General features: G+C 58.8%; 94 protein-coding genes, 4 tRNA genes and 1 riboswitch (2 of these 99 cut by a window edge). Of the genes, 35 read left to right on the forward strand and 63 right to left on the reverse strand.

What is annotated here, in order from left to right; translation table 11 throughout:
- The 3 genes from H586_RS0114025 to H586_RS0114035 form a co-directional block, all read right to left on the reverse strand.
- Positions 1-423, reverse strand: the 5' portion of a protein-coding gene (locus tag H586_RS0114025) for a hypothetical protein (RefSeq protein ID WP_011368875.1). Its footprint begins 153 nt before the window's first position; 423 of the gene's 576 nt are visible here — the first part of the coding sequence; it begins with the start codon at positions 421-423; its stop codon lies beyond the left edge, outside the window.
- The gene (locus H586_RS0114030) at positions 423-2018 is read right to left on the reverse strand and encodes an ArnT family glycosyltransferase (RefSeq protein ID WP_034619316.1); all 1596 of its coding nucleotides are present in this window, start codon (positions 2016-2018) and stop codon (positions 423-425) included. The genes H586_RS0114025 and H586_RS0114030 overlap by 1 nt, the downstream gene beginning before the upstream one ends.
- Positions 2019-2189: 171 nt before the next feature.
- Positions 2190-3572 carry an aldehyde dehydrogenase family protein gene (locus H586_RS0114035; RefSeq protein WP_011368873.1) on the reverse strand — a complete coding sequence of 461 codons (1383 nt, stop codon included), beginning with the start codon at positions 3570-3572 and terminating at the stop codon, positions 2190-2192.
- Between the two features lie 303 nt (positions 3573-3875).
- Here H586_RS0114035 and H586_RS0114045 point away from each other — a divergent pair, with 303 nt between their 5' ends.
- Positions 3876-5267 carry an NAD(P)/FAD-dependent oxidoreductase gene (locus tag H586_RS0114045; RefSeq protein ID WP_011368872.1) on the forward strand — a complete coding sequence of 464 codons (1392 nt, stop codon included), beginning with the start codon at positions 3876-3878 and terminating at the stop codon, positions 5265-5267.
- 174 nt (positions 5268-5441) lie between these two features.
- On the forward strand, positions 5442-5669 hold the full coding sequence (locus H586_RS0114050) for a hypothetical protein (RefSeq protein WP_011368871.1): 228 nt from the start codon (positions 5442-5444) through the stop codon (positions 5667-5669).
- 109 nt (positions 5670-5778) lie between these two features.
- On the opposite strand, the gene H586_RS0114055 is transcribed toward H586_RS0114050, so the two are convergent.
- From H586_RS0114055 to H586_RS0114090, 7 genes are all read right to left on the reverse strand, one after another.
- Complete coding sequence (locus tag H586_RS0114055; protein ID WP_011368870.1) at positions 5779-6693, reverse strand: hypothetical protein; 915 nt, start codon at positions 6691-6693, stop codon at positions 5779-5781.
- A 134-nt stretch (positions 6694-6827) separates the two neighbouring features.
- On the reverse strand, positions 6828-7529 hold the full coding sequence (locus tag H586_RS0114060) for a molybdenum cofactor guanylyltransferase (protein WP_011368869.1): 702 nt from the start codon (positions 7527-7529) through the stop codon (positions 6828-6830).
- A 4-nt stretch (positions 7530-7533) separates the two neighbouring features.
- Entirely contained in the window at positions 7534-7851 is a 318-nt protein-coding gene (locus H586_RS0114065) for a carboxymuconolactone decarboxylase family protein (protein ID WP_027182374.1), read from the reverse strand.
- 11 nt (positions 7852-7862) lie between these two features.
- Entirely contained in the window at positions 7863-9434 is a 1572-nt protein-coding gene (locus H586_RS0114070; RefSeq protein ID WP_027182375.1) for a DUF3369 domain-containing protein, read from the reverse strand.
- Positions 9435-9518: 84 nt separating this feature from the next.
- Complete coding sequence (locus H586_RS20245; protein ID WP_162147978.1) at positions 9519-12407, reverse strand: ABC transporter substrate binding protein; 2889 nt, start codon at positions 12405-12407, stop codon at positions 9519-9521.
- Between the two features lie 95 nt (positions 12408-12502).
- Positions 12503-12943: an RrF2 family transcriptional regulator gene (locus H586_RS0114080; RefSeq protein ID WP_011368865.1), complete on the reverse strand. Its 441-nt coding sequence runs from the start codon at positions 12941-12943 to the stop codon at positions 12503-12505.
- Positions 12944-13126: 183 nt separating this feature from the next.
- On the reverse strand, positions 13127-14341 hold the full coding sequence (locus H586_RS0114090; RefSeq protein WP_011368864.1) for an L-serine ammonia-lyase: 1215 nt from the start codon (positions 14339-14341) through the stop codon (positions 13127-13129).
- A 273-nt stretch (positions 14342-14614) separates the two neighbouring features.
- Between H586_RS0114090 and H586_RS19385 the strand changes: the two genes are divergently transcribed.
- The gene (locus tag H586_RS19385; protein WP_034619318.1) at positions 14615-15343 is read left to right on the forward strand and encodes a TIGR00266 family protein; all 729 of its coding nucleotides are present in this window, start codon (positions 14615-14617) and stop codon (positions 15341-15343) included.
- Positions 15344-15371: 28 nt separating this feature from the next.
- On the forward strand, positions 15372-16334 hold the full coding sequence (locus H586_RS0114100) for a PhzF family isomerase (RefSeq protein WP_234702973.1): 963 nt from the start codon (positions 15372-15374) through the stop codon (positions 16332-16334).
- Between the two features lie 142 nt (positions 16335-16476).
- Here H586_RS0114100 and cobI read toward each other — a convergent pair whose 3' ends face one another.
- From cobI to H586_RS0114130, 6 genes are all read right to left on the reverse strand, one after another.
- Positions 16477-17196 carry a precorrin-2 C(20)-methyltransferase gene (cobI, locus tag H586_RS0114105; protein WP_027182377.1) on the reverse strand — a complete coding sequence of 240 codons (720 nt, stop codon included), beginning with the start codon at positions 17194-17196 and terminating at the stop codon, positions 16477-16479.
- Entirely contained in the window at positions 17196-18134 is a 939-nt protein-coding gene (locus H586_RS0114110; RefSeq protein WP_051364033.1) for an ABC transporter substrate-binding protein, read from the reverse strand. Before H586_RS0114110 ends, cobI begins: the two co-directional genes overlap by 1 nt.
- Entirely contained in the window at positions 18131-18958 is an 828-nt protein-coding gene (locus tag H586_RS0114115; RefSeq protein ID WP_027182379.1) for an ABC transporter ATP-binding protein, read from the reverse strand. The genes H586_RS0114110 and H586_RS0114115 overlap by 4 nt, the downstream gene beginning before the upstream one ends.
- Entirely contained in the window at positions 18955-20034 is a 1080-nt protein-coding gene (locus H586_RS0114120; RefSeq protein WP_081701864.1) for a FecCD family ABC transporter permease, read from the reverse strand. The genes H586_RS0114115 and H586_RS0114120 overlap by 4 nt, the downstream gene beginning before the upstream one ends.
- A complete protein-coding gene (locus H586_RS0114125) occupies positions 20034-20924 on the reverse strand; it encodes a sirohydrochlorin cobaltochelatase (RefSeq protein WP_027182381.1) in 891 nt (296 codons plus the stop codon). The genes H586_RS0114120 and H586_RS0114125 overlap by 1 nt, the downstream gene beginning before the upstream one ends.
- Before the next feature lie 135 nt (positions 20925-21059).
- A riboswitch (cobalamin riboswitch) is annotated at positions 21060-21241 on the reverse strand.
- A 41-nt stretch (positions 21242-21282) separates the two neighbouring features.
- On the reverse strand, positions 21283-22290 hold the full coding sequence (locus H586_RS0114130) for a nucleoside recognition domain-containing protein (protein WP_011368856.1): 1008 nt from the start codon (positions 22288-22290) through the stop codon (positions 21283-21285).
- Between the two features lie 241 nt (positions 22291-22531).
- Between H586_RS0114130 and H586_RS0114140 the strand changes: the two genes are divergently transcribed.
- Both H586_RS0114140 and H586_RS0114145 read left to right on the forward strand, forming a co-directional pair.
- A complete protein-coding gene (locus tag H586_RS0114140) occupies positions 22532-24805 on the forward strand; it encodes a hypothetical protein (RefSeq protein ID WP_027182383.1) in 2274 nt (757 codons plus the stop codon).
- A 42-nt stretch (positions 24806-24847) separates the two neighbouring features.
- Complete coding sequence (locus tag H586_RS0114145; RefSeq protein ID WP_011368854.1) at positions 24848-25786, forward strand: chemotaxis protein; 939 nt, start codon at positions 24848-24850, stop codon at positions 25784-25786.
- A gap of 91 nt (positions 25787-25877) precedes the next feature.
- On the opposite strand, the gene H586_RS0114150 is transcribed toward H586_RS0114145, so the two are convergent.
- From H586_RS0114150 to H586_RS0114170, 5 genes are all read right to left on the reverse strand, one after another.
- Positions 25878-26195, reverse strand: coding sequence for an MGMT family protein (locus tag H586_RS0114150; RefSeq protein WP_027182384.1), 318 nt, complete (start codon positions 26193-26195; stop codon positions 25878-25880).
- A 561-nt stretch (positions 26196-26756) separates the two neighbouring features.
- Entirely contained in the window at positions 26757-28364 is a 1608-nt protein-coding gene (locus H586_RS0114155) for a sigma-54-dependent transcriptional regulator (RefSeq protein WP_027182385.1), read from the reverse strand.
- Entirely contained in the window at positions 28343-30019 is a 1677-nt protein-coding gene (locus H586_RS0114160; RefSeq protein ID WP_027182386.1) for a response regulator, read from the reverse strand. Before H586_RS0114160 ends, H586_RS0114155 begins: the two co-directional genes overlap by 22 nt.
- A 48-nt stretch (positions 30020-30067) precedes the next feature.
- Positions 30068-31417 carry a peptidase U32 family protein gene (locus H586_RS0114165; RefSeq protein WP_011368850.1) on the reverse strand — a complete coding sequence of 450 codons (1350 nt, stop codon included), beginning with the start codon at positions 31415-31417 and terminating at the stop codon, positions 30068-30070.
- 8 nt (positions 31418-31425) lie between these two features.
- On the reverse strand, positions 31426-32295 hold the full coding sequence (locus H586_RS0114170) for a PHP domain-containing protein (protein ID WP_027182387.1): 870 nt from the start codon (positions 32293-32295) through the stop codon (positions 31426-31428).
- A gap of 244 nt (positions 32296-32539) precedes the next feature.
- Here H586_RS0114170 and H586_RS0114175 point away from each other — a divergent pair, with 244 nt between their 5' ends.
- From H586_RS0114175 to H586_RS0114205, 6 genes are all read left to right on the forward strand, one after another.
- Positions 32540-32752, forward strand: a complete 213-nt coding sequence (locus H586_RS0114175) for a Trm112 family protein (RefSeq protein WP_011368848.1) — start codon at positions 32540-32542, stop codon at positions 32750-32752.
- Positions 32753-32803: 51 nt separating this feature from the next.
- On the forward strand, positions 32804-33220 hold the full coding sequence (locus H586_RS0114180; protein WP_011368847.1) for an Hsp20/alpha crystallin family protein: 417 nt from the start codon (positions 32804-32806) through the stop codon (positions 33218-33220).
- A gap of 24 nt (positions 33221-33244) precedes the next feature.
- A complete protein-coding gene (locus tag H586_RS0114185; protein ID WP_011368846.1) occupies positions 33245-33613 on the forward strand; it encodes an Hsp20/alpha crystallin family protein in 369 nt (122 codons plus the stop codon).
- 86 nt (positions 33614-33699) lie between these two features.
- Positions 33700-34260, forward strand: a complete 561-nt coding sequence (gene yfcE, locus H586_RS0114190; protein WP_027182388.1) for a phosphodiesterase — start codon at positions 33700-33702, stop codon at positions 34258-34260.
- 27 nt (positions 34261-34287) lie between these two features.
- Positions 34288-35418, forward strand: a complete 1131-nt coding sequence (locus H586_RS0114195; RefSeq protein ID WP_155891403.1) for a tRNA dihydrouridine synthase — start codon at positions 34288-34290, stop codon at positions 35416-35418.
- A 190-nt stretch (positions 35419-35608) separates the two neighbouring features.
- Complete coding sequence (locus tag H586_RS0114205) at positions 35609-38080, forward strand: glycogen/starch/alpha-glucan phosphorylase (RefSeq protein WP_011368843.1); 2472 nt, start codon at positions 35609-35611, stop codon at positions 38078-38080.
- A 168-nt stretch (positions 38081-38248) separates the two neighbouring features.
- On the opposite strand, the gene H586_RS20250 is transcribed toward H586_RS0114205, so the two are convergent.
- The 11 genes from H586_RS20250 to H586_RS0114260 form a co-directional block, all read right to left on the reverse strand.
- Entirely contained in the window at positions 38249-39334 is a 1086-nt protein-coding gene (locus tag H586_RS20250; protein WP_051364034.1) for a GGDEF domain-containing protein, read from the reverse strand.
- Between the two features lie 4 nt (positions 39335-39338).
- The gene (locus H586_RS19395; protein WP_051364035.1) at positions 39339-40013 is read right to left on the reverse strand and encodes a cobalamin B12-binding domain-containing protein; all 675 of its coding nucleotides are present in this window, start codon (positions 40011-40013) and stop codon (positions 39339-39341) included.
- Complete coding sequence (locus tag H586_RS0114220) at positions 39997-40491, reverse strand: hypothetical protein (RefSeq protein WP_027182392.1); 495 nt, start codon at positions 40489-40491, stop codon at positions 39997-39999. The genes H586_RS19395 and H586_RS0114220 overlap by 17 nt, the downstream gene beginning before the upstream one ends.
- Before the next feature lie 162 nt (positions 40492-40653).
- Complete coding sequence (locus tag H586_RS0114225) at positions 40654-41853, reverse strand: EAL and HDOD domain-containing protein (RefSeq protein WP_158303376.1); 1200 nt, start codon at positions 41851-41853, stop codon at positions 40654-40656.
- A gap of 172 nt (positions 41854-42025) precedes the next feature.
- The gene (locus tag H586_RS0114230; RefSeq protein WP_011368838.1) at positions 42026-42460 is read right to left on the reverse strand and encodes a VOC family protein; all 435 of its coding nucleotides are present in this window, start codon (positions 42458-42460) and stop codon (positions 42026-42028) included.
- 204 nt (positions 42461-42664) lie between these two features.
- A complete protein-coding gene (gene epsC / locus H586_RS0114235; RefSeq protein WP_011368837.1) occupies positions 42665-43630 on the reverse strand; it encodes a serine O-acetyltransferase EpsC in 966 nt (321 codons plus the stop codon).
- Between the two features lie 42 nt (positions 43631-43672).
- Positions 43673-44602 carry a cysteine synthase A gene (gene cysK / locus H586_RS0114240; protein ID WP_011368836.1) on the reverse strand — a complete coding sequence of 310 codons (930 nt, stop codon included), beginning with the start codon at positions 44600-44602 and terminating at the stop codon, positions 43673-43675.
- A 95-nt stretch (positions 44603-44697) separates the two neighbouring features.
- Complete coding sequence (gene nifS / locus H586_RS0114245; RefSeq protein ID WP_011368835.1) at positions 44698-45888, reverse strand: cysteine desulfurase NifS; 1191 nt, start codon at positions 45886-45888, stop codon at positions 44698-44700.
- Positions 45889-46731, reverse strand: coding sequence for a Fe-S cluster assembly protein NifU (gene nifU, locus H586_RS0114250; protein ID WP_011368834.1), 843 nt, complete (start codon positions 46729-46731; stop codon positions 45889-45891).
- Positions 46732-46953: 222 nt separating this feature from the next.
- Positions 46954-47940 carry an HD-GYP domain-containing protein gene (locus H586_RS0114255; RefSeq protein WP_011368833.1) on the reverse strand — a complete coding sequence of 329 codons (987 nt, stop codon included), beginning with the start codon at positions 47938-47940 and terminating at the stop codon, positions 46954-46956.
- 228 nt (positions 47941-48168) lie between these two features.
- Positions 48169-49098 (reverse strand): HD-GYP domain-containing protein, encoded by a 930-nt coding sequence (locus H586_RS0114260; RefSeq protein WP_158303375.1) that lies wholly within the window; start codon positions 49096-49098, stop codon positions 48169-48171.
- A gap of 318 nt (positions 49099-49416) precedes the next feature.
- Between H586_RS0114260 and H586_RS19400 the strand changes: the two genes are divergently transcribed.
- The 5 genes from H586_RS19400 (at position 49417) to H586_RS0114285 (ending at position 54329) form a co-directional block, all read left to right on the forward strand.
- Positions 49417-51006: a methyl-accepting chemotaxis protein gene (locus H586_RS19400; RefSeq protein WP_051364036.1), complete on the forward strand. Its 1590-nt coding sequence runs from the start codon at positions 49417-49419 to the stop codon at positions 51004-51006.
- Between the two features lie 174 nt (positions 51007-51180).
- Positions 51181-51597 (forward strand): secondary thiamine-phosphate synthase enzyme YjbQ, encoded by a 417-nt coding sequence (locus tag H586_RS0114270; RefSeq protein WP_011368830.1) that lies wholly within the window; start codon positions 51181-51183, stop codon positions 51595-51597.
- A 15-nt stretch (positions 51598-51612) separates the two neighbouring features.
- Positions 51613-52542, forward strand: coding sequence for an amino acid ABC transporter permease (locus tag H586_RS0114275; protein ID WP_027182395.1), 930 nt, complete (start codon positions 51613-51615; stop codon positions 52540-52542).
- 11 nt (positions 52543-52553) lie between these two features.
- Positions 52554-53375: a transporter substrate-binding domain-containing protein gene (locus H586_RS0114280; protein ID WP_011368828.1), complete on the forward strand. Its 822-nt coding sequence runs from the start codon at positions 52554-52556 to the stop codon at positions 53373-53375.
- Between the two features lie 75 nt (positions 53376-53450).
- On the forward strand, positions 53451-54329 hold the full coding sequence (locus tag H586_RS0114285) for an amino acid ABC transporter permease (RefSeq protein ID WP_027182396.1): 879 nt from the start codon (positions 53451-53453) through the stop codon (positions 54327-54329).
- A 67-nt stretch (positions 54330-54396) separates the two neighbouring features.
- Here the strand turns inward: H586_RS0114285 and H586_RS0114290 are convergent, their stop codons facing one another.
- Positions 54397-55344 (reverse strand): chemotaxis protein, encoded by a 948-nt coding sequence (locus H586_RS0114290; RefSeq protein WP_011368826.1) that lies wholly within the window; start codon positions 55342-55344, stop codon positions 54397-54399.
- A 303-nt stretch (positions 55345-55647) separates the two neighbouring features.
- Complete coding sequence (locus tag H586_RS19405) at positions 55648-56703, reverse strand: lytic murein transglycosylase (RefSeq protein WP_051364037.1); 1056 nt, start codon at positions 56701-56703, stop codon at positions 55648-55650.
- 109 nt (positions 56704-56812) lie between these two features.
- On the opposite strand from H586_RS19405, the gene H586_RS19410 reads away from it, so the two are divergent.
- Entirely contained in the window at positions 56813-58222 is a 1410-nt protein-coding gene (locus H586_RS19410; RefSeq protein WP_051364038.1) for a YihY/virulence factor BrkB family protein, read from the forward strand.
- 19 nt (positions 58223-58241) lie between these two features.
- Here the strand turns inward: H586_RS19410 and H586_RS19415 are convergent, their stop codons facing one another.
- The 6 genes from H586_RS19415 to H586_RS0114345 all read right to left on the reverse strand — a co-directional run bounded on the left by H586_RS19415 (position 58242) and on the right by H586_RS0114345 (position 66147).
- A complete protein-coding gene (locus tag H586_RS19415; protein ID WP_011368823.1) occupies positions 58242-59036 on the reverse strand; it encodes a substrate-binding periplasmic protein in 795 nt (264 codons plus the stop codon).
- A 157-nt stretch (positions 59037-59193) separates the two neighbouring features.
- Positions 59194-60372 (reverse strand): iron-containing alcohol dehydrogenase, encoded by a 1179-nt coding sequence (locus H586_RS0114315; RefSeq protein WP_027182397.1) that lies wholly within the window; start codon positions 60370-60372, stop codon positions 59194-59196.
- A 346-nt stretch (positions 60373-60718) separates the two neighbouring features.
- Positions 60719-62113 carry an aminopeptidase gene (locus H586_RS0114330; RefSeq protein ID WP_027182398.1) on the reverse strand — a complete coding sequence of 465 codons (1395 nt, stop codon included), beginning with the start codon at positions 62111-62113 and terminating at the stop codon, positions 60719-60721.
- A gap of 87 nt (positions 62114-62200) precedes the next feature.
- The gene (locus tag H586_RS0114335; RefSeq protein ID WP_027182399.1) at positions 62201-63196 is read right to left on the reverse strand and encodes a UDP-glucuronic acid decarboxylase family protein; all 996 of its coding nucleotides are present in this window, start codon (positions 63194-63196) and stop codon (positions 62201-62203) included.
- Between the two features lie 32 nt (positions 63197-63228).
- Complete coding sequence (gene selA / locus H586_RS0114340; protein ID WP_011368819.1) at positions 63229-64680, reverse strand: L-seryl-tRNA(Sec) selenium transferase; 1452 nt, start codon at positions 64678-64680, stop codon at positions 63229-63231.
- 159 nt (positions 64681-64839) lie between these two features.
- Positions 64840-66147 carry a bifunctional folylpolyglutamate synthase/dihydrofolate synthase gene (locus H586_RS0114345; RefSeq protein ID WP_051364039.1) on the reverse strand — a complete coding sequence of 436 codons (1308 nt, stop codon included), beginning with the start codon at positions 66145-66147 and terminating at the stop codon, positions 64840-64842.
- Positions 66148-66296: 149 nt separating this feature from the next.
- On the opposite strand from H586_RS0114345, the gene H586_RS0114350 reads away from it, so the two are divergent.
- Positions 66297-66373: transfer RNA gene (locus H586_RS0114350), tRNA-Arg, on the forward strand.
- A gap of 508 nt (positions 66374-66881) precedes the next feature.
- Here H586_RS0114350 and H586_RS0114355 read toward each other — a convergent pair.
- From H586_RS0114355 to H586_RS0114365, 3 genes are all read right to left on the reverse strand, one after another.
- Positions 66882-69317: a pyruvate formate lyase family protein gene (locus tag H586_RS0114355; protein ID WP_011368817.1), complete on the reverse strand. Its 2436-nt coding sequence runs from the start codon at positions 69315-69317 to the stop codon at positions 66882-66884.
- 185 nt (positions 69318-69502) lie between these two features.
- On the reverse strand, positions 69503-70411 hold the full coding sequence (locus H586_RS0114360) for a glycyl-radical enzyme activating protein (RefSeq protein ID WP_034619324.1): 909 nt from the start codon (positions 70409-70411) through the stop codon (positions 69503-69505).
- Between the two features lie 80 nt (positions 70412-70491).
- The gene (locus tag H586_RS0114365; RefSeq protein WP_027182403.1) at positions 70492-71799 is read right to left on the reverse strand and encodes an MFS transporter; all 1308 of its coding nucleotides are present in this window, start codon (positions 71797-71799) and stop codon (positions 70492-70494) included.
- A gap of 414 nt (positions 71800-72213) precedes the next feature.
- Between H586_RS0114365 and H586_RS0114370 the strand changes: the two genes are divergently transcribed.
- The 5 genes from H586_RS0114370 (at position 72214) to H586_RS0114400 (ending at position 78242) form a co-directional block, all read left to right on the forward strand.
- Positions 72214-73611: a sigma-54 interaction domain-containing protein gene (locus tag H586_RS0114370; protein ID WP_011368814.1), complete on the forward strand. Its 1398-nt coding sequence runs from the start codon at positions 72214-72216 to the stop codon at positions 73609-73611.
- Between the two features lie 1136 nt (positions 73612-74747).
- Entirely contained in the window at positions 74748-75944 is a 1197-nt protein-coding gene (locus tag H586_RS19420) for a sensor domain-containing diguanylate cyclase (RefSeq protein ID WP_051364040.1), read from the forward strand.
- 121 nt (positions 75945-76065) lie between these two features.
- Positions 76066-77259, forward strand: coding sequence for a PP2C family protein-serine/threonine phosphatase (locus H586_RS0114390; protein WP_027182404.1), 1194 nt, complete (start codon positions 76066-76068; stop codon positions 77257-77259).
- A 30-nt stretch (positions 77260-77289) separates the two neighbouring features.
- Positions 77290-77862: a SiaB family protein kinase gene (locus H586_RS0114395; RefSeq protein ID WP_011368811.1), complete on the forward strand. Its 573-nt coding sequence runs from the start codon at positions 77290-77292 to the stop codon at positions 77860-77862.
- Entirely contained in the window at positions 77859-78242 is a 384-nt protein-coding gene (locus H586_RS0114400) for a DUF1987 domain-containing protein (RefSeq protein ID WP_011368810.1), read from the forward strand. The genes H586_RS0114395 and H586_RS0114400 overlap by 4 nt, the downstream gene beginning before the upstream one ends.
- A gap of 152 nt (positions 78243-78394) precedes the next feature.
- Here the strand turns inward: H586_RS0114400 and H586_RS0114405 are convergent, their stop codons facing one another.
- The 5 genes from H586_RS0114405 to H586_RS0114425 form a co-directional block, all read right to left on the reverse strand.
- Positions 78395-78925 (reverse strand): GNAT family N-acetyltransferase, encoded by a 531-nt coding sequence (locus H586_RS0114405; protein ID WP_051364041.1) that lies wholly within the window; start codon positions 78923-78925, stop codon positions 78395-78397.
- Entirely contained in the window at positions 78910-79965 is a 1056-nt protein-coding gene (locus tag H586_RS0114410) for a D-alanine--D-alanine ligase family protein (protein ID WP_027182406.1), read from the reverse strand. Before H586_RS0114410 ends, H586_RS0114405 begins: the two co-directional genes overlap by 16 nt.
- Position 79966: 1 nt before the next feature.
- Positions 79967-81016: a D-alanine--D-alanine ligase family protein gene (locus H586_RS0114415; RefSeq protein ID WP_027182407.1), complete on the reverse strand. Its 1050-nt coding sequence runs from the start codon at positions 81014-81016 to the stop codon at positions 79967-79969.
- On the reverse strand, positions 81007-82347 hold the full coding sequence (locus H586_RS0114420; protein ID WP_027182408.1) for a KamA family radical SAM protein: 1341 nt from the start codon (positions 82345-82347) through the stop codon (positions 81007-81009). Before H586_RS0114420 ends, H586_RS0114415 begins: the two co-directional genes overlap by 10 nt.
- Before the next feature lie 268 nt (positions 82348-82615).
- Positions 82616-84052, reverse strand: a complete 1437-nt coding sequence (locus tag H586_RS0114425; protein ID WP_027182409.1) for a sigma-54 dependent transcriptional regulator — start codon at positions 84050-84052, stop codon at positions 82616-82618.
- Between the two features lie 259 nt (positions 84053-84311).
- On the opposite strand from H586_RS0114425, the gene cutC reads away from it, so the two are divergent.
- The 5 genes from cutC (at position 84312) to H586_RS0114455 (ending at position 91774) form a co-directional block, all read left to right on the forward strand.
- Positions 84312-86738, forward strand: coding sequence for a choline trimethylamine-lyase (gene cutC / locus H586_RS0114435; RefSeq protein ID WP_027182411.1), 2427 nt, complete (start codon positions 84312-84314; stop codon positions 86736-86738).
- Between the two features lie 192 nt (positions 86739-86930).
- Positions 86931-89240, forward strand: coding sequence for a PAS domain-containing sensor histidine kinase (locus H586_RS20255; protein WP_051364043.1), 2310 nt, complete (start codon positions 86931-86933; stop codon positions 89238-89240).
- 165 nt (positions 89241-89405) lie between these two features.
- Positions 89406-89482: transfer RNA gene (locus H586_RS0114445), tRNA-Asp, on the forward strand.
- A 207-nt stretch (positions 89483-89689) separates the two neighbouring features.
- A complete protein-coding gene (locus tag H586_RS0114450) occupies positions 89690-91018 on the forward strand; it encodes a hemolysin family protein (protein WP_011368802.1) in 1329 nt (442 codons plus the stop codon).
- Positions 91019-91066: 48 nt separating this feature from the next.
- Entirely contained in the window at positions 91067-91774 is a 708-nt protein-coding gene (locus H586_RS0114455; protein WP_027182412.1) for an FkbM family methyltransferase, read from the forward strand.
- Positions 91775-91844: 70 nt separating this feature from the next.
- On the opposite strand, the gene H586_RS0114460 is transcribed toward H586_RS0114455, so the two are convergent.
- From H586_RS0114460 to H586_RS0114505, 9 genes are all read right to left on the reverse strand, one after another.
- Complete coding sequence (locus H586_RS0114460; RefSeq protein ID WP_011368800.1) at positions 91845-93077, reverse strand: L-serine ammonia-lyase, iron-sulfur-dependent, subunit alpha; 1233 nt, start codon at positions 93075-93077, stop codon at positions 91845-91847.
- Between the two features lie 142 nt (positions 93078-93219).
- Positions 93220-94377 carry a M20 metallopeptidase family protein gene (locus H586_RS0114465; protein ID WP_011368799.1) on the reverse strand — a complete coding sequence of 386 codons (1158 nt, stop codon included), beginning with the start codon at positions 94375-94377 and terminating at the stop codon, positions 93220-93222.
- The gene (locus tag H586_RS0114470; RefSeq protein WP_011368798.1) at positions 94378-94824 is read right to left on the reverse strand and encodes a hypothetical protein; all 447 of its coding nucleotides are present in this window, start codon (positions 94822-94824) and stop codon (positions 94378-94380) included.
- A gap of 3 nt (positions 94825-94827) precedes the next feature.
- Positions 94828-95625, reverse strand: coding sequence for a DUF3100 domain-containing protein (locus tag H586_RS0114475; protein WP_011368797.1), 798 nt, complete (start codon positions 95623-95625; stop codon positions 94828-94830).
- Positions 95626-95818: 193 nt separating this feature from the next.
- The gene (locus H586_RS0114480) at positions 95819-97108 is read right to left on the reverse strand and encodes an ATP-binding protein (RefSeq protein WP_011368796.1); all 1290 of its coding nucleotides are present in this window, start codon (positions 97106-97108) and stop codon (positions 95819-95821) included.
- Positions 97109-97510: 402 nt separating this feature from the next.
- A complete protein-coding gene (locus H586_RS19430; protein ID WP_051364044.1) occupies positions 97511-98353 on the reverse strand; it encodes an ATP-binding protein in 843 nt (280 codons plus the stop codon).
- Positions 98354-98374: 21 nt separating this feature from the next.
- Positions 98375-100252 (reverse strand): anaerobic carbon-monoxide dehydrogenase catalytic subunit, encoded by a 1878-nt coding sequence (gene cooS / locus H586_RS0114495; protein ID WP_011368794.1) that lies wholly within the window; start codon positions 100250-100252, stop codon positions 98375-98377.
- Between the two features lie 140 nt (positions 100253-100392).
- Positions 100393-101043: a Crp/Fnr family transcriptional regulator gene (locus tag H586_RS0114500; protein ID WP_027182414.1), complete on the reverse strand. Its 651-nt coding sequence runs from the start codon at positions 101041-101043 to the stop codon at positions 100393-100395.
- A gap of 165 nt (positions 101044-101208) precedes the next feature.
- Positions 101209-102051, reverse strand: a complete 843-nt coding sequence (locus H586_RS0114505; RefSeq protein WP_155891404.1) for a hypothetical protein — start codon at positions 102049-102051, stop codon at positions 101209-101211.
- Between the two features lie 457 nt (positions 102052-102508).
- Here H586_RS0114505 and H586_RS0114515 point away from each other — a divergent pair.
- The 4 genes from H586_RS0114515 (at position 102509) to H586_RS0114530 (ending at position 104293) form a co-directional block, all read left to right on the forward strand.
- Positions 102509-102584, forward strand: a tRNA-Val gene (locus H586_RS0114515).
- A gap of 5 nt (positions 102585-102589) precedes the next feature.
- Positions 102590-102666 (forward strand) — tRNA-Asp (locus H586_RS0114520).
- Positions 102667-102766: 100 nt separating this feature from the next.
- A complete protein-coding gene (locus H586_RS19440) occupies positions 102767-103090 on the forward strand; it encodes a GNAT family N-acetyltransferase (RefSeq protein ID WP_338046815.1) in 324 nt (107 codons plus the stop codon).
- A gap of 393 nt (positions 103091-103483) precedes the next feature.
- Entirely contained in the window at positions 103484-104293 is an 810-nt protein-coding gene (locus tag H586_RS0114530) for an EFR1 family ferrodoxin (RefSeq protein ID WP_027182417.1), read from the forward strand.
- A gap of 63 nt (positions 104294-104356) precedes the next feature.
- Here H586_RS0114530 and H586_RS0114535 read toward each other — a convergent pair whose 3' ends face one another.
- From H586_RS0114535 to H586_RS0114555, 5 genes are all read right to left on the reverse strand, one after another.
- Positions 104357-105997, reverse strand: a complete 1641-nt coding sequence (locus H586_RS0114535; RefSeq protein WP_027182418.1) for a putative bifunctional diguanylate cyclase/phosphodiesterase — start codon at positions 105995-105997, stop codon at positions 104357-104359.
- 147 nt (positions 105998-106144) lie between these two features.
- Positions 106145-106933 carry a nitroreductase family protein gene (locus H586_RS0114540; RefSeq protein WP_027182419.1) on the reverse strand — a complete coding sequence of 263 codons (789 nt, stop codon included), beginning with the start codon at positions 106931-106933 and terminating at the stop codon, positions 106145-106147.
- A gap of 290 nt (positions 106934-107223) precedes the next feature.
- Positions 107224-109317, reverse strand: coding sequence for a methyl-accepting chemotaxis protein (locus tag H586_RS0114545; RefSeq protein ID WP_027182420.1), 2094 nt, complete (start codon positions 109315-109317; stop codon positions 107224-107226).
- Between the two features lie 94 nt (positions 109318-109411).
- Entirely contained in the window at positions 109412-110404 is a 993-nt protein-coding gene (locus tag H586_RS19445) for a DMT family transporter (protein WP_051364045.1), read from the reverse strand.
- A gap of 130 nt (positions 110405-110534) precedes the next feature.
- Positions 110535-111383: a flagellin N-terminal helical domain-containing protein gene (locus H586_RS0114555; RefSeq protein ID WP_011368784.1), complete on the reverse strand. Its 849-nt coding sequence runs from the start codon at positions 111381-111383 to the stop codon at positions 110535-110537.
- Between the two features lie 588 nt (positions 111384-111971).
- Here H586_RS0114555 and H586_RS0114560 point away from each other — a divergent pair.
- Both H586_RS0114560 and H586_RS19450 read left to right on the forward strand, forming a co-directional pair.
- On the forward strand, positions 111972-114029 hold the full coding sequence (locus H586_RS0114560; protein ID WP_011368783.1) for a ribonucleoside triphosphate reductase: 2058 nt from the start codon (positions 111972-111974) through the stop codon (positions 114027-114029).
- Between the two features lie 27 nt (positions 114030-114056).
- Positions 114057-114359 (forward strand): hypothetical protein, encoded by a 303-nt coding sequence (locus tag H586_RS19450; protein WP_011368782.1) that lies wholly within the window; start codon positions 114057-114059, stop codon positions 114357-114359.
- Between the two features lie 296 nt (positions 114360-114655).
- Here the strand turns inward: H586_RS19450 and H586_RS0114575 are convergent, their stop codons facing one another.
- Positions 114656-115343, reverse strand: the 3' portion of a protein-coding gene (locus H586_RS0114575) for a hypothetical protein (RefSeq protein WP_011368781.1). The gene runs 8 nt beyond the window's last position; the window shows 688 of its 696 coding nt (coding positions 9-696); the start codon falls outside the window, past its right edge; it ends in the stop codon at positions 114656-114658.

Consider the following 115343-nt stretch of genomic DNA (forward strand, 5'->3'; position numbering starts at 1 on the left):
CAGATAGACGAGACACTCGTCCGGAGTGAACATGGTCAGCATGCCGTTGGGCATAAACCAGAAAGGGAACAGGCGGCAATACCACGGACGTGTCTCGCGGGGAAGAGTGCAGCCTGCAGCGGAAAGGAAAAGGCAGCGGCCTTCATTGTCCGAGGCAAGGCGCAGATGCTCCCCGTGAGGGGGAAAAATGGCCTCCAGCCGTTTTTCATCGGCGGGAAAAAGGCGTTTCATACACTGCAGGAACGGTTTTGTATTGGGCTGGCTGGCAAACCCGCCCTTGTCATTGCAATGCTCCACAATGCGCTGCCATTCGCTGCGCGAAAGCGGAAAGCACAGCTCTTCATTGCCGGGCTGCATCCGGCAGCAGGTGCCGGAATGTGCGGCACAGCGGGCGCATATATGTGCATCACGGCTTCTGGCCATCAGTAACGCTCCTGTTGTTCGCGCGGCCATGTGCCTTTGAAGCCGCGCAGCACCACAATGGTGAATTCGCGCCCGGGGGCGCCTTTGTGCGTGGTGCGGTAGCGCAGCACCCTGTATGACTCAAACATGCTTTTCAGCTGTGGTTTTATGCCGTTGTCTTTCTGCACATAAATGGCGTCCCACCCTTTTTTGTCTTCAGGAGTGGGCCATAGGTCGTACTGACTCATGCGTCTGCCGAAGTCTGCACAATACGTGAACGGCTGTCCGGGTGCGTAAAAGGCAAGGGCCGCCGTGATGTCATATGATTTGGAAAAATAGAACACTTTGTCCGGACGGGGCAGACTGTTCTGCAGTTCCTCCAGTTTGCCGCTCAGGTCGCTCCAGCCTTTCAGCCGTACCGCCGGGTTGTACGCAGGCGGCAGAGGCAGCCAGTTCTGCCCGTACAGCAGCACAAAAACAAGTACACCCATGGCAACCCAGATGCGCCGCATGCGCAGCCGCGAAAGATGCCTGCCTGTTTCGCGCACAGCCTGTCCACTGCGCTCAAGCGCGGAAGCACACAGCATGATGCCGGCCACATAGCTCATGGCCGACCAGTTGGGATAGATGCGGGTGTGAAAGCTCCAGATTATGAAAAAAAGCCACAGCGGCCAGAACGCGGCGGACAGCAGCAGTGACTGACGGACTTCGTTCATGTCATTGCGCAGTCCGCTGTACATGTCGCGTCCGGCGCGCGGCGTACGCCACACACGCAGGGCGCGCCATGCGCCCACCAGCATGAACACAAACCACCACGGACTGATGATGCCGACCTGCGAGGCGATATATTCCGGAAAGCGGTCAAAGCGGATGAGCGGTTCGGGGCTGGCCGAAGCCACACCGGCCAGACCGGCCACATGGCGGAATCCCACAAAGTCGTTCTGGAAATTCCATATGAGGATGGGCAGCAAACCCACGGCCGTACCGGCACAGACGGCAGCCAGCAGCCGCGGCACCATGCCTTCTGGCAGCAGCCGCTGGCGTCTGAGTCCCAGCGCGTACAGCAGGGCCACGGCGGGCATGGCCAGCATCATATATTTGGCCAGCACACCGGCGGCCATGGAAAGGGCCAGCAGCACATAAGGCCATGGCGAGCGTGATGATACGGACATCCAGTACAGGCACATGAGCGCACCCGTCCAGCAGACCAGCAGCGGGCTGTCAGTGGTCATCAGAATGCCGGAGGCGATGAACAGCGGGGTGGTATTGGCCACAACCAGTGTCCACAGACCCAGTGCCGGACGGCGCATGAGCCGTGCGGTTCCGGCGTACAGCAGTATCTGTGCAAGGCACGAATTGAGCACGGCGGCAAAGCGCACGCCCAGTTCCGTATCGCCGAAAACACCGGTCCAGATGCTGATGAGCCACGCGATGAGCGGCCCTTTGGAATAGTAGGAAAGCTGGAGCCTGCGGGTCCAGTCCCAGTACTGGGCCTCGTCCTGCACGAGGTCAAGCTGGCCGGAGGCGATGAACCAGAAGCGTACCAGCGTTGTGAAAGATATGATGGCGGCAGCGCACAGCCACGGGCGGCGCTCCCATACGGGGCTTTTCTGCAAGAGTTTCACCTTTGGGGAGTCGTTTGGCGCGGAGTCTAGCGGCTAGCCCTGCTCCTGTCCAGTAAGCGGGGCAGAGCCTGCCTGTCCGGTACTGCACAGAGACGACGCGGCGGATAAAATCCTTGCGGAACAACGACGCCGCCTGCCGGTCTGCGGCAGGCGGCGCGGCTGTTATCTGATGATGTACCGCAGGATTTTCTGCTTCCAGCCGGCATCGGGGCTGAACCGGAACGGCAGGTCGATGAAGTTTGTGCCGCGTGTGACACTGCGCAGTCTGGAAAAGGCAAAAAATCCCGCCTCGCCGCGGTGGCTGCCCATGCCGCCGCCTGCCGCATCGCCGAAGGGCAGGGCGGGGTACACGGTCTGCACCAGCACGTCGTTGACCGCCGCTGTGCCCGATGTTGTGGCATCCAGCACTTTGCGTGCGGTAAACACATCGGTGCTGAACACATACAGAGCCAGCGGTGCGGGACGGCTGTTCACCAGTTCAACGGCCTGTTCCGCAGACTGCACCTCAAAAAGCGGCAGCACCGGACTGCGGGTGACGGAACGCATGACCGGTGCGTCCGGCTGTACGTTTTCCAGTACGGTAAAGTTGATGAACCTGCCTGCGGGGTCGGTGTCGCCGCCTATGACCGGCGTGCCGTCAGTCAGAAACGCCGCGGCTTCTTCATAGGCGGCGTTGTCTGTCATGCGGCCGAATGCGGAACTTGCGGAGGGTATGGCGCCGTGCTGCGCTTCCAGTTCTTTGCGCAGGGCTGCCAGCAGGCGTTCGCGGACTGCGCCGTGCACCACCAGATAGTCCGGCGCGGCGGCGGTCTGACCGGCGGCAAGAGTTTTGGCCCATACTATGCGCCGCGCTGCCAGCCGGATATCGGCATCTTCAAGCACTATGGCCGGATTGCGGTGTTCGGCTGTTTCAATGACGGCGGGCACAAGGTGTTCCGCAGCGGCGCGGGCAAACCGGACGGCGGTTTCGCGCGGTGCGGAGCACAGGCAGGCATCGAAACGCTGTCCGAGAATGGCCTCTGTGGTTTCATTGTCCGCAGTGGTCACGGTTATCTGTTCCGGCTTGAAAAACTGCTGCACAAGGCGCTCCACAATGCCGTTGACAGCCGGAGTGCGGGGAGAAAGTGCCAGCAGCAGCGGGGTGCCCGCGGCAAGGGCAGATACCACCGGCATAAGGGCGCGCTGTACGGGCATATCCGCGGCGGTTACGGCCACGGCAATGCCTGCGGGGCGGGGCACGCTGCGCGACCAGCCCCACATATGCAGGCGCGAACGACGCACCAGCCGTCCCTTTGCAAGCGCGGGCAGACGTTTGATCATGTGGTCGATGTCGTTGATGACGGGGGCTATTTCAGCCGCAAGCACCATGTGCTCGGAAAGTCCGGCATCCTGTGCCGCAGCTACAATAAAGCGACGGGTGTAATCATGCACGGCGCCGCGCAGGGTGCGCAGCGATGCAATGCGTCCGTCCACGTCAAGGGTGGCTCCGGACTGGAAAAAAGCTCTCTGGGCTTCCGTCACTTCGTATATGCGTTCAGGTGTCATGGTCAGGCTCCTTGGTGTGCGTGTGAAAGTGATACCCGTGCAAGATAACACGCATACTTGGAGCTGGCTAGACCGCACTGCGCTTTTTTTGCACAGGAGCATAATGCAACATGCTGTAACAGAATGAAAAAACATCTGCAGCAAGACGCAGACAGGGGGCTTGCGCCACCGCCGGCAAGGCCCGGCTGCGGCTATTGACAAATCCGCGGACCCGTGTGCAAGGTACACTAAGCCATTGTGCGCGCAGGGCAGAACATACAGGCGTGTGCGATGGTAATATGTCGTATTTACGGGAGATTATGCATGTCCAAGGCTGCAGACAATTTTGACGTGATCATTGTCGGCGGGGGGCCCGCCGGTCTTTTTGCCGCGTATTATCTGGCGGAACATTCCGGTCTGTCCGTGTGTCTTATCGAGCGCGGCAACGCGGCGCGCAAGCGCAACTGTCCCATCAACAAGACGCAGAAGTGCATCAAGTGCAAACCGTGCCACATTCTTTCCGGCATGGGGGGCGGCGGACTTTTTTCCGACGGCAAGCTGAACTTTATCCACAAACTGGGCAAGACCGATCTGACCCAGTTTCTGCCGCGCAGCAAGGCAGAGGAGCTTATTGACGAGACCGAACTGATTTTCAACCGCTTCGGCATGGACGGCCCTGTGTATCCTTCCAATCTGGAAGCTGCGCGTCTGCTGCGCAAGCAGTCGAAAAAACATGGTATCGACCTCTTGCTTATCAAGCAGAAGCACCTTGGCAGCGATTGTCTGCCTGAGCATATCGCCCGTATGTGCGACTATCTGACCGAAAGCGGCGTGACCATACGCACCGGCGAAGAAGTTAAAAACGTGGTGGCCGAAAACGGACAGATACAGGGGCTGGTGACGGATAAAGGGCAGTACACCTGCCGCGCCGTCATTCTGGCACCGGGCCGCGTCGGGGCCGACTGGGTGGGCGAAGTCTGCCGTTCGTTCGGACTGCAGGTAAGCCAGCGCGGCATCGAAGTGGGCGTGCGGGTGGAAGTGCATAATGACATCATGAGCGATACCACCGATATCATTTACGACCCCACGTTCTTTGTGCAGACAAAGACCTACGATGACCAGACGCGCACATTCTGCACCAATCCGGCAGGCTTCATCGCGCTGGAAAACTATCAGGACTTTGTCTGTGTTAACGGACACGCCTACCGCAACAAAAAGTCGGAAAATACCAACTTTGCTTTTCTTTCCAAAGTGGTGCTTACCGATCCTGTTTCCGACAATACCGGTTACGGCACCGCCATTGGCAAGCTGGCCACCATTATCGGCGGCGGCAAGCCCATCCTGCAGCGGTTCGGCGATCTCAAGCGGAGCCGCCGGTCCACATGGAACCGTATCAGCAAGGGCTACATTGAGCCGACGCTGACCAATGTGGTGCCGGGCGATATCGCCATGGCACTGCCCGAGCGCATAGTGACAAACCTTGTGGAAGGTCTGGAGCAGCTCAACCATGTGCTGCCCGGCATATCCAACGAAGAAACACTGCTGTATGCTCCGGAAATCAAGTTTTTCGCCACGCAGGTAGAGACGGACAACTGTCTGGAAACCGGCATCCGCGGTCTTTTTGTGGCCGGCGACGGGCCGGGTGTGGCGGGCAATATCGTATCTGCCGCAGCCACGGGACTTATTCCCGCAAAGGCGCTTATCGACCGTCTGTAACGACCGGCAGAAAACGTGTGCCGCCGGGCGGCGTTTCAAATGTGCGGCGGGGTCTTCCCCGCCGTTTTTTGTTGCGCGGCGTCCGGTCTTGCCTCTGTGTGCGGCCGTCTTATCTGTGTACTGCGGGCACATGTGTGCGCCGCATATTCACAACCGCAACGCGGGAGGTGTGACATGTCCTTCACCGCAGTGGCAAAGGTAGGGCGCAGCCGGTACGATACCGATCCGGCGGTGCAGATGTGGCTGGCAGGGGTGAAACGGCACATGGAGGAGCTGGCTCAGGATGTGGGGCTGGCACCTGAACTCAATGTGCGTCTTTCCGTCGATGACAGAGAAGTGCTGCTGGGTGTCAGCGAGCAGATGGATATGTATCTGCGCGAAGAACCGGGCAGCTGGCGATGAAGCCGCCGCATACGGCACAATGAAAGCCGCGCCGACTGAGGCCGCGGCTTTTTTTGGTGCCGGTGTCGTCAGCCGCGGCTGCCCGTGGCTGACCGTGCAGTGCGGGGTGCTATGGTTCCTGACAGTTTTTGCACGGCGGCTTGTATTCTGCGTCGGCCCCGCGGTTGAAATTGACCGTGGAAAATGTGCCGTGCGAAAATACGCTGGTGGCATAGGCCACCGCAAGGGCAAATAGCGCTGCACCCACGCCTATGCCCGCGGCATAGAACGGCGGTGCTGAAAGAGCCACGCGCATGAACAGCGTGGCAATGACAAAGCCGGAATTACGGAACACCGCGTGAAAGTTGGGCATGAACCGCTGCGTGATAAGCACCAGCAGAATGTCGGCAAATATCAGCACGGTGTAGAAGGTGATGAAAAAATCGTGGTGCGTGCCGTAGATGAGAAAATCCAGCGCGTCATACAGCCCTATGCTTACAAAGGCCACAAACAGCACCAGTGCGAGAATTTTTTTGCTGAGCACATAACGCATACGTTCCGTGGGATCTTTGAGATAGCCCTGAAAACGCTGTACTCTGTAATAAACACCCAGAATAACGAAGATGCTGAGTGCTGCCGTACCCGATGCGGCAACATGCAGCAGTGCCTCGGTGTCCTGCAGGACGGATATGGGTTCGTGCATCTGCGAAAGCGATTTGAAAGCATTGCGCAGCAATATAAGTGTCAGTATTTCAAGCTGCTTGCCAAGGGATTTGGTGACAGAGGTGGACAGGACGAAAATAAGGCTCATGACCTCGAGCACCAGCAGCATGGTGAACGCCAGATTGACCGCATGAAAGTGGTTTGTGGGTGTCAGCGCAGCCATCCGGGGCGGCAGCAGGCCGTGCCTGTTCATTTCTATGGTGGCGATGCTGAGCAGAAAAATAATGATGAGTGTATGCGCCACATACCGTTCCGTACGCGGGTGCTCCCAGAAGTGGTGCAGGATATCAAACAGATTGGCAGCGGGTTCAAGACGACTCATGACGTACTCCGTGGCAATGGAAACATATTATAATAGTACGCGAAAAATCATTCAGGGCAAGGGGAATATGCTGCGGGGCCGGTCTCCGGCGGTTTGCGGGCAGCAAAGCGGCCCGGGCGCGGCGGAAAAAGACTTCAGGAGCGTTGCCAGCGCTGCGGGCGTGCTGCCAGAGAAGGAACGGGGCGGGGGCTGCCGTGCTGCAGGGCTTGCAGATCGTCGGGCGTGTTTATGTTGACGAATGTGTTCAGACCGGCATCGTACCGGCGCAGGCTTTCCATCGGGGGGGCCACGGGTGGGGTGCCGTTTTTTTCCAGCAGTTCGAACAGCCTGAATACATGCGGTATGCCCTGCTGTGCCAGCGTTTCCATAAAAGGCACACAGCTGCGCCGGTAAACGGCCACAAGCGGCATCCAGAATCCGTCGGCCTGTCTGGGCACCACTGCGGGGGCGTCGGGCCATTGCGCCGCAAGGCAAAGCAGATGTCGCAGCAGGGCCTGCACGGGGTGGGGGGCATCGCAGGGCAGCACCAGCACGGTATCGGCCGCGGCATGAAAAAGCGCGCTGTGCAGCCCCGCCAGCGGGCCGCCGACAGGCAGCATGTCGGGTACGCAGCGCACCTGCGGAGGAATGTCGGCCGTGCGGGCGCAGTCGCCACCGGCAAACAGCAGTTCTCCGGTAAGAGAATACAGCAGCTCAAGCTGGCGGTCGCGTATGGTGCGGCCATGCACACGCAGCAGCCACTTGGAGGCACCGCCAAGGTGTGCGGCAAGCCGTGTGCCCTTGCCGCCGCCTATGACGGCGGCGGCAAACGATGAGGGCAGTCTGTCTTTCTGCACGGGGTCATGCCTCGTCGATGATATCAAAAGCCCAGCTGAGCGCTGCCGCCACCGTGGGGTAGCCGATGGTGGGAACAAGCAGAATAAGCGCGTGGCTTATCTGTTCCGGCGTGCAGCCTGCCTTGAGTGCCCGCCGTACATGGCTGTGTACCGCTCCTTCCGAACGTTGGGTCGCGGCCGCTGCCAGCTGCACCAGATGCGCCTGTGCCCCGTCCAGCGGGCCCGCCTGTGCCGTTGCTGCTCCCAGCTGCTGCAGGGCGTCCATGACGTCTGCATACTGCTGCCGCATTCTTTGAAAATGTCGTGGAGTCCGGTCGCTCATGGGGTACCCTCCTAGTGTGCGTCCTGATATTTTTCGCGTATGCGGTCTATTTCTTCCATATTGGCAAACAGCGCATCCACCAGCGCAGGGTCGAATATCCGCCCTTTTTCGGCCTGTATGTAATCAAGCACTTTTTCCTGCGGCCATGCTTCCTTGTATACACGTTTGCTGGACAGCGCGTCAAAGATGTCGGCCAGGCAGGTGATGCGTCCCGCAATGTGTATGCCGTCACCTTTGAGCCCCTGAGGATATCCCGTACCGTCCCAGCGCTCGTGGTGTTCGTGCGCTATGATGGCCGCCGCCTGCATGATGGGGCGTTCCGAAGTATTCAGAATATGGTAGCCGATGGTGGTGTGGGTTTTCATCACCTCGCGTTCCTCATCGGTAAGCCTGCCGGGTTTGAGCAGTATGGCGTCGGGAATGCCTATCTTGCCCACATCATGCATGGGCGAAGCATGCAGATACAGTTCCGCGGTTTCTTCTCCCAGTCCGGCGGCACGGGCCAGCAGTCTGGTGAATTCCGCAACGCGGCGCACATGGTGTGCCGTTTCCTTGGAGCGGCTTTCCACCACATCGCCCAGCCGCAGAATGACTTCCTTCTGCGTGTTGATGATTTCTTTATTCAGATAGACGTTGTCGAATGCCACTGCCACGTTGTTGGTAAACACCTGCAGCAGATTTTCATCCGGCGGGGTGACACCGCTCAGCCCTTCCAGATAGATAAGATGCTCTCTGCCGTTGCGTGCCGGAAAATAGCCCACATAGTCGCGTCCGTTGAATATGCTGCGTTTTTCCTCCACGGCCTGCTGCACTGCGGCACGCACGTCCGATGAAAGCTGCGGGCAGCCCTCGTCCGTCTGCAGGGCGTCGTATTTGCCCGTGGCCGCAATAAACTGCAGCGATTCATGATTTTCGCTTGTGGCGGTGAACCCCGATGTCTGCACATACACTGAGCCGGAGAACAGTCCGTACAATGAAGAAAGCTGGGTGAGCACTCCCTGCGCAAGCTGGCGGATGGAGCGGATGCGGAAAAGATCGGCCGATGCGTCGATGATATGGCGCAGTCCCTGTCTGTTCTGTTCAATGACCCGCAGGTCACGGTACGAACGCAGCGCAGTATATACGGTGGTAAAGAGCCGCTGCGAGGTAAGCTCCGCCTTGTGCTTGTAGTCGTTTATGTCATAGTTGATGATCACCTTGCGTTCCGGCGCCTGTCCGGGCTGTCCCGTGCGCAGGATGATGCGCACCAGTCTGTTGTCCAGTTCTTCGCGTATGGCTCTTGCCACATGCAGACCGGCATGGTTGCTTTCCATCACCACATCCAGCAGCACCACGGCTATGTCTTTTTCCGTGCGCAGAATTTCCATGGCCTGCGCGCCCGTGTAGGCACTGATGCAGCGCAGGGGAATGCCGTCGAATGTGAAATCCTCCAGCACCAGCCGGGTGGTGGTGTGCACGTCCTCCTCATCGTCTACGATAAGCAGGGTCCAGTGTGCGTCCGCCGCCGCGGATTCCTGTACAGGTTCTTCTTCGGCGAATATCAGTTCGTCGTCAGCAGGCGTTGCGATATGGGCTGGTGACATGGGAACTCCTTTGTAGCCGGCCGGTGCCGGAATGTATGGCATCATGCTTTGCCGCCGCGCATCTGTTCCGGTGGTCCGCACGGGTTATGTCTGTACTGCAGAGGGGGAATCCTGCATGGGCACGGTTATGGTGAATGTGGTGCCGTCGCCCGGAGTGCTGCGGCACTGCACGGTACCTTTGAGTCTGCGTGTTACAAGGTTGTATACGATGTGCATGCCCAGTCCGGTGCCGCCGTTGCCTCTGCGTGTGGAAAAAAACGGTTCGAACACGCGTGAAAGAATTTCCGGCGTCATGCCTTTGCCGTTGTCGGCAAGGGTGAGTGTCAGGTCATTTCCCTGACGGACGGCGTGTATGCTCAGCACGCCGTTTTCCATGCCGTCAAAGGCATGCAGCAGGGCGTTTGTCAGAATATTGGTGACTATCTGCATGAACACGCCGGGATAGCTGGTGATAACAAGGTCCTTGTCGCCGGACAGTTCGACGCGGTGCGAAGTGCGTTTGTAGCGCGGACGCAGACTGACAAGCACTTCTTCAAGATAGTCCAGCACGTTGAAGCGGCGGGTATCTTCATCGGACTGATCAACGGCAACCTGCTTGAAGCTGCGTACCAGATCCGCCGCGCGGGAAAGATTCATGCGGGTGGCGGTCAGGGACTCGTTGCCCACGCGCAGAAAGTTTTCAATATCCGAACGTTTCATGCCGCCGGATCTGTACAGCTCTTCAAGCTGCTGCATTTTTTCCTGCAGATAGGATGTGCTGGTCACTCCGATGCCGATGGGAGTGTTGATTTCGTGCGCCACACCGGCCACCAGCCCGCCCAGCGCTGCCATTTTTTCTGTTTCCACAAGCTGGTGCTGAGCCTGACGCAGATGCTCCAGCGATGTCTGCAGTTCGGCGGTGCGTGCAGCAACCCGCTCTTCAAGTTCTTCATTCAGGCGTTCCAGCTCGGTGCGCGCGGTCACCCGTGCCGTGATATCGGTCATGAATCCTTCGATAACGCAGATGCTGTCGCCGGACGACCGGCAGGGTGACGTGCCGCTGCCGGATATCATCATGCCGCCTTCCCATACCCAGCGCGTTTCACCGTCGGAACGGATTATGCGGTATTCGACAGCGTAGCGGTGCGGCGATGCGTCTATGGCGCCGGTAATGCGGGGCAGGTCTTCGGGGTGGGCCAGCCCCCGCAGATTTCTGCCGTGCTGCACAAAATCATCGGGGGCAAACCCTGTCAGCGGCAGACAGCCTTCGCTGGCAAAAAGAAACGTGCCGTCGCCGCCGGTCTGCCTGCGGAAAGCCATGCCCGGCAGGTTTGAAAGCAGTACCGAATAGCTGCGTTCACGTTCTGCCAGAGCGTCCTGTGCTTTTTTGCGTTCGGTGGCATCCTGCCCGGCGGAAAGCAATCCGGTCACGTTGCCGGAAGCATCGCGCAGCGGCCTGTTGAGCCATGAAATCCAGACCCGTTCGCCGTTTTTGCGTATGTTTTCATTTTCATGGCAGGCATAGGTTTCCGGATTTTCCAGAATACGCCGCAGCAGTTCGGAATACGGGGTGCCGTCCGCGTTTTGCGGCAGAATTGTTGCCGCAACGCTTTTTCCTGTCAGCTCATGTTCCTCGTATCCGAAAAAGGACAGTCCGTACTCGTTGATGAATTCTATCTGCCCGTTGCGGTCGATATGCATGATGACCGAACGCGCGTTGTCCACCAGTTCGCGATAGCGGGTTTTGGCTTCGCGCAGGCTCTGCTCCACGGCTCTTTGTCTGACAAGGTGGTGCGATTCAAGAGCCAGTGCCAGCACCAGCAAAGCCACCAGCACACCGGCGGGCAGCAGCACCTGCCGGTACCGTGTGAAAAAAGAGGGAGGCCTGTTCAGCACGGTGCTTTCTGCGGGAATGCTGTCAGAGGAAATACCGTACCGGGCCAGCAGCTCGTGGTTGAATACAAACCGGTTGATATTTTCGGTGATGACGGGGATGCGCGATGGCGGGGTGCCCTGTGCTATGCGCAGCGCCATGCGGGCGGCTTCACGTCCCTGCATGACTCCGTCCGTCAGTTTTCCGCCCACAATGCCTTTGTCGGCATAAAAGCCGAAAACGGCAAAAACCGGCCTGTCTGTCGCCGCAAGGATATGGCGCAGACTCTGCCTGTACGATTGCACATTGCCCGCTGTGTCCTGCAGGGCCGAAAGCAGCACAATGGCTTCGGTACCCTGCAGCGCGGCAAGCTGTCTGCCCAGATCCGCAAAGGTATAGGCGTCCCACAGTTCCATGCGCCCGTGTTCCGGTATACCGGCAGTCTGCAGCGCCAGTTCGTGCGTCATGGCACGGCCGGTTTCCGAACGGTCGCTGATGACAATAAACCGCGATGTCTGCGGCAGCATGGCTGCCGCAGCCTGTATGGTTTCGCGTATGCTGACTTTTTCGGCGATGCCCGTGACGTCGTCATGCCCGCGCAGTGCGTCGGGGGTATAGTTGTTGTACCCGCAGAAGACCACACGGCTGCCGGGGGCGATGGCTTCGTGTTCGTCCAGCAGGGTGTTCAGGGCGATGTTGTCGGCGGTAATGATGACGTCGGGCGGGTCCTGCGCGTATTTGTCGCGCAGCAGGGCCAGTATGTCGGCGCGGTATGCTGCATCGGGATGCCGCTTGGTGTCCATGAATTCGACTGAAAGCCGCATGGTGCCGTTGGAAGCGTCTATGGCCGGCCCCAGAACTTCCTGAACGCCGCTGTTGATATCCTGCACCCACAGCATGTTGGGGTGATAGGAATGTACCAGCAGAAAGTGCGTGCGCCCTGTGCCGGGAGGGGGCTGCGCCGACGCGTTCCGGGGCGGTGCCCAGCACAGGAAGAAAACTGCAGCCGCAAGCAGGAACAGGGTCGGCAGAACCGCGCGCGGGTGCATGGCGTTATCCGGCGCGCAGGGGGGGCACTGTACGGTGCGCGTTGTCTGCGGAGCAGATAACGGTAAAGGCATGACCATATGTCCTGACCTGTTGATTTGAAGTGAACGGCAGGGCCTATGGTAGCATAACGGAATATGCTTACAAGGATATTATAGAAACGGCGATGTCAGCCGCGGCGGTCGGCCGGTGATGATGCGATGATGGAAGCATCCTGCATGAGGTCCGAAAGTGTGATTGCTTCCAGTTCCTGTTCCATGGCTCTGGATATCCTGATCCACACCTGCCGTGTTCTGCACTGGTGCGCGCGTTCACAGGCTGTTTCGTCCCGGCTGCACTCGGTCATGTGGATACCCCCTTCCATCACGCGCACAATGTGCCCCAGTGTCAGTTCCTGAGGGTCTGCGGCCAGCAGGTGTCCGCCGGCGGCACCCCGCACGCTGGTTACCAGCCCTTCTTTTTTCAGGGGTTTCAGTATCTGCTCGATAAACTGGACGGTCACACCGGTGCTTTGCGAAAGCATGGACGCCCTGCGGGGGGTATTGTCGTCGTGCAGGGCAAGGTCAAGCAGCAGGCGTGTGGCGTATCTGGTGCGGGCAGAAAGCTTCATTATGCTTGCAATCCTGTATAATGTTCAGGCGGCAGTGCTGGCGGGGTGTCTGTTTTTCTTTAGTACGCAGCTTTTGCAACGTCAAGAAATCGTTATTTTTTACGGGCTGTTGTCGTTATAATATGCCGATTTTTATCTATTTTTTTAATATCAATGGCATTTTGAATACCCGTGGGGGGCATTTCACTGCTTCTGCGGCCGTGCGGCATAGACTTTTGCCAGCCCGCCGCGGGCTGTTTCGCGATACAGGCTGGGCAGGTCGTGACCTGTCTGGGCCATGACGGCCACCACTTCGTCAAAGGGAATGCGGTGCATGCCGTCGGACAGGATGGCCATCTGCGCACGGGAAAGGGCACGGGTGGCCGCGCAGGCGTTACGTTCTATACAGGGAATCTGCACCAGCCCGTCCACAGGGTCGCATGTCAGCCCCAGATGGTGCTCCAGACCCATTTCGGCAGCGTATTCTATCTGCCGCACCGTACCGCCCATCATCTGGGTGGCGGCGGCCGCCGCCATGGCGCAGGCAGAGCCCACCTCGCCCTGACAGCCAACCTCCGCGCCAGAAATGGACGCATTGTGCTTGATTATGTTGCCGAAAAGTCCTGCCGTGGCCAGAGCCCGCAGAATATCCTGCTCGGTGGCTTTCAGCGTTTCGCGCAGGTAATAGAGCACGGCGGGCACGATGCCGCATGAACCGCATGTGGGGGCTGTGACTATGATGCCGCCTGCCGCGTTTTCTTCAGCCACGGCCAGCGCATAGGCCGTCACCTTGCCGGTCTGGTGCATGCTTTTGTGCGCCAGCTTTGTGCGCGACATATAGTTCCATGCCTGCCTGCGCAGCCCTATGGAACCGGGCAGAACTCCCTGCGCAGTCAGACCGCGTTCCAGCGCCTGCTGCATGGCCTGCCATATGGTTTTCAAAAAGGGCCATACGGTTTCGCCTTCATAACGGGCCACATATTCCCAGTAGGTTATGCCCTTATCTTCGCACAGGGCCATTACCGAAGCCAGATCAGGGTGCGGGTAGACGCCCTGCTGCTGCCTGCGGGGTTCGTCTTCGCCCATGATGGCGCCGCCGCCCACGCTGTACACTTTCCAGCTGCCGGTTACGTTGCCGTTGCTGTCCTGCGCTTCAAACAGCATGCCGTTGGGATGCCGGGGCATGCGTTCTTCCGGTTTCCAGACTATTTCACAGCGCTCTTCACCCAGTGCGGCTGTAACGGCCCGGTCGGTCAGGTGGCCTTTGCCTGTGGATGCCAGACTTTCATACAGGGTCACGCGGAACCGTGCGGCTTCGGGGTGCTGTTCCACAAAAAGACGTGCGGCGTTCTGCGGTCCCATGGTGTGGCTGGAAGAAGGGCCGGAGCCGATGCGGTAAAGCTCTGTTATGCTGTCCATATGCCCTCGCGGCTGTAGGCGGTGCGCAGGCAATGCGGCGGACGTGAAAAGCACAGAAAACAAAGGCGTCACATGCTTGCCTGTCAGTGGTACTGTTCAGGTAGCGTTACTCACGGCAATCGTCAATGGCCTGTCGCCGCGGCGGGGTGGCCGGTGGTATTTGTGCTGGTGCAGACGGCGCCGGCAGGTGTATAGCAGCGGGAGCATGCGCAAATGGGGCGCGGCATCCAGTAAAGGCAGCATACGCCGGAAAACGAGATACGGGAGTGCGTGATGAAAAGCCATGAAGTGGAATACAGGATAACGGGGGGCGACCTGCAGGTGGTGGAAGTGGAACTGGACCCCGGTGAGACAGTCATAGCCGAAGCCGGAGCCATGTGCTGGATGGACGGGGACATTGAGTTTGCCGCCCGCATGGGCGACGGTTCCGCGGCGGACGGCGGTTTTTTCGGCAAGCTGCTGGGAGCGGGCAAGCGGCTGGTCACGGGTGAGTCGCTGTTTATGACGCACTTTACCAATCAGGGGCAGGCAAAGGCCTCCGTGGCTTTTGCCGGTCAGGTGCCGGGGCATGTGGTGCCTGTTGATCTGGCGGAAATCGGCGGCGAGCTTATCTGTCAGCGCGATGCTTTTTTGTGCGCGGCGCGCGGCACCCGCATCGATGTCGCTTTCAGCAAGCGTCTGGGAGCGGGATTTTTCGGTGGTGAAGGATTTGTACTGCAGCGGCTGCGCGGTGACGGTCTGGCCTTTGTGCATGCGGGCGGCGCCGTGGTGCGCAAGGAACTGCAAGGCGGTACGCTGCGGGTGGACACAGGCTGCCTCGTGGCTTTCACACCGGGGGTCAGCTACGATATCGGACTTTCCGGCGGGCTGAAGTCCATGATGTTCGGCGGCGAAGGGGCGTTTCTGGCGGCATTGTCCGGACACGGTACGGTGTTTTTGCAGAGCATGCCCTTCAACCGTCTTGCCGACCGTATCACGGCACTGATTCCTGAAAAGAAATAACGCGGCGCGATATTGCCGCGCATGGTGCATGGGGGATCATGCCATGGAAGAATTCCGGCTGACCGTGCTGCTTGTGGATGCATTCACCCGCACGCCCGGCAGGGGAAACCGCGCGGGTGTGGTGCTGGATGCCGCGGGATTGTCCGCCGCTGCCATGCAGGCAGTGGCAGCGCTGGTCAATGTGTCGGAGACGGCTTTTATTCTGCCGGCACCTGCACAGGCCGGGTATGCCGTGCATGTGCGCTATTTCACCCCGCGGGCCGAGGTTCCGGTGTGCGGGCATGCCACCGTGGGGGCGCATTATGCGCGGGCACGGGCGCTGGGAATTTCGGACACAACGGTGTCCGCCCTGACCGGCGCGGGGGTTCTGCCCGTGGATATCCGCGGATCCGGCAGCGGTATGAAGATTGTCATGACGCAGGGCAGGGTGGTGTTTTCTCCGCCGTGCATACCTGCTGTCAGGCAGGCGGTTCTTAACGCTCTTGGGCTTGATGAAGACGACCTGCTGTCCGGTTTGCCGGTACAGGAGGTTTCCACGGGACATTCCAAAATAATGGTGCCGCTGCGCAGAACGGCATTGCTGGACGCCCTGAAGCCGGACATGACCGCTCTGACGGAATGCAGCCGTGTCACGGGGTGTAACGGCTTTTTTGTTTTCGGGTTCAACGGCGGGGATGACGAAGCGCTTATAAACGGGCGCATGTTCGCTCCTGCCATCGGCATTGACGAGGACCCCGTGACGGGGAATGCCAACGGCCCCTGTGGTGCGTATCTGTCGCATTACGGCAGACTGCCCGCACAGGCGGCGTTTACCTTTTGCGGCAGGCAGGGTGTGGCCATGGGCAAGGAAGGCATGGTGGAGGTGACTGTCCACCGTGATGAAGACGGTCCGTGCCGTGTGCAGGTAGGCGGGCACGCGGCGGAAGCCGGCCGGATGGAGGTTGCGCTGCACGTAGAGGACGACGGCCGCATTACGGCCCGCAGTGTCTGACGGCAGTGCGGCGCAGCCGCGCAGGGCTTTTGCCATGCGGGGCTGAGCCAACTGTACATGTTACCCCCCTGCGCTTTGCTATGCGGCGGCGCAGGGGGGCTTTGCATGTAGTTGTCTGCGCATGGTGCGCGGCAGGCTCCGGTCAGGAGTCCGCGTTTTTTCTCTTTTTATCGCCGGTCACCAGCATCAGCGAAAAGTAATGCGGCTTTTCGGGGGCGTCCTGTAGTGATTCGGCCACAATCTCGCCGTCCATTCCCAGACGAGAGACAAACGTGCTCTGGTTTTCTTTGCCTGCTGCGGTCACAGCCTTTCTGATGGCGGCAAAGTTTTTATACGTTTTCAGAATAACGGCGTTGTCCGCGTAATTCAGGGCTTGTTCCAGCCCGTCACCCACGCCGGAAAGCAGCAGCAGGTTTTCACCTGATTCACACAGGATGGTGGCCGTGCGTGCGGCCGACGCCTGATATGAGGTGATGCCCGGCACGATTTCCACGGGAGCCTGCGGACATACGGTGCGCAGAGTGCGCAGCAGGTAGCCGAAAGTGGAATAGATGAGCGGGTCCCCCAGCGTGAGAAACGCGCACTGCCGTCCGGCAGCCAGATGGCCGGCAACTGTGCGTGCGTTTTCGTCCCACGCAGCACGCAGCACGCTGCCGTCGCGCGACATGGGAAAGCCCAGCCGGATAATCTGCACATCGTCCCGCAGGTGCGGGGCGGCTATGGAAAGCGATACCGAATAATCGTTTTTTGTGGAACTGGCGGCAAAGACCACGTCCGTGCGGGCCAGAGCCTTGACCGCCTTTATGGTAAGCAGGTCGGGGTCGCCGGGGCCGACGCCGATACCGTACAACGTACCGTACACTAGGGTTCTCCTTGACCGGCAGCCGGGGGCTGCAGGGTGAAGCGCGAGGGATGCAGAAAGCGCGCAAGCTCTTCCACCGCATCCACCGCTCTGGGGCCGGGGCGTGAATAACACGCCTCTTCCACAACAAGCCAGCGCGCATGACGCACCGCCCGCAGTGTGCGGAAGTGCGGCCGCGCGTCCGGCGGCACCGGTGTTTTATTCATGGGGCCGTGCTGCACAATGTAGACTTCGGGGTCGAGGCGCAGCAGTTCCTCTTCCGAGGGGCGCTCCAGTTTTTTGTCGGACACGAGGCAGTTTGCACCGCCTGCGCGGCCGATAATGTCATTGACGATGGAACCTGTGCCCGCCCCCAGCAGGTTGGGGTAACGGACTTCAAAAAAGACCGAGGGGCGGTGTTCTCCGGCTACGGCTGCGCGCACCGTTTCCAGACGGTTGCGCAACTGTGCGGTAAGTGCCGCTGCCTTGCCCTGTTCTCCGGTCAGCACTCCCAGACGGGCGATGACGGAAAACAGCTGCTCAAAGTCGGCAACGTGAAATTCCGCCACGGGAATGCCCAGCGCGCGCAGGTCGTCCACGGCCTGCCCGGCTTCTTTGCGTCCGCTCATCTGCAGCACAAGGTCGGGAGCCATGCCGGCCACCAGTTCAAGGTTGGGCCGCATGTGCGTGCCGATGGCGGGCAGACTGCGGATGGATTCCGGCCAGTGGTCGGCATTGGTGCGTGCTATGAGCCTGTCCTGCAGACCCATGGCGGCCAGTGTCTCGTTAAAGGCACCGTACAGGGCGATGATGCGCCGGGCAGGAGCATCCAGCTGCACGGTGCGGCCTGTATCATCGGTTATGCTTACTCCGTGCTGCTGCGCGGCAACGGACAAAGGTGCCAGCAGCAGGATAAAGGCGCACCACAGCGCGGCGCTGAGATGTCGGAAGGTTGTCATGGCGTTTTTCTCTGCGTGTGGGCGGGCATGAAAAGAGCCTGCGGCAGCCCGCAGTCCGGATGCCGGAATACGCGGACAGAGGTTTCATATATCCGGCAGAGGTTGGCTTCTGTAAATACGTCGCGGGTGGGGCCGTCCAGCGCCACGGCTCCGTCTTTCAGAAATATCAGCCGGTCACAGTAGAGTGCCGCCAGATTAAGGTCATGAATGGCGGCGACCACCGTGAGTCCCTGCGCATGTCTGCGGCGCAGCATGTCGTAAATTTCCACTTTGCGGGCTATGTCCAGACCGGATGTGGCCTCGTCCAGCAGCAGGCAGGGGGCCGCCTGTGCCAGCGCCCGTGCTATGAGCACCCGCTGGAATTCTCCGCCGGAAAGCCTGCATGCCGGCCGTGAGGCAAACTGCGATGTGGCTGTCTGGCGCATGGCGTTTTCCGCGGCCTCGTTGTCTGCGGCGCTGTATCCGCCCAGAAAGGATATATAGGGATACCGTCCCATGAGTACCACGGAGCGCACCGGTATGTCAGGGACGATGTCAGGCCGTTGCGGTACCGAAGCCATTTTTTTTGCGCGGGTGCGGGCACAAAGCCCCGCGGCCGGAGTGAACTGCACTGCATCCTTTTCAGATGCAGCGGAGGCGGTGCGCAGCAGCACTTCGCCGCTGACCGGCGGCAGCACTCCGGAAAGGGTGAGCAGCAGGGTTGTTTTGCCGCTGCCGTTGGGGCCGAGCAGACCTGTCATTTCACCCTGTCTGATATGCAGGGAGATGTTGTGCAGTACGGGCGTTGTACCGTGGCCCAATGTGGCATTGCGCAGGCGTATCATAGGGCTGTTCCTGTATTGCGCCGCAGCAGCAGGCAGAAAAAAGGGCCCCCCAGCAGCGCGGTGACCACTCCCACGGGCAGTTCGGCCCCGCCGGAAAGCAGGGTGCGGGCCAGCACGTCGGACCAGAGCAGCAAAAGACCGCCTGTCAGCGCGCTGACCGCCAGCAGCGGCCGGTGCTCGGCGCCTATGACCATACGTACCAGATGCGGCACAACCAGCCCCACAAATCCTATCACCCCGCTGACCGCCACGGAGACGCCCGTAAGCGCTCCTGCTCCCAGCAGCAGCCACAACCGTACGCGTGAAGCATCCATGCCCAGCTGACGGGCCTGCATGTCGCCCAGCGACAGAATATCAAGCTCGCGCGAAAAACGGATGACGGGCAGCATACCCAGCACAAACCACGGCGTGAAAAGCATGACCTCATGCCAGCCGCGGCCCTGCAGACTGCCCATTATCCAGAATACGATGCTTGCCACCGATTCTTCGTCCAGTGATTTGACCAGCGATATGAGAGCGGAAAGGAACGTGGACACCACAATACCCGCAAGTACCAGCGTTTCGCGGCGCATGATGCCGCCCACGCGACCCAGTACAAGCACGGCCGCCAGCGCCGCGGTGGCACCGGTCAGGGCCGCGGCGGGCAGTATTCCTGCAGCGGGAAAAAACGGCAGGGCCATGGTGCCCAGCCCCCAGAAAAGTGCCACGGATGCGCCGAAAGCGGCTCCGGACGAAACGCCCAGCGTGAAAGGATCGGCCAGAGGGTTGCGCAGCAGCCCCTGATACACCGTGCCTGCCACCGCCAGCGAAGCGCCCACCAGCAGCGAGAGCACCACGCGGCCCAGACGCAGCTCAAGCACCACAACGGTCAGTGCGGGATTATCCTGCGCGGCTGCGGGCGGGGGGCCCAGACCGGCGGCATGCAGCAGCACGGCCGTCACGTCGGCAAACTCCACGGGAAACGCCCCCGCGTAACAGGCCAGAAACACCGAAACCGCACAGGCGGCCGACGCGGCGGCACAGCACAGCACCGGGCGGAGCGTGCGGCGTGTTACGGTGTTTCCGGCCCTGTTCATCAGTCATCCAGCCGGTTGTAGGCTTCTTTAAGGTGCTCAACCCATATGGCGCGGATGGCGGGCACAGCTGCCATGCCTTTTACCACGGGTACGGGGGTGATGCCGTGAGCGGCAAAAACACTTTTCCACGAATCGGGCTCGTCGCCTGCCATGTCGTTTACGGTATGGTCACCCGCCACCGACATGAGCGGAAGCAGGTAGGCTTTTTTGATACCTTTCTTTTTCAGCATGGCCAGCACGTCGTCAATTTCGGGGCTGCCTTCAACGGTGCCCACAAAGGCATTGGCATCTTTCTGCCACAGATAATACTGCAGGGCGGGGTAGAATGCATTGGCAGAATGACCGGTACCGTGGCCCATGAACACCACCGCCTCGTCTGCGGTACGTTCTGCGGGTACGGCGGTCATGACTGCATCGGCCACATTTTTCATGTCCTCTGCAGTGTACATGAGCGGCTTGCCGACTTCCACCTGCTTGATATTTTTGGGCATGCCCTCAAAACGTTCTGCGGTGTGCAGCAGGCCGAGGTATTCAAAGCCCGGAATCATGTGCAGCGACTGCACGGCCACGCGGTTGAACCCTGCATCGCCCAGACGGCCCAGTGCCACGGCGGGCGAATCCACCTGCAGGTTCTGCTCACTCGCCACAATGTCGCGCACCATGCGTGCCGTGTAAGCCCAGCGCACTTCAACACCGGGTATGGCGGCACGTACTTCGCGTTCCAGCGCTTCGTAGGGGGCGCGTGCTTCGGGCACGGTGCTGCCGAAGGTGGCAAGCAGAATGGCTTTTTTGTCGGGATGTGCGGCGCCGTGGCCGGCAAAAGCAGGCGCGGCAACGCACAGCAGGCAGCACGCGGTGACGAGCAGTCTGCACCATGAGCGCAGTTTCATGAAGGAAACCTCCAGAGAATCTGGGGCATTGATATAGTCACGGTAAAAATAAAGAGCGCTGCCTCCTGCATGGGCAGGAAGGGGCGCTCCGGTCACCGTGACGGACTTTTTGCGGCAAAGCCCCGTGCCCAAAAAGTCATCCTGTACACTCAGGCAGGTCTTCCGGCTTGTCCCGCGGCATCCGGCCTTCCCGGGAATTTTTCCCAGTGGCACGGTGTGGATGCGGCGTATCGTGGACTTACGGCGGCGGGTCCGCTCCCGACTTTAACGGGATTCCCTATCAAGCCCCGCAGGGCACCTGAATCGATTCGGGTTATATATGGCTGCGGCAGCATGTCAAGGCCGCAGCATGCAGGGGTTATGCCGCGAACAGCAGGTAGCAGCCTGTCACGGCCAGCAGGCTGGTGATGCGCAGAAACTGGCTTTGCAGCAGCAGCACAAGACCCAGACGCGGAGTGAATATGCCCGCGTGCGAAGGCAGCTGGTGCCGCAGGGCGCGGACGGGGGTTGCTGCAATGGTTCCCAGTATCAGCGCGGTGACTGTCTGGGCGGTGGTCAGCGACCCGGCATCCAGCAGGGCGCCCGCGGCCGCAATTCCTGATGTGAATTCCGCGGCCACGGCAAAAATAACCACGCTGGCCGCTTCTACAGGCAGAAAGCTCCATGACAGCCCCTGAGCGGCGGCCTGGCGCATGGCTTCGAATACGCCTGCCTGTGTAAGCGCATAAATGAGAAAATAGACCGGTGCCGTGAACAGGATGATGCGCGAAAAGCGTCTGCGGAACAGGGCTGCCACGCGGTTGAGGTCAAGCCTTCCGCTGTGTTCTGGTGCCGCAGACTGTCCGGACTGCCTGCGGTGCGCCGTTGCGCGGGCCCACGCAAGCAGTCCCAGAGTGCGGCACAGGGCGGCTGTGCCGTTAAGTGCAAGGTATATGGCCCCTGCCGTGCGTGTCATGGGCACCACTATAAAAAAAGTGGTGGGCAGATGCAGCAGAAAAACAGGCAGACCGGTGTTGATGAGATAGGCAATGCGCAGTTCGCGCAGAGAAATGCGCCCGTCACGCATGGCTTCCATAAGCATGGTGTTGGCCGCTGTGCCGGAAACGAACGCAGTGGCGAAAGCCGCGCCCGATGTCTGCCCCAGCCCGCCCCACCGTGTCAGCGGCCGGGCCAGCCGCGCCAGAAAGGGGGCCCAGCCGGCGCCTTCCACCACCAGCCCCACGGCCAGTCCCATGGCCAGATATATGAGCATGCGTATGAGCGGCCTGACAAGTTCGGGCCATGCATACTGCCAGTGCAGCAGCGCAGGGTCGGCGTGCAGAATGATGCCCAGTGCGGAGATTCCGCACAGCAGCGGAACAAACATAAGCGTTTTTCTGCCTCTGCCTGTCCGGCGTGAAGATATTTTTGCGGTAGAGCTTTGCTTTTGCATGGAGTCGGACATAGAGTGAAAGTAAGGATTAAGGGAGCATGGCCGGTTTCTGCCGGTCTGCATGCCTGCCGTCGGCCGTTGCGGGGCTGCCGGATGAAGCCTGTTTGACAGAAAACAGCACCCGTGGTGTAGTTTCAGCTTATTTGCAGGTATTGCAAAAGGATCGTCTGACAGCATGAAGACCAGATTCATACCTTCTGACAGGCCGGCGGGCAACCGGCTTTGCGTCATTTTTGCTCTGGCCGCTCTTTTTCTTGTGCTGCTGCCCGCGGCCGCTGCCGCAGAGAACGGGCGGGTGCTTGTGCTCAATTCCTACCACAGGGGCTTCCAGTGGTCCGATGCTGAAATGTCGGGCATCGAATCATGGTTCGTTGATTCTGACATCAAGCCGCAGCTGCATTTTGAATATATGGATTCCAAACGGATGGCGCCCGATGTGGCCACCCGTCATATGTTTGTCCTGCTGCGCGAAAAATATTCCAGAGACTATTTCGACGTGCTCATGGCGGCCGATGACAACGCCTTTGAATTGCTGCGGGCGCACCGTCAGACGCTTTTTCCGGGGGTGCCGCTTGTTTTTTGCGGGGTAAACCTGCAGCACATGCCGCGCGGCAGCATGCCGGAACGCACCACGGGAGTGCTGGAAAGGGTGGATGTGGAAGGTACGCTTTCGCTGGCGCTTTCCATGCATCCGGCCACCCGCAGCGTGGTGTTTGTGGCCGACGGCACCACGACGGGGCAGCGCATGCTGCATGCCGCACGCGAGGCACGCAGAGGCTTTGCGGGACGGGTGGATTTTACCGAGATGAACAACCTGCCTGCCCCCAAGCTGCAGGAAGCTCTGCGCCTGCTGCCTTCATCGTCTGTCGTGGTGCTGCTCAGTTTTCTGCGCGACCGCAACGGCAGAGTGCTTACGGTGGAAGAATGCGTCCGGCTGCTTACGCAGGCTTCTCCTGTTCCCGTGTACGGAGTGGGAGCGCAGTTCATCGCCGCAGGGCTTGCGGGCGGCACGCAGCTTTCGGGTACCGAGCACGGGAGGCAGGCGGCACGGCTGGCGGAGCAGATTCTGCGCGGGGCCGACCCCTCAGAGTTGTCCATAATTGCGGAAACCCCTGTGACGGCGGTGCTTGACTACCGGCAGCTTTCGCGTTTCGGGGTGTCTCTGCCCGACCTGCCCGATGGTGTGATAGTGCGTAACCTGCCGCAGGGCAGTCCTTCTGTGTGGTGGTACGGCGCGGGGCTGGCAGTTGCTGCCGCCATGGCGCTGTTGTTCAGGCACTGGCGCAACCGGCGGTGCATGCCCGCCTGCGAAGATTCGGCAACGGCCCTTGGCGGGGTGCTGGCAGCCATGCAGCATATGAACGATATCTGTCTGCTGCTTGATACCGCCGGCCGCATAGCGGCCATGAACCGTCCGGCGGAACAGGCATCGGGCATTGATTCGCATGCGGCGGAGGGAATGCTGCCCGAGGCCGTGCTGCCCATGCTTGCCGGTGCGCTTGAAAAGCTCAGGCGCGGGCTGCAGCACAATGACGAATTTTGCCTGCTGCAGGCCGAAGCCCGTATGGATAACGGGCTGCGCCGGTTTGATCTGGAAGCGTCGAGCCTGCTGCCTGTTGCCGCCGGCGCCTTGCTGGTGCTGCGCGATGTGACAGACAGAGCCGTTCTGGAGGCTGCAGCCGTGGGGGTGCACCGTCTTTCGCTGGTTACCAGAATGGTGTCGGGCATGTGTCACGGAGCAAAGGAACCGCTTTCTGCCGTGGTGCAGAATGCCGAAGAGCTGCACGAGGTGCTGTTTGAAGACACCGAGGGTAATGCCAGAGCTGCAGCGCGCTGCGGGTGCAGCCTGAGTGCGCTGCGCGGTTATCTGGGTGAGCGGGATGTGCCCCGGCGTGTCGGTCTGCTGCGGGCCGCCGGTGCGGAGCTTACGGGCATAGTGTCCAGACTGCCCAATGCGGAACGGCGCAGTCCTGAACGGCCCATACCGCTTAAGGATGTGGTGGACAACGCCCTGCGTCTGGGCAGGGACGACCCGCGCCTGCGTGAGTACGGTATGGGGCGCGTGGGCTGGCGCATCGAGGCGGACGGCGCGGACTCTGTGCAGATAATCAGGGCGGCGGATGCGGAACTTGTGGTATATGAGATGATAACCCTCGGGCTGTATGCCCTGATGTCGGGAGAGGCTTCTCCCGGGGGGGTGCTGGTGCAGTACGGGGCAACCCCCCGCGGAGGGCGGGTGGTGCTGACCGCTTCGGGCTGCAGCCGCCCCGTGGATATCGCCAAACTGCTGCGCAGCGAGCGTATGTTCGGCGGCAGCGGTGGTGAGATGAGCGGATACGAGGGGTTTGCTCTTGCCACGCGCATTGCGGAGCACAGATTTGGCGCCCCGCTGAAAGTTGAATCGCCGGAAAACGATGTGCGCATCGAATTCATGCTGAATCAGGAGTAGCGCACACGCGCCGCGTCAATGTCCGGCCGGGCCGGGGGAGCTATGGCACAGACCAAAATACTGCTGGAGTCGGGAACAAACGAGCTGGAGGTCATCGAGTTTTATCTTGATGAACCGGAATATCGCGGGTCCTACGGCGTCAATGTGGCCAAGGTGCTTGAGATACTGCGCCAGCAACCGGTGACGTCCATGCCGGGGCAGCGTCATGCTTCGGTTATGGGGGCTTTTCGTCACCGGGACGGCAAAGTTGTGCCGCTGGTCAATCTGGGGCGCTATCTTGATAAGGATCTGGTAGAAAACGAACCGCCGAAAGTCATTGTGACCGAATTCAACGGTGTCATCACTGCTTTTCAGGTGTCGGCGGTCAACCGCATTCACCGCATCAGCTGGGAAGATGTGGAGCCGCCTTCCGACATGCTGCAGAATTTTTCGCAGAATGCCTTTACCGGTGTGGTCCGGCTGGAAGGCCGTGTGGTTTTTCTGCTGGATCTTGAAAGCATAGTGGCCGACCTGAATCCCGACCTTGCCGTGCGCCAGAGCGCGCGGGTGGATGTGCGGCAGGGTGACCGGACCTATGAGCTGCTGCACGCCGATGATTCGGGCAGCATCCGCAAGATGGTGAAAAAACTGCTGGAAGAAGGCGGCCGTTTTGTGCTGCGGCAGGCTTCCAACGGGGAAGAGGCGTGGGAGATGCTGCTGGCGTTGAAAGAAGAGGCGCAGAACAGCGGGGTGCCGGTTTCTTCACTGGTGCAGGCGGTGATCACCGATGTGGAGATGCCGCGCATGGACGGCCTGAACCTGTGCAAACGTATCAAGGACGACCCGGTGCTGCGCGCCCTGCCGGTGGCGTTGTTTTCTTCTCTTATCACCGAACAGCTGAAGCACCGCGGCGATGCCGTGGGGGCGGATGCGCAGTTTGCCAAGCCGGAACTTTCGGAACTGGGGCGCAAACTGCTTGAACTGCTGGAAGGCGACAGCTGAGCTGTTCCGTGTATGTCTGTCGCGGCCCGTACCGTTCCGGTGCGGGTTTTTTTGTGCCTGCATGCTGCCGCGCGCAAAGGGCCGGTCCGTGTCATGCCGGCATTGTCCACATAAAACGCTGCAGGTCCACGCGGTCTGTTTCGTCAAAGACAATGCCCTCCCGCTGCAGCAGGGCTTTCTGACGTTCGTACCCGCCGCCGCGGGGCAGCGATATGTTCCCGCCGGCGTTGATGACGCGGTACCACGGCAGAGCGTCACGGGCGGAACAGCTATGCAGCACTCTGGCCACCTGCCGTGCGGCCCGCGGGTTTCCCGCCATGGCGGCAATCATTCCGTACGTGCTCACGTATCCTGCCGGAATGCTTTTTATCTGGCGTATTACCTCAGCGGTGAACTGTGTTCTTTCCAACGGTGCAATCCTGTATGCTGTGCAGAGTGCGTCGGGCCGCCTCTGTCTGCGTGTGTACTGTAGCAGGGCAAAAGAAAACGCGCCACACTGCCTGCGTGACGCGGTTTCTCTCGTGTCCGCACTGGGCGGACTGCTCGGGCGCAACCCGAATGCTGCCCTCTGCCGGCGACTTTGTCCGGTACAACGCAGGCAAGGAGCAGTGAGTGTGGACCAGACACCCGCCCTTCTACTACCAAGTATCGTGCCAACGGAATCTGTTTTGTGCTGATTTGTATTTTTATTATGTAATATCGGTATATTATTATGATTTTGACGTTGTCTTGCGCGGGGCGCTGCATGGCATGGAGGCAGAGAAGATACTTTTTTGTCCGCGATCGCGGACGCAGTGCGGAATCTTTAGTCCGTGATTGCGGATAACAGGCAGTCCGTTGTGTCCGAGATAGCGGACATCGTGCGCAGGCACCGGCATATGGTGGCGCTATGCGGCGATTCCATTTGTGAAGCACGCAGATACATGCCTCTACCGTGGGCGCCTGGGGCGGTGTTGCACGGTATGCTTCGCTAGCTGCCGGATGTTGTCCCGCCGTTGCGCAGGCCGTGGCGGCGCAGCAGGTCATACAGGTAAGAACGGGAAAGTCCCGACATGGCGCATGCCGCGGCGATGTCGTTGTCTGTACGGCGCAGCAGTTCGCGCAGGTAGTCGCGGAACATGTTGTCGCGGAAGGTGAAAAACGGCGGCAGGGGGCTGTGGTCCGGAGAAAGAGGGTGTTTTTCCTGTGGGACGGCGGCATTGTGTCCGGCAGTGTCGTGCAGGTGCGGCAGGTCTTGGTCTGTGGACTCAGGTTGTACGGCGGGCGTGCCGTAAGATTCCGGCAGGGTGCCGCAGGTATGACACGGCCGCGGTGCCTGCGGGCGGCTTTCGGGTGCACCGGATGCGGTGTCTTCGTCACGGGACGGCTGCGCAACGGCGGTGCTGTCTGTTCTGCGTTGCTGCAACGCCGCCCGCGCGGTGCTTATGCGCACATGGTCAGGCAGATGGCGGGCAAAGAGCCGTGGTTCATCCTGTGCGGCAAGCACGGCACGTTCCAGCGTGTGGATAAGCTCCCGGACGTTGCCCGGCCAGGCATAGGCGCGCAGCGTTTCCTGCAGGTCGGGGGCCATGCTTTTGTGCGGAACGCCATATTTGCCGCACATGCGTTGCAGGTAGTGGTCGGCAAGTTCGGTAATGTCTTCGGTGCGGCTGCGCAGAGGCGGCAGATGCATGACAATGGTGCGCATGCGGTACAAAAGGTCGGAACGGAATGTGCCCTGCGACACCATTTTTTCAAGGTCCCGGTTGGTTGCGGCGATAAGACGGAAATCGCTGGTCACCTCGTTTCTGCCGCCTACCGGCCGGAAGCGGTGTTCCTGAAGCACCCGCAGAAAGAGCTTCTGCATGGAAAGAGGCAGTTCGCCCACCTCATCCAGAAAGAGTGTGCCCCGGTGCGCCTGCAGTACCAGACCGTCCTTGTTTTGTTCCGCACCGGTAAAGGCGCCTTTGCGGTGGCCGAAGAGTATGCTGCCCGCCAGCGTACGGGTGAGTGATGCGCAGTCCACGGCCACAAAGGGACCGCCGGCACGGTGGCTGTTGTCGTGAATGGCGCGTGCAAATACTTCCTTGCCTGCGCCCGTTTCGCCGAAAAGCAACACTGATGCATCGCTGAAGGCAGCTTCCGAGACGGTATCAAGGCATTTTTGCAGGGCACGGCTGCTGCCGATGATGTCATCGCGCTTGAGGCTGGCCGTACTGCGTCGCGAAGGCCGTCTGCCCCTGTAGTCAAGCGCACGCAGCAGAGGCAGAATTATCCTGTCAGCCGGACTGCTTTTTTCCACATATTCCCAGACTCCCATGCGGATTGCTTCTTCCGCGGTGTCGGGGTCGCCGCGGTCTGTCAGCAGCACCACCTCTGGACGGCCGGGGGCCGACCGGAACGATTCCACCGCGGTTGTACCGCTGCCGTCGGGCAGTTGAACATGCAGATACACCACATCGGTTTCGGCCGCAGCGGCAAGGGCGCGTCCCTCCCTGAGCGATGCGGCGTGGTGTACCCTGTGCCCCAGTCCCTCTATGATGGCACCCAGCATGTGGGCAAAACATGAGTCTGCGTCTACGAGGAGAATCTGGGCCATGAGCGTTGTCCTGCCGTCTTGTCGGTGTTGCGGGAGAGCATGAGCTCGACGAGGCGTGTGCGGGCGGCTCCGTCCAGCGGTTTGCGCGCCAGTCTGCACGCTCCGGCCGCGCAGGCCGAATCGGGTGTTACCGTATCGTGCGCTGACAGGCACAGCGCCACGGGAATATCCGGCCGTATGCCGGTCAGCGTGCGGGCAAATTCCAGTCCGTTCAGCTGGGGCATGGCATATGCCGTGATTACAAGATCAAAAGATTCGGGCGATTCCATGAAAAGGCGCAGCCCCTCAACCGGACCGGGGCGGGTTTCCATGCGGTATCCCAGCGGGCCGAGCAGTGCACGCCACTGATTGCGTTCCGAATGGTCTGTGTCCACCACCAGAATCCGTTCGCTGCCCAGCCGCGGAGCCGGTCCGGCAGCTGTGCGCGCCGAGTCCGCCACGCCCAGTGCAGGCAGATACAGACATAACGTGGCCACGCCGCCTTCATCCGGTCCCTGGCACAGAATGCCGTTATGCAGCTTTACTATGCCCTGCACCATGGCCAGCGAGGGCTTGCCGTGCGTGCTCCACGGGGGGCAGGCGGTGCAGCCCTGCGGCAAAGCGTGGGCTCCGCTGCCGCTGAATGTCAGGCAGATATGCCGGCCGGCAGGCAGTGTGCACGTGTGCGGCGGGTGAGAAGCTGCCGCGGCTGTTTCCATGTCGATGGTGCGCAGCCGCAGCGTCATGGCCGGTCCGGTCCGGCCGGAGCAGCTGTCCGCCGCATATTTCACCAGAGCGCACACGGCACGGCGCAGCAGGCGTGCATTGCCTTTCACCACATCTTCCCGGGCATCCAGATCGGCGGTTATTTTTACGGGTACGGCTTCGCCGTCTTTTTCATCCTGATTTTTTCCACGCAGTGTGCGCAGGCATTCTTTGACCACTGCGGTAAAGGATACCGGCACCTGAGGCGGCTCCAGTTCGCGGCAGAATTCAAGCATGCGGTACAGCTGCCCGCGCGCTTCGGTGGAAGCCGTGAGCGCCTGATCCAGTGCGGTGTGTGCGGGGCTGTGGGCGGGCAGGGTATTCAGTGCGGACTGGGTCTGCTGTACGATGGGTTCAAGCAGACCTCCTATGTCTTCGGCCAGTGCGCGGGCCAGAACACCGGCGCACTCGAGAGAACGTGCCTGCTCCAGCTGTTCCTGCAGCTGCGCGGCGCGCATGCGGGCGGTCTTGCATCGGGTGATGTCGGTAACAGTACCTTCAAAGTGTCTGATGCTGCCTTTTGATGTGTATACGGCACGCGCGGTGACGGCTATCCATTCTGCGGCGGCGGCAGGGCGGGCGCCTTCGGGCGCGCGCGGAATGATACGCAGTTCCGCGTTGTTGACCACACCGTGGGTCAGCAGCTTGTGCACCATTGCGGCAAAGGCCTGAGGGTCGGCAAACAGGCTGTGTCCCGCTTCTTTGCTTTCGGCCAGAAAAGCATCGGGCGTGGGATAGCCGAACATGCGGGCCAGTGCCGTGTTGACCAGCAGAAAGCCGCCGGAGCGGGATTTGCGGAAGAGACCGGCGGCGGCGTTTTCAAACAGGCTGCGGAATTCGGCTTCTTCCCGCTGGGCGAGCGGCTGTTCGCGGAATGTGCCGCGTTTCAGGCGGCGCTGCTGTGTATTCATGCCGTTATGAACCCTGTGTGCTTGTCCGCGCGCAGGCGGTGCTGCGTGCTATGTGCAGGCCCGCAGAAACAGCCCCGGAGCAAGGTCGGGGTGGTCGCAGTGCAGTATCGCGGAAGTGCCGGGGTGCACCTGCCGCGCGGTTTCGCCTCTGTGGTTTTCCACGCGGCAGTGCTGCGGTTGCAGCAGGGGCCTTTTCAGTCCCGGAACGAGAATCTCGACCGGTCTGTCGCACTGCCACGGTGCCAGTACAGCCATTTCCCAGCTGCCTGCGGAAAGACGGCGGCCTGTTCTGGCCACCAGCGGCAGACGATGGCCGGAAGAGGCCGCCTGCCAGGTGCGCCTGCGTCCGCGGGGCAGGAAAAAACCTGACGAAAGCGGACGGGTGGCCGTGTTGCACAGCTCACGCATGTACAGCGCAGGGCGAAAACGCCCGGCGGCGAGGTCATCTACGGCAGTACGGTAAACATCAACAACCTGCGCGGCATAGCCTGCGGTTTTCATGCGGCCTTCAATTTTCAGTGCAGCCACGCCCTGCACGGCAAACCAGCGCAGATACCGCACCAGACACAGGTCATGCGGACTCCAGATGTGTGACCAGCCACTGTCCTGCGTCACCGTCCATGCCGGTGCGCCGGCGCGGGTGCGTTCTTCGACGTCCAGTTCGATGCCTGCATGGTCCGGTTCCGCATCACTGGCGGCAAGCCCCGCCGTGCGGTAGTCGAACCGGCACGGGTGGGTGCACTGCCCCAGATTGGCGGGGCGGTCGTTCATCCATGCGCTCAGCAGGCAGCGGCCGGAAACGGCAAGACACATGGCCCCGTGGACAAATGTTTCATATTCCACGTCGGGTACGGCCCGCATGATGGCACGTATGTCCGCCGCGCCCAGCTCGCGTGCCAGATTTAGCCTGCTTGCCCCCATATCGCGCCAGAATGCTGCGGATTCGCTGTTGGCCGTATTGGCCTGTGTGCTCATGTGCACGGGGATGTGCGGCGCTATGCGGCGCGCCATGCGCAGCACGCCGGGGTCGGCTATGATCAGCCCGTCAATGCTGTTTTCCGTGGTGTCGGGCAGCGTGTCGTCGCGCCAGTGCGGTTCCAGAGTCTGCTGGTTGCAGCTGAAAGGCTGCGCCAGTCTTTCCAGTGTGGCGCGCACCGTTTCCAGCTGATGCTCGTAGGGCAGGGCGTTGACACAGCAGTATACTCTGGCGCCGCAGCGGCGGGCTTTGGCCAGTGCAGTGCCCAGAGCTTCGGGGGTGAACCCTGCCGCACCGGCGCGCAGATTCATTTCCGTGCCGCCCAGATAGACGGCGTCGGCACCGTAGCGCAGTACGGCGTCCAGTCTGGACATGTCACCGGCAGGGGCCAGCAGTTCCGGAGAAAATGTTGTCAGGGGCATGGTATCCGTCAGACAGGCAGCCCGTTTGCTGTGCGGGCCGCCTTCAGTTTTTCGAGTATAAGATACGGCACGCGCAAGCCACCCTTGCCCGTGCCCAGCGATATGTCGGGCTTGACGCTGCCGTGGTAGTCCGAACCGCCCGTAAGCGCAAGCCCGTAACGGTCCGCCAGTTCCACGCAGCGGCGGATGTCTTTCTGGGAATGTTCGCTGTGATAGGCTTCTATGGCGTCCAGCCCTGCCGCTGTCAGTGATGCCACTGTTTCTTCCAGCCAGCCATCAGGGGCGTTTATGAGCATGGGATGGGCAAAGGATACGGTGGCGCCTTCGGCCTTCAGCGCCTTGACGGCACCTTCGGGCGAAAGCGATTTGCGTGGCACATAGGCCGCTCCCCTGTCGCCCAGATACATGTCAAAGGCCTGCCGGGTGGAACCGGCAACCTGCTTCTGCACCAGCACCTGCGCTATGTGCGGTCTGCCCACGGAACCTTCTCCCGCCACATCGCGCACCTCGTCATAGGTGATGTCCATGCCCAGAGCACGCAGCTTATCAACAATTTTCACATTGCGGTCATGACGTCCCTGACGCAGTTCCGCCAGCGTGCGCAGCAGCGCCTTCGGGGTTTCGGGCAGCCACAGCCCGAGAATATGGACTTCTCCGTAGGGGCACATGGCTCCCAGTTCGCAGCCGCGGACAAGCTCCACACCCAGCCGGCCGGCGGTTTCTGCCGCTTCATCCAGACCGTCCAGCGTGTCGTGGTCTGTCAATGCCACGGCGGCAAGTCCCGCGGCGTGTGCCTTTGTTATTACTGCGGCCGGGGTGTCGCTGCCGTCGGATGCGGTGGAATGGGTGTGCAGGTCTATATAGCGGCAAGCGGTCATGGCAGGCTCCGGTGGATGGCGTGGATGTAAGTATGACGGGGGTTCTGTACGTGTCATGGATGCTACGGCCCGTCGGGTGCGGTGTCAACTGCGCCTGCCGCAGCCGGTGAGCGGAAAAATACTGTCTGACACCCGGCGGCGGGTGCATACTGTGTCCGGCTGTGTGGCGGGCCGTATGCGGCGGCGCTTGCTCCTGCGTGCGCTTCGCTGTATGGTGCGGTAAAATATATCAGGAGTCCTGTCCGTGAACGTGAGTAAAGAACTGCTTGAAATTCTGGCCTGCCCCAAGTGCAAGTCGTCTGTGGAACCCACTTCCGACGGCGAAGGGCTGGCGTGTGCACAGTGCGCGGTGGTTTACCCCGTGCGCGAAGATATTCCCGTGATGCTGGTGGAAGAGGCCATACCCGCAGCCCGCTGGCAGCAGGGCGACCGCGGTGCCGCCGGGAATGAAGCATAAGACCGGTGCGTGCGGTGCCGTTGTGTGGCGCCGTGTGCCGCGGAGTTTTTCATGGCCATAGATTTCAGTTCGTTTTATGAGTTTCCGCATCTGCTCGACCGCATGACCGGAGAGATGGATCACGCCTTTGCCGGTGGTGCGCCGCGGCAGGCTGCTTTTCCGCCGTTGAACATAGGCGAGGATGACAGCGCCGTGTATGTGCGCGCGCTGGTGCCCGGTGCCGGTATGGACGACCTTGAGCTGATAATTACCGACAAGACATTGTCGCTCAAAGGCGAACTGAAACCCGTGCAGGGACGCTATTACCGGCAGGAACGGCCCACGGGACCGTTTCAGCGGGTAATCACCGTGGGGGTGCCCATCGACAGAGACGCCGTGCGTGCCACGCTGCGCAACGGTGTGCTGGAAGTGGTGCTGCCCAAACATACCGGTCAGCGTCCCCAGACCATCAGAATAGATATACGTTAACCGCGTGCAGCATCCGGACAGTCCATGACAACATGCCAGCAGAAAGTCCAGAATCCCAGACGTCCCCGTGTGCGTCCCGCAGCTGATCTTGTGGAGCGTGAAGACGGCTTTTACCTGTATCTTGACATGCCCGGCGTGGAAAGACAGGAACTGATCGTGGATATTGACGGCAGCGAGCTGACGGTGCATGCCCTCAGCCGGTTCGGCTGTGCAGCAGGCGAGCGCATCCATGCGTTCGAGTTCGGTGATGTGGAATATTACGCCCAGTTCACTCTTTCGGACATGGTGGACAGGGCGGCCACGGCAGCGCGTCTTGCCGACGGTGTTCTGACGATTTATATGCCCAAACAGCAGAAGGTCACCCCCAGACGCATTCGTATCGAAGTGCTGTAGGCCGGTGACCGGCAGGCTTTTTGCCCCTGCGTGCTGCGGGGGCTTTTTTATTTTTTACGCAATGCTTGGATTATGGTGCTGATACTATGAAAATACTATTTGTTTCCGACATACACGGCAGTGCAGGCGCCGCCCGCACCGTGCTGGAAAAAGCGGAGGCCATGCAGCCCGATGCCGTGGCCCTGCTGGGGGATGCGCTTTACCACGGCCCGCGCAACCCGCTGCCCGCGGATTATGATCCCAAAGGCGTGGCGGCACTGCTTAACGGCTGGAAAAACCGGATAGTGGCAGTGCGCGGCAACTGCGACAGCGAAGTGGATCAGATGCTTATCGAGTACCCCATGATGAGCGACTTCGCGTGGGTGCTGGCGGGCGGCCGCAGGCTGTTTCTGACCCACGGCCACAGGTATTCGCCCGATAACCTGCCGCCGCTGGCAGACGGTGACGTATTTGTCTACGGGCATACGCATGTGCCGCAGGCCGGGACAGCCGCACTTGCCGGCGGGGGCGTGGTGCACCTGTGGAATCCCGGCTCGTGCTCGCTGCCCAAAAGCGGGTACGTGGCTTCATACGCGGTGCTGGAAGACGGAGTGTTCCGCGTATGCGGTCTGGACGGTTCCGTACTGCTTACCGATACGCTTGGCTAGCGGCGCCGCGGGCGCAGAGGAAATCTTATGATGCAGCCGGAAGAATATACAGCAGCCGATGCCGTTGAATCCTGTCCGCAGCAGAGTCTTTCCGGTGACGGGCCGGATCTGGCCGTGGCCGCTGACGGGGTTTTTGACGCCGCCCTTGCCGCCCGTCTGACTGAACCGCTGCAGATAGGCGGCAGAACGGTGAACGGCCGTCTGTTTCTGGCTCCCATGGCCGGTCTCGGGCATATTGCCTACCGGCAGGTGCTCGAAAGCTTCGGGGGATGCGGGCTGGTGTTTACGGGCATGTGCAGCGCACGCGCGGTGCCTACGGAAAATCCGGCGCGGTCTCCGGTGTTCAGTTGGCGTCCGGAAGAACTGCCCGCGCTGGTCTGCCAGCTTTTCGGTGCCGATCCGCAGGATATGGCTGCGGCTGCCCGCAGGGTTGAGTCCGAAGGCTTTTTCGGGGTGGACATCAACATGGGCTGTTCTGTGGCGCCTATTGTGAAAAAAGGCTGCGGAGCGGATCTGCTGCGTGATCCGGAGCGCGCTGTGCGCATGGTGGATGCCGTGCGCCGCGCTGTGTCTGTGCCTGTCTTTGTCAAAATGCGCACAGGGTGGAGCCCTGATCCGGAACCGGCGGTGAATCTGGCCCGCAGGCTTCAGGACGCCGGTGCCGATGCGCTGGTCTTTCACCCCCGTGTGGCGCCCGACAGGCGCACCCATCGCCCCAGAACGGCGCATATCGGTCTGGTGAAAGACGCGCTGGATATTCCTGTTATCGGCAACGGTGATGTTTTTGATGCAGCGGATTGCGCCGCCATGCTGGAACGCACAGGCTGCGACGGTGTTTCGCTGGGCAGACTGGCCATAGCCCGCCCGTGGATTTTTGCACAGTGGACGCGCGGTTTTGTTCCGGAAAAGCAGACATACCGCGACACGCTTTTTGCGCTGATGGATGCGCTGGAAGCGCATTATGATCCTGCCCGCGCCATCAAACTGTATAAAAAGCTCATCATGTACTACGCGGCTAATTTCACGTTCGGAAACAGGCTGTTCGGCAGGCTTATCCGCGGTGACGACATGCAGGCCATGCGGCGCAATGCACAGGCGGAGTTCTGCCGGGTGCCGCAGGTCGGTGCACGTCCCAACCTGCTGATGTTCTGCATGTGACGCTGCGCACGGCACCGGAGTGCCGTCTGATGTTCTGTTTTGCAAAAGACCCGCCCGCGGCGGGTCTTTTCTGTTTGCGCGCAGTCTGTACTTATAACGTTTCGCGGCTGTACACCGCCGCCCGGGGCAGCTACTATGAAGGTATTACCCGCCGGCAGACCGCTGTGTCGCCGTGCAACAAGGAGGCCTCATGTCCCGAGTCTGCAAGATGAGCAAGAACGTCAGGGAAGTCTTCAGGCTTGATGAACTGAAAGACGATATCAGGCGCAACATGGTGGCGCTGCTGGGCAACGATCCGCGCAGCAAGCGCAAGTTTTCGTATTACAACGCGCTGGCGTACAGCGTGCGCGAGCGTCTGGTCGACCTGTGGATGCGGACCCAGAGCGATTATTACGATTCCATGGCCAAGCGGGTGTATTATCTTTCCATGGAATTTCTGCCCGGCCGCTTTCTGATGAACTACCTTACCAACATGGGCATAGTGGATGAGTGCCGCGAGATTGTGGCCGAGCTGGGTTTTTCGCTGGAAGAGCTGGAAGAGGAGGAATGGGATGCCGGTCTGGGCAACGGCGGGCTGGGGCGTCTTGCCTCGTGTTATCTCGATTCCATGGTCAGCCAGAATATTCCGGGATACGGGTACGGTATTTTGTATGACTACGGCATATTCTATCAGTCCATCGTGAACGGCAATCAGGAAGAGCGCTGCGACAACTGGCGCAGACACGGATGCCCGTGGGAGATAACCCGCCTTGACACACTGTACGAGGTGAAGTTCTACGGCCGGTCCGAAACTTACTACGACTCTGACGGCAATGTGCGTTTCCGCTGGGTGGATACGGAAAATGTCATGGCCATGCCGTGCGACATTCTCATTCCCGGATACGGTTGCTCGCATGTTTCCAACATGCGGCTGTGGACTGCGCAGTCCAGCCGCGAATTCAACCTGTCTGATTTTAACCGCGGCGATTATATAGGGGCCATGCACGGCAAGGTGATGAGCGAAAACATCACCAAGGTGCTGTATCCCAACGATCAGTTTCTGCAGGGAATGGAACTGCGGCTCAAACAGCAGTATTTTCTGGTTTCCGCCACGTTTCAGGATATCCTGCGCCGTTATCTGAAGCAGCATACATCGCTTGCCGCACTGCCGGAGGCGGTTGCGGTGCAGCTTAACGACACACACCCCGCCATAGCCATACCCGAACTTATGCGTCTGCTTATGGACGTGTACGGCATGGGCTGGGATGTGGCGTGGGATATCTGCACCCGCACCTTTGCTTATACCAACCACACCGTGCTGCCCGAAGCGCTGGAAACATGGCCTGTGGACCTGCTGGGCAGGCTGCTGCCGAGGCATATGCAGATAATATATGAAATAAACAGACGTTTTCTGGAAGGTGTGGCCGCAACATTTCCCGGTGATACCGAGCGCCTTTCACGCATGTCTGTCATTCAGGAAGAAGGAGGCCAGCGGGTGCGCATGGCCAACCTTGCCATTGTGGGCAGCCATACGGTGAACGGCGTGGCGGCGCTGCACAGCAATATACTGCAGACCGGTCTGTTCCGTGATTTTCATGAATATTATCCGCGCAAGATACGCAACGTGACCAACGGCGTCACGCCGCGGCGGTGGCTTATGCAGTGCAATCCTGCTCTTTCGCGGCTGATAACCCAGAGCATAGGGCCGGAATGGTGCTGCAATCTTGAAAAACTGCGCGAGCTTGTACCTCTGGCGGAAGACAGTGCATTCCGCGATGCATGGGCAAGAGCCAAGCTGGAAAACAAAAGACTGCTGTCGCGTTATGTGCTGCGCAAAGTGCAGATGGGCATCAATCCCAACACGTTGTTTGATATGCAGTTTAAACGCATGCACGAATACAAGCGGCAGCTGCTCAACGTGATGCACGTCATCTCGCTGTTCAACCGCATCAAGGATAACCCTTCGGCGGACATCACACCGCGCACGGTGCTTTTCGGCGGCAAGGCAGCCCCCGGATATTATCAGGCCAAGCTTATCATCAGGCTGATCAACGAAGTTGCCCGCGTGGTCAACGCCGATGCGGATGTCGCCGGCAGGCTGCGCGTGGCTTTTCTGCCTAATTACTGCATATCGCAGGCGGAAAAGGTGGTGCCTGCCGCTGACCTGTCCGAACAGATATCCACCGCCGGCATGGAGGCTTCCGGCACGGGCAATATGAAGTTTGCGCTTAACGGAGCGTTGACCATAGGCACGCTGGACGGTGCCAATGTGGAAATAATGGAGGAAGTGGGAGCCGAAAATATTTTTATATTCGGCCTCAAGGCGCATGAAGTGGCGGAAAAAAGGCGTTCCGGATACAACCCCCGGGAATTTTATGAAAACGATGCAGAGCTGCGCCGGGTGATGGATATGATCGGTTCGGGCTTTTTTTCTCCCGACGAACGCGGGTTGTTCAGCCCTGTGTATGACAGCCTGATGCACCACGGCGACTATTACATGCTTATGGCCGATTACCGTCCCTACATGGAGGCGCAGGCCGCTGTGGACGCGCTGTACCTTGATCAGGACCAGTGGGTACGCAAGTCCATTCTCAATGCCGCCAACATGGGTAAATTTTCCAGCGACCGTTCGGTCATGGAGTATGCCCGCGGCATCTGGCATGTGGAGCCTCTCGGCAAATAGCCTGCCGCCTTGTACGCTGAACCCGCACGGGATGCATGTTCCGTGCGGGTTTTCTGTGGCGGATGTCTGCGGCAGCAGTTCATGTTTTTTCAGGCGTGCTGCGGCGGAAACGGTCCCTGCGCACGGCGTGCGGTTAAGGAAAGAGCGTCCTGCAGGGCCGGGAATGATTTATTTATGTCCGGCAGCGGGCTGTTCCGGGCTGTGCCCGTGCGGAGTTTCTGCGGGCATTACCGGAGATTTTTCTGCCACGCTGACTGTGTTGCGGCCTGCTGTTTTAGCCCTGTAAAGCGCGGCATCGGCCCTGCGCAGCAGCGTATCGGTATTTTCCCCTGCCTCGTGAACGGCTATGCCGATGCTGACTGTAAAACGCACGCATGCGTTGTTATACGTAATGTGTATCTGTTCAACATGGCGGCGGATGCGCTCTGCCGAGATTTGTGCGTCGCGACAGGCGGCATGGGGAAGAACGGCAACAAACTCTTCGCCGCCGGTTCTGCCGAAAAGGTCTGTTTTTCTGAGCTGCTGCCTGCATACTCTGCAGAATGCAATAAGCGCGTCGTCTCCGGCAGCGTGCCCGTAAGTGTCATTGATGGCCTTGAATCGGTCTATATCAAGGCTCAGTATGGACAGCGGTGTGCCGTAACGTTTGCTGCGGTCGATTTCCGCTGACAGAAATTCAATGACCTTGCGGCGGTTGCAGGCTCCGGTCAGCGGGTCGGTGCGGCTTAGTTCCTCAATGTCGCTGAAGGCTTTTTTCAGCTGTTCGTGTCTGATTGCCAGCTCGCGTTTGTTCCGCGAAAGCTCGTTGTTTATTATCATGTAGTCTTCAAGCAGCTGCACGTTGTCGCTGCCCGTACTGCGGGCTTCCGCAGCCTTTTTCTGCGTTGCCCGCAGCAGCACCCCCTGTTCATTCAGCATCTGTATGAACTCGCTGAAAATGTTTGTAATATGCGGGGACGATTGCAGCGCGATCATATGAAAGCAGTCGCCTTTGCAGACACCAAAGACGGCAAACTGCCGAACACCTGTTCTGCCGCGCAGAACAAGAGAATCGCACAGGCCGAATCCATCTGCGGACAGCGTGTCCAGAAAGGCGTGGTAGCGTTTTTGTGCTGATGCCGTGGTCAGGTCGTTGATATGCAATGGCAGGTCTATGCCGGCAAACAGGCCTGCATTGTCCGAGACAACGTGCCTGATAACGCCGTTGCGGTCGCAGGTGAAGCGTACCGTATTGGTTTCTGAATGCTGCTTCATATGGTTATGATGTCAGTTGCGTTGCCAGTGCGACAGCCTGCGCGCCGTCGGTTCCCGTGCCGTCGGCCCCTACTGCTGCGGCAAGTCCCGGACTGAGTATGAAGGGCAGTCCCCCCACCAGTATTTTGGGACAGTCTGCGCCCAGCTTTGCGCGGAGAAGTTCTATGGTTTCGCTGGCCTCGGGCACGCCGCGCTGCATGGTTACCGATATGCAGAGCAGGTCGGGATGCTGATCAGACACAACAGTCAAAAAGCTTTTGCCGGGAGTTGCCGCACCCATGAAATAGGTGTCCCAGCCTTCACTTTCAAACAGGTCACAGAGCATATGCAGCCCCAGTTGGTGCAGTTCGCTTCCCAGACATCCCCCCACCATTTTTTTGCCGGTACGTTTTTTGGAAAGAGCATGGGGAAAGATATGGGCCATGGTCAGTTGCGTGGCCGCGGTAATGTAATGTTCCACAGCAATGTCAATGGCGTTGATCTGCCACAGACGGCCTGTTTCATACATCACGGGTTGCAGTACCTTCAGGTAAATGTCGGATAGTGACGCCCCGCGTGCGATGGCCTCCTGAATGCAGCGCAGCGCATCGTTTCTGCGCGCCTGCAGCATAAGCTCCAGATACGTTCCGGCCAGTTTTTCCGCTTCGCAAGGAAGAAATCTGTCAGTTGGCGCCGCCATGCTTTTCTCGCTGTATAGAAGACAAGCTTTCATAAAACGATGCTGTGCTGCCGCTTATGACCACAAAGTCGGCAATATGGCTGCAAAGCCATGTATAAAGAGGAGATATCCTGCTGTATTCGTCTTGCTGCAGGTGTTCTTTTGCGGTGTTCTGCGCTTCGGGCAGCATGGCGTGCCAGTAGCCCGCTGTGAACCCGCGGCTCATGTAGGTCCGCAGCGCCCACAGCACTGTTTCCACAAAGGATGCCGGATCGTACAGCGATACCAGTGTACTGATATATTCAAAGTGGTTTATATGATTAGTTGCCATAAGGCCGCGATTGCCCGGCCCGATGAGGGTTTCCAGATCAGGGCGCATTTCCATGCGCCTTGTCAGCGCTTCAGCCATGACTGCGCTTTTCTGTGCCAGCAGACTGCTGAGGGCCGGATCCGGCAGCGGAAGCTGTGCCGCTGATTCCAGAAGCATTGTCTTCATCATCCGCTCATCTCCTGAGGGTATGATACGCCGTGCGGGCGCGGCCGCATGAACGGGGTATCGCGGCTCGCGGTATGACAGAATGCGCTGCACGCGGCACTGCGGCAACGCGGCGGCACCACGGGTGCCGCCGCGGGCCGGTCCGGTATATGCAGCAAGGATTGCTTACGCGGTGGGGCCGCTTTGCACGGCAAAAAACGAGGCAGCCCAGTCCATGGCTTCGGAGTACAGGCTTCTGACCACATCAGGCTCAAACCCGAGTCTGGGCACCATTTCGTGCAGCGTGTTCCAGTCTGCGTCTTCCAGCGCCTCCATAAGGTCAAAAAGCGGGCGGTGCTCATTGTTGGGGTCGCCTGTCAGGCTTTCCTTCAGGCTGGAGGTCAGCGGCAGCATGTCTGTCACTTCCTGCATGGGAATACCCAGAATGGCATCCAGCAGCGAGAACATGCCCAGCAGAAAAAGTGTTTCGGGGTTGAAGCCCCAGTAGTCGTAGTGGGCGGTAAGCTGCTGCAGAAAGCGCGCCCGCTGCATGGAGATGAGCGCAAGTTCCTGTGAACCTTCGGATTGACCTGCCATATCGGCCACCAGAACGGCCCGCAGCCACGAGCGGGTCTGATTCCAGCCCAGCAGATTTACGGCATGGTCCACAGATTCGATTTTTTGCCGGAATCCGAATGCGGAGCTGTTGAGCAGCGAAATAAGGCGGAATGTGAGCGACACATCGGCCTTTACAGCCTCTGCGACGCCTTTCAGGTCGGGGTCCGGCGATTCAAGAATGGCCATCAGCTCTATCCGGGCCACTTTATGCGAAGACAGTCCCTGTCCTTCCGTTATTTCCGGTTCCTTGAAAAAAGGTCCCTGATACAGCCCCACGCCCATTCTGCGCGCGGCTTCGAACATGTCGTTGTCGCGGATGCCGCGGGCAAGCATGGTGCTGGAAGCATCGCCGCGGCTGCATGCGATGACGGCCGCCTTGACGGAAAAATCAACGCAGACCACATCGGCAAGCAGCATGCATTCCTTGTCGGGTCTGTTGGCGTGCGAGCAGTCTATGGCAATGGTGTATCCGTCTTTTTTAAGCGCACGCAGTTCTTCGGGCACGCCCTCTGTCTTGGTCGCTTCCTGCGAGACCCGCACAACACCCGCCTTGGCCGGCAGTGCGCGCGGTATGCCCAGAATGATGCTTTCGGCATCAAATGCGACCATGACGCGTTTGCCGCGGTCCATGTCTTCCTGCAGACGGAAGTAGGCGCTGGAACCAAGACTGGTTGCGGCTGCCTCGTGCTCCGGGAATACGGTGAAAATTCCCTGCTGGATTTCTCCGCCCAGCAGTTCGTATCCCCATATGCGGCGGTCCGAGTCCATTATCGGCTGCTTTGAAAAAAAAACAGGACGGTGTGATGCAGTTCGGCTGTTTTCGGACATGCGGGTATCTCCGTTGCTTCAGCAGTTGCAGAAGGCGGCAGGACAGTACATGGCATCCTGCCGCCGTATGCCCGGAACATACCACTTCCGCATGGCGGCGGTAATTATAACACTACCAGCGGATCATGCCTTTTTCATCCAGCGGCAGCGCAGGTACATAGGCAACTTCCCACGGGGTGCCGTCGGGGTCGGCGAAATAGCCGGAATAACCCCATGGTTTGTGCACCGCGGGCGAAAGAATGCGGGCACCTGCATGCTCCGCAGTGGACAGCAGGGCTTCCACCTCTGCCTCGCTGCGCACGTTCTGTGCCAGAGTCATGCCGCCGGGGGCAGGCGACGCGCCTTTCATGCCTATGTCTTCAAGCAGGTTGCCGGCAGGAAAAAGCGCCAGCCATGTTCCGCCCATATCGAAGAAAGCGATGTGCTCGGCGTCCGGTGATTCCACTTCTGTCCAGCCCAGTGCACGGTAAAACTGCCTGCTGCGGTCAAGGTCGGCCACGCCTATGGTGACCAGATTGAGTCGCTGTTCAAATTTGCGATGGGTCATGGGTACCCCGTAACGTTACGGACGCAGAAACGCCCGGTTGAGTGAAAGTTGCCGCACTATGACACACAACCGGAGAAAAAGTCTTGCGGCAATGCGGTGTCACTGCGCGGGCAATGCCCGGCACATGGTATGGTCAGGCAGGGGCGGGCATGAAAAAAAGCGGGATGCCCATGGACATCCCGCCGGAATCAGCTTGTGACGCAATCAGCGTCCGTTTTTGGTACCCAGCATTTTTTCGTCCGCCTGTGGGCGCGTGCTGCGCTGCTGGACGATTTTTGATCCTTCGGGCACATCGTGTGTCAGCCACACGTTACCGCCGATGATGGACCCTTTGCCGATGGTCACGCGCCCGAGAATGGTGGCACCGGCATACACGGTGACATTGTCTTCCAGAATGGGATGGCGCGGATTACCTTTGATGAGTGTCCCGCTGGCGTCTTTGGGGAAAGAAAGCGCCCCCAGCGTGACCCCCTGATACAGGCGGCAGCCTTTGCCGATGATGCATGTTTCCCCTATGACAACGCCCGTGCCGTGGTCGATGAAGAAGTCTTCGCCGATGCGGGCGCCGGGGTGAATGTCTATGCCCGTTCTGGAGTGTGACATTTCGCTTATGATGCGCGGAATGAGCGGCACATCAAGGTCATACAGGGCATGGGCGATGCGGTGATGCAGCATGGCGGTTATGGACGGATAGCAGAAAACGGTCTCGCCGGGGGTTTTTGCGGCGGGGTCGCCCTCGAATGCTGCGGTGACATCACCCAGCAGCAGCCCGCGTATCTGAGGCAACTGTTCGATGAACCGTTTTGCAAGGTCGTGGGAATAGACATCGCAGCTGTGGCAGTCGTTGGCGAATTCGGCGCAGGTGAAGCAGCCGCCCCGTCGTATCTGGTCTGCCAGTTTGCGGTAGATGGAATCAAGATTGGCCGCCAGATGGTAGCGCATGGACTCCATCTCGATGGATGATTTGCCGAAATATCCCGGAAACAGGGCTGCCTTCAGCCTGTCCACTATTTCCGTCAGCTCTTCCAGCGAGGGCATGGGCGCGTTGTTCAGCGGTTTGCTGAACACTTTGCTGCACGATTCCGGGCTGCACATGGTCTCCACCACATCGTCAAGCCAGTCCATGCCGTCTGCGCATATGTTGTCCGGTTCTTTACTGCAGTTCCTCATATGTGTTCCGTTGCTCTGCTGGAGGGTTGGCAAAAAAGCGTGCTAGCTCTGGCCGGAAAAAAGCGGTGTGCTCAGGTAGCGTTCGCCGGTGTCGCAGACAATGAATACGATGCGCTTGCCTTTCATTTCGGGCCGTCTGGCCGCTTCCAGTGCGGCAAATGCATTTGCCCCCGAGGAAATGCCGCACAGAATACCTTCCTGACGCAGCAGGTCGCGTGCGGTGTTCATGGCGTCGTCACCGGAAACCTTGAATACTTCGTCATAGATTCCGGTATCCAGCACTTCAGGGACAAAGCCTGCGCCTATGCCCTGAATGGGGTGGGGTGCGGGAGCACCGCCCGAAAGAACGGGGGATGCTTCAGGTTCCACGGCGATGATGCGCACCCCCGCATTAAGCTCGCGCAGGCGTCTGCCGGTACCGGTGATGGTGCCGCCGGTGCCTACACCGGCCACAAACGCATCCACCCTGCCGTCTGTGTCGCGCCATATTTCTTCAGCCGTTGTGGCGTAATGTGCCGCGGGGTTGGCGGGATTGGCAAATTGCTGCAGCATGACGGCTCCCGGGGTTTCACGCACGATGCGCTCGGCTTCTGCAATGGCGCCGCGCATACCCTGTGCCGCGGGGGTGAGCACCAGCGTGGTGCCGAAACTGCGCAGCAGTTTTTTACGTTCGTCGCTCATGGATTCCGGCATGGTCAGGGTCAGCCGCAGCCCGTGAACCGCGCAGATGAACGCCAGCCCCACACCGGTATTGCCGCTGGTGGGTTCCACCAGCAGTGAATCGGCGTTGATTTCTCCCGACTCCAGTGCCGATTCGATCATGCTGCGGGCGATTCTGTCTTTTACCGAGGCGCAGGGGTTGTAAAATTCCAGTTTGGCGACAACTTCGGCGTGACAACCCCGTGCCAGCCTGTTCAGGCGTACCAGCGGGGTGTTTCCGACCAGAGCGGCCATGTTTTCTGCGATGTTCACGGTGTTTCCTCCATTTGCTGTAAAAAAAAAGGCCGGAACCGGACGCGCAGTGCGTCCGTTTCCGGCCCCTCGGATGCATGTATGCCCGGGCCGTTTCAGCAGGTACACGCAGGCTTTGCCTGCGCGTCTTCACCGCTGCGGTAGGGCGATATTTCACGCAGACGGGCGATGATGCGCGGCAGTTCGTCCACCACGTAGTCCACATCCGCCTGTGTGTTGAACCGGCTCAGGCTGAACCGGATGGAGCCGTGGGCATAGGTGAACGGCACTCCCATGGCACGCAGTACGTGCGAAGGCTCAAGGCTGCCTGAAGTGCATGCCGAACCGGAGCTGGCACATATGCCGTGTCCGTCCATCAGCAGCAGAATGGCTTCGCCTTCGACATATTTGAAGGCGATATTGGTTGTATTGGGCAGTCTGTTGTCCGTATCACCGTTGATGATGGCTTCGGGTATGGCATTGAGCAGGCCGTTCTCCAGCCTGTCGCGCAGCGCCTTGACGGTGGTGCGTTCGGTTTCCATATTCAGGGAAGCCAGCTCGCAGGCTTTGCCCAGCGCAATGATGCCGGCCACATTCTCCGTGCCGGCACGGCGGCCGCGTTCCTGATGTCCGCCCCGCAGAAAAGGCCGGTACGGAGTGCCGCGGCGCACGTACAGCGCTCCCACACCTTTGGGGGCGTGCAGCTTGTGGCCGGAAAGCGCAAGGAAATCCACAGGCACTTCCTGCACGTTTATATGCAGTTTGCCGACGGCCTGCACTGCGTCTGTGTGAAAAAGCGCGCCCTTTTCCTTGACGATGGCTGCAATTTCCTTGATGGGAAAAATGGTGCCGGTCTCATTGTTTGCGTACATCACGGAAACGATGGCCGTGTCTTTGCGCAGGGCACCGCGCAGCTCATCCAGATCAAGACGTCCTTTTTCATCCACACTCAGATACGTGGCTTCATACCCCTTTTTTTCCAGATGCTGTACCAGATTAAGCACAGCGGGGTGTTCCACGCGGGTGGTGATGATATGTTTTTTTTCAGGCTGGGCCTGCAGGGCGGACATGATGGCAGTGTTGTCGCTTTCGGTGCCGCACGAGGTGAAGAGAATTTCTTCGGGCTGGGCGCCCAGCGCACGCGCCACGCGTTCGCGGGCCTCGGCCACCTGACGGCCTACCTGCCCGCCGAAGGTGTGCATGCTGGAAGGGTTGCCGTACAGGTCTTTCAGGTACGGCAGCATTTCGTCCAGCACGGCGGGGTCAACGGCGGTGGTGGCGTTGTTGTCCATATATATGGTGCGCATTTATGAAACCTCCTTCACCGTGATGTCCGGTTCCACGTGCTCGCGCAGCGTACGTTGCACAAAATTGGTCAGCGTGAGCTGGCTGGAAGGGCAGTGGGTACACATGCCGCGCAGCGCGACTTTGACTTCCTTGCCGTCAATGTCCACAAGCTCTATGTCGCCGCCGTCCTTCTGCAGGCTGGGGCGTATATCTTCTTCCAGCGTTTTTACCACCAGCTGCATGCGCTGGACATTGCTGAGGGTACGCGGCTGCGGTTCGGGAACTTCGCAGGCGGCTGTTTTGCCCAGCTCTTCATCCAGCAGCTTCTGTATGTCGTTCAGGCAGTCGCCGCAGCCGCCGCCGGCCTTGGTGAAGTGGGTCACCTCTTCCACCGAGGTCAGTTTGTTTTCGCGTATGCTGCGGATAATCTGCTCGTCGGTCACGCCGAAGCACTTACAGACCAGCTGCCCTTCGTGGTGGTGCTGTTCCACTTCTTCGCCGCGGTAATTTTTAATGGCGGCTTCCAGCGCCTCCTGCCCCATGACGGAGCAGTGCATTTTCTGCTGGGGAAGCCCGCCCAGATAAGCGGTGATGTCCTTGTTGGTCACCTTCATGGCTTCATCCACCGTCATACCTTTGATCATCTCCGTCAGGGCGGAGGAAGAGGCAATGGCGCTGGCGCAGCCGAACGTCTGGAATTTCGCATCTACAATGCGTTCCTGATCGTCAATTTTAAGGTATAGTTTCAAAGCATCGCCGCAGGCAAGGCTTCCTACCTCTCCCACGGCGTTGGCGTCTTCTATGGCACCCGCGTTACGCGGGTTGAGAAAGTGGTCTCGAACCTTGTCGGTGTAATCCCACATGATGATCCTCCGGTCACTGCTGATGGGTGCGCAGAACAGTTGCGCCCTTCACATATAATAATAAACGGGCGCGGGGGAAGTGCACGGAGCGTTTTTTTTTGGACCGTTTCAGTCCGGATAACGCCTTACGGCTGATGTGGCGCGCTTTTCCGGTGTCGATAAAAAAAAGCCTGCTGCACAGGCCGCGGGCGCAATAATCCGGTTGTGCGGGGTGTGCACGCGTCAGATGACACTGGCTCCGCTGAGAATGACCACAAACCGTTTGAACACGTCCATATCTATCTGACTGTGCATTTCTTCGCGCATCAGGCGCAGAACGGCAAAAGGGTTGCGGGCTTCCGCATAGGGCCGGTGCGAAGTGAGAGCGTCGTAGATATCTGCTATGGTGATGGCCCGTACGGGCAGGGGAATCTGCGGGTCAGTCAGCCCGCAGGGATATCCCGAACCGTCCAGTTTTTCATGATGAAACAGGATGCAGTGCAGGGCGTCCTGCGAAAGCGGCATGCGGGTGCACAGTCCTACGCCGGTCAGCGGGTGCAGGTTCACGCTGCGCCGCTCAGCTTCGGTAAGGGGGCCCGGCTTGGTCAGTATGCAGTCCTGCACAGCGGTTTTGCCGATATCATGCAGCATGGCGCCCAGCCCGAACTGTATCAGACTTTCTTCATCAAATCCGTATGTCTGCAGAATGGCCTGCGAATACACAAAAACATGAATGGAGTGCGTGTAGGTGGAGTAGTCGTGCGCAATGAGCGAGGCAATGGTGCCCATGGAATTTTCAAGGGTCAGAAAGCCGATGCCCTCTGTGACAAACTGCAGAATGCGGTCAAAACTGTCGCGCGCCAGCGTGGGCGGAAGTCTGGTGGCAAAGACTTCCTGCACTATTTCGGTGGATGTTTCGTAAAATATGCGGGCCCGCGCGGGCAGGGGTATGCTTTCGTCTGCCAGCACGTCGCCCAGATAACGGGCCACATGCTCTTTATATTCCGGTTTGCGCCGGGTGCGTATGTAGACCTGCTCCACACCGTTGGCGCTCAGTATGCGCCTGTGTCGTTCGGTAAAGCGTTCGCCGGCCTTTGTGTACAGAACGTGGTTTCCGCCCTGCCGGATGTAGAGGCCGAACTGACCCAGCATGTCCGTGCGCAGCATGGCGCAGGGAACAGGCATGAATTCTTCGGCAGAGTGCAATGAGGCCGTCTGTGCCTGGGTCATATTTGTTTCATAGGCCTTTAGCTACAGCAAAAGATGCCGATACTGAGTAAAAACACAATTATGACGGTCTTGTAGGGCTCAGGAAACCGATTCGCTCGGTGCTGGCCGTCCGGCAAGGGACGGGGCGGACGGTCCGCAAAAATGTTACTAGAAGAACTCTAGAAATTATAGTGGTGTTATGTCAATAGCATCAGCTGCAAAAAGACAGACAACATATTGCAGCGGCTCTTATGTTTTAGTCAGACCGGCATTGCTCAGCATGAGAACAAAGTTTTTGAAAACATCCATGTCCAGTTCATCAGCCATTTCTCCGCGCATCAGCTGCAGCACCGCAAAGGGCGGACGGGCCGCGGCATAGGGTCTTTCAGATGCGAGCGCGTCGTATATGTCTGCAACGGTCACTGCGCGGACTGCAAGCGGAATGGCCGTACCGCCGATTCCTGAAGGATACCCCGAGCCGTCCAGTTTTTCATGATGAAAGAGGATGCAGTTGAGTGTTGTCTGCGGCAGTTCGGTCTGTGCCAGCCGCGCAACTCCCATAAGCGGATGCGTGTTGATGCATTGTCGTTCGGAAGCGGTGAGAGGGCCGGGCTTCAGCAGTATAGAAGAAGGTATCTCGGCTTTGCCGATGTCGTGCAGCATGGCGCCAAGACCTATATGTGCCATGCTTTCATCGGGCAGCCCGTAAGACTGCAGAATGCCCAGCGTGTAGAACGTGGTGTTCAGGCTGTGTGTCCACGAGTGATAATCATGGGCGATGAATCTGCCCAGCGCCGTTATACCGTTGGGCACTTTGAGAAAGGAGATGATATGCTCCACAAGTTGCCGGGCCCGCCGGGCGGTGTCCGCCGGCAATGCTCCGGCGCCGTGCTGTGCAAACACATCCTGCAGTGCGTCGGAGGCTATGCCGTACAGGGCACCGGCCCGTGCTTCTGCGGGCAGTGAATCGTCTGCAAGCACATTGCCGAGATGCTGTTCCACATGTGCCGTGTATGCATGGCGCTGGCTTTCTTTCAGCCATACTTCCGTAACACCGTTTTCGGCCAGCCGTTGTTTGTGCCGGTGTGTGAACATTTCACCGGCGTGTGTGTACAATACAAAGTTGTTGCCCTGTCGCAGATAAACACTGAACAGTGCGGCGTTGTCTGCAAGAAGCATAAGAGGAGAGACACTGAAGTATTGATCTTCGGTGACAACCGGGTGTGATTTTCCGGGCGCTTTTGTGTGGCTGGCTGTGGATTGCATGACGCAGTGTTTATACAGTAACCGGATTATGAAGAAAAGTTAAAATTGTGAGATGGCCGTATGTTGCAGTCGGCTATACAGACTGTGCGGATACAGGTTTCCGGAAAACCGGAAAACTGGCGTTGTGCGGGGTAACGCGTTACAGATATCTGACGATATGGTTACAAAAGCGGGTGCACCTCTCATTTCGGGAAAAATCAGCGGCGTGCACCGGTGAAGGGAGGCCTGGTAATGTTTTCTAAGATTTCGGTTAAGGCGCTGGCTCTGCTGACCGCAGCTGCCGGACTGGCTGTGCCGCTGTGTGTTGCGGGGTGGCAGTATGCCTCTGCCCCGTCCGGCGATGTGCGCGGCCTGCTGCTGTGGGGGGCGGTGAGCACTGTTGCGGCGTACTGTCTTGTCGTGGTGCCGCTGGCTGTGGTGCTGGTGCGCAAGGTTACGCGTCCCGTGGCGGAAATACAGCAGCGTGTGGAAAAAATTCTGGACGGCGATTACAGCGTCTGCTTTGCCTGTGACGGAGGCGACGAGCTGGCTGAAATGCGTCTTGCACTTGATTCGCTGCTTTCACGGCTCAAGTACAATCTGGGATTTGCACAGGGCGTTCTCAAAGGTATCGATACTCCCTTTGTGGTGGTGGATAACGATGAGGTGCTGACCTACACAAACCCGTCGCTCATCAGTCTGCTGGAGCAGACCGGAAAGCCGGAAGACCACTACGGGCAGAACGTGGCGTTGTTTTTTTACGGCGATGCATCGCGCAGAACAGTGCTCCGCGACAGTCTGGAGCATCATACCGTGACCAGCCGCGAGGTGGATCTGACCACGCGTAAGGGCAACACGCGGCGCATTCAGATTCATGCCTCGCCGCTGTTTGACCTGTCGGGCGGGCTTATGGGCGCATTGTGCATCTATCAGGATCTGACAGACCTGCGTGCGCGCGAGGCGGAGATAGTCTCCAAGAATGAGAGTATCGCCGCCGCAGTGAAATCGTCTGAAACGGTTTCGCTTACCGTGAGTGAAATTGCCGGAAGCGTGGACCAGCTGATAATGCAGTCTGCCAGAGATGCAGAGACACAGACGGAACGGACGGTGGAAAGCGCGTCTGCCATGGAGCAGATGAACGTCGCGGTGCTGGATGTGGCGCGCAGTGCCTCAGCGGCTGCGGAACAGGCGGGCATAGCCTGCGACAAGGCCCGTCAGGGGGCCGGGGTGGTGGAAGAAGCCATGAACGCCATTGACGAGGTGGCGCGGCTGGCGGAAGGCCTGAAGATGAGCATGGGCGATCTGGGGCGTCAGGCCGAAGGCATAGGACAGGTGATGACGGTCATCAGCGACATTGCCGACCAGACCAACCTGCTGGCGCTTAACGCAGCCATCGAGGCCGCCCGTGCCGGTGACGCCGGACGGGGCTTTGCCGTGGTGGCCGATGAAGTGCGCAAGCTGGCGGAAAAAACCATGCAGGCAACTTCAGAGGTGGGCGCGGCCATTACCTCGATACAGGCGGGCACCCGCAATAATGTGCAGAACGTTGAAGCATCGGTGCTGGCGGTGCAGCGTTCCCGCGAGCTTTCATCGGCTTCCGGTGATTCGCTGCGCGAAATTGTGGATCTGGTCATCCGCACCACCGATCAGGTGCAGGCCATCGCCACGGCAAGCGAAGAACAGTCTTCCACCAGCGAACATATAAGTCAGGCGGTGGACGAGGTGCGCATCATTTCTGAAAATTCGGCGCGTTCGCTGGCTGAAGCCGCGGGCATGGTGCACAAGCTTTCCGCAAAGGCCGGTGAACTGCAGCGCATCATTTCCACGGTGGCGTCTTCGTAACCTGCTGTGCGTTACTCCACGGCTTTTTCTGAACAGCCGGTATGCAAAGCCGTTCCGCATGCGGGGCGGCTTTTTGCATGACCGGAGCACAAACATGCCGCCGCGCTTGCCGTGAGCGGCTGTGTAGGCTACGGTCCGATGATACACTGGGAATGATAACCGCACGGAGGCGGGATGAAGTCGTACAGAAAGGAACTGTGGTTTGAAGTACCTGCGCGCAGAGCCTTTGTGAATATAACGGAAGAGGTGGAAGCCTGCCTGCATGAAAGCGGCATCCGTGAAGGTCTGTGCCTTGTCAACGCCATGCATATTACGGCCAGCGTGTTCATAAATGATGACGAAGCCGGGCTGCATAGCGATTATGACGAATGGCTGGAGCGTCTGGCACCCCATGCGCCTGTGTCGCAGTACAGACACAACGTGGGCGAAGACAACGCCGATGCACACATGAAACGGCAGATAATGGGACGCGAAGTAGTGGTGGCAGTGACACAGGGCAGACTCGACTTCGGCACGTGGGAGCGCATCTTTTACGGTGAGTTCGACGGCCGCCGTAAAAAACGCGCACTGGTTAAAATTATCGGGGAGTGATGCCGGTGCCGCAGTATGAATCCGATGCCGGCCGCCGTGCCGGAGGAGCGCGCCGTGGAATGTGACGGCAGCATGCCGCGCGATGCCGCTGCGACGGGCAGATGCAGGGTGCGGCTGCCGGTACGCATCTGGCGCGCGGTGACGGATGCACGGCGTCCGTGGGCGGTGGATATGATGCTGTATCTTGCCGTCATGACCGGGGTGGTGTGGTTTACGCTGCGCGGTACGGAACAGCTGGGCTACCACTGGCAGTGGCACCGTGCCCTGCGCTATCTTGCGGACACGCGCGGCGGATGGCATGCCGGTCCGTTGCTGCAGGGGCTGCTGGTCACCTTCAAGGTATCGGCCGTCAGCCTGGTTCTGGCAGCCGTCATAGGGCTTGCCGCGGTGCTGCTGCGGCTTTCGCGTTCTGTGGTGGGGCGGGCTCTTGCTGTCTGTTATCTTGAGACTGTCCGCAATACGCCGCTGCTCATTCAGCTTTTTGTCATGTACTTTGTGGTGGCCCCGCTGACGGGCATGGACAGGTTTTTTTCCGCCGTGCTCGCGCTCAGCCTGTTTGAAGGCGCCTATATATCGGAAATAATCCGTGCGGGCATACAGGCTGTACCTGCCGGTCAGTGGGAGGCTGCACGCAGTCTGGGGCTGACCCGCGCGGCCACTTACCGCAAGGTTGTGCTGCCGCAGGCGCTGGGACATGTGCTGCCGCCGCTTACCGGGCAGATGGTCACACTGGTTAAAGATTCGGCGCTGGTAAGCACCATTGCCATTTACGACCTGACCATGCAGGCGCAGGCCATTATTGCAGAAACATTTCTGGTTTTTGAAATCTGGTTTATGGTGGCTGCCATGTATCTTGTCGTTACGCTCAGTCTTTCACTGCTGGCACAGCGCCTTGAGTGCCGGCTGAGAACCGGATCAAAGGCATGTCGCAAGGCTGCCGCATAAGGAGGATTTGTATGAAACGGATGCTGACTGCGGCGGTTGCCGCCGTGCTGCTGCTTGGTCTGGCCGCCGGAGCCTGGGCCGATGTGCGGCAGGAACTTACCCGGCAGAGCACCATCGCCCGTGCGGTGGACAGAGGCGTGCTGAAGGTGGGTTTTTCCACGTTTGTTCCGTGGGCCATGAAAGACAAGCAGGGTGAGTTCATCGGGTTCGAGGTGGATGTGGCCAGACGTCTGGCAGCTGATCTCGGGCTGGAAGTGCAGTTTGTGCCCACCAAATGGTCGGGCATCATACCCGCGCTGCTTACGGGCAAATTTGATGTGATTATCGGCGGCATGAGTGTGAAGCCGGACAGAAATATTTCCGTCAACTTCACTATTCCCTATGATTATGCCGGTATGGCCGTCATGGCGCACAAAGGGAAAGCCGCGGGCTTTTCGCGGCTGGAAGATTTTGACCGGGAGGACGTGGTTGTGGTGGCCCGCATAGGCACTACGGCAGCTTCCGTGGCCAAAAAATATTTTCCTGCAGCGCAGGTGCGTCTGTTTGATGACGAAGCGCAGGCGGTACAGGAACTGCTTAACGGACGTGCCCACGCCATGGTTTCCAGCGCCCCGCTGCCTGCCTTTACCGTGCTGGAACATCCCGACACGCTTTTTATGCCGGTGGAAGGAACCTTTACCCGTGAGCCTGTGGGATTTGCCGTGCGTAAAGGCGACATAGACACGCTGAATGTGTTCAACAACTGGATACGCATGGTCGAATCAGAAGGCTGGCTGAAAGAGCGCAAGCATTACTGGTTTGAAACAAAAGACTGGGAAAGCAGGATCAAATAACTCCGGAGCGCCGCGGCGGAAACTGTGCGGCTTCCGCCGCGGCAGCCGGTATTGTGCCGCGTTGCCGACCTTTTCATGAAAAAAAACACACACCGGTTCTGTCTGCTTGACTATCTGCTGCTGGCTGCCTGCTGCGTGCTGCCTGCTTTTTTTGCATGGCGCATCTGGACAGGGGCAGGATACGACTGGCAGTGGCATGTGATATGGCAGTATTTTTTCCGGCACGACGCGCAGGCGGGCTGGGTGCCTAACCTGCTTGTGCAGGGACTGCTGACCACCATACGGCTGAGCATCTGGGCCACTCTGCTGGCCGTGGTCTTCGGCACGCTGGCCGGTCTGGCCCGTGTGAGCCGCAGCCGCCTGCGGCGTATGCTGGCCCGCACCTATGTAGAGAGCGTGCGCAATCTGCCGCCGCTGGTGCTGGTATTCATTTTTTATTTTTTTGTCAGTTCGCAGGTGATGCCTGCCACCGGTCTGGAGGATGCTCTGTACCGCCTTTCGCCTTTGCAGCAGCGCATTGTGGAGTTTCTGCTGGGGCCGTTGCCCGCTGTGTCTGCATTTACGGCCGGCGTGCTTACTCTTGCCATTTACGAAGGCGCCTATATAGCTGAAATCGTGCGGGCCGGTGTGGAATCTGTTCCGCGCGGGCAGTGGGAGGCTTCCGCCTCGCTGGGGTTCGGGCGTTTTGACATGCTGCGGCTGGTTGTTTTTCCTCAGGCGCTCAAGGTCATCATTCCCCCGCTGGCAGGACAGTTCATCTCCACGATCAAAGATTCGGCCATAGTATCCGTCATTTCTGTTCAGGAACTGACCTTTCAGGGGCTGGAGCTCATGGCGTCCACATTCAGAACGTTCGAGGTGTGGACAACCATTGCCCTGCTGTATCTGATGCTCACGCTGTTTTGCTCTCTGCTTGCGCGCAAGGTGGAAGCGCGGCTGCGCTGGCGGGCCTGATACGGCGCGGTGCGTTTTTCCGCGGGACTGCTGCGGCCGGCTGCCGGACAAAGCCCGCCCTGCGGGGTCAGGCCGGTCTTTCTTTTTCCTGCAGCAGCGAGATGATGCGCTGGGCCATGCTGGCAAGGTCGGGTTTGGAAATCTGATCGTCAGCGCCCACAGATTCGCCTTTATGCCGCAGTTCCGGTGTGATGAGCGACGAGTACAGGATGACGGGCACGTTTCTGGTCAGCGGGTCCTGCTTGATGGTCTTGGTCAGCGACAGGCCGTCCATCAGCGGCATTTCAATGTCGGATATGAGAATATCGACAAAGTCGGACAGCGGGCGGTTTTCCTCTTCGGCTCTTGCCGCTTCGGCGCGCAGCATGGTCAGGGCTTCCTGCCCGTTGGTGGCTATCATGGGTTCTATGTTGGCGGCCTTCAGGTTGGCCACAAGCATGTTGCGGATGGAGGGGGAATCATCGCTGACTATGGCTTTGTAGCGTCTGGGGGCCGTCACCCCCGTGCCTACCTGCCCGCGGGTGGAGGCGTCCAGATCGGCGATGATGTGTTCAAGATCCACCAGCTGGATGAATTTATCATCCATTTTGACTATGCCCACCACAGAATCGGCCCCGATACCCGCGAGAAAACGTCCCGGAGGCTGCACCGACTGCCAGCCCACTCTGTGGATATCCGTCACGCCGGAAACCAGAAATCCGGTGGTGGTTCCGCTGAACTGGGTGACCATGATCACATCGTGTTTGTGCCGCACCACATCAAGCCCCAGCCATTTGCCCAGATCAAGAACCGGCACTGTAAGGCCGCGCAGGGGAATAATGCCCATGAAACACGGGTTGGTGGCTGATTCCGGCGAATCCAGAGCCGGAGCCTCGATAACCTGCATCACTTTGGCCACATTGACTCCCAGATAGCAGGCCTGCTGGCCGGTGTCTGTACGATGGTTCAGAAACAGCTCCAGCACTTCCAGCTCGTTTGTGCCTGCTTCCAGCAGAATATTGTGTTCGGAACTCATGCTACCCCCTGTTGCGGAGAGGTGACGTAACGGCGCCGGAAGATCCGTGCCGGTGTTATTCCGCTATCTGGCAGATGTGCTGCCGCCAGCGGTCTATCTGGTCTTCGTACAGTGCTGCTCCGGCTTCAAACCCGCACTCCGTGCAGGTCACCCGCAGGTTTGTTCAGCGTCCGTGCAGCAGGGCCGGTGCGCCGCATGCAATACAGATTAGCGCTATGTCTTCGCCATTGTCAGTTATACACTGTACTGTCTCATGCCCGCTTGTATTATTTTTCATGCCGCCGTCCTGCGCCCGCCGCAGACCTACCGGTCCTGCGCATGTTTGCGCAGCTCATCGGCCAAGGCCAGTATGGTGTTGGCATAGCGGGTGCTTTTATTATAATGCATGAGCACTTTCTGTTGTTTTTTCCGGCTGATGCCTTCTTTCCAGCCATGTTCGCTAAGATACCGCGACAGGCTGAATACCGCATCGGGCACGCTGAACAGGTTCACTTTGCCGTTGCCGTCGCCGTCCGCCCCGAAACGGGGAATGTTGGAGGGCATGAACTGACACAGACCCACGGCACCGTATACCGAACCGGGCATGGCAACGGGGTCCAGATTGTGCTGCTGCGACCAGCTGAGCAGCGCTTTAAGCTCTTCATAGGCCCAGTCGGATTTTTCGCGGGTGCGCTTGTCCGCCCAGGTTCTGCGGTCGGCTTTGCTCAGGTCTATACTGCCCAGACTGCCGGCCATTATGGCGGTGCTGTTGGTGGCCGCCAGCGAAGAAAGATTGTGCAGAGCCGCGGCGCTGCCCAGATACGCGCCCAGCCGTGTTTCCACAAAAAGCAGCCCCGTGGCCACCTCGGGCGGAATGCCGAACCGCTGCCGGGCCGCCTGCAGCGGCGCACTGTGTTGCCGCATGAAAGCGGCCGCTTTTTCTACATTGGCGCTGGTGACCACACCGGGGTATACGGGTGGCGGGGCGGGCGCTTTTTTTCCGGTGTCTTTGGATTTTGCGGGTGCAGGCGGCGGAAATTTGATGCGGTAGAGGGCCGAAATTTTGCGTGCCATGGGGGCGGGTGAATAGGATTCGCCCATGCGCGCGTACAGCATGATTATGTGCTCTGCGTCGAACCCGTCGCGTATCAGGCGGGTGGCCAGCGGCAGCCAGCCTGCCTGTTCCACTATGCTGTGCGGGTCGCACTGGGCGCGCAGGGTTTCCGCCGTGCGCATGTGTTCCTGCCGGGGTGAAAGCTGTGCGCTGGCAAGCAGTGTTGCGTCATTTGTCTGCTGTTGCGCAGCTGTGCCTGCCCGTGCCTGCGGTGCGGCGCACAGCAGCAGCAAACATAAGCAGATTGCCCGGAGCATTGAAGTCATTGTATGATTCCTGTAAATTCTGATTTATAGAGTCGTGTACTGTCTATACTACGCCGCCCGCGCTTTTATCGCAACGGGTACCGCAAAGGGAAATACGGTGTGCAGCGTCATGAAACGTGATATGGGAACCGAACAGTTGCAGGAGCGTGCCGGAAGGCTGGTGCGTTTTGTCACGCGGGATATCTGGTTGCAGGATATGGAAAAAGCCCGGGGCAGGCGCAGGGGGATTCTGGGTGTGCTGCGCTGGCTGTATCTGGTGGTGCACGGATTTGTGGCCGACCAGTGCCTGCTGCGCGCTTCTGCGCTTACCTACACCACGGTGCTTTCCATCGTGCCCACGCTGGCGGTGGCGTTTTCCATTTCCAAGGGGCTGGGCATCCAGAATACCGAGTTCATCAGGGTGCTGCTGATGCGCATAGCCGCAGGCAGAGAAGATACCGTGACCCAGATTCTGGCCTATGTGGACAATACCAATGTGAAAACGCTGGGGGCCGTGGGGCTGCTTGCGCTGTTCGTCACGGTGGGGTCGCTCATGGGCACCATTGAAAAGGCGTTCAACTCCATCTGGGGTGTGGCCAGAGGCCGTACTCTGTGGCGCAAGTTCACGGACTTTTTTTCTGTGACTCTGGTCTGTCCCATTGTCATGGCGGCGGCTTTTTCGTTTTCTGTTTCGTTGCGGCACGAAACGCTGGTGCAGAAGCTGCTCAATGTAGGCATTGTCAGCTACGCTTATGTGGCGTTTCTCAAGATGGTGCCGTTTCTGATGATCGCTCTGATGCTGTTTTTTATCTATGTGTTCATTCCCAACACGCGGGTGCGTTTCGGCAGTGCGCTGCTGGGCGGGCTGGTGGCGGGGCTGCTGTGGACTCTGGCAGAAGGAGCCTATGTGGGCTACCAGATAGGCGCGGCCAGATACAATGCCATCTACGGCGGTTTTGCGCAGCTGCCGCTTTTTCTCATCTGGGTGTACGTGACATGGGTGATTGTGCTGCTGGGGGCGGAGGTCAGCTTTGCCGTGCAGAATGTCCGTACCTTTGAAAGTGAAATACGGGCCGATACGGCCAGCCGTGAAGAACGGGATAAACTTGCGGTGCTGGTCATGCTGGCGCTGACAAGGGCTTTTTACGCCACGGCCGGTCCTGTGCCGCTGGACAGGCTGTGCATGGTCGCGCGTGCTCCTGTGCGTCTGGTGCAGGATACGCTGGCCGCCATGGAGCGCGTTTCTCTGGTGGTGGGAACCGAAGGCGACGACCCGCGTTATGCGCTGACAGCCCCGCCCGAATCAATCCGTGTCATGGACATACTGCTGGCGCTGGCCAGTCACAAAGTTGCGGGCGACAGGCCGCCGGTGACAGAAGATTTTCCATTTGTGGATGCCGTGTTCCGCAGGTTTTACGAGGCTTCGGCAGCCAGCACGGGTAATCTTTCACTGAAAGAGTTTCACGACGGGCATCTGCCGGAGAGCTTTGCCGCGGAACTTGTGCCTCCTGAACGCGGTTCTGTTGTGCAGGGGGGCTGACGGGGCCGGAAACGGCAGATCAGTGCGGTGTCTCTGGCTGCGGAGCAAACGGCGAACAGGGATCGGTGAAGCAGTCAAATGCGGTCCGGGCTTCGGGCGTTTTCCGGTATTCCAGCACATGCCGGTTGAAGGTTTCCAGAAATCCGGGGTGGGCCGCCAGAAATGTGTTTGAAAAATAGACCCCCAGCGGTTTGTTTTTGAGGGGGTACACCCGCAGCCTGTCAGACAGATTTTCCGCGGTGATTATTTTTTCAAGCACAAGATCATTGGCCACAATGGCGTCTATGCGCCGGGCCAGCAGCATTTCCACCAGCAGACGGGTATTCGGCGGCGTACCCAGCACTTTGTATTCGTTGCATTCCAGCCAGTACAGCATGTTGGAACCGTTGAAGGCACCCACGCAGGCCGTATCTTTAAATTCTTTCATATCCGGCGTCATGGTGCTTTCGCTCAGTATGCACCAGTCCCACTGTTGTTCCGCAATGGTGACAGAATGCGTGGCGTACACGTCGCGTGCCTCGTTCTGGGATGCGGCAAAAAAACCGTCGGAATAGCCGTTCCTGACCATCATCTGTGCACGTCCCCACGGTACGACCACAAGATCGAGTGCCACATTCATACGCGCAAGTGCATATCGGACAGCCCGTACAGCCATTCCGTCAAATGTGCCTTCTGCAGTATAAAAACTGTACGGGCACATGATATGTGTGGCCAGCGAGATGCTTTCCGGAGGTGCGCTGCGGGCCGCTGTCGCATGAATGCAGACAACCAGCGTGATCATAAGCGCAATATATACGCGGCGTATTGCTGTCATGGCAAAGAAGTACCATGAGCAGACCGGCTATGCAGTGACGTTATTTTTTTGTGCAGTTAAAAAACAGGTGCGGTCCGGTACTCCGTGAACCGTGCGGGACAGGATACGGCCGCACCGCGGGAGCGCATAGGGCGTTCCCGCGGTGCGGTGACGGAGATTATCTGTAGGCTTTTTCGAAAATATCAAGGACAGCGGCTTCGTCCAGTTCCACCGGCGTCACATGAAAAAGTCCGCCCATGCTTTCGCGTGCATTACGGGCAAGCGCGGGCAGGTCGGAGCGCTTCACACCGAAATCAGACATTTTCAGTTCTGCCAGCCCGCAGTCGGCTTTCAGCTTTGCCAGCGCGTGAACAAATGCCTCAGGCTGACGTTCTTCGGGCAGGCTGTCCACATCTACACCCATGAAATAGCCCAGATGCGTCATTCTTTCGGGAACAAATCTGGCCAGATGGCTGAAGTACGCTTCGGACAGCATGACCAGTCCGGCACCATGCGGAATGTCGGGATAAAATGCCGAAAGCGCATGCTCAAGCGAATGGTGCGATATGCACGACGACAGTGATTCGCAGATGCCGGCGGCTGTGGATGCCCACGCAAGCATGGTGCGTGTTTCGGGGTTGCTTCCGTCGTGCACGCACTGCGGCAGAAATGTCGAGATAAGATGGATGGCCTGCTGGGCCAGCAGGTCGCTGGAGGGCTGGTTGCAGGTGGCCAGATATGCTTCTGTGGCGTGGAAAAAGGCGTCCATGCCGGTGCAGGCGGTGACGCTGGGCGGTACGCTGAGCATCAGCATGGGGTCGATGATGGAAAAACGGGGAAACGTGGAGTCGTTGCCCCAGCCTATTTTTTCACGCGTGGCGGTGTTGGTGATGACTGTCCACGGGTCGGCCTCTGTGCCGGTACCCGCGGTGGTGGGAATGGCAATGACAGGCAGCGCCGGTTCCGGCGGTGTTTTGCCGCCGCCGGTGCCGCCCATGTAGTCCCAGTAGTCTCCGGGGTTTGCGGCCATGAGGGCGATGGATTTTGCGGAATCGATGCTGCTGCCGCCTCCCAGCCCGACGATGAAATCACAGCGGGCCGAGCGTGCCAGCGCGGCTCCTTCCATCACATGCTCTTTGACAGGGTTTGGCTGTATGCGATCATACACTTCGCTTTCGCAGCCGTTTTGCGCCAGCAGCGAGCGTACCTGTTCCAGATACCCGAGCTTTTTCATGGAACCACCGGCGCTGACCACAACCAGTGCTCTGGTGCCCGGCAGGGGTTCTCCGGCCAGCCGGCGCAGGGTGCCTTGTCCGAAAATAAGCCGTGTGGGCATGTGAAAATTAAAATGCATCATGATAACACTCCTTCCGGCGGATTTACTGTGCGGCGGCAGACCGCGCGACGTGCGGCTGCCCTGTCATGTGTGGCAAGTTTACAGCAGGCTAGCAGGTATGGTTGTCCGGTGCCATGATAGCGGCATGGCCCTGCTGTCCGTATGCCTGACAGTTTTTGGTGTACCCCCTGACAGGGCAGGGACACAAGGAAAAGGCTGTTTTATACTGTACCGGCCGCATGATACGGCGGTCCGGGGGCGGGCAAAGCACCGTGCAGCTGTCCGGTGACGGGCACAGGGACGGGAACGGGCCTGCGGAGATGAAAAAAAAGCGGCAGCGGAAGATGCTCCGCTGCCGCCCTTGGTGTCAGCGCATCAGAAAAGCGCCGTAGGCTTTGACCGTGGCGTACAGGTCGGCCTTGCTTGCCAGCTCGAACGGGCTGTGCATGCCCAGAATGGCCGGACCGAAGTCTATGATGTCCATGCCGTAGGCCGCAAGATACATGGCCACGGTGCCGCCGCCGCCCAGATCAACGCGGCCCAGTTCCGCCATCTGCCATGGTATGCCCTGTTCATTCAGCACCCCGCGCAGCCAGCCCACATATTCCGGATGGGCGTCGTTGGCCTCGTACTTGCCGCGGTGTCCGGTGAATTTGCAGAAGCAGGGACCGTATCCGATGATGGCCGCATTGAGTTTTTCATGCAGGTCCTGCCAGTCGGGGTCCATGGCGCCGTGCACATCGGCGGAAATGGCACGGGTGTTCAGCATTACATCGGAAAAACGCGCCGCGGGCTGCCATGCCGCAATGAGGTCGGCTATGCAGTATTCAAAAAATCGCGACTTGGCGCCGGTGGAGCCTTCGGAACCGATCTCCTCTTTGTCCCAGAACAGCACACAGCGGGTGTATTCCGGCGTGCCGTCCTGCAGCAGGGCTTCCAGAGCGGCAAACACGCATATGCGGTCGTCCTGCCCGTAGCCGCCGATAAGCGCGCTGTCCAGCCCCACATACCGTGCGGGACCGGCCGGTACGGCCTGCAGTTCGGCAGAATACAGGTCTTCCTCCACTATGCCGTATTTGGCGTGCAGTATTTCAAGAATACGTGCTTTAATTTTTTCCTTGGGGGGCTGCTGTGTGTCTGCGTCTTTGCTGTCTGCGGCATTTTCCACAGGGCGGTGGGCAAGGATGATATTCATTTTTTCCGCTTCAAACGCTTCGGAGAGCGTCTGGCCCGACTGTTTCTGCGCCAGATGGGGCAGCAGGTCGGATATGGCGAATACCGGGTCACCGGCGTCATCGCCCACGTTGACCCGCACGACGGTACCGTCTTCCTTTACCACCACGCCGTGCAGGGCCAGCGGGCGCGACAGCCACTGGTATTTGCGGATGCCGCCGTAGTAGTGGGTTTTTGCCTGACCGACGCCGCAGGCTTCGTACAGCGGGTGCTGTTTCAGGTCGATGCGCGGCGTGTCGGCGTGCGCCCCGATGAGCCGCAGCCCCTGCGAAATCGAGTTGCGGCCTTTGGCAGCGATGAAAATGGTTTTGTCTTTGAACACGCGGTAGACGCGGTCATGTGCGAAGTTCTGCGTGTATCCTGCGCTGCGCAGCCGTTCCACAACATATTCCATGGTTTCCCGCTCTGTTTTGCAGCGCGATATAAAGTCGATGTATCGTTCTGCCAGCTCGTCCATGGGCTGTGCGTGTTCTTCAGTACCGTATATTTCCCAGCAGCTTTTGGGGGTATGTTCCAGCTTTGCGTTCATGCGAATGTTTCTCCGGTGATTCAGTGGGTGCACAAAAAAGTCCGGTTTTGTGCTGTGATGCGGCTGCGGCATCGCGCAGCCGTCTGGTCAGCGTATATCTGCTCCCTCGGCTTTGCGCGCCGTGAGCAGGGCGTCAAAATAGCGGATGGTTTCTGCCAGTCCTTCATCTATATCCACGGCGGGTTCCCATTCCAGATGACGGCGGGCCATGCTTATGTCCGGTCTGCGGCGCTGCGGGTCGTCTGCGGGCAGCGGTTTGAATACAAGTTCGGAACGCGAGCCGGTGAGGGTGATGATTTTGTCGGCAAGTTCAAGCACCGTACGTTCGGAGGGATTGCCCAGATTGACCGGCCCGCAGAAATCGGCCGGGCTGTGCATCAGCCGCAGCAGGCCCGACACCAGATCGTCCACATAGCAGAATGACCGCGTCTGCGAGCCGTCGCCGTAAATGGTAATGGGTTTGTGCTGCAGTGCCTGCAGGATGAAATTTGATACAACCCTGCCGTCATTCGGGTGCATGTTGGGGCCGTAGGTGTTGAAAATACGGGCTATTTTGATTTCCACACCGTGTTGCCGCCGGTAGTCCATAAAAAGCGTTTCTGCGCAGCGCTTGCCTTCGTCGTAGCACGACCGCGGCCCGATGGGGTTCACGCGCCCCCAGTAGTCTTCCTGCTGGGGGTGTATTTCCGGGTCGCCGTACACTTCGCTGGTGGATGCCTGCAGAATGCGTGCTTTGACCCGTTTGGCAAGACCCAGCATATTGATGCTGCCGTGTACGCATGTCTTTGTGGTCTGCACGGGGTCAAACTGGTAATGCACCGGTGATGCCGGACAGGCCAGATTGTATATTTCGTCCACCTCTATGTAGAGCGGAAAGGTGATGTCGTGACGCAGCAGCTCAAAGCGCGGGTTATCCAGCAGGTCGCGCACATGGTCGCGGCTGCCGGTGAAATAGTTGTCCACACACAGCACCTCTGCACCTCTGTCGAGCAGCACCCGGCACAGGTGCGAACCGATGAAGCCCGCCCCGCCGGTTACCAGAATGCGCTTGCGGGCAAGATTTTTGAATTCTCCCTGTTGCATGCAGTTCTCCGTTTGATGGCTGTCGGGGATATTCAGACGTTCAGGGCCTGTGCCAGCGCGCCCGCTGCCAGTTTGAATTCTTCGTCGGTCAGGGTTCTGGGGTCAAGGCAGAAAGCGTCTTCCAGCAGCATGCCGGCCAGCGGCGGGTCGGTGTCCAGCAGGCGGTTTTTCAGCTCGGTGGCGGAAACGGATGCCGGATGCACGCAGGCCAGTGTGGTGGGCAGGTCGCGTTCGGGAAAAGAGCCCCCGCCCACGCGTGAAGCGCCCTTGCGCAGGGTTACCGTGGCGCGGTCTTCCAGTGTTCTGCGCAGGCGGGCGGCAAGCCGTCGTGCGCGGCGGGCCAGTTCGTCCGGGGTGGCCAGAATCATGGCAAGCGTGGGAATTTCGCGTCTGGCGCGGTCCATGTCTGTATACAGCCGCAAAGTGGCTTCCAGCGCGGCGAGTGTCATTTTATCAATGCGCAGGGCGCGGTTCATGGGGTTTTTCTTGATGCGTTCTATTATTTCACGCCGCCCCACTATAATGCCTGCCTGCGGGCCGCCCAGCACTTTGTCTCCCGAAAAAGTGACCACGTCGGCACCGTCAGCCACCACCTGTTGCACTGTGGGTTCGTGCCCCATGCCCAGGCCGGAAAAATCATAAAACACACCGCTGCCCAGATCTTCAATGACCGGAAGCCGGTGCTGTCTGCCCAGACTGCACAGTTCTTCCAGCGGCACCTCTTTGTGGAATCCCGTGATGCGGTAATTGGAGGTATGCACCTTGAGCAGCGCCGCCGTGTTTTCGTTGATGGCCCCGGCATAGTCTTTGAGATGCGTGCGGTTGGTGGCGCCCACCTCGCGCAGTATGGCGCCGCTGCGGGTCATCACATCGGGAATGCGGAAACTGCCGCCTATTTCCACCAGCTGCCCGCGTGAGACGATGACCTCTCTGCCTTTGCACAGAGTGTCCAGCACCAGCAGTACGGCGGCGGCATTGTTGTTGACCACCAGACCGGCTTCTGCGCCTGTCACGCTTTTCAGTATTTCTTCCACATGGCTGTAGCGGCTGCCGCGTTCACCGGTGGCAAGGTCGAACTCAAGGTTGGAGTAGTGGGCGCATGCCTGACTGACGGCGCGTGTGGCTTCTGCCGCCAGCAGCGAACGGCCCAGATTGGTGTGCACCACCACGCCCGTGCCGTTGAGAACCCGCCGGAAACGCGGCCTGCTTTTGGCTGCGACATATGCGGTCAGGCGCGGCAGCAGCGCATCCAGCGAAAGCGCTTCGGGACTGGAGTGCACTCCGGCGCGGATTTCTTCGCGGCAGATATCCAGAAATGCGTTGATATGCTCGCGCAGCATGGCGCGCGGCATGCTGGCTGCGTCATTGCCGGTGGGTGGGGTATCTTTCCGGCTGCGGGAACCGGAAGCGGCTTCCTGCGGCCGGGCCGCCAGCGCGTGCAGCACGGCATCAACAGAGGGCAGAGAGCGGAAAAGCTGGTTCACAGGCGCTTCCTTGGCTGATTGGTGGCATGACGACGGTGGGCGATGCCTTGTGCTGCCGGAGTACGGCGCAGCATGGTCCGGGTTCAGCCGGTCGCCGCGTATGCACAGCAAGGGGCTTGCCGGCCGCAGACCGGCTAACCCGCCGGAACCTCATCCGTCTTACGGTCTCAGATATTCCGGATGGAGTGTAAAGAAGTCGGCCAGCAAATACAAGGAGCCGCAGATAAGCACAGGATTTTCCGCAGCGTATGCGGCGGCCTTGTCCAGCGCTTCACGCACGGATGCGCAGGGTATTGTTTCTGTCGGCCCGTCCGGGGCGCCGCCCAGCCGCACGGCCAGCTCCTGCGGGGTTGCGGCGCGTGAGTTCTGCGTCAGGGCGGGCAGCAGCACCGGCCCGTCGGTCAGGGCCGACAGCAGGTCCGGTATTCCTTCAAGGTTTTTATCTTTCATGGCGCCGAAAATGATTGCAGCAGGGCGGATATTTTCCGCCGCGAGGGCTGCCTGCAGCGCACGGAGCCCGTGCAGATTGTGGCCGCCGTCCAGAATGAGCGCCGGGTGGTCCGGGGCAGGTGCGATGTGCTGCATGCGGCCCGCTATCCACGCATCGGCTATGCCCAGCGTTACCACATCGGACCAGGGGATGAGAGTGGGACGCGGAAGGGCTTTTTCATCCATGACGGTCTGCAGGGCCGCCACGGCCAGCGCCGCGTTGTGCAGCTGGTGGACACCGTTCAGCACCGGGCGGGCCTCTTCCGGCAGTGAATCGGGGCCGGCAGCCACTGTAAATGGGGATCCGGCGGTATTGCTGGCATTTTTCAGTATTTCAAGCACGGCATCAGTCTGGCGGGCCGACACGACAGGCACATTGCTGCGGATGGCACCGGCTTTGTCCGCGGCTATTTTTTCAACGGTGTCGCCGAGAATCTGCTGATGATCCAGCGCCACGGGGGTGAATACCACGGTATCGGCCGCTATGGCTGTGGTGGCATCGTACGTGCCCCCCAGACCGGCTTCAAAAACAGCCAGATCAACTTCGTAGTCTGCAAAGGCCAGTGCAGCCAGCACGGTCAGAAATTCAAAATACGTCAGCACTTCACCGCCGGCGGCCATAATATCGTTGGCCAGTACCAGCCAGTCTTCTTCGGGCAGCATCTCGCCGTCCACCAGCACGCGTTCGCGCGGGGTGATAAAATGAGGAGAGATGAACAGGCCCGTGCTGAATCCGGCTCCGGTGGCAATGGAAGCCATGAAGGTGGCTGTGGAACCTTTACCGTTGGTGCCCACAACCTGCACCACAGGGTATTCCGGACGGGTAAGCTCCAGCTCTTCCAGCACGCGTTTGATGCGCGCCAGATCAAGCTCCATGTGAAACAGCCCCAGATTGTCCAGATGCGCCAGCACGTCGGCGTAGCTGGTAAAAGGCCCCTGAGGCATGGTGGTATCAAAATCCGCAGCGTTGTCGTTCATGTCTTGTCACTCCGTGGCGTGATGCGGGCGCATGCCCTGTGCAAAGCACCCGTATGGGATGCGGCCGCGTCCGTCAATATAAATACGTCATAAACACGCTGCGGACTCTTGACCGGCGGCCCTGCTTCGGATAAGAACATCATCCTCGCGCGCCTGTAGCTCAGTCGGATAGAGCAACTGCCTTCTAAGCAGTCGGCCAGGGGTTCGAATCCTCTCAGGCGCGCCAGTTATGAAAGTAAGGGCTTATCATGGAAACATGGTAAGCCCTTTTTTCGTCGGAAAAATGGGTGCTTGGTGCAACTCTCACCAAGAGACCGCCATCATGACGGCCTGTGGGGCAACGTTCGGCAGAACATGGCACCAGCCTTGGCAGACAAAACTTCCGGCATCAACGCCATCGTCTATCAGATATACGGAACCGCCGGCTAACTCCGGCGGCGCAGGTACGAGTATGTACAGGCGCGCTGTTCAACACTGACGAAATGGACGTAAGCCACGGCTCGCAGTTTCTGCAGGATTTGGAAAACAATATTGTGGCGCAGTTCACAGGTGCCGAGACGTCTGTATCTCCAGCATCCTCAGGTAGTTAAGGCATGAAAAAAAGCCCCCGCATTGCAAGAATGGGGGGCATGGACCGGAGGCGTTGCAGACTGCAAGCCTCCAGTCCTTAGTCCAAGGCTGCCACTATGAAGACACGTAAGTGTGTGCCGCCCGATGAGCCTTTAGCCTAGCTATTACAGTTCATGCTCAGTACGAGCGATCAGCTCATCCTGAATGTTTGCGGGCAGGTCAGTCCAGTAGGCGCTGTAGCCGGCAACACGAACCATGAGGTCTTTGTACTTTTCAGGCTCTTTCTTTGCTGCAATCAGATCGTCGCGGTTAAGCACGTTGAACTGAATGTGCTTGCCTTTGTAGTCGCTGAAGTAGGTCTTGATAAGGGAGGCCAGGTTTGCAGTCCCTTTCTCGCCCCTGATGTTGCTGGGAGAGAAGCGCATGTTGAAGAGCACGCCGTACAGGTCATGCTGGTCAATGCTGCCTGCGGACTTGATAACCGCAGAGGGACCGTTCACGTCGGTACCCTGTACAGGGGAAACAGCGCCGTCGGAGAAGGAAGTTCCGGCTTTACGGCCGCAGGGCAGCGCGCCGGTCTTGGCGCCCGTTCCACCGTGGAAACCGATGGAGTGCGGGGAAACCTCATACCTGCCGCCGTCCGTTGCAGGCTGTGCGTGCCAGATTTCCTTGATCCAGTTGTACACGTCGGTCAGCAGCTGATCCACTTCGGGGATGTCGTTACCGAACTTGGGCATAGCCATGCACTTGGCACGCAGTTCTTCGTGGCCTTCCCAGTTGGCGCGCATTGCATCCAGCATTTCCTGCGGGGTGCAGATCGGGTTTTCGCCAAACACGCCGTGCTTAAGCACGTACAGTTCGTTGGCTACGTCCTGCACGGCTACGGGCACTATGTACATGCAGCTGTCAGCATGTTCTGCACCGCCGAGGCTGCAGACCTTGCCACGGCCGATGCAGTCATCGGTGAAGGCAGACATCATGATATCGGGGAAGGTGTCGCCGTGCTGGAGCTTTGCTGCACGTCCGCTCTTGGTGCTGACATTTGCCCAGTATTCAATCATGGCCTTGTAAGCTGCAACAAACTCTTCATAGGAGGTCATCTGGGTAAAGTCGCCGGTTTTCGGCCCCAGCTGCGAGTTGGAGATGAAATCCCAACCGTTGTACATGGTAAGCTCAAGGATTCGGCCATAGCTGGTAACCAGAGGCCAGATGGAGCTGGTTTTGCCGGGAACCGTGTGCAGGGTACAACCGCCCAGAGCGTAGTTGCGTGCTTCCTCCATCGTGTAACCACGGGCAAGCAGGTACTGGATGCTGGGTTCGTCGTTGAAGAAGGCAGGGAAGCCCATGCCCAGCTTAACGGTTTCCAGTGCACGCTTCATGAACTTGGGATCGATCTGGGTGTGCCAACGCACGGATATCGTCGGGTGAGTCGTTCTTACACGCTCTGCGGCTTCCAGGAATGCGAAGGACAGTTCGTTGGTGGCGTCTCTGCCGGTCTTGGGGTCTACGCCGCAGATAACGCAGTTATGGAAGTGGGATTCGCTGCTCAGGTTCGGAGTCATAACGTCGGGCCAGAACTGGCGCTTACCCATAATCTTGACTCGGAAGCATTCGAACAGCTGGACAACATATTCGTCGTCGATTTTGCCGCTGGCAATGTCAGACTTGTACTGGGGGTACATGATCTGATCGATACGGCCATAGCCCATGCCGAAGGTACGGGTATCGTAAAAGACCATGAGCAGACCGAATACGAGAGACTGGAGGGCTTCCTGGAAGGTTTCTGCCGGATGTTCCGGAACGCGGTTGCATACGCGGGCCATCTCTTCCAGTTCTGCCTTGCGAACCGGATCGGTTTCCTTGGCTGCCAGTTCGGTGGCAAGGTCACGATATCTGTGAGCGTAATCGATACCACCCAGCAGCATTTCCTTGAGTCCAAGCCAGAACTCATGGCGACGATAGTCTTCGTAGGTAATCATTACGAACTTTTCGAGCTGCTCGTCGATATCTGCGATCAAGCCGCGGACGCCTCTTTTCACCAGACGGTCAAGGTCGGGGCAGTTCCATGCTTTTTCAGCAAACATTTCAGAAACAGTGTTCACGATCCAGGAACCGGCTTCACCGATCTTGTGTTCCAAAGCGGCTTCTTCGTCACCGAGGAAGGCAATCCACTTTTCCTTTCCGCCTGTTTCTCTGAAATATTCACCGATGGATCTGCCGATTTCCATCTGCTCTTCATCTTCCCACCTGAAGAAGCCCTTTCTGCCTTCCACACCATAGTTGTCGATGTAGTCTACAATCCAGGTTGCAGCCAGATCGGGGAAGAATTCGGGGCCCATCGGCTTGGCGCTGAAGTCACCGCAAAGCAGCTGATGGTCATCAATACGGATGGGCATTTCCTGAAGGATTTTGCGAATGGCCTTGCCGCGTCTGCGGAAGAAATGCAAGCTTTCCGTTTCCTTGTAGCTTTCCATAAGAAGCTGCGCGCGCGACATAGACATAGACTGGGAGTAACGCAGAGGGTTCAAAACATCCCACATCACGTTACCACGAGAGCGATCCTCATACTTGTTGTATTGGACTTTTTCAACGTTCTTCATGTCTTTAACTCCTTCTACCTTTGTTGTTACAGCTGGCTGCAAACATGCATGTTTCCATTATAAAAAGGCTACTGTACTGCACTGGATATACAGAACCGCAAAACCAACTTTCATTTCACAACACCACCGGCGGTTCCTTTCTGCCGATCAGGCGGCGTTGGCAGGAACCAATTCAGGCTGTCGGCCTAGAACGACATGACAAGCTCTTCCAGTTCATCAAGATACTTGTCTGACTGCCGCGCATGCCTTTGCGGCTCACTGAACCCCAGGCGCAAATACTTGTCTTCTCCAAGATTATTGTATGCAAGAAGCTCAAGGTGCTCAGATGGAGACAATCCAAGTTCGTTTTTAATAAAACTTGCAGTTGCCTCTATGTTCTCTTTGTCGTCGTTAAAACCGGGAATAAGAGGAGTTCTGAAGAGCATCTGCTTTTTAGCTTCAACAAGCTTTCTGGCATTCTCGAGAATGAGCCTGTTGGATACTCCGGTTCCCTCTTTATGCTTTTCGTCATCCATGCACTTGAGGTCGTAGTAGACGTAGTCTGCGTCCTCGGTAATTTGCTGCACCCGCTCCCAGGGGTAGGCACCGGTTATCTCTACGCAGGTATTGATCCCTTCTTCCTGGGCTTTCTTCAAAAGAGCTGCGGTAAATTCCGGCTGAACCGCACAGTCTCCGCCAGAGATTGTCAGACCACCACCAGAGTTCAGATACAGATTGTAGTCGCTGGAAACCTGCTTCATAACCTCTTCAACGGTCATGGGTTTGCCTTCAACTTTACGCGTCATGGACAGACAGACAGCCGGTGAAGTGCATGCGCCGCAAGCGGTACAACGTTCCCAGTCAATCACTAATTTGCCGTCAACGATGCTGTTGGCTTTGTTAGGACATGCATCGATGCATCTGCCGCACGAAGTGCACTCATCTGCCCGAAACATAAGAACAGGGTGCAGGCTCTGGGACTCCGGGTTCTGACACCACTTACAACGTAGCGGACATCCTTTCAGGAACACCGTCGTCCGTATTCCGGGGCCGTCATGAGTAGAATAGCGTTGGATGTTGAATACTTGTCCAATCAGATTGTTTTCTTGAGCCACTTGTAACCACCTTGTAGCTTTGTACCGCCGACCGGCTGCGCAGTATTTACCGAAGCCGGACGTACAGATACGGAAGTTCTCTAATTGGCTGCGGCTTCAGCCTCGGGCGTATCATCCATAGAGGAAACCTTGCCCTCTGCTGTCATGGGCAGGCTGGCTGCAAGCAAAGCTGACACTACGAAGGACGCAAGGGCGAACATAATCGAATATGTGTAGCTTCCGGTGCTGTCCTTGAGGTAGCCGCCGATCAGCGGGCCGATGAAGGGGCCTACGCCCATAACGATCAGCGTTGCCAGACCCCATATCTTGCCGAGGGTGGCCCGACCGTAAATGGCGCCTGCGTAGCCAACAACGCCACCGGGAACAACAGCCCAGTAGATTGCGAAGATGACGCACGAGATAGCACCGAGGAAGAACGTTGTTTGCGTTTGCAGCAGAAGCATGGCGCAGGCGACAATGCCGGTGATAGGGCCAAAAATGAGCATTTTCTTACGGCCCTGCGCCTCACAGGAAGACCTGGCTACCGCCTTGTCTGCAACGATACCCATGAGAGGCATGGAGAAGATGCCTACGATGCCGATGATAATGTAAAGGTTGGTGGCTTCGCCCAGCTGCAGGCCAAGATCAGCTGTCCAGTAGCTGATAACCTGAGTCCATACGAGGAACTCTGCCAGCATACTGGTCAGGAACATGAAGATCGCACCCCAGATGGGATAGGTGGAGAAAGCTTCCCTGATAGCCCAGACCTTTTCAGGCTTACCGCTTTTCTGCGGCATTTCGCCAAAGGCCTGCATGTTGTAATCTTCGGGATTTCCCTTTGCCAGCAAACCTGCGACCACCAGGCAGGCCAGAGTCAGAACACCCAGCACCTGCATTGCGGCACGCCAGGCGTCACCTTCAGCTCCGGCAAGAGCCTGCTTTACAAAAAGACTCATAATAACCTGAGACATGGGCGCACCCATAAAGGCTATGCCGAACATTTTTGCGTAGTTTTTGCCCACATACCACTTGCGGATAGAGATGGTAGATGAAACCCACAGCATGCCTGTGGCGACCCCGGCAAGGATGCCGTAGGAGGCGTAGTAGGCATAAAGGCTCTGGGTCAGGCTGGTAACATAGAAGCCGGAAGCGCCGAGGATGGCTCCGATAAAGTAGACAGGCTTGGTTCCCCACTTATCGAGGATCATGCCACAGAAGAAGGCGGCAATGGCATAAAACATCATCATGAAGGAATAGCCCAGAGTAACCTCGGCCTGAGACCATCCCATATCAGCGCTCATAGGAACTTTGAGAATTGAGAAGGTAGCCCGATAGCCAAACAGACAGAACATGGCCAGCCAAGAGGCTGCAACCACTGACCAACCATAACAATTTTTGCTTTTGCCCACGTCTTTCTCCTTGTAAATGCATGGCACGACGCCATTCCGCGTTTGTGTGATTCTTGCATTTACATATTGTATGCCAATCACATGAAATCTTATAAAAAGAGGAGTAAAAACGGATTGTTACGCTAATTAACTTTCAAAAGACACTTTGTGTGCTGTAAGATAAAGTGTAACAACGCGTGACAGGTAGACGAAGAAAAGAGCTGCCAAAGCAAGTGTGCAGAATGGTTTGAGGAGCGATTCAAAAAGGCTGTTTGCTGCTTGAATCAACGGTTTCTATCAATTGGCAGGGTGGTCCAAGCCTGGCGGGCGTAAGGCTCTGAAGCACCCTGTCACGCTTGTGACAGCTGTCACAAAAGGGAGCAGTTTTTAAACTCAGCTGGCGAGTCACACCTTTCAGACAGGAGGAATACCGCGATGCTTGAAGATATTTATGGTCACGATCTCAAGCAACTAGTGAATTTTCAGCGCAAAATTATAGACCTATGCGCGGACGCTCTGATGGTAGTCAACAAGGAGGGGCGGCTTATTTACATTAATGAAAGCTTTAAAGAGCTTCATGGCTTAGGCGAAGAAGTGCTGGGAGAGCCGGTAAGCAACATAATTGATAATACCCGGTTAAATATCGTCGCCCAGACAGGTATCGCAGAGCATGATTGTCTTCAGGAAATTGAGAACCACTCGTTTATAGTCTCGCGCATACCGTTTTACGAGGATGGAAACTGCATCGGTGCAGTCGGGATGATCCGTTTCCGGCATGTGGATGAAATTCAAAAGCTCACAGAGAATATTAAAGAGCTTAAAAACGAAATTGAAAGGTTACGCAAAAGCAAAAAAGCAAGCGATGAAGCCGAATACACTTTCAGCCACATTCCGGGAATCGCCCCCGCAGCCAGAGAGGCAAAAAACAAAGCCATGCTGGCCGCCCCGCGGAACGTGACGGTTTTGTTACGCGGAGAATCCGGTGTGGGTAAGGAAGTATATTCCCAGAGCATTCACAATTTCAGCCAACGTTGTGATGGTCCGTTTATACATCTCAACTGCAGCGCCATTGCCGAGCACCTGATCGAATCTGAACTGTTCGGCTACGAAGAAGGCGCCTTTACCGGAGCCCGCAAGGGCGGACGCAGAGGCATGTTTGAACAGGCCGACAAAGGCACAATTTTTCTGGATGAAATTGGTGATATGCCGCTTGCAGCGCAGGTTAAGCTGCTGCGTGTAATTCAAGAGGGCAAAGTCAGCCGCATAGGAAGTGAAAAGATCACAAAGGTTGATGTCCGGATTATTGCTGCAACAAACCGGAATCTTGAAGAAATGGTGAAAGAAAAGACCTTCAGGGAAGACCTGTTCTATCGCCTGAACGTTATCCCCATTAAACTGCCTGCCCTGCGCCACGCGGTTGAGGAAATTCCGATATTAGCCAAGCGCATCTGGAAGCGGATGTCCCGGAAAAACGGCATGTTCCATAAGTACCTTAACAGCAGCGCCCTGATCGCCCTGCAAGAATACCCGTGGCCGGGGAATGTCCGGGAATTACAGAACTTTTTGGAACGCTGTATGATAATGTCGCGCGAAAACGATATCACTGCTGAAATCGTTAACACTGTTCTTCAAAACGGTGTGGCATGTGATTTGATGCAACCGGAAGATGCTCTTGAACTGTTACCTCTTGCAGAACTGGTTGAGAAGACCGAGCTTCAGGCCATATCCCGTGCTTTGAGCGCCGCCAACGGTAATCGTTCCGCCGCAGCGCGCAGACTCGGGATAACCCGCCCTCTGCTCTATAAAAAGATGATTAAATACGGGCTTAAATAACCCCTTGAAATAGGGATAGCCGGTTTGCCAGTCTGACAGGCATACCGGCGCGGGCGTTTCGCCCGCCTGCTGTCACAGAATGCGAACTGCGGCCTCTGTTTTACCGCGACCTGCGGGTTTACAAGACCGGGCTGCGTTTGACCGGGCGCGTTTGACCGGGCGCGTTTGGGCTCAGGAGCCGGCTGTACGGACCATATGGCAGCTTGAGGGATCATATCAAAAAGCTCCCCGCGATACGGGCGGGCTTCGGTTGGCAAGATGTCTCGGTGTGTCGTGGTATCCTGATCCAGCTTGGTAAAAAATTCTTTTTTGAAATCCGCACGGGGCGCCGGACATTTTCGGAATGATGCTTTTGAGCAGGTCGTCGGGTTGTTGCAGGTGGTGGCTGCGCCGGGTGATCAGACCTTCCGGAGCAGCCCTCAATGAGACCGGTTTGATCCTGCTGCAGCGTTGCGGACACAGAGTTAAGCCACCGGCGTGACGAGCAGACAGGAGAAGCGGAGGAGCGGGGGGCGCAGGATATACGATGCGGAGTTCAAACGGAATGTCGTCCGGACGGTCGGGGAATCGGGACAGGCGGCGGACGGGGGTGTACCGCGCTTCGGATCGGGGGGATATCATCAATTGCAGGCGGCGTGAGATACGCGGCACTCCACCAACCTTGAGGTGGAAAATCCGGGCGGCTTGGTGCAACACAGGCTACACACCGGAGAAAGGGCAGGTGTGCGCGGGGCCGTCCGGTGCAGCCATGGCGCCCTGATGGCGGGGCAGGCCGTTGGTGATGCCTGCCGCAACACGGGCAGGAGCGCGGCCGTGCGCAGATACAGGGCGCGAGATTGCAGCAGCAGGCACGCAGGATGCTTTCCGGCAGCAGCAAGTTGACATGATGCAACAGCGATTTGTTGGTCATACGATATGGGTCTTTACAGCCGGACACGCTCTGTCGGACCTTTCCCGTTTTCAGACTCCCGGCATCCTTCCCCCTCTCTAAGCCGGAAGTTTTTTTGTTCTTCTGTTGATTTTGAGTTTCATATTCATTATTGATACCCTCAAATACGCGTGTAAGCGGTCATGGTGCCTTGCGGCAGCCGTGGCGGTGCTTCTTTGCACGGCAACACTCAGGGGGGAATCGAGTTTTGTCCGTCACCGGAAATTCAGTACTTTTTGCCAGAGAATATGAGCTGATAGCCGAAGCGGAAGCTGTATTGGCCCGTACGGCACCGGAGGCTCCGGCGCATGATGCGCTGGCAGGTCTGCTTGCGGGGTTCTGCAAAACGCTGCGGCAATGCGGCCGGCTTATGTCCATGGGGGACAGAATGCAGGCGCAGCTGAGTGAACTGAACCGCGATATCGCGGCCAAAGAAGCGCGCTACCGCTCCATTTTTCAGTGCGCGGCCGAAGGGGTTTTCCGTACCGGTGCAGACGGCAGCTTTGCGGAAGTCAATCCTGCCATGGCAAACATTTTCGGCTGGTCTTCGGTGGATGCGTTCATGCAGCACAACACCAGCCTTGCTTCTTTGTTTTCATCGCCGCAGGCGCACTGCGAATATCTGGACAGGCTGTGCAGCGCCGGAGCTGTTTCACGTTACGAAGCTGTTCTGCGACGCAGAGACGGCACGCCCGTATGGGTCGAGATCAGCACGCAGGCGCTGGAAACAGGTCCGGAGACGGCCTGCGGCGCCACGCATGTGGGCGTGGTGCTTGATGTGACCGCCCACAGGCGCATGCTTGAAGAGCTGTCACACATGGCCCGTACCGATCCGCTGACCGGTCTTAACAACCGCCGTTTTTTTATGGAGGCAGCCCGTGCCGAAGTGGAGCGCATGCAAAGCAGCGGCAGGCCGCTCTCTTTGCTGATGCTCGACATAGACCACTTTAAACGGGTCAACGACACGTGGGGGCACGATGCCGGTGACATGGTGCTCAAACAGCTTTCCTGCTGCCTTGCAGAGACCATGCGCGGACAGGATGTCTGCGCGCGGCTGGGCGGAGAAGAGTTTGCCGTGCTGCTGCCTGAAACAGGCCACGCCGAGGCCTGCCGTGCCGCGGAAACACTGCGTCAGGCTGTGGCCGGCATGGCGTTTGCCGGGCATGGTTTTTCCGTCACGTCGTCGCTGGGCCTTACCACACTGGATTCCGCGGGGCATGCCGTTTCGGGGCAGCGTCCTGTGCCGGGGGGCGGTGCGGCCTCTGCCTGCTGCGGGCAGGTGGTGGAAATCCTGCTGAAGCGGGCCGACATTGCCCTGTATGCGGCAAAAAAGAACGGCCGCAACCGTACGGAAGTATATCCTGCCCGTTGCACTGCCATATGCGCCGGGGCGTTATGCATCTGAAGACAGTATCTGGACAGATATGCTGACCGTCATGCTGGCCGGCATGCTTACCGGCACGCCTGCAGGCGCGGCACCAAAGCCGCAAGGCTTGCGGCATGGCCGCAACATACAGTGAAATATAATGAGCAAGACAACACGTTTTCTTGATGCGCTGGCAGAGGTGAGTGTCCAGACCAAGATGAAGATAATTCTGTTTCTGGGGCTGGTCATGTTTCCGCTGGTGGTGCTTGTTCTCAATGACAGTCTGGAGCGTCGCGGCCTGAATAACTTCATCGCGGTGTGGACGGCCGGCAGCCTGCTGCTGTTTCTGCCTCTGACAAGGGGGGCTCTGCATCTTCTTGTGCTGCGCAGCGTGCACTACCTGAACGGGCTGTGCGAACAGATGAAGGCGGGTAACCTGCGGCCTTTTGCCACGCTTCCGCCGGAACCCAAGGAAGGGGATGAGCTGCAGCGGCTGCGGCATAACATGTTCTGGATGGGGCATGTCATCCACAGCAGGCAGCATGAGCTGGCGGTAACCATGGAGCATCTTAAGGAGACACAGAACCAGCTGGTCAGCTCCATCGAATATGCAAGCCTTATCCAGCGTTCGTTTCTGCCCGCACGGTCCGAGCTTGCGCATCTGTTCGGCGACCATTTTCTGCTCTGGAGTCAGCGCGACACCGTGGGTGGTGATTCCTACTGGTACAAGCAGACTCCGCAGGGTTTTTTTGCCGCGGTTATAGACTGCACAGGGCACGGTGTTCCCGGCGCCTTCATGACGCTTATCGTGCATTCGCTTTTTGAGCGCCTTGATATAAGCGCCGTGGACGGAAATCCTGCCGCACTTGTAGGTGCCATGAACAACTCCATTAAGAACGCGCTGGAGCAGCATGACCGCAAGGCTGCGTCTGATGAAGGCATGGACTGCAGTGTCTGCTTTGTGCCCGCAAAAAGGGGTGTGGTGCGTTTTGCCGGTGCCGGCAGTTCGCTGTTTGTCACCCGTGCGGACGGTACAGTGCAGGAGGTGAGGGGAGACCGCTGCGGTGCCGGATATGTGCGCACGGCAAGAGACGCCGTGTTTACCAACCATGACATCCCGCTGGAGACCGGTATGCGCTGGTATATGGCCAGCGACGGATTTGCCGACCAGATAGGCGGTGAAAAGAATCTGCCTTTCGGCAAAAAGCGGTTCATGGCTCTGTTGTCGCGCACGGCGGTGCTGGACTGCGCCGCCCAGCAGCGGGCGCTGGAAGAGGCTTTTGCCGGATACAGGGGGCATCAGCCCCGGCGTGATGACGTGACTGTGCTGGGCTTTACCGTGCAGTCTGCGTAACTCCGTAACAATCAGGAGGCACAGCAAACCATGGAAACAAGAATGTTCCGGTGTCACAGTGAAATGAGAGAGAAGGGCATCATGTTGTACTTCAGCGGTCCGGTATGCCAGAGCGTGGTCGAAGGGCTGGGTGAGATGATGCGCCGTAAAATGGCCTGCGAGGAGCGTGGCCTGGCACTGGCGCAGCGGGTGTTTGCCGTGCTGGTGGAACAGATGCAGAACATTATCAATTATTCGGATACGGTGCCGCCGGAAGTCCGTTGCCGCTCAGCAGAAGGCATGATGGGCGAGGGGCAGGTGGTGGTGGGACGCAACGAAAGCGGTTTTTTCATCACCTGCGGCAATCCCGTGCTGAAAGACAGCGAAGAGCGCATCCGGCAGAAAATCGATACCATCAACCGCATGAATAAAGATGAACTGAAACGCTATTACAAGGAGCAGCGGCGCAGAGAGCCGGACGACCTGTCACGCGGGGCGGGACTCGGTTTCATCGAAATGGCCCGGAAATCCGGCCACCCGCTGGCATACAGTTTTGAGCCCATCAGCGACACCATGTCGTATTTTGCTGTCAATGTCCGCATTGCCGGAGAAGCGAATCAATGAACATTCTGACCATAGCACCCACAAAATCGTCACCGGGTATTCTTTTCGACCCGCACGGCGCCGTCCTGCGGATTTCCGGCGAATCTTATCCGGAAAACTGCGGGCTTTTTTATCAGCCTGTATTCGCCTGGCTGCACAATTTTCTGCAGGCGCCGGCTACGCGGCAGGTCACGCTTGATATGGAGCTGGTCTATTTCAACAGTTCCAGTTCCAAGACGTTCATGGACCTGTTTGATCTGCTGGACGAGGCGGCCGGAGCAGGAAAGCAGATTACCGTCAACTGGCGCTATCATAAAGAAAATGAAACAGCGCTGGAATGCGGTGAAGAATTTCGGGAAGATGTGCGGCACATGCGCTTTAATCTGGTGGAACTGGACTGATGCATTGCCCCTGCACACAGCGTGCGGACTGCATACTGTGATACGGGCGGGGAGCAATATGATCCGGCGCATGCTGACGCCTGCCATGCCCGCATGGCAGGCGTCAGCGCGAGTTTTTTGTCCCGGCGGGCAGGATCACTGATTGCCGTGCGTCAGGCCACTTCCAGCCGGTAGATGATTTTGTCATCACCGGCGCGGTAAAAAGCCTTGAGCACGGCTTCGGCCGAAAAGCCCGCGCGTTCGTAAAAACGGCGGGTGGGAGCGTACTTCCGTATGCCCGAGGTTTCGGCAAACAGCAGTCTTCCGCCGGTCAGGCGGACATCATGCACTACTTCGGCCAGCAGGGCTCTGCCCAGCCCGCTGTGCTGCCGGTGCGGGGCCACGGCAATCCAGTAGAGATCGTAAGTTCCTTCTGTGGCCGGTGTGGGACCGTAGCAGGCGTAGCCCGCCATATCGTCGTCTTCCGTCGCAAAAACAAAATGATAGCCGCATGCCGCGCCGTGCATCAGGTGTTCATCCACCAGTTCCTGCGCCACGTCGGCTTCCTCCGGCGTAAAAAATCCTGTGGATTCCACAACCCGCCGTACAAGCAGGGCATCCTGCGGCAGCACCTGCCGTCGGAAGGCGACAGCCCCTGCCGCGGGTGTTCCGGCGGGGGGGTCCGGCTTTATGGTCTGCGGCATGGGGGGCGGTCCTCATTCACGGCTGCCTGTACAATGCCTTCCACCAGTCCGGCATAGTCCATGCCGTCTTTTTCTGCGGCGGCAGCCAGACCGGCATCGGGGGCAATGCAGGGGTTGGAGTTCACATCAATGACACAGGGAATGTAGGGCATCTGTGGGGAACCGTCTCCTTTGACGCGGAAGTCGATGCGCGCGTATCCGGCAAGGCCGAATGCACGCCAGCACCGGACCGTGACTGTGCGCAGCAGCTCAAGCAGGGCCGAGTCTTCCGCGCAGAAGTCAAACCGCCTGACCGTGTTGCTGCATTCAAACGAATCCTGATGCCATTTGGCGGCGTACCCCACTATGCGGGGACGTTCCGGCGCGTAGCCGCGGAATTCGATTTCCGCGCAGGGCAGCACATGCACCCCGCCGTTGCCGTCGGCAATGGCGGCGATGTTGAATTCTCTGCCCTCCACGTATTGTTCGGCAAACCATGTCCCGCCGTGCCGTGTCCGGCAGCGCATAAGCGCCGCCATGACATCGCCGGTCTGCACCGCGTCCACGATGCAGCTGTCGTCCAGCCCCAGCGAAGCATGTTCATGCACCGACTTGCACAGGTACCTGCCGGGTATGAACGCGTCCGCAGTGCGGGGCAGGTCACCCATGCCTCCGCAGACGCCGTCGGCCGTCACCCATGCCGGTGTGCATATGTCCGCACCGGTCAGTATCTGTTTGCACAGCAGCTTACTGCCCGAAAGCGTCATGGAGGCAGCGTCCGCGCCGGTGAAAGGTATGCCCGCATGGGCGAAAAGCGCCGGAGCAAGCGGCGCCATGGCGATATCGCCGTCAAGTTCTTCCACCAGATTGAACACCACGTCCGGATTCAGCGCCGCGATGCGCAGCGAGGCGGCATGCAGGTCCAGTGTCATGCTGAGCAGTTCCGCCGCGTGTCCGCGGCGTATCAGGGCGTCGTGCACCGCACGCGCCTGAAGCAGGGTGTCTTCCTGATCGGGTCTGCCGTCGGGCTGCACAGCGTTGTATACAACGGCTACACGCATATTATTCCGCCACCGTCCCCGTATGTCCGGTGTATGCCGCCGCCGTTACGGCAGGCACAAAACGCTGGCCTGTGTCCGTTTTCAGACGTTCCACCGCCGACTCCATTATCTGTCCGATAAGCTGCTCGTAGCGCAGTCCGGCCTTGTAGCACATGATGGGCAGGTCAGAATTCACAGGATTCAGGCCCGCCAGAGGATTCACTTCAATGAAATTGGGCACGCCGCGGGCGTCAAAGCGCAGGTCAACGCGTCCGCCGTCGCGGCAGCCCAGCGCACGCCACGCTGCCAGTGCCACATGGCGGGCCTTCTGCGCATCGGCATCATCGGCCAGATGATACTGTACGCGCTCCAGATACTCGGCTTTGTTCACATATCCGTACACATCCGATTCGGCTGCCGGAGCAAATACCACCTCCAGAGCGCCCAGTGTTCTGGCTCCTGCTCCGGTACCGGTGATACCCACGGTCAGTTCACGGCCGCACAGAAACGTTTCCACCAGCACGGGCTGTCTGTGGCGGTCGATGAGCCGGGCGCAGGCGGCGGCCAGTTCCTGCGGGTTCTGCACCTTTGATGCGGCCCCAACCCCTATGCCGGTGCCTTCGGCCACGGGCTTGACAAACAGCGGATAGGGCAGACTCACTGCCGCGGCTTCGGCGGGATCGCGGATCACCACAAAATCTGCGGTGGGAATGCCGTTGTCGCGCACGATATGCTTGGTCATGCCTTTATGCAGGCAGATACCCAGCGTCATGGGGTCGGAAAACACATAGGGCACGCTGTAGTAGTCAAGCAGGGCAGGCACCTGACTTTCGCGCCCGAACCCGTGACAACCTTCGGCAATGTTGAAGACGATATCCCAGCGGCGTCCCTGCAGCAGGGCAGCGGCCAGCGCGGGAAGCGCCCCGATGCGCTGCGTCTCGTATCCCAGAGCCTGCAGTGCGGTTTCTATGCCCTCAATGGTGGCGGGGCTGTCGAACTCAGCTGCTTCTTCTTCCGAATAGCCCCGTGCGAGGTACTCTTCTTTCAGGTCGTATGTAATGCCTACAAGCACGGCATGTCTCCGTCTGCGCGGCCTGCGGGGCCGGCGTTGTGCACGTTGTGTGCGGCAAGGGGCACCGCGGGGTCATACGAGCGGTACAGGCCGCCTTCATAGTTGCGCATGACAAGCTCTTCGCCGTCGTATCCCTGAACATAATCGGGCATCAGCGGAATTTTGCCGCCCCCGCCGGGAGCGTCCACCACATAGGTGGGCACGGCATAGCCGGTGGTAAAGCCGCGCATGCCGCGGATTATCTCCACGCCTTTGTATATGGGCGTGCGGAAATGCGCCGAACCCTGTACCGGATCGCAATGATACAGGTAGTACGGGCGCACGCGGTTTTTGAGCAGACCCTGCATAAGAGCTGTCATGGTGGGCACGTTATCGTTTATGCCCTTGAGCAGCACTGTCTGGCTGCCCAGCGGAATACCGCCATCGGCCAGCCGGTTGAGCGCCTGAGACGCTTCCGGCGTCAGTTCGTCGGGGTGCGTGCAGTGGATGCTCATGAACAGCGGGTGATACCGGCGCAGCATGCGGACAAGCGCAGGCGTGATGCGCTGCGGCATGACGATGGGCGCCTTGGTTCCTATGCGGATGAATTCCACATGCGGAATACGGCGCAACTGTGACAGCAGGTGGTTGAGTGCACTGTCCGTCATGGTCAGCGGGTCGCCGCCGGAGATGAGCACATCGCGCACTTCGGGGTGATTTTCTATGTATTCGATGGCTGCGGGCCAGCGTCTGCGCGAGGCACTGCCGGCGCAGGGCTTGCCCACGCGGCGCGAGCGGGTGCAGTAACGGCAGTAGGCCGAGCAGGAATCCGTGGCAAGAAAGAGCACACGGTCAGGATATCTGTGCACAAGACCGGGCACCGGGCTGTGGCTGTCTTCACCCAGCGGGTCTGCGGACTCGCCGGGGTTCAGCGACCATTCCTCTACTGTGGGCACCATGGTGCGCCGCAGGGGATGTGCGGGATTGTGCGGGTCAAACTGGGCCGCATAATAAGGGGTGACTGCCAGCGGCAGCGCGGCAAGCCCCGTGCCGGCACCGGCTTCTTCTTCGGAAAGCCCAAGCATGGTGCCCAGCACGCCGAGCGAGGTGATGCGGTTGGCGTACTGCCAGTGCCAGTCAGACCATGTCTTCTGGCTGACTTCGGGGTAAAAACGCCTGCGGAAGGCATCGGAACGGGCGCTCAGCACAAAGCCGGACGCGGTGTTCTGGGTACGGGAAAAAGACGCGGCATCATGGGCCGAGGGAGCCTGTGCCGTGCCGCGGGAAAGTGCCGTCGTTAGAGAAGGAGGCTCTGCGGGTGCCTGTTCAAGTTCTGCAGTGCTGAGTGTCACCGTTTTCTCCATGATTCTGCTTGTAGTGGTTACCGCGCGCTGCCGTGTGCACAGCGTGCGCAATGAGCCGCGGATAGCAACTGCCATGCCATTATGGCATGTATTGCTTATCATGCTGATATCATAGAGTAAGGTTGCCTGTGGCTGTAGCAGGGGCGGAACATGATGTTCCGGTTGCGCAGGCGCGCAATGCGAAAAACAGGCGGGCAGTTGCGTTCCGGCCTTGTGACAGGCCGGAATCACAGAACGGAACGTCCGGTTCCGTTTTTTATTTTTGGGTACCTGAAGTTCCGCTTTTGGACTGCTTGTACACGGATTTGTCGATGCCGTAGCGGGTGAGCAGTTTTCTCAGCTGGCGGGTGGTTATGCCCGCGCGTTCCGCTGTCAGGTTTATTCTGCCCCTGCATTCGGCTATCAGCTCTTCAATGTAGCGGCGCTGGGCCTGTTCTTTGGCCTGGTTGCGCACAGCGGCAAGGGGCAGTGAAAGGTCCAGCGAGACGTTGGCCAGCGGGGCGCCGCCTGCAAACAGGTCCTGCGGAAAGTTATCGGGCGAGAGCATGTGGGAGGTTTCCAGAATATAGGCCCGTTCCATCAGGTTTTCCAGTTCGCGTATGTTACCGGGCCATGCGTAGTTCTGAAAAGCTGCCAGCACTTCGGGGTGGATGCCCTGAATTTTTTTCATCTGCCGCTGCCGCAGCCGTTGCAGAAAAGTCTCGGCCAGCAGGGGGATATCTTCGCGCCGCTCGCGCAGGGCGGGCACTCTGATGGGAAAAACGTTGAGCCGGAACAGCAGGTCGGCACGGAAATGTCCTTTTTTTACCAGTTCTTCCAGATCAACGTTGCTGGCGGCCACAATGCGGGCTTCCATAGGAATGTCGTTCACGCCGCCCACCCGCTGGAACACTTTGTCCTGCAGCACCTGCAGCAGCCGCACCTGTGTCGGCAGTGATATGGTGCCTATTTCGTCCAGAAATATGGTCCCCTTGGCGGCCACTTCAAAGCGTCCGGGCTTGCGCTTGCTGGCTCCGGTAAAGGCGCCTTTTTCATGGCCGAACAGTTCGCTTTCCACCAGCGTTTCGGGAATGGCACCGCAGTGCACGCCCATGAAGGGACCTTTGGACCGGTTGCTGCGGGCGTGGATGAGCTTTGCCAGCACCCCCTTGCCCGTGCCGGTTTCGCCCTGCAGCAGTATGGTTGTGTCTGTGGCGGCCACCCGCCGCACTTTGTCGAACACAGTCTGCATGACCGTACTGTGCACCTGTTCCAGCGGGATACGCGTTTTGCCGTCGGCCGACGAGCGCAGATACTCAAGCTCTGTCTGCATCATGCGGGATTCGCGCAGGCTCTCAAGCACATAGGCGGCTTCTTCTGCCGAAACGGGGTACGTCAGATAGTTGTCCGCACCGGCCCGGACCGATTTGACGGCCTCGCGTATGTTTTCCTGTCCGGCCAGCACGATGACTTCCAGATTGGGCGCTATGGCCCACAGTGCGCGCAGCGCGGTGCGTATGGTGTCCAGAGTGCGCTCCGGCGAACGGTCCAGCCATGAAACATCGGCGAAAAGAACATCGGGAATGCGTCTGCCCAGTGCGGCATGAAGTTCCTGAGGACTGTGCACCACAGTCAGTTCCGCCTGAGAGGAAAAACTGCGTGTGATGGCCTTGGCTGCAGGCTGATTGTCTGTGGCCACAAGATAGTGCTGCATAAAAAGCGGCGCCGGGGGCGGGGGTTGCAGGTGAAGCGGGCATGCCCGGAAAATTTTTCAACCAATGCGCTTTTTACAGGTGTTTTGCAAGGGGGGTGCCGCTGCGGCCGCAGTAAAAAAAAGCAACCCTCCCGTAAGGGGAAGGGGTTCAGTATTACGGCCTGTCCGGTTTATGTCAGGGGTGTTTGCGTGACGGTGCAGGCGGCATGCCGGCCGCTGTTTTTTCTGCCTTGAACACACCAGCAAAAGGAAGACAGGAATGAATGCAGTGACACACTCGTATCATGACGACACCGGACGGCGGCAGGCTGCCGGGCTGCCTCTTTCAGCACGGCTGCGACGGTTGAAAGCCGCTTATCTTGAAGCGAAGCCGAGCATCACCATAGGCCGCGCCATGGCCTACACCGAAATTGAAAAGGCGTATCCCGACCTGCCGCCGGTGCTGCGCCGCGCCATGGGATTCCGGCGTGCCTGCGAAACCGCCCCCGTGCTTATTCAGGACGACGAACTGATTGTGGGGCACCCCTGCGGAGCGCCGCGCGCGGGTGCTTTTTCACCGGATACGGCGTGGAAGTGGCTGCGGGACGAACTGGATACCATAGGCACACGCCCGCAGGACCCGTACATGATAAGCGAAGCCGACAAGAAAATCATGCGTGAGGAGCTGTTTCCTTTCTGGGAGGGGCGCTCGCTTGATGAAGTCTGCGAGGACGCCTTCCGCCGGGAAGGTCTGTGGGAGTTTTGCGCCGAGGCCGGAATCAGCGACCTCAGCTACCATCATACCAGCGGCGGCGGTGATACCAGCCCCGGATACGATATTATCCTTTTTACCAAAGGTATCAACGGACTGAAGGCCGAGGCCGAGGCGCATCTTGAAAGACTGGATGCGGAAAATGCCGGAGACAGCAGCGGGGCTGATTTCTACCGGGCGGCGGTTATCATCTGTGAAGGCGTTTTGCTGTATGCGGGCCGGGTGGCGGCGCATGCGCGTCAGCTGGCCGCTGCGGAACAAAATCCCGCCCGCAGGGAGGAACTGCTTGCCATTGCCGAGGTTAACACCAGGGTGCCGGCCAACCCGCCCGCAACCTTTCATGAAGCCCTGCAGGCAGTCTGGACAATCCAGTCGCTGTTTCTGCTGGAAGAAAACCAGTGCAGCACTTCACTGGGACGGTTCGACCAGTATGTATACCCCTGCTACGAGGCCGGCATCCGTAACGGGACACTGACCAGAGAGCAGGCTTTTGAACTGACAGGGTGCTTCATCATAAAATGCTCTGAGATGATCTGGTATACTCCCGGAGCCACCGCCAGATATTTTGCAGGATACATGCCTTTTATCAACATGTGTGTGGGCGGGCAGAAGCGTGAAGGCGGTGATGCCACCAACGATCTGACACTGCTGCTCATGGATGCGGTGCGCAGCGTCGGGGTGTACCAGCCCTCGCTTGCCTGCCGCATTCACAACCAGTCACCGCAGGAATACCTTGAAAAAATAGCGGATGTCGTGCGGGCGGGTACGGGTATGCCCGCATGCCATTTTGACGATGCCCATATCAGGATGATGCTCCGCAAGGGGTTCGACTTTGACGATGCGCGCGATTATTGCCTGATGGGCTGTGTGGAACCCCAGAAGTCGGGGCGCATACATCAGTGGACAGCGGGCGGTTTTACCCAGTGGCCGGTGGCAGTCGAACTGGTGTTCAACAGAGGCGTGCTGCGTTCGTACGGCAGACGCGTTGCGCCGGATACCGGCGACCCTGCAGGGTTTACCAGCTATGCCCAGTTTGAGGCTGCCGTGAAAACACAGCTTGACTACATAATGGAAATGACGGCGCGCGGAACGGTTATCAACCAGAAACTGGTGCGTGACCTGATGCCCACGCCGTACATGTCGCTGTTTGTGGACGGATGCATGCAGACGGGCAAAGATGTCACCGCCGGCGGCGCGGTGCTGTATGAAGGACCGGGAACCATATTTGCCGGTCTGGGAACCTACGCGGACAGCATGGCCGCAGTGCGCAGGCTTGTCTTTGACGAGGCCAGATACACCATGGCTGAAATGAAGCAGGCTCTGGATGCCGACTGGGCCGGCTTTGAACAGATGCGCCGCGACTGCCGTAACGCGCCCAAATACGGCAACGATGATGAGTACGCCGACGGCATAGCCCGCGACATCATTGATTACACGGAAAAGACGATCAACGGGTTCAAGACACTGTACGCCCGTCTGATTCACGGCACCTTGTCGCAGTCGTTCAATACGCCGCTGGGCGAAATGGTGGGAGCAACCCCTGACGGACGCGCAGCCGGTGCACCGCTTTCCGACGGCATGAGTCCTTCGCAGGGGGCGGACCGCAAGGGGCCCACGGCCATCATAAAGTCCGTGGGCAGGCTGAATGTGGAGTCCATGAGTCTGGGCATGGCACATAATTTTAAACTGGTGCACGGATGTCTGGAAACACAGGAAGGACGCGCGGGACTTGTTTCTCTGCTGAAAACGGCCTCAGTGCTGGGCAACGGACAGATGCAGTTCAACTATGTTGATGACAATATGCTGCGCGATGCTCAGCGTCATCCGGAACAATACCGCGATCTTATGGTGCGTGTTGCCGGCTACAGCGCTTTTTTTGTGGAGCTGTGCAAAGAGGTGCAGGACGAGATAATCAGCCGGACGGCGCTTCACTGACGTGGCAGGCCGCATTGACCGGAAATCATTGATTTGTATGTATGTGAGGGCCGCCGCGCGACGGGCGGCCCTTTCCTTGTTTTTGTGCAGGCGCAAAGTATACCTTGTATACAGGTAGGGTATCGCGCCGCGGCATGCTATGGTGGCTCAGTATGTTTGCCCCGCTTTGTGTGACGGGGGTGCGGAGTCTGCATGATGAACAGTGTTTCGGAAGGGATGAAAGAGTATACAGGCTGCCCTGTGGCTGATGAACTGCTGCTGGCAGGTCTGGATGACCCGCTGCTGATAGTTGCCGCGGACAGCGGGCATATGCTGTGGACAAATCAGCAGGGGGCCGTGTGGTGCGGGCTTTATGCGGCAGAGACTGCTGCGGTGCAGGGAATACCGCCTGCGCTGGCGGCCGGATGGCAGCATCTTACGGGGCTTACGGTGTGCGGCAGGCTTTGTTGTGCCGACGCGCTGGCAGTACAGTGGCGCGGACGGCGGGCAGTGCTGCTGCGGGGCCGCACGGACACCGGAAAAAAGGAGCCGCCTGCGGAAAATGCGCAGGCCGGTGTGGGGGCACCCTGTGCGCCGCGGCGTGAAGACGAACGGTACCGCATTGTGTACGACACCATGGCGCAGGGAGTTGTCTTTCAGGACAGAACGGGAAGCATTGTATGCGCCAACGCTGCTGCCGAACGTCTGCTGGGGCTCGGAAGCGATGCCATGCGCGGCATGGACAGCCATTCCGGAAGCTGGCAGGCGGTGGATGTTGACGGAAGTCCGTTGCCGGGCAGCGCTCATCCTTCCATGGTTGCGCTGCGTACGGGACGTCCGGTGTCCGGCCGGGTAATGGGCATCCGCCACCAGACAACCGGAGCCCAGCGGTGGCTGGTGGTCAGTGCCACACCGCTTTTCACCGGCGGCGGCAGCGTTCCGGCGGAAGTCTTTTCCACGTTTGAGGATATTACCGAACTGGCAGCGGCCCGCCGGGAGCTTGCCCTGTACAGTGAACGCCTTCAGCAGGTAATCGACAGGTCGCCTCTGGGGGTGTTCCTGTGGCAGTATCAGGACGGCCGTTTTACTTTTCTGCATGGTAATCCCGCATCGGAAGCCATGCTGGGCATAACGGTGGCGGAGTATGCCGGGCAGGAACTGCTGGAAATGCTGCCTGAACTCGACCCCGCCGTGGTGCCTGCGGAATACGCGAATGTCATGCGTACCGGTATTCCGTGGCATTCCGAACAGCTGGATTACGCCGACGATGTCATTTCCGGAGCTTTTGAGGTGCATGCTTTCCGTGCCGGAAGCGAAGTGCTGTGCGTGATGTTTCAGGATATTACGCAGCGCAAGCGCACAGAGGCGGAACTGGCCACGGTGACGTCTCTGCTGCAGGAACTCATTGATGTTATGCCGTCGGTGCTTGTGGCTGTGGACACCGCAGGCAGGGTGACCCGATGGAATCATGCCGCGGAATCGCTGACGGGCATCAGCGCTGCGCAGGCGGCGGGCAGGGAACTGGACGGGTTGTTTGCCTGGCCTGCCTTTGTGCGCAATCTGCTGGGCAGCGTGCAGGACGGGCCGGAGTGTGCGCATCTGGAAGATGCAGCCTGGGAGCATGACGGCGTTGTCCGCCACTGGGACGTGACCATGTATCCGTTGAAGGAAGGCGGAGGCGGCGGATATGCGCTGCGTCTGGACGATGTGACATCGCGGGTACGGCTGCGGGAAATGATGATCCAGTCTGAAAAGATGCTGTCCGTTGCCGGTCTGGCGGCGGGTATGGCGCATGAAATCAACAATCCGCTGGGAGCCATTGCGCAGGCGGCACAGAACTGCCTGCGGCGTATGGGTACCGGTCTGCCGGCCAATCTGCATACCGCCGGTGAACTGGGGCTGGATTTGTACGCCATGCAGACATATCTGGACCGGCGGGGCATATACGCCTTTATGGAAGATATCCGGCACAGTTGTTCGCGGGCGGCGCGGATAGTCAGCAATATGCTGGCTTTTTCCCGCACGGAAAAATCTCCGCGCAGCTGCGCCGATATCCACGATGTAATCCGGCAGGCCGTGGTGCTGGCAGAAACGGATTACGACATGAAGCGTAAATATGACATAAAACGGGTGCGCGTGCGGTATGATTTTGCGGAGAATGTGCCGCAGGTGTGGTGCAGCGTGCAGGACCTGCAGCAGGTTTTTCTGAACCTTGTGCGCAACAGCAGTCAGGCCCTGAGTGAACAGGCCGGACATGCGGCACCCGAACTGCTGCTGCGTACCAGCCTGCAGCCTGAAGGGCGGGTGGAGATACGCGTGTGCGATAACGGTCCGGGAATGAGCGAAGAGGCGGCGCGGCGTTGCTTTGAGCCTTTTTACACCACAAAACCGGTGGGCGAAGGCACGGGGCTGGGGCTGTATGTAAGCTATCTCATCATCAAACAGCATCAGGGCACGATACATCTGAACAGCGGCCCGCAGCGCGGCGCGGAATTCGTCATCAGTCTGCCCGCATTGTGCTGAACGGCGCATCGGCTCTTGCCTGTGCGGCAGGGGCAGTGTCGTAGCTGCCCTGCGGCCGGTTGCAAAATTATGCGAAAGTTTGCCGGAGGGCAAAAAACAGCTTGACGGGGAACGCCCTGTCCGCTAAATGTCCTTTCCCACGCGGGAGAAAACTCCCGACAATGCGGAGCGGTAGTTAAGTCGGTTATAACGCCGGCCTGTCACGCCGGAGGCCGCGGGTTCGAGTCCCGTCCGCTCCGCCACTGCAAGTAAAGCCCTGATGTAATCACATCAGGGCTTTTTTTTGTTGCGCGGACTTCTCTTTCCCCGTGCGGGACTTGTTTTTCTTATGCAGGGCATTATGTTGCGGGCACGGTCGTGTGTCGTCACGTGCAGTCCCTGCGGCCGCATGATATCCGTCTGCCTTGCCGGGCACGCTGTCTGGGCAGGCGGCACAAAGGAGAACACGCGTGGATATTGCCATTCTTGTTGCCCTGATACTTCTTAACGGCGTTTTTGCCATGTCCGAGATAGCCCTTGTCACCGCCCGCAGAAGCCGTCTGCAAAAAATGGCGGAAGAAGGTGACCGTTCCGCAGCCGTGGCCATCCGGCTGGGTGAAGAGCCTACCCAGTTTCTTTCCACTGTGCAGATAGGCATAACGGCCATAGGCATACTGAACGGCATAGTGGGAGAAGCCGCACTGGCCGGGCCTCTTGCCCTGATGCTGCAGAATGCCGGTCTGGAAAGCGGGACAAGCTCGGCCGTGGCAACCACAGTTGTGGTGGCGGGCATCACCTATTTTTCCATTGTGGCGGGCGAACTGGTGCCCAAACGCATAGCGCAGTTCAATGCCGAAGGCATAGCGCGCAGCATGGCCAGACCCATAGCCCTGCTGGCCTGTCTGTCGCGTCCGTTTGTGTATCTGCTTTCTGTTTCCACGGATGCCCTGCTGCGGCTGGTGGGCAAAACTGAACTGAGCAGCGCCAACCTGACCGAGGAGGACATCCACGCCATACTGACGGAAGGTTCACAGGCGGGTGTCATCGAAAAACACGAGCATGATATGGTGCGTAATGTCTTTCGTCTTGACGACAGGCAGATTCCTTCGCTGATGACTCCGCGCAGCGATATTGTGTTTCTGGATATCACGCAGCCGCTTGACGGATTTCTGGACACAGTGGTGGCCTCTGATCATTCCCGCTTTCCGGTATGCCGCGGCGGTCTGCACGAGGTGCTGGGCGTCATCAGTGCCAAGCGTCTGCTCAAGCAGCGGCTGAAAAACGAACCGGCAGAAAAACTGACCGGATATCTGCTGCCGGCTGTGTATGTGCCGGAGTCGCTGACGGGCATGAAGCTGCTTGAACAGTTCCGGGAATCCGGTGTGCAGATGGTTTTTGTGGTTGATGAATACGGTGATATTTCCGGTCTGATCACGTTGCAGGACCTGCTGGAAGCGCTCACAGGGAAGTTCCGCCCGCGCGATCCGGACGAAATGTGGGCTGTGCAGCGTGACGACGGTTCGTGGCTGCTGGACGGGCTTATCCCTGTGCCGGAACTGAAGGACAGGCTTGACCTCAAAACCGTGCCCGACGAGGCAAAAGTCCGCTATCATACCTTGAGCGGTATGATGATGTGGCTTTTCGGCCGGTTGCCGCGTACAGGTGATGTGGCGGAGTGGCAGGGCTGGCAGCTGGAAGTTGTGGATCTTGACGGCAAGCGCATCGACAAGGTGCTGGCCAGCAGGATTTCCGGTTACGAGGCTTCGCAGCCGTCTGCGGCTGGTCCGGACGGGCGCTGATGCGCCGCACTGCGGTTTACGGCTTCAACTGTTGATCACGGAGGTGCAATGCAGCAACCGGACATGCTGCCGCAGTTCACACAGGTGACCTGCAGGTACAGGGAACACGTTCTGCGGCTTACGGTTCCCGCCGGAGAATCCTTTCTGGCGGGCGATATCTTTCTGCGCAACGAATATCCGCTGACAGGTCTCAAAGGCGTTTTCCGAAAGCCGGTCATTGTGGATGTGGGGGCCAATGTCGGGCTTTTTGCCCTGTACATGCACCTGAATATCAAGGGCGCTGTGATTCATTGCTTTGAACCTTCTGCCGCGTTGTGCGGCGCCCTGCGGCGCAATCTGGCCGGATGCCCGGAAGTGCGGCTGCATGCTGTGGCCCTGTCTGACCACGACGGCAGGGAATTGTTCAATCTTAATACCCGCAAAGCAGGACAGAGCTCGCTGCACAGCGTCACCGGACCTCAGGGTGAAGGCTGGGTGCGCGAACATGTGGATGTGCGTCATGCCGGACGCGCCTTTGATGAACTGGGCATAGATCATGCCGATATTCTGAAAATAGATACCGAGGGGAGCGAGCCTGAAATTCTGGAAAGTCTGGGGCCGAGGCTTGATGGCGTGAAGCATCTGTATATCGAGTATCACAGCCTGCGTGACCTGGCCCGCATACGGGCGCTTTTGTCCGGATTTGAAGAAACGTCCTGTGTCGCGCGGGGTGACGCAGTGGGTGTGCTGCGGTTTATGCACCGCTCATTACGTTAGCAGACGGCGCACGCAGAACGGCCCGCGCACAAGGCACGGGCCGTTTGTCATATATCTGCTGCGGGCAGTTTCAGCACCCGCTGCCGCAGTTGGTCAGGCAGGCGTGTTTGGCCAGCCCTGCCAGTGAAGTTTCTCTGTAACCGCACTTCAGGTCTCTGCCGGTTTCGCCCATGGTCTGCACCACCTGATCAAAACTGATACGGTGGTTTCCGTCGGTGAACAGCGTGTATTCCGCTGCGTTGATGGCTCTGATGGCCGAAACCGCGTTGCGTTCTATACAGGGCACCTGCACATACCCGCCCACGGGGTCACAGGTCATGCCCAGATGGTGTTCCAGCGCCATTTCCGCGGCGTAGTCTATCTGCATATGGGTACCGCCGAACAGATAGGCGGTCATGGCCGCGGCCATGGCGCACGCTGTACCCACTTCGCCCTGACAGCCCACTTCGGCACCCGATATGGAGGCGTTTTCCTTTACAAGGTTGCCGACCAGTCCGCCCACGGCAAGAGCTTTCAGTATTTCTGTGTCGGCAAGGCTGTAATCTTCTTTAAGCGAACGCAGCACGGCGGGCACCAGACCTGCCGAGCCGCAGGTGGGCGCGGTAACCACCAGCCCGCCGGAGGCGTTTTCTTCCGACACTGCCAGTGCATAGGCGAATGTCATACCGGTGGAACGCAGCCTGCCGGACTGGATGCGGGCTTTTTTGTAAAACGCGTTGGCTTTGCGCGGGTAGCGCAGGTCGCCCGGCAGCAGGCCGGTTTTGCCCAGTCCGCGTTCTATGGAGTCCTGCATGGCCTGCCAGATGTCCTGCAGAAAAGGCCACAGGCCCGGACCTTCCTGAGATTCGACATACTCCCACAGCTCTATGTTGTCCGCACGGCAGTGACCCATGATGGCCGTGAGAGTGGTCAGCGAGTAAAAATTGCCGGCACCGCGTGTCAGCGAATCCGGTTCGGCTATGGTGCCGCCGCCCACGCTGTACACTTCCCAGGTGGAGGCGGGGTCTTCCGGCACGTTCCCCTGTGCGTCCAGCGCTTCGAAAACCATGCCGTTGGTGTGGAAGGGACGTACCTCTTCTGGTTTCCAGACAATGGTCGTGCGTTCTTCACCCAGTGTTTTTTTGATGATCCAGTCTGTCAGGTGGCCTTTGCCCGTGGCGGCAAGGCTGCCGAGCAGCGTGACACGGTAATGCGCAGCCTGCGGGGTGCGCCGCAGAAACTCTGTGGCTGCCTTTTGCGGGCCCATGGTGTGGCTGCTGGAAGGGCCGTTGCCCACCTTGTAGAGTTCCTTGAGAGAGTCCATATGTACTCCGTTGTGTGCAGTATATAAAAAAGGCTGTCCGGCGGCGCCGTGCCGCGCGGGCCGCGGCGGCGTGCACTGTCTGCGGCGCTCAGCGCCGCGGGGCGTCGTGCAGCCGGACAGCCCCTGAGTGTGACTGTGCAGGTTACGGCTGTGCCGACAGCACCTCGTCCAGCAACTCCGCAAACAGCGAAGCTCCCAGAAGAATGATCTTGTCGTTGAAGTCGTACTTGCTGTTATGTATCAGCGCGGAATCCGTGCCGTTGCCTATCCATACAAAACACCCTTTGGTTTTCTGCATGTAAAAGGCGTAGTCTTCGCTGCCCATGGCGGGCAGTTCTTCAGTGAGCACGTTTTCCTGTCCCACCACACGCGCCGCGGCGGCTATGGCCATATCCGGCGTGGAGTTGATGACCGGCGGGTGCTTGCGGTGGTAGGTGAAGGCGGCTTTTACGCCGTAGGTCACCTCGAGTCCCTGCGCCAGCTGTGCCAGCGATTCCTCGATGAGGTCCTGCACGCGCGGGTCGGTGGTACGCACGTTGCCGCGTATGGTCACTTCGTCGGGAATGATGTTGTAGGCGCTGCCGCCGTGTACCTGTGTGATGCTTATGACGCCTTTGTCATGTGCCGAAATGCGCCGGGCAACAATGCTCTGCGCGTTTTTTATGAAGTCGGCCACTGCGGCGAAAGGTTCGTTGCAGGCGTGCGGAACGGAGGCGTGTCCGCTTTTGCCGCGTATGACCAGATCGAAGCGGTCTTCGGAGGCCATGGCGGTGCCTTTGTGCACGATCATCTGGTTTTCGCCGTAAGGCGGCCAGTTGTGCATGCCGAACATGTAGTCGATGCTGTATTTTTCAAACAGACCGTCTTTGATGACTTCCAGCGCTCCGCCGTAGCCTTCTTCTCCGGACTGGAACAACAGCAGCACGGTTCCTTTGAAATCGCGGTGCTGCGCCAGATACCCGGCAAAAGCCAGCAGCGTGGCGGTGTGGCCGTCGTGGCCGCACGCATGCATGCGGCCACAGGTCTGCGAAGCATACGGCAGGCCGGTTTCTTCGCAGGTTTCCAGTCCGTCCATATCGGCCCGGAAGGCCACTGTCACGCCGGGAGCAGTGCCTTCCACTTTGGCCAGCAGCGAGTTGACGCCGATGTCTTCATATCCGATGCCCAGTCCGTCCAGCTGTTTTTTTACAAACGCTGCGGTATTCACTGTTTCCAGACCCACTTCGGGACAGGAGTGCAGGTACTGGCGTATGCTTTTCAGCTCTTCGAAACGGGCCTCGATTTCCGGCTTCACAGGCATTTATATCTCTCCAAGATATTTCAGCACAACGTGGGCGATGGCTGCGGAACCCACATAGGTTCCTGCCATTACAAACAGGCTGACCACAACGATACGCCATCCTGTTTCTTTCAGGGCGGGCAGGTCTTTGCCTATGCCTACGCCTGCGTACGCAAGGATGGGGGTGGTAAGCGCAAGGAAGTTGACCTTGGACACCCACGCGGCCACAGTTGCACTGCCGGGAAATCCGGGCAGTGTTACAATCATGCCGATGGTGATGACGTACAGTACGGTGGGCAGCTTGTAGATGAACCGGTTGGCCAGAATACCCAGTACACAGATGACGAACAGGGTGGCCATGCCGGGCAGCGCCTCTGCCAGACCGAATCCGTAGCCTATCCAGTTGCCCACAAGGGTTATAACGCCGACGAGCGCAAGCACGATGGCAGCTTCTGTAATCTTGCTCATTGGTTACGCCTCCTCGGGTTTACCGTATTTAATGCGGTAGAGTACTTTGTAGAGCTTGTTGGACATGGGCAGGGCTATCAGCATGGACATGTATACGCCGTCCAGACCGGAGAGCGTGTTACTGGCCACGCCAAAGGCCTGAATCTGTTCGGCCATGTCGGGGTAGATGGCTGAAAGACTGCCCACGGTGGCGGTCATCATGCTGGCGGAACCCACACCCGAAGCCATGGCGAGGGCATAGGGGTGGAATACGTTGAAAATGCTGAGGAACGATGCGGTAAGCCCGAAGAATATTGTGCCGAACACGGTACCGCAGATATATACGCCCATAACGCCGCGGCCTTCGGGCGAGTTCAGTCCGTAAATGTCGCCTATGAGCGCCACGTTGGGTTCGCGGGCGATGGAGTGCGCGGCGCCGATGGATTCCCTTTTAAGTCCGAGGAACATGGCAATGGGAATACCGATGAGCAGCGTGCCGATGTTGCCGAACTCCTGCAGTATGAGCGCGGGGCCGGCTTTGAGTATTTCAAAGAATTTGGGGCCCACAAGCGTGCCGTAGCGTGCCATCAGCAGCATCAGCGTAAGGCTGACGAGCGAGCTGGCATGGTCCATGTCCTTGTCGTTGACAACTTTGAGGAATTTAGGACCGAGAAATGTGCCGATAAACACGGCATACAGCATGGGTATGAGCACCAGCATACCCGGGCCGACTTCGAACTTGAGAATGCCGATCAGCTCGGAAACGGCAACCAGCGCCAGAACGAGCAGATGGATCTTTACGTTCTTGATAGCATCTAACATGTTGGTAATCCTGCGTTTGCGAAATGTTGTAGCCTTGCGGCACCGGCTGCTGGTCATGTGGCGCGGCCGGTGCTCCTCCTCCGTCGATACTGCGTTTTTCCCCTCGGGTGTGTACTCCCTTTTGCTGTTACTGGTTCGGGACATTATGGCCATGTCATAAACGTGTCCGAAATTGTCCGCGAAAAGCCATTACTCAGATGGCTATTTTCACGAGATTTTTCGGGCGGCCGACCTGATGTGCGTTCTCCTTGCCCACCAGTGTGGCGTAGCCGCTGTCCACAAATTTTTTCAGCACCCTGCGCGCACTGCGTTCGCCTATGCCCAGACAGGCAGCCAGATCGCCGGAATCGAACGTGCTTTTGCCTGTTTTGTCTATGACGGCCCGTATGCGGTCCACATAGCTGGGGCTGATGCCGATTTTTTCAGCCATGCGCAGCAGGGTGGTGTCTTCGATGCGGGTGCGGTAGCGCAGCTCGCCCTGTTGCCCCAGCGGACCGCGGATGTGGTTGCCGTGCACCAGAAAAACGCCTCCGCGGGGTTGCTTGCGGCCGTGCGCCAGCGCCAGACGGGCTGTTTTTTCGGCTTCGAACGCGGTGGAGCCTATGCCTATGCCGGAAGATATGAGCATGTTGTTGCCCCGTGCCCAGTCCATGAGCCGGGTGAACATATCCAGATGCACATGGCTTTCAATGACGCCCCGCGTGGCAAAAATCACATATTCGCGCTTGCCGAAGTTGAACAGACTGCCCTGAATGGCACGGACATATTCAAGCAGTTCCAGAAAAAAACGGCCTTCATCTTTCATATGTTCGTATTCGTTGACGGACTGTTCGTCGTTGCGGTGCAGGCGTACTATCTGTATGGCGATGCCCGCCGAGCGCAGGTCGCGTGTGGCAATGTCGGAAAGCAGGCGCTCGGTGGTTTCGCGTATCTGCAGCGAACTGGGCAGCATGCGGAAAACGGGATACCCCTCTTCCTTGAGTCGGCGGTACACAGAGCCGAAGCCGGACATGGCTGCCTGCGCCTTGCCGGAATCGAGCAGCTGTCTGTGGCGTTCGTAGTATTCTTCTTCGCGGAATCTGACCGCAAAGGGCATTGAGTATACTTTGCTGAAGGGCAGGGAATATTCGCGGATGACTTCGTTGAGCACGGTATCGGTAATGACATCGACACTGACGCGCGCATGGGGAATACCGCTGCTGCGGATGCCGGAGTAGGCGCGCAGCAGGCTGTAGGCACCGCGCTCGATATGGGCGTGGGGTTTGGTTACTACACCGCGCGCCTTGGCGGCTTCCTGCACGCCGATACCGGCAAACAGCAGCCCGTCGCATTCGCTCTGGCTTTGTTCGAGCACCTGATGCGACTCTTCCGTAAGTTCCCGAACATATGTTTTGAAGGTCAGGTCGGGAAAAAACCGCGTCACGGAATCGTACATGACGGTTACAGAGTCGGACGGACCGATAAGGGCTATGGTTTCACTCATTGATGCGGCGCCTTATATGCGGTGCAGCGGCGTCTGAGCGGTGTGCGTCGTTGTGCGCAGGGGCCGCGGACGGACTGCGGTGTATTTCGGTCATGACCAAAATATGACCGTAAGCAAGGCAACTCTGCACGGGAAGCACAAGGGTGTCAACCCCGCGCAGCGGGAAAAAATGCTCATGCTCCTGTGCGGTGCAGCGCGCGAACCTTGTAACGCCGCGGGGCGCTCTGTGCAACTGCCGTAAGGCATTGTTGCGCGATGCCGGAGCATGACGGGCGCGGGAGATGGGGCACACAGGAGCCGGACACAAGACAGGCAGGTTGCTGGCGGATGAAGTAGCGCCGCGGCAGGGGGCGCAGGCAAAGAGCGCCTCCGGCGGGTTGCCGGAGGCGCTGTGTTTGTGTGTCAGGGACAGACATTGGGGCAGCCATTGGGGCAGACCTTGAGGCAGACGTCCAGCCCCAGATGCTCCATGAGCCGCTGCAGGGTGGTGTCCACAAGCTGCTGTTCCGGCAGGCCGAGCACGTCTGCGGTGTGCAGCTGCCGCTCGATGAGTCCGGCGAGCGGCGGCAGTGCGGCACGCAGGGGGGGCAGACCCGGCAGGTCGGGCAGTCCGGACACGTCGTGCAGGTCTGCCCCGCTGTATCTGTTAAGCAGCAGCGCCTGTCTGCGCAGACCCAGCTGGTCCGCCATGCGGCCCACCTGCGCCGCCGTGTGCAGGCTGCGCAGACTCGGTTCGCTGACCACCACAAGAGCGTCCACATGTGCCACCGTGCCTCTGCCCAGATGTTCCACTCCGGCTTCCAGGTCCACCAGTACACAGGTGTTTTCTTTCATCACAAGGTGCGCCAGCATGGCCTTCAGCAGAGCGTTGGCGTCGCAGGCACACCCCCCGCCCGCATTGGTCACCGCTCCCATGACCAGCAGCCGCTTTCTGCCGGCAGCCGGTGCATACAGCGGTCCGCCGGAAACAGGCACGTCCACTGCCAGCTGGTGCGGCAGGTCGCTTACGTCGGGGTTGAGGTCAAGAAAGCCCCCCGCGTGGATGAGCCGGTTTATCAGGTCTTTTCTGGCTGTCAGCGGTTCGGGCAGACTGTCTGCGGCCACACCGCAGGCCTGTCCCAGCGAAAGCGCGGTGTCCGCGTCAACCATCCAGACATCGCGGCCGTTGCGGGCCAGCCAGTCGGCTGTCCACGCGGTGACCGATGTTTTGCCCACGCCGCCTTTTCCGGCAAATGCCAGTTTCATATGCCGTCTCCTGCGTGCCGGTTATTCGCCAAGGCCCAGCGCTTTGCGTTTTGCGCGTATGCGCAGGTCAAATGCCAGTGCAGCCTTTACGGGGTCCGGCTCGATGAAGAACGAAGCCCCCACAAGGTCTTCAAGACCGGAGACCGCAAGGTCGGTGACTGTCTGCGAACCGAGAATATGCGGCGGGTGGCCCAGATGCGTGTAGATGCCGCTGGCCACGGCGTACAGGCCGATGGCGGCGGCTTTTTCCGAATACCATTCCGGAGACGAAGCCCCGACGGGCAGGTCGCTTATGTCTACGCCAAGTGCATTTGCCAGTGCCGCGCACAGCTGCAGAATGCGGGAATTGTCAACGCATGAGCCGTAATGCAGCACAGGGGGTATGCCCAGTGCGCCGCAGATTTTGCGCAGTCCCGGTCCGGCCTGTTCCGCGGCCTCAGGCAGCAGCAGCCCGGCTTTGCCCGCCGCGGTGGTCACGCAGCCGGTAACCAGCACCAGAATGTCTTTTTTGATAAGCTCTTTTGCAAGCCCCACGTTCATGGAGTCCTGCTGGAACTTCGGGTTGTTGCAGCCTACAATACCCACGGCGCCGCGTATGTCGCCCGCGGCTATGGCCTGCACCAGCGGGTCCAGTGACCCGCCCAGCGCCGCTATGACGGCCTCGTTGGAAAAGCCTGTCATGATGTTTACAGGCTCGCCGGGGATCTGCACGCGCGATGCATCACGGCGGGCATATGCCTGCACCGCCATGCGCACTATTTCGCGGGCCTGCTCCAAAGCGTTGTGGGGGTGGATGTCAAAATGAACCGCTCCGGTAAAGCGCGCTTTCTGCGCGGTGTCGATGAACAGCGTGTGATAACACCCTGCAATCTGCACAAGGCTGGGCATTATGCACTGGTAATCAACCACCACCGCTTCCACCGCTCCGGTGACGATGGCCAGTTCCGTCATCAGGTGGTTGCCCGCCATGGGAATGCCCTGCCGCATGAGCAGTTCGTTGCCGGTGCAGCACAGACCGGCCACATTGATGCCCTGCGCCCCCATAGCTTCCGCTTCGGCTATCAGTGCGGGTTCGCGGGCTGCGGCCAGAATCATTTCCGAAACCACGGGATTGTGGCCGTGGACCAGTATGTTCACTTTATCTTTTTTTATGGCGGCCAGATTGGCATGCGACATGGACGGCTGCGGTGTGCCGAAGATGACGTCGGAAAGCTCGGTGCCGATCATGGAACCGGCCCAGCCGTCGGCCAGAGCGGTGCGGGCCGCATGGATAAGCGTGTTGGGTGCGTCGTTGTCGCAGCCCATGTGGGTGCGGTGCATCATTTCCGCTATTTCGCGGTCCACGCCCCGGGGGGTCATGCCCAGTCTGTCCCACAGCTCCCTGCGTTTGGCGGGCACCCTGCACAAAAAGGCCACTTCCTTTTTCCGGCTTCCGAAATCGGCGTAGAAAATATCGATAAGCTCCGCAGCGATGTCCATGGTGCTGCGGTCTTCCACGGTCACTCCCAGTTCGGCGGCTATGCGCCGCAGTTTTGCTTCGTCGGTGATGCGGTAGTCGGATGTACTGCCTTCGACAATGGATTCAAGCACCTCAACCAGATCGCGCCCGTGGTCGGAATGACCGGCAGAGCCGCCGGCCACAAAGCGGCCGAAGTTGCGGGCCACAATGACGTCGGCATCGGCTCCGCAGACGCCGCGCGGCGCTTTGGGGGTAATCTTGCACGGCCCCATGGTACAGTTGCGGCAGCTTACTCCCAGTTCGCAGAATTTACAGTGGGGTGTCTGCTGCTGCAGGCGCTCATGTGCCGTTTCAATGCCTTCGGCCCGTGCTTTGGTCAGCATGGCTCTGGCATCTTCCCAGATGGAGAGTGCTTCTACGGGACGCGGTTCTTTTGCCATACCTGTATCCTCCGGAAATAGCAGACGGCATGCGGCTGTCTGCGTTGTGTGTGTCTGAGGCCGGTGCTTATGATGGCATACGGGCGGAAAAAAGTTTGTCGGCTGGCTGACACCCCGTGCAGAAAAGAAACAAAGAACTGTTACTGCTGTGTCTGCCGGTGCAGGGCTTCCATATCGGGAATAACCCAGATGGAACGCCCTTTTTTGACCATGATGCCTTCGCGCACCAGATTGTTGAGCAGGGTGGATACTGTCTGGCGGGTGGCCCCCATATGCAGAGAAAGTTGTTCCGTGGTCAGGGCAAGGCGCAGTTCTGTGCCTCCGGAACACGGGGTGCCGGTGCGCAGGGCTTCTTTGTGCAGAAACGACGTGAGGCGGGTATAGATGTCCTTGAAGGCAAGGCTGCCGATGATTGAAAATGAATTGTTCAGTATCTGGCCGAGCACGCGCACCATGGTGCGTGTGAACAGAGGGATTTCGCTCATGCAGCGTTTGACGGACTGCACATCGGTCACCATCAGGGTCGAATCTTCCAGCGCCTGCGCGTAACATCCGGCGTGCGTTGAATACAGGTCGCCCGGTTCGAGCACCCCCAGTGTGAATTCTTTTTCTTCGTACCCCAGATAAATGCGCACTCTGCCGCTGGCGATAACGAAAACAAGATTTTCATCTGTTTCGGGGTGGAAGGCCACCGCACCTTTGGTGACGCTCCGCCGGGTGAATATTCCGCGCAGCTCAGTCAGTTCCGGCCGCTGCAGTTCATCAAGCAGATTGATTTCTGAAAATTTCATGGTTCCCCCCGCAGTTTCGTTATAACAATATAACGGGGTAGCATGCGTTGCGAACCGCGCGCAAGCGTGGCTGCTGTGCGTCCGACACCGTCCTTTGTCCTTGATGGGCAAAAAAAAGCCCCGGCATGAGCCGGGGCGTGTGCGCTTTGCGGGCGGCGCCGCAGTTTACTTGCGGGCCGCGGTGGTACAGTCTTTCAGCGCCAGCATGAGGCCGGAAAGAAAACAGGTCTCTGCCGTAAGTTTAAGAATCTCTTCAGCCATGTCTATGCCGTGCGCAATCTGTGTGGCGTTTTCGGTGATGTGCAGCACATTGATGACAAAGTCCGGTCTGCCGGCCATGTCCAGCCCGCTGTGAATGACCATGACCACAAAGCCTGCTGCCAGCACCGTTATGGTTTTTTTGAAGCGCAGAATTTCGCGGCGGTACCAGTACAGTGAAAACATGCCGATAAAGGCATAGCCCAGTACAATGAAGTCATCTATCCGCTCGGTGAACGCTGAATGCTGCATGCCGGAGCCGCGGTAGATCATTCTGTCCACGCCCTCATGGATGAGCGTTTTTTCGTCCACGGTCAGAAAGGCAAACCCCACGGCCATAAGCAGCCAGATAAGCTTGTCCGACGTAATGCTGAACCGTTCTTTCGCCATGCGCCGTCTGTAGATTTTTGCTGCGGTTATGCCGCATGCCGCCAGCAGCATGATGGAAGTGGCTGTCAGCGGGCCTCGTTCATCAAAGGGAACACGCTTGTAGAGATTGAATGTCACTTCCAGCGCCGCCACCGCAAGCATGGAGCCGATGACCACGGCAAACAGCCGGGCAACGCTTGTGGCGGGACGCCGCCACGCATACCCTATGGTCAGGGCAATAAGGGCCTGCGGCAGCAGGTGCAGCATGTAGCCGGAAAGGTACATGCTGAAATGTTCGGCTGTCAGAACCGCCATGATGGCCGGAAGCACAAGAAAATCGACTGCGGAGCGCTTGTTTGTATCTGATTGGGTATGTTGCATAGCTTTTTTGATGCCACATGTATTGGCTGGCGCACTTGTGTGTCAATGGGGTTACAAAAATAAAAAAAGATATACCGCTGACTGACCGCCCGCGGGGCAATTGCGGTGTCCTAGTTGCCTGTACGCTCAGCCTTGCGTATGCTTGCCGCATGCTGACTGTGAAATGTGCGGCCTGCCGCCGTAAATTGTGGAAGTATCTGAAACTCGGCCCTGGTGAAGTGTTGCGGTGTCACAAGGACAGGATCACCAGAGAATTTGATTTTGAAGTACGCGACGGTAAAATCCGGTGCCTGTGCGGAAAGCCTGTCGGCATTGATAAAGGCAGTTATTATAGCATGGTAAAGGGTAGCTTTACCTATGCCGGCACCAAGGATCCCAAGCGCTGACGGCTTTTGAAGAAAAAAATGAAAAAGTTGATTGACAGCGGGGTGGGGTCCGTGTAGAAGCTCTTTCTCGCGGACGGTTAGCTCAGCTGGTAGAGCACTGCCTTCACACGGCAGGGGCCACAGGTTCAAGTCCTGTACCGTCCACCACATGCGGAGCGGTAGTTAAGTCGGTTATAACGCCGGCCTGTCACGCCGGAGGCCGCGGGTTCGAGTCCCGTCCGCTCCGCCACTGCAAGCAAAGCCCTGATACATATGTGTCAGGGCTTTTTTGTTTTCCGGTTGTCTGCTACGCGTTACAGGGACCGGCCACCAATCACGCTGGAGTTGTAATGAACATAGTTGCCGCCGCACAGGAAGATTATCCGGAAATACTCGCGGTCTGGGAGGCCTCGGTACGGGCTACCCATGACTTTTTGACCGAAGACAATATTCAGTTTTTCAAACCGCTGATTTTGAAGGAGTATCTGCCTGCTGTGGATTTATACTGCGCAAAGGATGAGACCGGCAGGATTCATGGCTTTCTGGGCGTGGCGGAACAGAATATCGAGATGCTTTTTCTTGCTCCTGAAAGCCGCGGCAGGGGGCTGGGAAAGCTGCTGGTGAATTTTGCCGTTGCAGAGCTCGGTTCCGTCAGGGTCGATGTCAACGAATAAAATCCTTCAGCTGCGGGGTTTTACGAACATATGGGCTTTACGGTTGTGCGGCGTTCTTCTGTGGACGGGCAGGGGCAGCCTTTTCCCCTTCTGCATATGGAGCTGCGGAAATGACCTGCCCGCACCGCTAGTGTTTGCCGCCGCATATGGTTTTTTGCGCGCAATACAGCCGCCCCTGCTTTTTGCGACAGCAGGGGCGGCTGTATTGCTTTTTTGTTTTCAGCCGGGCGCATGGCCTTCCTGCACGCTCCGGCGGCCATGCGGCCGCGGGCCGTGCCGTCGGGACCGGCAGTGCTGCGGCAGGCGGATATCTGTTCCGTGTGTTGCCTCGGGTGTCCGGGGTGGCTGTTCCGGTGTGATGGGTGTACACAGAGCACAAAGGAGATAACACCGATGAAGATTAGAAGTGTTAAGGCTGTCTTTTTTTCTCCCACCGGAACCACGCGGCGCATTGCCGAATGCATCGGCAGGGCGGCGGCTGCCGGCGAGCCGCAACTGACTGATCTGACCTTGCCGCAGACCCGCGGGCAAAAAGTGCTCTGTGCCGGTGACGAGTTGCTGATACTGGCAGTGCCGGTATATCGCGGCAGAGTGCCCGGCCTGCTGCGTGACTGGCTGGATACAATGCTGCTGGACGGGACACCTGCGGTCTGTGTGGCGGTATACGGCAACAGAGCCTATGACGATGCCCTGCTGGAACTGAAAGATCTGGTCAGCGCACGGGGCGGTGTGGTTGTGGCTTGTGCGGCGTTCGTAGGTGAGCATTCGTATTCCGCGGCGGATACCCCTGTGGCGGCGGGACGTCCGGATGCAGAGGACTGCAGGCGCGCGGAAGAATTCGGAGAACAGGTGGGCCGGTTGCTTTCGGACTGCGGTTCTGCAGCGGGAGCCGGCGGGGTGGCGGTGCCGGGTAACCGTCCCTACATTGAAATGCCGGGGCGCAGTGTGCCGGAGTTTATAGGTGTGGATGAAACCTGCACGGAATGCGGTGTATGTGCTGCCGCCTGTCCTGTGGAGGCCATTGAGATGGCCGGTGGCCCCGTGATGGATATGAACCTGTGTATTTTCTGCTGTGCCTGCATCAGGTGCTGCCCTGAGCAGGCCAGGTATATGAAGGAGGGGGTTATGAAGGATCTGGCCCGTCGCCTTGCAGACACATGCAGTGCGCGCAAGGAGCCGGAGTTCTTTTTTGCCCGCGGATGAGCGGGGCCGTAAGCCGCAGGCGCCCGTCGCGGGCTCTGCCGGCAGCTTGCTGCCGCGCGCAGGTCAGCAGTTGCGGGCTATGATATCCCGCAGGGCCGCCTGCGGCATAGGCTTGCCCAGCAGATAGCCCTGAACCTGATCACAGCCCATATCCTGCAGTTGCGCCAGCTGTTCAGGTGTTTCCACGCCTTCGGCCAGAGCCACCATACCCAGACCGTGTGCCAGATGGATGATGGCCCGCACCACACGCACGGAGTTTTCATCGGTGGTTATGTTGTCCACAAAACTTTTATCAATTTTCAGGCAGTAGCAGGGAAAACGTGTCAGATAAGCCAGCGAAGAATATCCTGTGCCGAAATCGTCCAGCGCCACATGCAGGCCGATGCTGCGCAGATATTGCATTTTGCGGGCGGCGGTTTCCGGATTGCTCATCAGGGCGGATTCAGTCAGTTCCAGAATGATGGATTCGTGCGGCATCTCAAAGGCCGCCAGTGTTTTTTCCAGCTTGCGGATAAAGGTCGGGCGGTCCATGTGCGAGGCGCTCAGGTTGACGGAAAAATGCAGCGCGCGGCACGCGGGAAGACTGGCGCGCATTTCTCCCCATATGCGGCAGGCTTCGCGCAGCACATAGCGGTCAAGGTGCAGAATAAGCCCGGTGGTTTCCGCCATGGGCACAAATTCGGCAGGACTCACTATTCCCCTTTCGGGGTGGTTCCAGCGGACAAGCGTTTCAAAGCCTATCAGTTCCGGCTGAGGGGTAAGGGCGTACTGCGGCTGAAAGACAAGAAAGAAGTCTCCGTTGCGCAGACTGCGGCGGAACTGGTTTTCAAAATGGATGGTGAGCTGGGCTTTGTCCTGCATGGAGCGGCTGAATACGGCAATGCGGTTTCTGCCGCGTTGCTTGGCACGCATCATGGCCGTGTTGGCTTTGGCAATCACATGCTCGGGTCTGGTATCCTGCGCGGTTCCCATATACAGGCCGAAACCGCAATCCAGCGAAAACTGGATATCGCCGGAAAAATACGGTTGTTTCAGCGCCGCCTTGACCGCCTGTGTGCGCTGAACAGCTTCGCGCGGGCTGCCTGTGCGCAGCAGGATGGCAAAGTCGTCACCGCCGAGACGGGCTGCCACATCGCCGGGTTTCATGGACGCCTGAAGTCGCTGCCCGACCTGCTCCAGAATCTGATCGCCCACATAATGAGCAAAGCTGATGTTAACCCGTTTAAAGTTCATGATATCCACAAACACCAGTGCATATCCGGCAGGAGCGGTCTGCATGGCTTCGCCGAGCAGTTCCATGATGAGCCGGCGGTTGGGCAGCCCCGTCAGGTAGTCGTGCACGGCCTGATGCTGCAGCGAGGCATTGGCGGAAAGGGCGGTATGCAGCCCTGTGGAAGTCACCTGTGCCGTAATGAATACAAAGACGGCTCCGAGAAAAAGTATGGTTCCGGATATGGCGGAGATGTCCTGCGGAATATGCGGGCCGCTGTTTGTAAGCATCAGCAGATACAGCACCATGAACATGGCGATGAAGCCCACCAGCGTGATAAACTGTGTGGTTCCGCAGCGGTGCAGTGACACCGGATGCCGCCGGACTTCCCTGAGCAGTTTGAGGTACCGCAGTGCGCTGAATGTGAGCAGCAGCAGGCCGCAGCCTACAGATGCCGAGAACGGGGTAAGAAGAAAGTGTTGTAATGAGTTCATGAGCGGGGTGGCAGCTATCCTGTTTTGCCGCACTATACAGAGTTCACCGGCTGTTGTCACATGGATGTCACGGGCTCCGGAACAGTGGCGCAGACATAAAAAAAGGAGAGGCAGTCCTCTCCCTGTTGTATGCGTGGATGATACAATTCAGCGCCACGTGACGGAAGCCGCGGCTCTGGGCGGAATACGCCGCAGCCTGTGAGCGGGCGTGCCCAGCATAAGGGCGCCGTATACATGGTGGCCTTCCGGCAGCTTCAGGTATTCATTAATGGGCTGATAGAATTTTGCCGCGCGCATGAAAAACCCTGCCCAGCATGCGCCAAGTCCCATGGGCTGGCAGGCAACTTCCACCGATGCCAGAGCAATGGCGCAGTCGACCTGCGGAGAAAGCGACGCTTCATGCGCATGAGCAATGAGCAGACACGGGGCGTTGCGGTGTATCATGTCGCGGCCGTTTTCAAATGCTTCCACAATTTCGGGCAGTGTACCGTTGCGGCGCATCCACTCAATGACCAGTTCCGCCAGCCGGTTTACATGCGGCTGTTCCGCCACCATCCAGTGCACAGGCTGCAGATTGCGCGCAGTGGGTGCCCAGCGGGTCATGTCGATAAGCGTTTCTATGTCCGCGCGCGGAACAGGATCTTTTCTGAAGACCCGTACAGATCTGCGTCCGCGGAAAAGCTGCATGGCCTGCGGGATGGTCACGGCCAGTCCGGCATCCGTACGGGGAAAGTCAGCACTGTCGGCACCGCCTACGCTTATGGCGCCGGCCGGACAGACAGCCATGCAGTGCCCGCAGTTCACACACATGTTTTCCGCGCCTTTTACCAGCTGGGGCACGCCGTCTTCACGCGGGGTAAGCAGCAGAAAGGGACATTCGGCCATACACAGGCCGTCCGCGCTGCATTTTTCCTGATCAATCGTTATTGTCGGCATTGTTCCTCCGCCGCCGGTGACAGGGGGTTAAAAAAGAAAGTGACCGGTCGGTTACGATCCGGATATGGGCCTGAATGGAACCGGAACGGAGTTTTCCGCTTTCATCCGGTGCCGTGGCCGGCGGCAACGGCACTGTAGCACTACAGTGTATCCGGGCAAGGCAGGCACCTGCAGGTGTCTATCTTTATTTCATTAAAGCAGTATGTTGCGTTGCTGTGGCAACTGTAGAAAAAAAGACGGACCGGCATGCCGGTCCGTCCGTTTTTTTGCGTGCAGAGTCTGTACGGCGGTTATGCGGATTTCAGCTTTTCGATCAGGCCCTGCAGTTCGTCTGCCAGCCGGGCCAGGTCATTCACTGCCGTGTTGGAATCGTTCATTATTTCGGCAACATCACCGGCAATGCGGTTAACCTCTTCAGTGCTGCGCGTGATTTCTTCCGAAGCCGCGGACTGTTCTTCGCTGGCAGTGGCGATATTACGCACCTGATCCGCCGTGTGGTCCACTATATCCACAATGCTGGCCAGCGACTTGCCGGCTTCGGACGCCTGATCGGTACACCTGCCCACCAGCTGGGTCACATTGCCCATGCCCTCGATGTTGACTTTGGTGGCCTGCTGGATGGCAGTGACGGCGCTGCCCACTTCTTTGGTGGCATGCATGGTTTTTTCTGCCAGTTTACGCACTTCGTCGGCCACAACGGCAAAGCCGCGTCCGGCGTCACCGGCCCGCGCCGCTTCAATGGCAGCGTTCAGTGCCAGCAGGTTGGTCTGGTCGGCAATATCGGTGATTACGTTCATTATCTGTCCGATGTCCTGTGCCTGTTTGCCCAGACTGTCCAGCGTTGTCTGCAGGTCGCGGGTGACGCCGTCCACCTGATTGATGCTGGAAACAACGTCGTGCACTATGCGTCCGCCGTTGTCGGCCTGCTGTTTGGCTGTTTCGGCGCTTTCGGCAGCGCGCGATGCGTTGCTGGCCACTTCAAGCACCGTGGCGTTGATCTGTTCCATGGCTGTGGCTGCCTCTGCCGTGCGTTCGCGCTGCAGCCCCGCGTTGTCGCTGGCCTGCGCTATCTGGCCCGAAAGCTCCTGAGAGGCATTGTTAATCTGCAGCACGATGGATTCCAGCTGTCCGGCCGCTGCAAGCATACCCTGACGCGTGGCCTGATCGGCCTGTTCGCGGGCATGTCTTGCCTCTCCAAGGGCTTTTTCCGCTTTCAGAGTCTGCTCTTCAGCTTCCACGGTTTTGCTGCGGGCTTCCTTGATGGTTTTTGCCAGTTCTGTGACCATGGTGGTCATGCTCTGGTGCAGTGTTGCCAGTTCGCCGCTGAAGTGACGGGCATCCGGCATTTTATCGTATTCGCCGCGGGCCACAACCTGCGCGGAATCGGCCAGCAGACCTATGGGACGCGCGATGGAACGTCCCAGCAGCCATGCCACCGCCAGCAGCAGGACGGCCAGCCCCAGACTGAGCAGTATCACGTTGGTCAGCGTGTCCCGCGTGGCCTGAAACACTTCCGCTTCATCCTGAATAAGTACCAGCTTCCAGCCCAGACTGTCGGCGCGGTGCACCGTTGCCAGTTTGCGCACTCCGTCCAGCATTATGTCCACTGTGCCGTTTTCCAGTTTGACCAGTGTGTCCAGCGCGGCATTGTCCAGTTCCGAAATGTTTTTAAACGACCGGGCAGGCTGTGCCGGATCGGACAGAATGACTCCGCCGTCTTCTATCAGCATGACATACCCTGTCTTGCCGGTGGTGATGGATGAGGTGACGTTGGTCAGGGTGGACAGGTTGATGTCTATGCCCACAACCCCGCTGACACGTCCGTTGGTGCGTATTTTGGCGGTGATGGAACCTACGGGTTTGCCCGTTGTGGAAAGATATGCCTTGCTCAGCGAGGTGTCTGCATCGGATGCGAGCATTTCACGGTACCATGGTCGTTTGGTGGGGTCGTAGCCCGCGGGCATGGTATCTTCGGGAAACTGCACAAAGCCGGAGTCGCTTGAGCCCATGAAGGCGAAGTCGTAGTTGGGGTTGGCGGTTATGATGCCGCCGAACAGGTCGAAAATTGCACGTTCGGTTTCAGTTGCCAGAATGTCACGCGTGATTTTGGACGACTGGGTTCTGCCGGCAAAAACGGTCAGTTTGCCCTGCGCATTCTGCAGTTCGGGCCGCGAAGCCAGAAACGCGGCCGTGTATTTGGCATCGTTGACAAAGGTGCTCATAAAGTCGTCGATGCGGTTGAGCTGACTGGCTGATGACTCTCTGAACGCTTGCTGCGAAAGGGAGTTCACGTTGAAGTAGACAATGGTGGAAACGCCGCCGATGGCCACGGCAATGGAAAACAGCAGGCCCAGTACCACTCTGGCTTTGATTGAAGCAAACATGGCTCCCCCTTTGTTGTATTGATGGCACAGTGTGTAGCAGTGCTATTAAACGCTACCATAATACAAGCGGCGAAGCGGTGGAAGAGGCCTGAGGTTATTCTTTTTCTAAGGCTCCGGCACGTTGCGGTTTCTGCACTTGCATGATGCCGTGGCGGGGGGACGCAGGTGTCCGCTGGCACAGGTACAGCCCGCCCAGCACCAGCAGGGCTCCGCCTGCCTGATACGGGCTGAAGGTTTCGCCCAGCACAAGGTGCCCGAGTACTATGGAAACAACCGGCACCAGATTGATCCACGCCGATGCCTTGCTGGCGGAGAGCGCGCTTACACCGAAGTTGTACAGGGCAAAGGCCCCCAGAGTGACAAACAGCCCCAGATAGCCCACGGCGAACAGCGAGATGGCGGCATCGCTGCCGGGGGTGGTCAGTGCCTGTGCCGCCATGGAGGTGAACCCTGCGGGCAGCATGAACGCGCCCGGCAGAAAAAACAGAAAACCCGCCAGAATCTGGACACCGGTGATAATGACGGGAGAAAATGTACTGCCCAGCTTGCGGCAGGCAATGGTATACCCCACACCGCACGCCATGGCGGCCAGTTCCAGCATGTTGCCCAGCATGGGCGAGGGCGCGGATTCTTCGGGCGCACTGGCCAGCGTAAGCCAGACAACGCCTGTCACAGACAGGGCAAAGCCGCCCCACATGCGGCGTGTGACCTGTTCTCCCAGCATGGCGCCGGCCACCACGGCCACCATGAGCGGCATCATGGCGGAAACAACACCGGCCTGCGACGCCGTGGTAAGCTGCAGCGCGTAGCTTTCGCACACAAAATAGAGGCAGGGCTGAAAAAAAGCTAAAAGCAGCAGAAGGCCCGTATCGCTGCGGCGCACTGTGGCCGCATGGCGGTGGCGCAGCCACGCGGGCAGCCAGAAGGGCAGTATGGCAAGTGTGGCCACAAGCTGGCGCAGCCAGACAATGGACAGCGGTTCCAGTTGTCGTAAGCCGATTTTGGTGGCGACAAACGAACTGCCCCACAGGGTGACGGCAATGAAGAGGGCGAACGGGGCGGCGGCTGCGGAACGGGACTGAGGCACGGCGGGCTCCTGTGTGGGAAATGTGGACCGGCGACTATATGGCGGGTCCCGTCCGAAGGCAAGCAGCCCGCGCACGGCGGCGGATCAGATGTGCAGACACCGGAGGACGTGTGCTGCACGGCGGGTGCTCTCAGGTGTCCGTGTCTACAATTTTACCTACATTGGTCAGAACGTAGTCCAGCAGCAGTTCTTCCACGGAGCGTTTATCATCGGTCGCTTCCCGCGTGGCTGCAGCTGTCTGCAGAATTTCAGCCTGCGAAGCAAGCGCTTCCGACTGTGCCGTCAGTCCTTCGCCGCGTTTTTCCAGCATGGTTTCAATGCCCTGCACATCCGAAACATGACCGCTGATGGCGGTGGCCGCGGTGGTTGCCGCTGCGGCATCCTGAATGTCCGCCGTGTCGAACACACCTTTGAGATAGGAAAGGTCGTGCAGCACAAGCCCGAAACCGCCCGTGCCTGCCTGAATGTGAATGGTGCCTGTGGTGCCCGCCGTGCCTGCCGCACCGTTGAGGGTTATTCTTTCATCCGCCCCCCAGCCGCCGGCGCTGAGCAGGTTGAATCCGTTGTAGGATGCGCTGTCCACCGTGCCTTCGATGGTGTCGATAAGTGACTGATACTCAGCCTGCGCGGCGGAAACGCCCAGAGAGCCGTCCGCCACGCCTTCGGCCAGTTCCTGCATGCGTTCAAGGCTGCTGCGAATGGTGCCCGCGGCGCTTTGCGCCATGGCGGTGACGGAAGCGGCTTCTGAAACATTGGCGGAAGCCTGCCGGAGCATGCCGGAATCGCTGCGCAGCTTGCCGGAAAGAGCCTGTGCCGCAGGATCGGTTAGTCTGAGCGAACCGGATTCGGCCAGCACCAGATCACGCAGCGATTTACCTACGCTGCCGCCCATGAACAGCCTGCTGGTCAGCATATCCTGCTGCAGCAGGTTCATGGACAGGTCAAAGATAAGCCTGCGCGAGTCTGTGGTGTAGGTCATGAAAATTGCTCCTTTGTGCCGGAACATACCGGCAGGCAATACTTTCTGATGCTGCGGGCCGGGCGCGGGGGACTGACGGAATTCGCCCCGGTCGGGCACAAACGCATGCGCGTCTGACCTCGTGTCCTGCGGGCCGGCGGCGTGCACTATGCGCAAAAGTCATATCGGCCGCCGGAGCGCTGTCTTTAGACGCTTTGCGGCATGTCGCGGTTGTAAAGACGTGCTGAAACCCGCCGGAGCTTCTTGCCCGGTCATCAGGGTTCTGCTAAGTACTGCCGAGTCAGCACGGTACTTCGTGGGGCGCATCGGCGTCCTTTCAGGCAAACCGGTGTAATTCCGGTACGGTCCGGCCGCTGTGTCCCTGCAGGGGCTACAGTCAGCGCGCCTGAACGAAGCTGCTCGGTTATAGTCCTGCCTGTTCCGCGGGCGGACGCAAATTGCACCTTACGTGTCACGCGGCGGGCGTTTCCGACGCTCACCGGCCGCAGTCCGGCACGGCAGAATCAAACAACCAGCGACGTACAACGCGTATCCGGTCGTTCCGCGCACCGGATGATGCGCTGTGCTGCGCGCGGAGAGTCATTGCTCATGCCCAATCACATTCTGAAACGCGACGGCAGACTGGAAACCTGGTCCACAGACCGCATCGCAGGCGCCATCTTTAAATCTCTCAAAGCCAGCGGCATCAAAGATCCCCTGCTTTCCAAGCGCCTTGCCCGCAAGGTTGAGGAAAAACTGAACGACGAAGACACGCCCGAACAGGAACGCGTGCAGGACATGGTACAGCAGGTGCTGATGGAAGCACGCCTGTACAATGTTGCAGAGCGTTACATTATCTACCGCGAAAAACGCCGCGAGATGCGTTCGCAGGGGCAGGCGTATCTTGATATTTCGCAGATGATCGAAAGCTATCTTGACCGCAGCGACTGGCGCGTGAATGAAAACTCCAACATGGGGCATTCGTTTCAGGGACTGATTCTGCACATGGCAGGTTCGGTACAGGCCCGCTACGTGCTGGAAAAATACCCCGAAGAAATCCGGCAGGCGCATCAGCACGGTTATTTCCATATCCATGACCTGTCGTTCGGTCTTGCCGGGTATTGCGCCGGCTGGAGTCTGCGCGACCTGCTGCTTGAAGGATTCAATCTGGCGGGGCGCTGCTCTTCCGCACCTGCCCAGCATTTTGATGCGGCATGCGGACAGATTGTCAACTTTCTGGGCACGCTGCAGAACGAGTGGGCCGGTGCTCAGGCGTTCAACAACGTGGATACCTACCTTGCCCCGTTTGTGCGCAAGGACGGCCTGACCTACAAGCAGGTCAAGCAGCGCATGCAGAACCTTGTGTACAACCTGAACACCACCTCGCGCTGGGGCGGACAAAGCCCGTTCACCAACTTCACGTTTGACGTGGTGCCCCCGTCGCATATCGCCAACGAACCTGTGATCATCGGCGGCGCTTTCCAGGATTCCACCTACGGCGAATACGCCGAGGAAATGGACATGATCAACCGCGCCTTCATCGAGGTTATGCTGGAAGGCGATGCGGACGGACGGATATTCTCCTTCCCCATTCCCACGTACAACGTGACCAAGGATTTCCCGTGGGAATCTGAAACCGGTCAGCTGCTTTTGCAGCTCACCGCCAAATACGGCGTGCCGTATTTCCAGAACTTCATCAATTCGGACCTCAACCCCGAAGATGTGCGCTCCATGTGCTGCCGACTGCAGATGGACCTGCGCGAAATACGCAAAAAAACCGGCGGTCTGTTCGGTTCCGGCGACCTTACCGGCTCCATCGGCGTGGTTACGCTGAACCTGCCCAAGCTGGCGTATCTTGCTCACAATGAAGATGATTTCCTTGATCTGGTGACAGAATATGCCGAAATGGCCCGCGACTCGCTGGAATACAAGCGTAAAATGTGCCAGCAGAACCTTGATAACGGCATGTTCCCGTTTTCGCGCCGGTATCTGAAAAACGGCTATGCCGGGCATTTTTCAACCATCGGCCTCATCGGCGGACACGAAGCATGCCTGAACCTGCTGGGCAAAGGCATTGAAAGTGAAGGCGGGCTGCGTCTGATGACCCGCGTGCTTGACCGCCTGCGCGAACTGGTGCTGCGTTTTCAGGAAGAGACAGGCCATCTGTACAATCTTGAAGCCACTCCGGGTGAAGGTACCTGCTACCGTCTGGCAAAAATCGACAAGGAACTGTACGAAGATATCCGTACTTCCGGTGAAAGCGTACCGTACTACACCAACTCCACGCTGCTGCCCGTGGGTATTTCCACCGACGTTTTCTACGCGCTGGACCACCAGAACGAGTTGCAGACCCTGTACAACGGCGGTACGGTATTCCACACCTTCCTCGGCGAGGCCGTGACCGAGCCGGAGTCGGTGAAAAACTTCCTTGTAAAGGCCATGACCAACACCAAACTTCCGTATATCTCGCTCACGCCGACGTTTTCGGTGTGCAAGGACCACGGCTACCTGAACGGTGAACACTTCAACTGCCCCACCTGCGGGCAGGATGCAGAAGTGTACACCCGTGTTGTGGGCTACTACCGCCCCGTCAGCCGCTGGAACAAGGGCAAGCAGGAAGAATACAGAGAACGTGCCGAATACATGATGCCGTGCTGCGGCAACTAGTGCGGTCCGCTTTCCGGAACTCAGGTTATGATTCTGAATGCCAGTCAGCTTGAAGCCATACGGCAGCGCAATGACGAAGAACTGCGGAGCGGAACCAGAACCTCGCACGGGTATCCGGCCGCTACCATTCGTGACCTGCTGCAGACCGTGGATGCGCTGAAAAAAGAAAAACGCAAGTGGAAAAAGCTTGCGCAGGACAGAGGGCAGGTGCTGGCAGCCATTCAGGATATGGCAGGGCGTACCGTGCACGCCAACGCAGACCAGAACGGCTCCCGCGGGCTGGTCGCGGACGAACGCTCCGGTGCTCTGGGGCCCGCCGCGGACGATTAAAGCCTGCATCCGGTGTGTCATGGCTGCAGCCCTGACAGGCTGCGCTGCGAAAAAAAACGACGGAACGCGTCCGGAAAATTTCCGGACGCGTTCTTTTTTTATGTGTCCGGGGGGGCGGCCGGTACCGGTGCTGTTTTTTGTCCGGCAACGTCATAGGGTGAACAGGGCCTGCCGGTGCCGCTGCGCCTGCAGGCCGCGCGGATGAAAGCAGAACGGCGCCTGCGGTCTGGCCGCAGGCGCCGTTACTTACGGAGCCGGAATAGGTGCTGATGCGGCATGGGCCGCGGCGCGGCTGACTATGTACCGCTGACTGGAACCGTATCACGGAACACGGTCTTGCCGTTTGAATCAATGCTGATGATCAGTGCGTAAACTTCATTGAGCGCCATGGAATCAGGTACCGTCAGATTGGCGCGGACTTTTTTGTACCTGCTGATGGAATAGCTGAGATCTTCGGGATTGGCGGCACGCACGGGGCGTGTCTGCCCCTGTCTGCCCAGCAGGGTCACGCTGACTTCACCGCTCAGGGTTCTGTCCGTGGCCAGATTGTTCAGGTCAAACTGCAGGCGCACACTGCGACCGTTGCCGGCCCGTGCGGAAATATTGTCCACTTTCACCACCTGCATATCCACCTTGTGCAGCAGGGCGGAAAGATCAATGGGCGGCTTGGCGGGCTGTGCCGGTTCAATGGTCACATTGCCCAGCAGTGCCTGCAGTTCTTCGGGGTCGTTTGAGTTGAGTATTTTTTCAACATTCTGCAGCCGCTCCAGCTTCATGTTCAGTTCTCTGATTTCGCGCTGAAGCGAGGCTGTTTCCGCTTGCAATCCGGAATTCTGCTGCCAGAAAGTGTACCCCGCGTATCCACCCCCCGCCGCCGCAGCGGCCAGCAGAATGAGAGAATAAACGGCAAGGCGCAGCCACAGAGGGCTTAGGCGGAAACGCCGCACCCGCGCATCGTCTCTCATCAGGAGCACACTGTATTTG

Source organism: Oleidesulfovibrio alaskensis DSM 16109 (assembly GCF_000482745.1).
In the GTDB taxonomy this organism is placed as follows: Bacteria; Desulfobacterota; Desulfovibrionia; order Desulfovibrionales; family Desulfovibrionaceae; genus Oleidesulfovibrio; species Oleidesulfovibrio alaskensis.

Coding starts and splice junctions, on each gene's coding strand:
- H586_RS0114070 (WP_027182375.1), bottom strand. CDS start 9,434: ATGTCACCAGCCCATATCGCAACGCCTGCTGACGACGAACTGATATTC.
- H586_RS20245 (WP_162147978.1), bottom strand. CDS start 12,407: ATGCCTTTACCGTTATCTGCTCCGCAGACAACGCGCACCGTACAGTGC.
- H586_RS19385 (WP_034619318.1), top strand. CDS start 14,615: ATGAAAAGCCATGAAGTGGAATACAGGATAACGGGGGGCGACCTGCAG.
- H586_RS0114220 (WP_027182392.1), bottom strand. CDS start 40,491: ATGATGAAGACAATGCTTCTGGAATCAGCGGCACAGCTTCCGCTGCCG.
- H586_RS0114400 (WP_011368810.1), top strand. CDS start 77,859: ATGAACATTCTGACCATAGCACCCACAAAATCGTCACCGGGTATTCTT.
- H586_RS0114410 (WP_027182406.1), bottom strand. CDS start 79,965: ATGCGTGTAGCCGTTGTATACAACGCTGTGCAGCCCGACGGCAGACCC.
- H586_RS0114460 (WP_011368800.1), bottom strand. CDS start 93,077: ATGGACTCTCTCAAGGAACTCTACAAGGTGGGCAACGGCCCTTCCAGC.
- H586_RS0114035 (WP_011368873.1), bottom strand. CDS start 3,572: ATGACACCTGAACGCATATACGAAGTGACGGAAGCCCAGAGAGCTTTT.
- H586_RS0114330 (WP_027182398.1), bottom strand. CDS start 62,113: ATGAACGCAAAGCTGGAACATACCCCCAAAAGCTGCTGGGAAATATAC.
- H586_RS19395 (WP_051364035.1), bottom strand. CDS start 40,013: ATGGCGGCGCCAACTGACAGATTTCTTCCTTGCGAAGCGGAAAAACTG.
- H586_RS0114505 (WP_155891404.1), bottom strand. CDS start 102,051: ATGCAACATACCCAATCAGATACAAACAAGCGCTCCGCAGTCGATTTT.
- H586_RS0114055 (WP_011368870.1), bottom strand. CDS start 6,693: ATGAGTCGTCTTGAACCCGCTGCCAATCTGTTTGATATCCTGCACCAC.
- H586_RS0114395 (WP_011368811.1), top strand. CDS start 77,290: ATGGAAACAAGAATGTTCCGGTGTCACAGTGAAATGAGAGAGAAGGGC.
- H586_RS20250 (WP_051364034.1), bottom strand. CDS start 39,334: ATGAAGCAGCATTCAGAAACCAATACGGTACGCTTCACCTGCGACCGC.
- cooS (WP_011368794.1), bottom strand. CDS start 100,252: ATGGCAAAAGAACCGCGTCCCGTAGAAGCACTCTCCATCTGGGAAGAT.
- H586_RS0114280 (WP_011368828.1), top strand. CDS start 52,554: ATGAAACGGATGCTGACTGCGGCGGTTGCCGCCGTGCTGCTGCTTGGT.
- H586_RS0114230 (WP_011368838.1), bottom strand. CDS start 42,460: ATGACCCATCGCAAATTTGAACAGCGACTCAATCTGGTCACCATAGGC.
- H586_RS0114155 (WP_027182385.1), bottom strand. CDS start 28,364: ATGGCCCAGATTCTCCTCGTAGACGCAGACTCATGTTTTGCCCACATG.
- H586_RS0114335 (WP_027182399.1), bottom strand. CDS start 63,196: ATGCAACAGGGAGAATTCAAAAATCTTGCCCGCAAGCGCATTCTGGTA.
- H586_RS0114290 (WP_011368826.1), bottom strand. CDS start 55,344: ATGAGTTCCGAACACAATATTCTGCTGGAAGCAGGCACAAACGAGCTG.
- H586_RS0114165 (WP_011368850.1), bottom strand. CDS start 31,417: ATGCCCCTGACAACATTTTCTCCGGAACTGCTGGCCCCTGCCGGTGAC.
- H586_RS19450 (WP_011368782.1), top strand. CDS start 114,057: ATGATTCTGAATGCCAGTCAGCTTGAAGCCATACGGCAGCGCAATGAC.
- H586_RS0114115 (WP_027182379.1), bottom strand. CDS start 18,958: ATGATACGCCTGCGCAATGCCACATTGGGCCACGGTACAACGCCCGTA.
- H586_RS0114195 (WP_155891403.1), top strand. CDS start 34,288: ATGATGCAGCCGGAAGAATATACAGCAGCCGATGCCGTTGAATCCTGT.
- H586_RS19415 (WP_011368823.1), bottom strand. CDS start 59,036: ATGACAGCAATACGCCGCGTATATATTGCGCTTATGATCACGCTGGTT.
- H586_RS0114465 (WP_011368799.1), bottom strand. CDS start 94,377: ATGCCTGTGAAGCCGGAAATCGAGGCCCGTTTCGAAGAGCTGAAAAGC.
- H586_RS0114050 (WP_011368871.1), top strand. CDS start 5,442: ATGTCCTTCACCGCAGTGGCAAAGGTAGGGCGCAGCCGGTACGATACC.
- H586_RS0114535 (WP_027182418.1), bottom strand. CDS start 105,997: ATGAACTCATTACAACACTTTCTTCTTACCCCGTTCTCGGCATCTGTA.
- H586_RS0114470 (WP_011368798.1), bottom strand. CDS start 94,824: ATGAGCAAGATTACAGAAGCTGCCATCGTGCTTGCGCTCGTCGGCGTT.
- H586_RS0114185 (WP_011368846.1), top strand. CDS start 33,245: ATGACAACATGCCAGCAGAAAGTCCAGAATCCCAGACGTCCCCGTGTG.
- H586_RS0114120 (WP_081701864.1), bottom strand. CDS start 20,034: ATGAACAGGGCCGGAAACACCGTAACACGCCGCACGCTCCGCCCGGTG.
- H586_RS0114125 (WP_027182381.1), bottom strand. CDS start 20,924: ATGAAACTGCGCTCATGGTGCAGACTGCTCGTCACCGCGTGCTGCCTG.
- H586_RS0114170 (WP_027182387.1), bottom strand. CDS start 32,295: ATGACCGCTTGCCGCTATATAGACCTGCACACCCATTCCACCGCATCC.
- H586_RS0114560 (WP_011368783.1), top strand. CDS start 111,972: ATGCCCAATCACATTCTGAAACGCGACGGCAGACTGGAAACCTGGTCC.
- cutC (WP_027182411.1), top strand. CDS start 84,312: ATGAATGCAGTGACACACTCGTATCATGACGACACCGGACGGCGGCAG.
- H586_RS19405 (WP_051364037.1), bottom strand. CDS start 56,703: ATGACTTCAATGCTCCGGGCAATCTGCTTATGTTTGCTGCTGCTGTGC.
- H586_RS0114285 (WP_027182396.1), top strand. CDS start 53,451: ATGAAAAAAAACACACACCGGTTCTGTCTGCTTGACTATCTGCTGCTG.
- H586_RS19430 (WP_051364044.1), bottom strand. CDS start 98,353: ATGAAACTGGCATTTGCCGGAAAAGGCGGCGTGGGCAAAACATCGGTC.
- yfcE (WP_027182388.1), top strand. CDS start 33,700: ATGAAAATACTATTTGTTTCCGACATACACGGCAGTGCAGGCGCCGCC.
- H586_RS0114045 (WP_011368872.1), top strand. CDS start 3,876: ATGTCCAAGGCTGCAGACAATTTTGACGTGATCATTGTCGGCGGGGGG.
- H586_RS0114370 (WP_011368814.1), top strand. CDS start 72,214: ATGCTTGAAGATATTTATGGTCACGATCTCAAGCAACTAGTGAATTTT.
- H586_RS0114270 (WP_011368830.1), top strand. CDS start 51,181: ATGAAGTCGTACAGAAAGGAACTGTGGTTTGAAGTACCTGCGCGCAGA.
- H586_RS0114545 (WP_027182420.1), bottom strand. CDS start 109,317: ATGTTTGCTTCAATCAAAGCCAGAGTGGTACTGGGCCTGCTGTTTTCC.
- H586_RS0114130 (WP_011368856.1), bottom strand. CDS start 22,290: ATGTTTGTTCCGCTGCTGTGCGGAATCTCCGCACTGGGCATCATTCTG.
- H586_RS0114225 (WP_158303376.1), bottom strand. CDS start 41,853: ATGGACTCGGACCGCCGCATATGGGGATACGAACTGCTGGGCGGAGAA.
- nifS (WP_011368835.1), bottom strand. CDS start 45,888: ATGCGCACCATATATATGGACAACAACGCCACCACCGCCGTTGACCCC.
- H586_RS0114110 (WP_051364033.1), bottom strand. CDS start 18,134: ATGACAACCTTCCGACATCTCAGCGCCGCGCTGTGGTGCGCCTTTATC.
- epsC (WP_011368837.1), bottom strand. CDS start 43,630: ATGAGGAACTGCAGTAAAGAACCGGACAACATATGCGCAGACGGCATG.
- H586_RS0114260 (WP_158303375.1), bottom strand. CDS start 49,098: ATGCTTCTTGCAGACAACGCCGCACTGTTCAGTGTTTATCTGCGACAG.
- H586_RS0114180 (WP_011368847.1), top strand. CDS start 32,804: ATGGCCATAGATTTCAGTTCGTTTTATGAGTTTCCGCATCTGCTCGAC.
- H586_RS0114315 (WP_027182397.1), bottom strand. CDS start 60,372: ATGATGCATTTTAATTTTCACATGCCCACACGGCTTATTTTCGGACAA.
- H586_RS0114090 (WP_011368864.1), bottom strand. CDS start 14,341: ATGGACAGCATAACAGAGCTTTACCGCATCGGCTCCGGCCCTTCTTCC.
- nifU (WP_011368834.1), bottom strand. CDS start 46,731: ATGTGGGATTACACCGACAAGGTTCGAGACCACTTTCTCAACCCGCGT.
- H586_RS0114425 (WP_027182409.1), bottom strand. CDS start 84,052: ATGCAGCACTATCTTGTGGCCACAGACAATCAGCCTGCAGCCAAGGCC.
- H586_RS0114540 (WP_027182419.1), bottom strand. CDS start 106,933: ATGCCGACAATAACGATTGATCAGGAAAAATGCAGCGCGGACGGCCTG.
- H586_RS0114405 (WP_051364041.1), bottom strand. CDS start 78,925: ATGCCGCAGACCATAAAGCCGGACCCCCCCGCCGGAACACCCGCGGCA.
- H586_RS0114500 (WP_027182414.1), bottom strand. CDS start 101,043: ATGAAATTTTCAGAAATCAATCTGCTTGATGAACTGCAGCGGCCGGAA.
- H586_RS0114480 (WP_011368796.1), bottom strand. CDS start 97,108: ATGAGTGAAACCATAGCCCTTATCGGTCCGTCCGACTCTGTAACCGTC.
- H586_RS0114100 (WP_234702973.1), top strand. CDS start 15,372: ATGGGGGATCATGCCATGGAAGAATTCCGGCTGACCGTGCTGCTTGTG.
- H586_RS0114355 (WP_011368817.1), bottom strand. CDS start 69,317: ATGAAGAACGTTGAAAAAGTCCAATACAACAAGTATGAGGATCGCTCT.
- H586_RS0114160 (WP_027182386.1), bottom strand. CDS start 30,019: ATGAATACACAGCAGCGCCGCCTGAAACGCGGCACATTCCGCGAACAG.
- H586_RS0114530 (WP_027182417.1), top strand. CDS start 103,484: ATGAAGATTAGAAGTGTTAAGGCTGTCTTTTTTTCTCCCACCGGAACC.
- H586_RS0114145 (WP_011368854.1), top strand. CDS start 24,848: ATGGCACAGACCAAAATACTGCTGGAGTCGGGAACAAACGAGCTGGAG.
- H586_RS0114390 (WP_027182404.1), top strand. CDS start 76,066: ATGAGCAAGACAACACGTTTTCTTGATGCGCTGGCAGAGGTGAGTGTC.
- H586_RS0114080 (WP_011368865.1), bottom strand. CDS start 12,943: ATGAAGCTTTCTGCCCGCACCAGATACGCCACACGCCTGCTGCTTGAC.
- H586_RS0114140 (WP_027182383.1), top strand. CDS start 22,532: ATGAAGACCAGATTCATACCTTCTGACAGGCCGGCGGGCAACCGGCTT.
- H586_RS19400 (WP_051364036.1), top strand. CDS start 49,417: ATGTTTTCTAAGATTTCGGTTAAGGCGCTGGCTCTGCTGACCGCAGCT.
- H586_RS0114065 (WP_027182374.1), bottom strand. CDS start 7,851: ATGAGCGACCGGACTCCACGACATTTTCAAAGAATGCGGCAGCAGTAT.
- H586_RS0114475 (WP_011368797.1), bottom strand. CDS start 95,625: ATGTTAGATGCTATCAAGAACGTAAAGATCCATCTGCTCGTTCTGGCG.
- H586_RS0114275 (WP_027182395.1), top strand. CDS start 51,613: ATGAATCCGATGCCGGCCGCCGTGCCGGAGGAGCGCGCCGTGGAATGT.
- H586_RS0114205 (WP_011368843.1), top strand. CDS start 35,609: ATGTCCCGAGTCTGCAAGATGAGCAAGAACGTCAGGGAAGTCTTCAGG.
- H586_RS19440 (WP_338046815.1), top strand. CDS start 102,767: ATGAACATAGTTGCCGCCGCACAGGAAGATTATCCGGAAATACTCGCG.
- H586_RS0114345 (WP_051364039.1), bottom strand. CDS start 66,147: ATGAACGACAACGCTGCGGATTTTGATACCACCATGCCTCAGGGGCCT.
- H586_RS19410 (WP_051364038.1), top strand. CDS start 56,813: ATGAAACGTGATATGGGAACCGAACAGTTGCAGGAGCGTGCCGGAAGG.
- H586_RS20255 (WP_051364043.1), top strand. CDS start 86,931: ATGATGAACAGTGTTTCGGAAGGGATGAAAGAGTATACAGGCTGCCCT.
- H586_RS0114555 (WP_011368784.1), bottom strand. CDS start 111,383: ATGACCTACACCACAGACTCGCGCAGGCTTATCTTTGACCTGTCCATG.
- H586_RS0114255 (WP_011368833.1), bottom strand. CDS start 47,940: ATGACCCAGGCACAGACGGCCTCATTGCACTCTGCCGAAGAATTCATG.
- H586_RS0114455 (WP_027182412.1), top strand. CDS start 91,067: ATGCAGCAACCGGACATGCTGCCGCAGTTCACACAGGTGACCTGCAGG.